This window comes from Pseudarthrobacter sp. YAF2, from assembly GCF_052113345.1.
Taxonomy (GTDB): Bacteria; Actinomycetota; Actinomycetes; order Actinomycetales; family Micrococcaceae; genus Arthrobacter.
On sequence record NZ_JBFRDA010000002.1, the window covers coordinates 228,260 to 340,936 of the forward strand.

At 64.3% G+C, this 112,677-nt stretch carries 114 protein-coding genes and 1 tRNA gene (2 of these 115 only partly in view); 40 read left to right on the forward strand and 75 right to left on the reverse strand.

Going from position 1 to position 112,677, the window contains the following annotated elements:
- The 6 genes in view from tsaD to AB4Y79_RS03010 are tightly spaced (at most 54 nt apart) and all read right to left on the reverse strand, a layout consistent with a single transcriptional unit that may run on beyond the window.
- Positions 1-374 carry the start of a tRNA (adenosine(37)-N6)-threonylcarbamoyltransferase complex transferase subunit TsaD gene (tsaD, locus tag AB4Y79_RS02985; protein ID WP_441858629.1) on the reverse strand. 718 nt of this gene lie to the left of the window's left edge, so only the first 374 of its 1,092 coding nucleotides appear in the window; the start codon lies at positions 372-374; the stop codon falls past the left edge of the window.
- On the reverse strand, positions 371-886 hold the full coding sequence (gene rimI / locus AB4Y79_RS02990) for a ribosomal protein S18-alanine N-acetyltransferase (RefSeq protein ID WP_441858631.1): 516 nt from the start codon (positions 884-886) through the stop codon (positions 371-373). Before rimI ends, tsaD begins: the two co-directional genes overlap by 4 nt.
- Complete coding sequence (tsaB, locus tag AB4Y79_RS02995; RefSeq protein ID WP_308930339.1) at positions 883-1,554, reverse strand: tRNA (adenosine(37)-N6)-threonylcarbamoyltransferase complex dimerization subunit type 1 TsaB; 672 nt, start codon at positions 1,552-1,554, stop codon at positions 883-885. Before tsaB ends, rimI begins: the two co-directional genes overlap by 4 nt.
- Complete coding sequence (gene tsaE, locus AB4Y79_RS03000; protein ID WP_441858633.1) at positions 1,548-2,162, reverse strand: tRNA (adenosine(37)-N6)-threonylcarbamoyltransferase complex ATPase subunit type 1 TsaE; 615 nt, start codon at positions 2,160-2,162, stop codon at positions 1,548-1,550. Before tsaE ends, tsaB begins: the two co-directional genes overlap by 7 nt.
- Positions 2,159-3,397, reverse strand: coding sequence for an alanine racemase (alr, locus tag AB4Y79_RS03005; protein ID WP_441858635.1), 1,239 nt, complete (start codon positions 3,395-3,397; stop codon positions 2,159-2,161). The genes tsaE and alr overlap by 4 nt, the downstream gene beginning before the upstream one ends.
- Positions 3,398-3,451: 54 nt before the next feature.
- Positions 3,452-4,543 (reverse strand): carbohydrate kinase family protein, encoded by a 1,092-nt coding sequence (locus AB4Y79_RS03010; RefSeq protein WP_441858636.1) that lies wholly within the window; start codon positions 4,541-4,543, stop codon positions 3,452-3,454.
- A 91-nt stretch (positions 4,544-4,634) separates the two neighbouring features.
- On the opposite strand from AB4Y79_RS03010, the gene AB4Y79_RS03015 reads away from it, so the two are divergent.
- The 4 genes from AB4Y79_RS03015 to AB4Y79_RS03030 all read left to right on the forward strand — a co-directional run bounded on the left by AB4Y79_RS03015 (position 4,635) and on the right by AB4Y79_RS03030 (position 10,356).
- Positions 4,635-6,080: a family 4 glycosyl hydrolase gene (locus AB4Y79_RS03015; RefSeq protein WP_441858638.1), complete on the forward strand. Its 1,446-nt coding sequence runs from the start codon at positions 4,635-4,637 to the stop codon at positions 6,078-6,080.
- Positions 6,081-6,156: 76 nt separating this feature from the next.
- The gene (gene mshA, locus AB4Y79_RS03020; RefSeq protein WP_441858640.1) at positions 6,157-7,422 is read left to right on the forward strand and encodes a D-inositol-3-phosphate glycosyltransferase; all 1,266 of its coding nucleotides are present in this window, start codon (positions 6,157-6,159) and stop codon (positions 7,420-7,422) included.
- A gap of 120 nt (positions 7,423-7,542) precedes the next feature.
- Positions 7,543-9,219 carry a formate--tetrahydrofolate ligase gene (locus tag AB4Y79_RS03025; RefSeq protein WP_441858642.1) on the forward strand — a complete coding sequence of 559 codons (1,677 nt, stop codon included), beginning with the start codon at positions 7,543-7,545 and terminating at the stop codon, positions 9,217-9,219.
- 777 nt (positions 9,220-9,996) lie between these two features.
- Complete coding sequence (locus AB4Y79_RS03030; protein ID WP_441858644.1) at positions 9,997-10,356, forward strand: endonuclease domain-containing protein; 360 nt, start codon at positions 9,997-9,999, stop codon at positions 10,354-10,356.
- Positions 10,357-10,507: 151 nt separating this feature from the next.
- Here the strand turns inward: AB4Y79_RS03030 and AB4Y79_RS03035 are convergent, their stop codons facing one another.
- From AB4Y79_RS03035 to glmS, 8 genes are all read right to left on the reverse strand, one after another.
- Positions 10,508-11,593 (reverse strand): inositol-3-phosphate synthase, encoded by a 1,086-nt coding sequence (locus tag AB4Y79_RS03035; protein ID WP_441858646.1) that lies wholly within the window; start codon positions 11,591-11,593, stop codon positions 10,508-10,510.
- Between the two features lie 185 nt (positions 11,594-11,778).
- Complete coding sequence (gene mgrA / locus AB4Y79_RS03040; protein ID WP_441858648.1) at positions 11,779-12,819, reverse strand: L-glyceraldehyde 3-phosphate reductase; 1,041 nt, start codon at positions 12,817-12,819, stop codon at positions 11,779-11,781.
- A 98-nt stretch (positions 12,820-12,917) separates the two neighbouring features.
- On the reverse strand, positions 12,918-14,684 hold the full coding sequence (treZ, locus tag AB4Y79_RS03045; protein ID WP_441858650.1) for a malto-oligosyltrehalose trehalohydrolase: 1,767 nt from the start codon (positions 14,682-14,684) through the stop codon (positions 12,918-12,920).
- The gene (gene treY, locus AB4Y79_RS03050; protein ID WP_441858651.1) at positions 14,681-17,008 is read right to left on the reverse strand and encodes a malto-oligosyltrehalose synthase; all 2,328 of its coding nucleotides are present in this window, start codon (positions 17,006-17,008) and stop codon (positions 14,681-14,683) included. Before treY ends, treZ begins: the two co-directional genes overlap by 4 nt.
- Positions 17,005-19,311 (reverse strand): glycogen debranching protein GlgX, encoded by a 2,307-nt coding sequence (gene glgX, locus AB4Y79_RS03055; RefSeq protein WP_441858653.1) that lies wholly within the window; start codon positions 19,309-19,311, stop codon positions 17,005-17,007. Before glgX ends, treY begins: the two co-directional genes overlap by 4 nt.
- Before the next feature lie 68 nt (positions 19,312-19,379).
- Entirely contained in the window at positions 19,380-20,975 is a 1,596-nt protein-coding gene (locus AB4Y79_RS03060; protein WP_441858655.1) for an NAD(P)H-hydrate epimerase, read from the reverse strand.
- Positions 20,976-20,990: 15 nt separating this feature from the next.
- Complete coding sequence (locus AB4Y79_RS03065; protein ID WP_013601780.1) at positions 20,991-21,338, reverse strand: holo-ACP synthase; 348 nt, start codon at positions 21,336-21,338, stop codon at positions 20,991-20,993.
- A 172-nt stretch (positions 21,339-21,510) separates the two neighbouring features.
- Positions 21,511-23,403, reverse strand: coding sequence for a glutamine--fructose-6-phosphate transaminase (isomerizing) (glmS, locus tag AB4Y79_RS03070; RefSeq protein ID WP_441858657.1), 1,893 nt, complete (start codon positions 23,401-23,403; stop codon positions 21,511-21,513).
- A 105-nt stretch (positions 23,404-23,508) separates the two neighbouring features.
- Between glmS and coaA the strand changes: the two genes are divergently transcribed.
- The 4 genes from coaA (at position 23,509) to AB4Y79_RS03090 (ending at position 26,855) form a co-directional block, all read left to right on the forward strand.
- Complete coding sequence (gene coaA / locus AB4Y79_RS03075; RefSeq protein WP_441858899.1) at positions 23,509-24,504, forward strand: type I pantothenate kinase; 996 nt, start codon at positions 23,509-23,511, stop codon at positions 24,502-24,504.
- A gap of 5 nt (positions 24,505-24,509) precedes the next feature.
- Positions 24,510-25,370 carry a M15 family metallopeptidase gene (locus tag AB4Y79_RS03080; protein ID WP_441858659.1) on the forward strand — a complete coding sequence of 287 codons (861 nt, stop codon included), beginning with the start codon at positions 24,510-24,512 and terminating at the stop codon, positions 25,368-25,370.
- A gap of 92 nt (positions 25,371-25,462) precedes the next feature.
- Positions 25,463-25,867 (forward strand): large conductance mechanosensitive channel protein MscL, encoded by a 405-nt coding sequence (gene mscL, locus AB4Y79_RS03085; protein WP_441858661.1) that lies wholly within the window; start codon positions 25,463-25,465, stop codon positions 25,865-25,867.
- Positions 25,868-26,192: 325 nt separating this feature from the next.
- Positions 26,193-26,855, forward strand: coding sequence for a methyltransferase family protein (locus AB4Y79_RS03090; RefSeq protein WP_441858663.1), 663 nt, complete (start codon positions 26,193-26,195; stop codon positions 26,853-26,855).
- 92 nt (positions 26,856-26,947) lie between these two features.
- Here the strand turns inward: AB4Y79_RS03090 and glmM are convergent, their stop codons facing one another.
- From glmM to rplM, 3 genes are all read right to left on the reverse strand, one after another.
- The gene (gene glmM, locus AB4Y79_RS03095; RefSeq protein WP_441858665.1) at positions 26,948-28,309 is read right to left on the reverse strand and encodes a phosphoglucosamine mutase; all 1,362 of its coding nucleotides are present in this window, start codon (positions 28,307-28,309) and stop codon (positions 26,948-26,950) included.
- Between the two features lie 166 nt (positions 28,310-28,475).
- Entirely contained in the window at positions 28,476-28,979 is a 504-nt protein-coding gene (rpsI, locus tag AB4Y79_RS03100; protein ID WP_441858667.1) for a 30S ribosomal protein S9, read from the reverse strand.
- 38 nt (positions 28,980-29,017) lie between these two features.
- Positions 29,018-29,461, reverse strand: a complete 444-nt coding sequence (gene rplM / locus AB4Y79_RS03105; RefSeq protein ID WP_441858668.1) for a 50S ribosomal protein L13 — start codon at positions 29,459-29,461, stop codon at positions 29,018-29,020.
- A gap of 295 nt (positions 29,462-29,756) precedes the next feature.
- Between rplM and AB4Y79_RS03110 the strand changes: the two genes are divergently transcribed.
- The 19 genes from AB4Y79_RS03110 to AB4Y79_RS03200 all read left to right on the forward strand — a co-directional run bounded on the left by AB4Y79_RS03110 (position 29,757) and on the right by AB4Y79_RS03200 (position 46,494).
- The gene (locus AB4Y79_RS03110) at positions 29,757-30,422 is read left to right on the forward strand and encodes a prepilin peptidase (protein ID WP_441858670.1); all 666 of its coding nucleotides are present in this window, start codon (positions 29,757-29,759) and stop codon (positions 30,420-30,422) included.
- Positions 30,423-30,701: 279 nt separating this feature from the next.
- Positions 30,702-30,896, forward strand: coding sequence for a Flp family type IVb pilin (locus AB4Y79_RS03115; protein WP_441858672.1), 195 nt, complete (start codon positions 30,702-30,704; stop codon positions 30,894-30,896).
- Between the two features lie 664 nt (positions 30,897-31,560).
- Entirely contained in the window at positions 31,561-31,755 is a 195-nt protein-coding gene (locus AB4Y79_RS03120; protein WP_441858674.1) for a Flp family type IVb pilin, read from the forward strand.
- 24 nt (positions 31,756-31,779) lie between these two features.
- Positions 31,780-32,271: a TadE/TadG family type IV pilus assembly protein gene (locus AB4Y79_RS03125; RefSeq protein ID WP_441858676.1), complete on the forward strand. Its 492-nt coding sequence runs from the start codon at positions 31,780-31,782 to the stop codon at positions 32,269-32,271.
- On the forward strand, positions 32,259-33,305 hold the full coding sequence (locus AB4Y79_RS03130) for a pilus assembly protein TadG-related protein (RefSeq protein WP_441858678.1): 1,047 nt from the start codon (positions 32,259-32,261) through the stop codon (positions 33,303-33,305). Before AB4Y79_RS03125 ends, AB4Y79_RS03130 begins: the two co-directional genes overlap by 13 nt.
- A 56-nt stretch (positions 33,306-33,361) precedes the next feature.
- On the forward strand, positions 33,362-34,138 hold the full coding sequence (gene cpaB, locus AB4Y79_RS03135) for a Flp pilus assembly protein CpaB (protein ID WP_441858680.1): 777 nt from the start codon (positions 33,362-33,364) through the stop codon (positions 34,136-34,138).
- A complete protein-coding gene (locus tag AB4Y79_RS03140) occupies positions 34,135-35,334 on the forward strand; it encodes an AAA family ATPase (RefSeq protein WP_441858682.1) in 1,200 nt (399 codons plus the stop codon). The genes cpaB (AB4Y79_RS03135) and AB4Y79_RS03140 overlap by 4 nt, the downstream gene beginning before the upstream one ends.
- Positions 35,331-36,803, forward strand: a complete 1,473-nt coding sequence (locus tag AB4Y79_RS03145) for a CpaF family protein (RefSeq protein WP_441858684.1) — start codon at positions 35,331-35,333, stop codon at positions 36,801-36,803. Before AB4Y79_RS03140 ends, AB4Y79_RS03145 begins: the two co-directional genes overlap by 4 nt.
- A 250-nt stretch (positions 36,804-37,053) precedes the next feature.
- Positions 37,054-37,749, forward strand: coding sequence for a type II secretion system F family protein (locus tag AB4Y79_RS03150; RefSeq protein WP_441858686.1), 696 nt, complete (start codon positions 37,054-37,056; stop codon positions 37,747-37,749).
- Between the two features lie 9 nt (positions 37,750-37,758).
- Positions 37,759-38,643, forward strand: coding sequence for a type II secretion system F family protein (locus tag AB4Y79_RS03155; RefSeq protein WP_441858688.1), 885 nt, complete (start codon positions 37,759-37,761; stop codon positions 38,641-38,643).
- Positions 38,644-38,905: 262 nt separating this feature from the next.
- The gene (locus AB4Y79_RS03160; RefSeq protein ID WP_441858690.1) at positions 38,906-39,142 is read left to right on the forward strand and encodes a Flp family type IVb pilin; all 237 of its coding nucleotides are present in this window, start codon (positions 38,906-38,908) and stop codon (positions 39,140-39,142) included.
- Between the two features lie 88 nt (positions 39,143-39,230).
- Positions 39,231-39,644 carry a TadE/TadG family type IV pilus assembly protein gene (locus AB4Y79_RS03165; RefSeq protein WP_441858692.1) on the forward strand — a complete coding sequence of 138 codons (414 nt, stop codon included), beginning with the start codon at positions 39,231-39,233 and terminating at the stop codon, positions 39,642-39,644.
- 14 nt (positions 39,645-39,658) lie between these two features.
- Positions 39,659-40,606: a pilus assembly protein TadG-related protein gene (locus AB4Y79_RS03170; protein ID WP_441858694.1), complete on the forward strand. Its 948-nt coding sequence runs from the start codon at positions 39,659-39,661 to the stop codon at positions 40,604-40,606.
- Between the two features lie 26 nt (positions 40,607-40,632).
- Positions 40,633-41,388, forward strand: coding sequence for a Flp pilus assembly protein CpaB (gene cpaB / locus AB4Y79_RS03175; RefSeq protein ID WP_441858696.1), 756 nt, complete (start codon positions 40,633-40,635; stop codon positions 41,386-41,388).
- Entirely contained in the window at positions 41,385-42,578 is a 1,194-nt protein-coding gene (locus tag AB4Y79_RS03180; protein ID WP_441858698.1) for an AAA family ATPase, read from the forward strand. Before cpaB (AB4Y79_RS03175) ends, AB4Y79_RS03180 begins: the two co-directional genes overlap by 4 nt.
- Positions 42,578-44,080, forward strand: a complete 1,503-nt coding sequence (locus tag AB4Y79_RS03185) for a CpaF family protein (protein WP_441858700.1) — start codon at positions 42,578-42,580, stop codon at positions 44,078-44,080. The genes AB4Y79_RS03180 and AB4Y79_RS03185 overlap by 1 nt, the downstream gene beginning before the upstream one ends.
- 10 nt (positions 44,081-44,090) lie before the next feature.
- Positions 44,091-45,029 carry a type II secretion system F family protein gene (locus tag AB4Y79_RS03190; RefSeq protein WP_441858702.1) on the forward strand — a complete coding sequence of 313 codons (939 nt, stop codon included), beginning with the start codon at positions 44,091-44,093 and terminating at the stop codon, positions 45,027-45,029.
- A gap of 7 nt (positions 45,030-45,036) precedes the next feature.
- Entirely contained in the window at positions 45,037-45,924 is an 888-nt protein-coding gene (locus tag AB4Y79_RS03195; protein WP_441858704.1) for a type II secretion system F family protein, read from the forward strand.
- A gap of 93 nt (positions 45,925-46,017) precedes the next feature.
- Positions 46,018-46,494, forward strand: coding sequence for an Hpt domain-containing protein (locus AB4Y79_RS03200; RefSeq protein WP_441858706.1), 477 nt, complete (start codon positions 46,018-46,020; stop codon positions 46,492-46,494).
- Between the two features lie 8 nt (positions 46,495-46,502).
- On the opposite strand, the gene AB4Y79_RS03205 is transcribed toward AB4Y79_RS03200, so the two are convergent.
- Entirely contained in the window at positions 46,503-47,288 is a 786-nt protein-coding gene (locus AB4Y79_RS03205; protein WP_441858708.1) for a response regulator transcription factor, read from the reverse strand.
- Positions 47,289-47,543: 255 nt separating this feature from the next.
- Here AB4Y79_RS03205 and AB4Y79_RS03210 point away from each other — a divergent pair, with 255 nt between their 5' ends.
- Positions 47,544-49,211 (forward strand): sensor histidine kinase, encoded by a 1,668-nt coding sequence (locus AB4Y79_RS03210; RefSeq protein ID WP_441858710.1) that lies wholly within the window; start codon positions 47,544-47,546, stop codon positions 49,209-49,211.
- Here the strand turns inward: AB4Y79_RS03210 and AB4Y79_RS03215 are convergent.
- From AB4Y79_RS03215 to AB4Y79_RS03250, 8 genes are all read right to left on the reverse strand, one after another.
- A complete protein-coding gene (locus AB4Y79_RS03215; RefSeq protein WP_441858712.1) occupies positions 49,208-50,101 on the reverse strand; it encodes a tRNA pseudouridine synthase A in 894 nt (297 codons plus the stop codon). The genes AB4Y79_RS03210 and AB4Y79_RS03215 overlap by 4 nt on opposite strands.
- Before the next feature lie 32 nt (positions 50,102-50,133).
- Positions 50,134-50,718 (reverse strand): 50S ribosomal protein L17, encoded by a 585-nt coding sequence (gene rplQ / locus AB4Y79_RS03220; protein ID WP_441858714.1) that lies wholly within the window; start codon positions 50,716-50,718, stop codon positions 50,134-50,136.
- Positions 50,719-50,787: 69 nt separating this feature from the next.
- Positions 50,788-51,798 (reverse strand): DNA-directed RNA polymerase subunit alpha, encoded by a 1,011-nt coding sequence (locus AB4Y79_RS03225; RefSeq protein ID WP_013601812.1) that lies wholly within the window; start codon positions 51,796-51,798, stop codon positions 50,788-50,790.
- Positions 51,799-51,928: 130 nt separating this feature from the next.
- The gene (rpsK, locus tag AB4Y79_RS03230) at positions 51,929-52,330 is read right to left on the reverse strand and encodes a 30S ribosomal protein S11 (protein WP_018760435.1); all 402 of its coding nucleotides are present in this window, start codon (positions 52,328-52,330) and stop codon (positions 51,929-51,931) included.
- 54 nt (positions 52,331-52,384) lie between these two features.
- Complete coding sequence (rpsM, locus tag AB4Y79_RS03235; protein ID WP_003803743.1) at positions 52,385-52,759, reverse strand: 30S ribosomal protein S13; 375 nt, start codon at positions 52,757-52,759, stop codon at positions 52,385-52,387.
- 183 nt (positions 52,760-52,942) lie between these two features.
- Positions 52,943-53,056 carry a 50S ribosomal protein L36 gene (gene rpmJ / locus AB4Y79_RS03240; protein WP_009358722.1) on the reverse strand — a complete coding sequence of 38 codons (114 nt, stop codon included), beginning with the start codon at positions 53,054-53,056 and terminating at the stop codon, positions 52,943-52,945.
- Positions 53,057-53,126: 70 nt separating this feature from the next.
- On the reverse strand, positions 53,127-53,348 hold the full coding sequence (gene infA / locus AB4Y79_RS03245; RefSeq protein ID WP_009358723.1) for a translation initiation factor IF-1: 222 nt from the start codon (positions 53,346-53,348) through the stop codon (positions 53,127-53,129).
- A gap of 172 nt (positions 53,349-53,520) precedes the next feature.
- A complete protein-coding gene (locus AB4Y79_RS03250; protein WP_441858719.1) occupies positions 53,521-54,573 on the reverse strand; it encodes a P1 family peptidase in 1,053 nt (350 codons plus the stop codon).
- Between the two features lie 217 nt (positions 54,574-54,790).
- On the opposite strand from AB4Y79_RS03250, the gene AB4Y79_RS03255 reads away from it, so the two are divergent.
- Genes AB4Y79_RS03255 through AB4Y79_RS03265 form a run of 3 tightly spaced genes read left to right on the forward strand, consistent with a single transcriptional unit; the run spans position 54,791 to position 58,076 of the window.
- A complete protein-coding gene (locus AB4Y79_RS03255; protein ID WP_441858721.1) occupies positions 54,791-55,750 on the forward strand; it encodes a carbohydrate ABC transporter permease in 960 nt (319 codons plus the stop codon).
- Positions 55,747-56,667 (forward strand): carbohydrate ABC transporter permease, encoded by a 921-nt coding sequence (locus AB4Y79_RS03260; protein ID WP_308930288.1) that lies wholly within the window; start codon positions 55,747-55,749, stop codon positions 56,665-56,667. The genes AB4Y79_RS03255 and AB4Y79_RS03260 overlap by 4 nt, the downstream gene beginning before the upstream one ends.
- Positions 56,668-56,726: 59 nt before the next feature.
- A complete protein-coding gene (locus AB4Y79_RS03265; protein WP_441858723.1) occupies positions 56,727-58,076 on the forward strand; it encodes an ABC transporter substrate-binding protein in 1,350 nt (449 codons plus the stop codon).
- 104 nt (positions 58,077-58,180) lie between these two features.
- Here the strand turns inward: AB4Y79_RS03265 and map are convergent, their stop codons facing one another.
- The 23 genes from map to rpsJ form a co-directional block, all read right to left on the reverse strand.
- Positions 58,181-59,008, reverse strand: a complete 828-nt coding sequence (gene map / locus AB4Y79_RS03270; RefSeq protein ID WP_441858725.1) for a type I methionyl aminopeptidase — start codon at positions 59,006-59,008, stop codon at positions 58,181-58,183.
- 72 nt (positions 59,009-59,080) lie between these two features.
- Entirely contained in the window at positions 59,081-59,650 is a 570-nt protein-coding gene (locus tag AB4Y79_RS03275) for an adenylate kinase (protein WP_308932142.1), read from the reverse strand.
- A gap of 5 nt (positions 59,651-59,655) precedes the next feature.
- Positions 59,656-60,966: a preprotein translocase subunit SecY gene (secY, locus tag AB4Y79_RS03280; protein ID WP_441858727.1), complete on the reverse strand. Its 1,311-nt coding sequence runs from the start codon at positions 60,964-60,966 to the stop codon at positions 59,656-59,658.
- A gap of 211 nt (positions 60,967-61,177) precedes the next feature.
- Positions 61,178-61,663, reverse strand: coding sequence for a 50S ribosomal protein L15 (gene rplO, locus AB4Y79_RS03285; protein ID WP_013601817.1), 486 nt, complete (start codon positions 61,661-61,663; stop codon positions 61,178-61,180).
- Positions 61,664-61,870 carry a 50S ribosomal protein L30 gene (gene rpmD, locus AB4Y79_RS03290; protein ID WP_018760444.1) on the reverse strand — a complete coding sequence of 69 codons (207 nt, stop codon included), beginning with the start codon at positions 61,868-61,870 and terminating at the stop codon, positions 61,664-61,666.
- 2 nt (positions 61,871-61,872) lie between these two features.
- Positions 61,873-62,589, reverse strand: coding sequence for a 30S ribosomal protein S5 (gene rpsE / locus AB4Y79_RS03295; protein WP_441858731.1), 717 nt, complete (start codon positions 62,587-62,589; stop codon positions 61,873-61,875).
- Positions 62,586-62,969, reverse strand: coding sequence for a 50S ribosomal protein L18 (rplR, locus tag AB4Y79_RS03300; RefSeq protein ID WP_018760446.1), 384 nt, complete (start codon positions 62,967-62,969; stop codon positions 62,586-62,588). Before rplR ends, rpsE begins: the two co-directional genes overlap by 4 nt.
- A gap of 2 nt (positions 62,970-62,971) precedes the next feature.
- Complete coding sequence (gene rplF, locus AB4Y79_RS03305; protein ID WP_018769140.1) at positions 62,972-63,508, reverse strand: 50S ribosomal protein L6; 537 nt, start codon at positions 63,506-63,508, stop codon at positions 62,972-62,974.
- Positions 63,509-63,526: 18 nt separating this feature from the next.
- Positions 63,527-63,925, reverse strand: a complete 399-nt coding sequence (gene rpsH, locus AB4Y79_RS03310) for a 30S ribosomal protein S8 (protein ID WP_018760448.1) — start codon at positions 63,923-63,925, stop codon at positions 63,527-63,529.
- Positions 63,926-64,007: 82 nt separating this feature from the next.
- Entirely contained in the window at positions 64,008-64,589 is a 582-nt protein-coding gene (gene rplE / locus AB4Y79_RS03315; protein ID WP_441858734.1) for a 50S ribosomal protein L5, read from the reverse strand.
- Positions 64,589-64,951 (reverse strand): 50S ribosomal protein L24, encoded by a 363-nt coding sequence (gene rplX, locus AB4Y79_RS03320; protein WP_441858736.1) that lies wholly within the window; start codon positions 64,949-64,951, stop codon positions 64,589-64,591. Before rplX ends, rplE begins: the two co-directional genes overlap by 1 nt.
- A 3-nt stretch (positions 64,952-64,954) precedes the next feature.
- On the reverse strand, positions 64,955-65,323 hold the full coding sequence (gene rplN, locus AB4Y79_RS03325) for a 50S ribosomal protein L14 (protein WP_003803789.1): 369 nt from the start codon (positions 65,321-65,323) through the stop codon (positions 64,955-64,957).
- Between the two features lie 501 nt (positions 65,324-65,824).
- On the reverse strand, positions 65,825-66,130 hold the full coding sequence (gene rpsQ / locus AB4Y79_RS03330; protein ID WP_018760451.1) for a 30S ribosomal protein S17: 306 nt from the start codon (positions 66,128-66,130) through the stop codon (positions 65,825-65,827).
- Positions 66,127-66,456, reverse strand: coding sequence for a 50S ribosomal protein L29 (gene rpmC, locus AB4Y79_RS03335; protein WP_018760452.1), 330 nt, complete (start codon positions 66,454-66,456; stop codon positions 66,127-66,129). Before rpmC ends, rpsQ begins: the two co-directional genes overlap by 4 nt.
- A 2-nt stretch (positions 66,457-66,458) precedes the next feature.
- Positions 66,459-66,875, reverse strand: a complete 417-nt coding sequence (rplP, locus tag AB4Y79_RS03340; RefSeq protein ID WP_015937848.1) for a 50S ribosomal protein L16 — start codon at positions 66,873-66,875, stop codon at positions 66,459-66,461.
- Complete coding sequence (rpsC, locus tag AB4Y79_RS03345; RefSeq protein ID WP_308930281.1) at positions 66,876-67,706, reverse strand: 30S ribosomal protein S3; 831 nt, start codon at positions 67,704-67,706, stop codon at positions 66,876-66,878.
- Positions 67,707-68,072, reverse strand: a complete 366-nt coding sequence (gene rplV / locus AB4Y79_RS03350) for a 50S ribosomal protein L22 (protein WP_009358304.1) — start codon at positions 68,070-68,072, stop codon at positions 67,707-67,709.
- 38 nt (positions 68,073-68,110) lie between these two features.
- A complete protein-coding gene (rpsS, locus tag AB4Y79_RS03355; protein ID WP_003803803.1) occupies positions 68,111-68,392 on the reverse strand; it encodes a 30S ribosomal protein S19 in 282 nt (93 codons plus the stop codon).
- A gap of 12 nt (positions 68,393-68,404) precedes the next feature.
- On the reverse strand, positions 68,405-69,244 hold the full coding sequence (gene rplB / locus AB4Y79_RS03360; protein ID WP_026264302.1) for a 50S ribosomal protein L2: 840 nt from the start codon (positions 69,242-69,244) through the stop codon (positions 68,405-68,407).
- A 29-nt stretch (positions 69,245-69,273) separates the two neighbouring features.
- Positions 69,274-69,579 carry a 50S ribosomal protein L23 gene (gene rplW / locus AB4Y79_RS03365; RefSeq protein WP_011692807.1) on the reverse strand — a complete coding sequence of 102 codons (306 nt, stop codon included), beginning with the start codon at positions 69,577-69,579 and terminating at the stop codon, positions 69,274-69,276.
- The gene (gene rplD, locus AB4Y79_RS03370) at positions 69,576-70,196 is read right to left on the reverse strand and encodes a 50S ribosomal protein L4 (RefSeq protein ID WP_018760455.1); all 621 of its coding nucleotides are present in this window, start codon (positions 70,194-70,196) and stop codon (positions 69,576-69,578) included. Before rplD ends, rplW begins: the two co-directional genes overlap by 4 nt.
- Before the next feature lie 4 nt (positions 70,197-70,200).
- Complete coding sequence (gene rplC / locus AB4Y79_RS03375) at positions 70,201-70,851, reverse strand: 50S ribosomal protein L3 (RefSeq protein WP_308930280.1); 651 nt, start codon at positions 70,849-70,851, stop codon at positions 70,201-70,203.
- A gap of 17 nt (positions 70,852-70,868) precedes the next feature.
- Positions 70,869-71,177 (reverse strand): 30S ribosomal protein S10, encoded by a 309-nt coding sequence (rpsJ, locus tag AB4Y79_RS03380; protein WP_003803825.1) that lies wholly within the window; start codon positions 71,175-71,177, stop codon positions 70,869-70,871.
- Positions 71,178-71,572: 395 nt separating this feature from the next.
- Between rpsJ and AB4Y79_RS03385 the strand changes: the two genes are divergently transcribed.
- A complete protein-coding gene (locus tag AB4Y79_RS03385) occupies positions 71,573-73,009 on the forward strand; it encodes a GH1 family beta-glucosidase (RefSeq protein WP_441858743.1) in 1,437 nt (478 codons plus the stop codon).
- 21 nt (positions 73,010-73,030) lie between these two features.
- Here the strand turns inward: AB4Y79_RS03385 and AB4Y79_RS03390 are convergent, their stop codons facing one another.
- The 10 genes from AB4Y79_RS03390 to AB4Y79_RS03435 all read right to left on the reverse strand — a co-directional run bounded on the left by AB4Y79_RS03390 (position 73,031) and on the right by AB4Y79_RS03435 (position 92,044).
- Complete coding sequence (locus tag AB4Y79_RS03390; RefSeq protein ID WP_441858745.1) at positions 73,031-74,281, reverse strand: Nramp family divalent metal transporter; 1,251 nt, start codon at positions 74,279-74,281, stop codon at positions 73,031-73,033.
- Positions 74,282-74,386: 105 nt separating this feature from the next.
- Positions 74,387-74,512 carry a hypothetical protein gene (locus AB4Y79_RS03395; RefSeq protein ID WP_308930277.1) on the reverse strand — a complete coding sequence of 42 codons (126 nt, stop codon included), beginning with the start codon at positions 74,510-74,512 and terminating at the stop codon, positions 74,387-74,389.
- A gap of 29 nt (positions 74,513-74,541) precedes the next feature.
- Positions 74,542-78,744, reverse strand: coding sequence for a hypothetical protein (locus AB4Y79_RS03400; RefSeq protein ID WP_441858748.1), 4,203 nt, complete (start codon positions 78,742-78,744; stop codon positions 74,542-74,544).
- Positions 78,745-78,894: 150 nt separating this feature from the next.
- Complete coding sequence (tuf, locus tag AB4Y79_RS03405) at positions 78,895-80,085, reverse strand: elongation factor Tu (RefSeq protein ID WP_018760460.1); 1,191 nt, start codon at positions 80,083-80,085, stop codon at positions 78,895-78,897.
- Positions 80,086-80,350: 265 nt separating this feature from the next.
- A complete protein-coding gene (gene fusA / locus AB4Y79_RS03410) occupies positions 80,351-82,465 on the reverse strand; it encodes an elongation factor G (protein WP_441858750.1) in 2,115 nt (704 codons plus the stop codon).
- Positions 82,466-82,534: 69 nt separating this feature from the next.
- Positions 82,535-83,005, reverse strand: coding sequence for a 30S ribosomal protein S7 (gene rpsG / locus AB4Y79_RS03415; RefSeq protein ID WP_003803829.1), 471 nt, complete (start codon positions 83,003-83,005; stop codon positions 82,535-82,537).
- A 1-nt stretch (position 83,006) separates the two neighbouring features.
- The gene (gene rpsL / locus AB4Y79_RS03420) at positions 83,007-83,381 is read right to left on the reverse strand and encodes a 30S ribosomal protein S12 (RefSeq protein ID WP_009358312.1); all 375 of its coding nucleotides are present in this window, start codon (positions 83,379-83,381) and stop codon (positions 83,007-83,009) included.
- A gap of 386 nt (positions 83,382-83,767) precedes the next feature.
- On the reverse strand, positions 83,768-87,667 hold the full coding sequence (locus AB4Y79_RS03425) for a DNA-directed RNA polymerase subunit beta' (protein ID WP_308930274.1): 3,900 nt from the start codon (positions 87,665-87,667) through the stop codon (positions 83,768-83,770).
- A 103-nt stretch (positions 87,668-87,770) separates the two neighbouring features.
- On the reverse strand, positions 87,771-91,280 hold the full coding sequence (gene rpoB / locus AB4Y79_RS03430; protein WP_141942688.1) for a DNA-directed RNA polymerase subunit beta: 3,510 nt from the start codon (positions 91,278-91,280) through the stop codon (positions 87,771-87,773).
- Between the two features lie 299 nt (positions 91,281-91,579).
- Positions 91,580-92,044 carry a hypothetical protein gene (locus tag AB4Y79_RS03435; protein WP_441858754.1) on the reverse strand — a complete coding sequence of 155 codons (465 nt, stop codon included), beginning with the start codon at positions 92,042-92,044 and terminating at the stop codon, positions 91,580-91,582.
- 269 nt (positions 92,045-92,313) lie between these two features.
- On the opposite strand from AB4Y79_RS03435, the gene AB4Y79_RS03440 reads away from it, so the two are divergent.
- Both AB4Y79_RS03440 and AB4Y79_RS03445 read left to right on the forward strand, forming a co-directional pair.
- Positions 92,314-93,513 (forward strand): acetyl-CoA C-acetyltransferase, encoded by a 1,200-nt coding sequence (locus AB4Y79_RS03440; RefSeq protein ID WP_441858901.1) that lies wholly within the window; start codon positions 92,314-92,316, stop codon positions 93,511-93,513.
- Complete coding sequence (locus AB4Y79_RS03445; protein WP_441858756.1) at positions 93,513-94,010, forward strand: aminoacyl-tRNA deacylase; 498 nt, start codon at positions 93,513-93,515, stop codon at positions 94,008-94,010. Before AB4Y79_RS03440 ends, AB4Y79_RS03445 begins: the two co-directional genes overlap by 1 nt.
- Before the next feature lie 73 nt (positions 94,011-94,083).
- Here AB4Y79_RS03445 and rplL read toward each other — a convergent pair whose 3' ends face one another.
- The 9 genes from rplL to AB4Y79_RS03490 all read right to left on the reverse strand — a co-directional run bounded on the left by rplL (position 94,084) and on the right by AB4Y79_RS03490 (position 100,617).
- Positions 94,084-94,458 carry a 50S ribosomal protein L7/L12 gene (gene rplL, locus AB4Y79_RS03450; RefSeq protein ID WP_139029946.1) on the reverse strand — a complete coding sequence of 125 codons (375 nt, stop codon included), beginning with the start codon at positions 94,456-94,458 and terminating at the stop codon, positions 94,084-94,086.
- Positions 94,459-94,536: 78 nt separating this feature from the next.
- Complete coding sequence (rplJ, locus tag AB4Y79_RS03455; protein WP_141942696.1) at positions 94,537-95,118, reverse strand: 50S ribosomal protein L10; 582 nt, start codon at positions 95,116-95,118, stop codon at positions 94,537-94,539.
- 296 nt (positions 95,119-95,414) lie between these two features.
- Positions 95,415-96,533 (reverse strand): GNAT family N-acetyltransferase, encoded by a 1,119-nt coding sequence (locus AB4Y79_RS03460; protein ID WP_441858759.1) that lies wholly within the window; start codon positions 96,531-96,533, stop codon positions 95,415-95,417.
- Between the two features lie 7 nt (positions 96,534-96,540).
- Positions 96,541-97,680 carry a GNAT family N-acetyltransferase gene (locus AB4Y79_RS03465; protein ID WP_441858761.1) on the reverse strand — a complete coding sequence of 380 codons (1,140 nt, stop codon included), beginning with the start codon at positions 97,678-97,680 and terminating at the stop codon, positions 96,541-96,543.
- 113 nt (positions 97,681-97,793) lie between these two features.
- On the reverse strand, positions 97,794-98,501 hold the full coding sequence (gene rplA, locus AB4Y79_RS03470; protein WP_018760471.1) for a 50S ribosomal protein L1: 708 nt from the start codon (positions 98,499-98,501) through the stop codon (positions 97,794-97,796).
- 178 nt (positions 98,502-98,679) lie between these two features.
- A complete protein-coding gene (gene rplK / locus AB4Y79_RS03475; protein ID WP_018760472.1) occupies positions 98,680-99,111 on the reverse strand; it encodes a 50S ribosomal protein L11 in 432 nt (143 codons plus the stop codon).
- A 128-nt stretch (positions 99,112-99,239) separates the two neighbouring features.
- Positions 99,240-100,061 (reverse strand): transcription termination/antitermination protein NusG, encoded by an 822-nt coding sequence (gene nusG, locus AB4Y79_RS03480; protein WP_441858764.1) that lies wholly within the window; start codon positions 100,059-100,061, stop codon positions 99,240-99,242.
- Positions 100,062-100,176: 115 nt separating this feature from the next.
- Positions 100,177-100,461 (reverse strand): preprotein translocase subunit SecE, encoded by a 285-nt coding sequence (gene secE, locus AB4Y79_RS03485; protein WP_018760474.1) that lies wholly within the window; start codon positions 100,459-100,461, stop codon positions 100,177-100,179.
- Between the two features lie 83 nt (positions 100,462-100,544).
- A tRNA-Trp gene (locus AB4Y79_RS03490) sits at positions 100,545-100,617 on the reverse strand.
- A gap of 277 nt (positions 100,618-100,894) precedes the next feature.
- Here AB4Y79_RS03490 and AB4Y79_RS03495 point away from each other — a divergent pair.
- A complete protein-coding gene (locus tag AB4Y79_RS03495; RefSeq protein ID WP_441858766.1) occupies positions 100,895-102,112 on the forward strand; it encodes a pyridoxal phosphate-dependent aminotransferase in 1,218 nt (405 codons plus the stop codon).
- A gap of 102 nt (positions 102,113-102,214) precedes the next feature.
- Here the strand turns inward: AB4Y79_RS03495 and AB4Y79_RS03500 are convergent, their stop codons facing one another.
- Together AB4Y79_RS03500 and AB4Y79_RS03505 are read right to left on the reverse strand one after the other, a co-directional pair.
- Positions 102,215-102,916, reverse strand: coding sequence for a LuxR C-terminal-related transcriptional regulator (locus AB4Y79_RS03500; RefSeq protein WP_441858768.1), 702 nt, complete (start codon positions 102,914-102,916; stop codon positions 102,215-102,217).
- Positions 102,913-104,250 (reverse strand): PspC domain-containing protein, encoded by a 1,338-nt coding sequence (locus AB4Y79_RS03505; RefSeq protein ID WP_441858770.1) that lies wholly within the window; start codon positions 104,248-104,250, stop codon positions 102,913-102,915. Before AB4Y79_RS03505 ends, AB4Y79_RS03500 begins: the two co-directional genes overlap by 4 nt.
- Before the next feature lie 125 nt (positions 104,251-104,375).
- Here AB4Y79_RS03505 and AB4Y79_RS03510 point away from each other — a divergent pair, with 125 nt between their 5' ends.
- The 5 genes from AB4Y79_RS03510 to AB4Y79_RS03530 all read left to right on the forward strand — a co-directional run bounded on the left by AB4Y79_RS03510 (position 104,376) and on the right by AB4Y79_RS03530 (position 108,436).
- On the forward strand, positions 104,376-105,935 hold the full coding sequence (locus tag AB4Y79_RS03510; protein ID WP_441858771.1) for a PspC domain-containing protein: 1,560 nt from the start codon (positions 104,376-104,378) through the stop codon (positions 105,933-105,935).
- Between the two features lies 1 nt (position 105,936).
- Positions 105,937-106,191: a hypothetical protein gene (locus AB4Y79_RS03515; RefSeq protein ID WP_441858774.1), complete on the forward strand. Its 255-nt coding sequence runs from the start codon at positions 105,937-105,939 to the stop codon at positions 106,189-106,191.
- Positions 106,192-106,194: 3 nt separating this feature from the next.
- Positions 106,195-106,458 carry a PspC domain-containing protein gene (locus AB4Y79_RS03520; protein WP_308930261.1) on the forward strand — a complete coding sequence of 88 codons (264 nt, stop codon included), beginning with the start codon at positions 106,195-106,197 and terminating at the stop codon, positions 106,456-106,458.
- Positions 106,459-106,666: 208 nt separating this feature from the next.
- Positions 106,667-107,692 (forward strand): ATP-dependent 6-phosphofructokinase, encoded by a 1,026-nt coding sequence (locus AB4Y79_RS03525; RefSeq protein WP_018760481.1) that lies wholly within the window; start codon positions 106,667-106,669, stop codon positions 107,690-107,692.
- A 27-nt stretch (positions 107,693-107,719) separates the two neighbouring features.
- Complete coding sequence (locus AB4Y79_RS03530; RefSeq protein ID WP_441858776.1) at positions 107,720-108,436, forward strand: GNAT family N-acetyltransferase; 717 nt, start codon at positions 107,720-107,722, stop codon at positions 108,434-108,436.
- On the opposite strand, the gene AB4Y79_RS03535 is transcribed toward AB4Y79_RS03530, so the two are convergent.
- The 5 genes in view from AB4Y79_RS03535 to AB4Y79_RS03555 are tightly spaced (at most 57 nt apart) and all read right to left on the reverse strand, a layout consistent with a single transcriptional unit that may run on beyond the window.
- Positions 108,398-109,921, reverse strand: a complete 1,524-nt coding sequence (locus AB4Y79_RS03535) for a DHA2 family efflux MFS transporter permease subunit (RefSeq protein WP_441858778.1) — start codon at positions 109,919-109,921, stop codon at positions 108,398-108,400. The genes AB4Y79_RS03530 and AB4Y79_RS03535 overlap by 39 nt on opposite strands.
- Before the next feature lie 53 nt (positions 109,922-109,974).
- The gene (locus AB4Y79_RS03540; protein ID WP_441858780.1) at positions 109,975-110,397 is read right to left on the reverse strand and encodes an ankyrin repeat domain-containing protein; all 423 of its coding nucleotides are present in this window, start codon (positions 110,395-110,397) and stop codon (positions 109,975-109,977) included.
- A complete protein-coding gene (gene ygfZ / locus AB4Y79_RS03545) occupies positions 110,397-111,479 on the reverse strand; it encodes a CAF17-like 4Fe-4S cluster assembly/insertion protein YgfZ (RefSeq protein ID WP_441858782.1) in 1,083 nt (360 codons plus the stop codon). Before ygfZ ends, AB4Y79_RS03540 begins: the two co-directional genes overlap by 1 nt.
- Positions 111,480-111,536: 57 nt before the next feature.
- Positions 111,537-112,271, reverse strand: coding sequence for a flavodoxin family protein (locus tag AB4Y79_RS03550; RefSeq protein WP_441858783.1), 735 nt, complete (start codon positions 112,269-112,271; stop codon positions 111,537-111,539).
- A gap of 17 nt (positions 112,272-112,288) precedes the next feature.
- A protein-coding gene (locus AB4Y79_RS03555; RefSeq protein WP_018760487.1) for an FABP family protein crosses the window boundary here: on the reverse strand, positions 112,289-112,677 show its 3' portion. The gene runs 220 nt beyond the window's last position; 389 of the gene's 609 nt are visible here — the last part of the coding sequence; its start codon lies beyond the right edge, outside the window; it ends in the stop codon at positions 112,289-112,291.

The window sequence follows — 112,677 nt, forward strand, 5'->3', positions numbered from 1 at the left end:
AGGAGACCAACCCCAACGTGCGCCACCAAATGGTTGATCGCGTACAGCGGTTTCCCGGTGGCGACGGCGAGCGCTTTGGCAGCGCACACGCCCACCATGAGCGCGCCGGCGAGCCCGGGCCCTGACGTCACGGCGATGGCATCCACGTCCGCCAGGCATACGCCGGCGTCCGCCAGTGCCTGCTCCAGGGTGGGTACGAACGCATCCAGGTGGGCTCGGGAGGCGATCTCGGGGATGACGCCGCCGAACCGGACGTGCTCGTCCATCGAGGATGAGACGGTGTTGGTCAGGAGGGTGGTGCCGCGGACAATTCCGACGCCGGTTTCGTCGCAGGATGATTCAATGCCCAGCACCAAGGGCTGAGTGCGGTTCATTGGCTGCCTGCTTCCGTTGCTTCGCCACCGGCGGTTTCGGCGGCCAGTTGCAGCCGCATGATCAGGGCGTCCACGCCGTCGCGGTAATAGCGGGGACGGATATGGATCTGCTCGAAGCCGAACCGCAGGTAGAGCTGTTGGGCCCGCGGGTTGTCGGCGCGGACTTCGAGCAGGACGTCGGCGGCGCCCCGGCGGCGGGCCTCCCCGATGAGCCGGGTGAGCAAGTCGCTGCCGATGCCGCGGCCCTCGTACTTCGGGACGACGGCGATGGTCTGCACATCGGCGATGGGTTCGATGCACATCAGGCCGGCGTAGCCCACGATGCCGTCGCCGCCCTCCGCCACCAGGTAGCGGCGCGTTTCCGGCTGGGACAGCTCGTCCAGAAACATCTGCACGGGCCAGGCATCGATCGGGAAGAGCTGGTGTTCGAGGAGTCCGACGGCGGGAACATCGTCCAGGGTCATGTCGCGGACCGTGATACCCGCCATCCGCGGATGGGTCATCCTGCTCATAATGCCCGCTTCCGCGGTCCGGGAACCTGGGCGTCGGATTCGCGCAGGTACAGCGGGGTGGAGTCCAGCAGGGATTCCCCGGAGGCCAGCCTGGCGAGGGCGAACTGGCCAAGGTACAGGGCGTCCGGCTGCTCGGCTGCGAACTCCGGGTGGGCTTTCAATACGTCGCCGTACAGCCCGGCACCGGCGCCGAACGCAGGCAGGTCCGGCAGGTCCGCGGCGAAGCCGACGTGCGGGCCGTCCTGGAGCAGGGGCAGCTGGCCATCGGCCAGGCTGTAGCGGGCCCAGTAGACCTCCTTGCGGCGGGCGTCGGTGACCACCAGGAATTCCGGAACGGCCGCGGTGGATTCCGCTACTTCCAGGGCCACGGCATCCAGGCTCATCAGCCCGTGCAGGGGCTTGCCCCAGACGAACGCCAGGGTGCGGGCGGTGGCAATGCCGGAACGCAGTCCTGTGAACGGTCCTGGGCCGACGCCCACCACCAGGGCGTCCACGTCCGCGCCGCTGACTCCGGCCTCGGACAGCATGGCGTCGATCCCGGGGGCGAGTACCTCGGCATGGCTGCGGGTGTCCTCTGTCGCGAAGCTGGCGATCACGCTTTCAGGGGCATCGTCGGACACCAGGGCGGCGCTTGCCACGGCCGAGGTGTCAATGGCGAGGATCAGCATGGGAGTCCCCCTTCAAAGCCGCCCAGCGCCGGCGCCGTTGCCCAGCGGGGCCCGTACCCGCGCAGCACGATGGTGCGTGGTTCGTCGGTGTCGTCGTCGTCAAAGTCCAGGCTTCCGGACGGCCCGCCCGTGGTGCCCTCGTCACCGGCAGCTTCCACGGTGCTGCCAAGGCCGATGGCACGGTGCAGGTCGATCTCCAGGCGGCTCTCGCTCAGGTGCTCCACCCGGTCATGGCCCCACTCCACCACGGTCACCGACGAATCCATCGTGTTCTCAAGGTCGATGTCATCGATCTCCGCCACAGATCCCAAACGGTAGGCGTCCACGTGCACCAGGTCCGGGCCGCCGGGACGAGGACCGTCCGGCAGGTTGGGGTGGATGCGGACCAGGACAAACGTGGGCGAGATGATGCCCGCGCGGACACCCAGCCCCTCCCCCAGCCCCTGCGTAAAGGTGGTCTTCCCGGCGCCAAGTTCACCGGAGAGCACCAACAGGTCTCCGGCCTGGAGTACCTCCGCCAAATGCCTGCCGAACGCCTGCGTCTGTTCCGCCGTCGTCGCCGTAAACGTCTTTTCCCAGGTGGCCGCCGGCTGCCCTGTCCCGCTCATGCCGCCCCTGCCGTTCCGGGCAAGCCCGCCAGGCCGGGGCTGCTGCCGGCCTGCTGGTCCTCGTTGATGAAACGGCGCGGAACGCGGGGACTGATGCGGGTCACGATCTCGTAGTTGATGGTCCCGGCGGCCTGTGCCCAGTCGTCAGCCGTGGGGCCGCCGTCGGCACCGTCTCCGAAAAGCTCCGCATCGGCACCGTGCAGGCCGGAACCCCCGGCCTCCGGCCCGAGGTCGATGACCATCTGGTCCATGGCGATCCGCCCCACCACCGGGTAGGTCTTCCCGGCCACGCGGACGGGGCCGCCGGTGGCGACGCGCGGGACGCCGTCGGCATAGCCCAGCGGAATCAATGCCAGGGTGCTGGCCTCCCGGGTCCGGTAGTGCAGGCCATAGGAAACGCCCTGACCGGCGGGGACCGACTTGCACTGGGATACCAGCGTGCGCAGCGTCATGGCCGGGCGCAGGCCGAGCTCCGCGGACGTCTGCCCCTCGAACGGCGAGAGCCCGTACATGCCCAGGCCAACCCGCACCAGGTCAAAGTGGGTGTCCGGCCGGGACAAAGTGGCGGGGGTGTTGGCCAGGTGCCGGACTTCCGGGTCCACGCCCGCGTCCTCAGCGATGGCCAGCGCTTCCCGGAAGGCCGCCAATTGGTCATCCGTTTCAGGGCGCTCCGGCTCATCAGCCACGGCCAGGTGGGAGAAGATTCCCACCACGCGCAGCAGCCCCTGGTCCTGGTACTCCACGGCTTCGCCCACCAGGCGGTCCCAGGCTTCGGGGGTGGCTCCGTTGCGCCCCAGCCCCGTGTCCACCTTGAGGTGGACCCGGGCCGGACGCTCCTGGTCCCTGGCTGCGGCAACGATCCGTTCCAGTTCCCACCCTGAGCAGCCAATGTCGACGCCGGCGGCAACGGCGGCCCCGAAGTTGCTGTCGGTGGTGTGCAGCCAGGCCAGCAGCGGCGCGTCGATGCCGGCGGCCCGGAGTGCGAGGGCCTCGGAGATGTGGGCCACCCCCAGCCAGGATGCACCTGCCTGCAGGGCGGCCCGGGCCACGGGAACGGCGCCATGCCCGTAGGCGTCGGCCTTGACCACGGCCATGACTTTCGCGGGGGAAGCAGCGTCGGCGAGCCGGCGGACGTTGTGCCGGATGGCGTCCAGGTCGATCACGGCGGACCGTTCGTGGCGGGGGTCCGGCCCGGAGGCAGCACTGAATTCACCGGTTGTTGCGGGGTAAGTCACCTAAGTGATTCTAGTGCGGGCACTTCGCGCCGAATAATCGGCAGCCCGCGCACTTCAGGCGTCGGACAGGTGCGCGATGGTGGCGGCCGCCCTGCGCTGGGCAGCGAGGGGCACGTCCTGGACGATGTCCGCGAGGAAACCAAAGCGCCGCAGCCACTGGCTCGTCTGCCGTTCGGGGCGGGCATTGGCGCGTTTCCACCAGTCGGCGATGTCCCCCCAGCCCGGGGCTGCCAGCGATCCGCCCACCTCCTGGACCGCCAACGAGGCGCACAGGTTGGCAAACCGCAGCCGGTCCCCCAGCGGCCAGCCGGCCAGGGTGCCCACGATGAACGCGGCGTCGAAGCAGTCGCCGGCGCCGGTGGGGTCATGCGCCTTGACCGGAAGGGACGGCACCCATTCCTCCTCCCCGGTTTGGGAATCAACCGCCATGGCCCCCTGGGCCCCGAGCGTCACCACAGCGACCGGAACACGGTCCGCCAGGGCGTAGAGGGCACTCCAGGGGTTGTCCTTTCCGGTGAGCGCCATGGCCTCACGCTGGTTGGGCAGGAAGGCGTAGAAGTGCTGCAGGTTCTCGAGCCGCACCGGCGCCCACTCCCCGCTGGGATCCCAGCCCACGTCGCCGAACAGCCGGACTCCGGCCGTGTGGGCCGCCTTGGCCCAGGGTTCCACTTCCACGCCCAGCTCCGCGATGCCGGCGAGCGCCGGGGGCGGGTCTCCGATCAGCTCGGAGTTGGTCACCGGGGCTGAATGCCCGTGGGTGACCATTGACCGGTCCTGGTCCACGCACAGGGATACCGTCACCGGGGAATGCCAACCGGGGACGCGGCGGGAGAGGCTGAGGTCCACATGTTCCTGGCTGGACAGGATTTTCCAGTTAAAGTCCCCGTATCCGTCGTCGCCGAAAGCTGCCGCCAGCCCGGTGCGCAGGCCCAGCCTGGCAGCGGCGATGGCCTGGTTCGCCACCCCGCCGGGGCAGCTGCCCATACCGTCGCTCCAGATTTCCGTGCCGGGCTCGGGTCCGTGCGCCAGGCCGGTGAAGATGATGTCCTGGAAAACCGTCCCGGCCAGCAACAGATCGAATCCTGGCTCGACGGGTGAACGGACGGCGGCCAGGGGGTCGAACGGGCGTGCGGGGATCGCGTCCATGTTCGGCACAATACGCCGTGGCGCCGTGCTGCGGTAGGGGCGCAGGAACGGTGTGGGCAAGCTGTCGGGGCTGGGTCCTAGACTGCATGGTATGCGGCTTCTGATTGCGGGCGGCGGGGGTTTCCGCGTGCCCTTGATATACCGGGCACTGACGTCCGGCCGCTTTTCCGGGCTGGTCACCGAGGTGGTGCTCTACGACGTCGATCCCGCCCGGCTCAGGGCCGTCACCGCAGTCCTGGCCGGTATGCCCGCCGGCCCGGGTGCCCGCCTTCCCGTGCACGCCACCACCGATCTTGCCGGCGCCTTGCCCGGCACCACCATGGTGTTCGCCGCGATCCGGCCCGGCGGCACGGCTGGCCGGATTGCCGATGAAAAGGTGGCGCAGGGCCTTGGACTGCTGGGCCAGGAAACCACCGGAGCCGGCGGGATCTCCTACGCCCTGCGGACCATTCCACCGATGCTGGACCTGGCCCGCCTGATTCGGGAACACTGTCCGGACGCGTGGCTGATCAATTTCACCAACCCCGCAGGGATGGTCACGGAGGCACTGCTCCCCGTGCTGGGGCACAGGGTCATCGGAATCTGCGACTCAGCCGGCGGCCTGGTGCAGCGGGCTGCCGGCGCCGCCCGTGTCCCCCTGGCGGAGGGATGGTTGGGCGGCGTGGGGTACTACGGGCTGAACCACCTGGGCTGGCTGTACCGATTGGAGTCCGGTGGCCGGGACGTGCTGCCGGACCTGCTGGCCAACGCGCCGGCCCTCCAGTCGTTCGAAGAGGGCCGGCTGTTCCCCCAGCCGTTCCTGGCCCGCTTGGGCATGCTGCCAAACGAATACCTGTACTACTACTATCGGCGCGACGCCGCGCGGCAGGCGATGCAGGCCATGGCGCAGACCCGCGGCGAGGCCATCCACAACCAGCAGCAGGAGCTGTATCCCCGGCTTGCCGCGGCCGCGCCGGACGCCTACCGGCTGTGGGAGGAAGCGCGCCGGTCCCGGGAGGAGGGGTACCTGGCCGAGGCCCGCGGTGCCGGTGAGCAGCGGAACGAGGACGACCTGGCCGGCGGCGGCTATGAGCGTGTTGCCCTCGCAGCCATGAAGGCCCTCGCCGGCCGAGGAGACACCCAGTTGATCCTCAACACCCGCAACGCCCTCCCGCCCGCCGTCGAACCCGCTGCCGCAGCCGGCCGGAAAACGTCCGGTCCCCTGCCGGCCCCGGCAATCCCTGGTGTTCCCCAACCGGCCATACCCGGCCTGGCCGCGGACGCCGTCGTCGAGGTTCCGTGCACCGTCACCGCCGCCGGCGCCTCCCCGCTGCCCCAACGGGAGCCGGGCGACCCGCAGCTCGAACTGCTCCGGCAGGTCAAGGACGTGGAACGGTTCTCGGTCCTGGCCGCGACCAGCGGCGACCGCGAGGCCGCCCAGCAGGCTTTCGCCCGGCACCCGCTCGTGGCGTCGCCGGACCTGGCTACCAGGCTGCTGGCAGGCTACGAGGAGGCGTTTCCGGCGCTGGGGAAGATGTTTGCGGGCGGCGGCCGTTGAGTGAGGGAGTAGTGTTTTATCGAATGTGCTCTCGACCGGCTCCGCTGACGCGCGCCGGTGGCCGGAAGGAGGTCCCGTGGCGCTGATCCGCAGGGTCGCTTTACTCTCCCTCCACACCTCCCCCATGGAACAGCCGGGGTCCGGTGACGCCGGGGGGATGAACGTCTACATCCGTGAGCTGGCCTCGGCGCTGGCAGAGGCGGGCGTCGAGGTGGAGATCTTCACGCGCGCCACCTCCGCCGACCAGCCCGCTGTCGAACACCCGGACCCCGGCGTGTGCGTCCACAACGTCCTGGCCGGGCCGCCCACAAAGGTCCCCAAGGAAGAGCTTCCGGGGCTGCTGCACGCCATGGTGGCGGAAATCGAGCAGATCCGCCGCCGCCAGCCGCACGGCCGGTACGACGTCATCCATTCGCACTACTGGGTGTCGGGGATCGCCGGGCTGGAACTGTCGCGGCTCTGGGACGTGCCGCTGGTGCACACCATGCACACCATGGCCAAGGTGAAGAACCTGCTGCTGGAATCCGGCGAACAGCCCGAACCCCGCCGGCGCGAGTTGGGCGAGCACCGCATCGTGGAGGGCGCGGACAGGCTCATCGCCAACACCAGTTCCGAGGCCGCCGAACTCGTGTCCCACTACGGCGCCACCTACGACCAAATCGATATCGCGCCGCCCGGGGTGGATCTGAGCACCTTCACCCCGGCGTTCCGGGCGCGGTCCAGGGCGCAGCACGGCATCAGCCCGGATACCTTCCACCTGGTGTTCGCCGGCCGCATCCAGCGGCTCAAAGGTCCACAGGTCCTGGTCAAGGCCGCGGCGCTGCTGCGGAAACGCCGCCCGGACATTGACATGCGCGTCACCATTCTGGGCGCCTTGAGCGGCAACAAGGAATTCAACCTCCGGTGCCTGGTTGCGGAGGCCGGGATGGACGACGTCGTCACGCAGCTTCCGCCGGTCAAGGCGCCTGAGCTAGCATCCTGGTTCCGCGCGGCGGACGTGGTGGTGATGCCGTCCTTCAGCGAGTCCTTCGGCCTGGTGGCACTTGAGGCCCAGGCCTGCGGCACGCCCGTGGTGGCCACGCGGGTGGGCGGGCTGTCACGCGCAATATTCCACGGCCGCACCGGGCTCCTGGTGGACGGGCACCACGCGGCGGACTGGGCGGATGCCCTCGAAGCCCTGTACGACGACCCCGCCACCCGTGAGGACCTGGGGCGGGCCGCCGCCATCCGCGCCCAGAGCTCCGGCTGGCAGCGCACGGCCGCCATCACGCTCGAAAGCTACCATGCCGCCGTCGACCATTACTCGGGCCACCGCCTCGCCCCGGCCGTACCCGCGTCGTGACGTCCTTCCGCTGTTGCTTCGAAAGCCATCTCCGCGGGCCGCTGTTCCTCCGCAGCCTGCCCGGGTGCTGTTAGCTTAGGGGCAGGTGTCCGGCGCCGGCCGGTACAGGAAAGGACAAGGATGTCTGGTCTCCCTTCTGATCTTGAGATTGCCCGGGCTGCCCCGATCCGGCCCATCGGGGAGATCGCGGCAGCGGCAGGGATCAACGAGGAAGCCCTTGAACTGTACGGGCGGTACAAGGCGAAGATCGATCCGGCCAGGCTCGAGGCACCTGCTCCGCACGGCAAGGTAGTGCTCGTGTCCGCCATGTCCCCCACCCCGGCCGGGGAAGGCAAGTCCACCACCACGGTGGGACTGGCCGATTCCCTGGCCCGGGCCGGCCACAACGTGATGATCGCGCTGCGGGAGCCATCCCTCGGACCGGTGCTCGGGATGAAGGGCGGCGCCACCGGCGGGGGTTACTCCCAGGTGCTGCCCATGGATGAGATCAACCTGCACTTCACCGGCGACTTCCATGCCATCACCTCCGCCAACAACGCGCTCATGGCGTTGGTGGACAACCACATCTACCAGGGCAACGCCTTGAACATCGATCCGCGCCGGATGACGTTCAAGCGCGTGCTGGACATGAACGACCGGTCCCTGCGCGAAGTGGTCATCGGGCTGGGCGGTCCGACGCAGGGGGTGCCCCGGCAGGACGGGTTCGACATCACCGTGGCGTCCGAGGTCATGGCCGTCTTCTGCCTGGCCACGGACCTGTCGGATTTGCGGACGCGGCTGGGCCGGATCACGTTCGGCTACACCTACGACCGGACGCCGGTGACGGTCGCGGACCTCGGCGTGGAAGGTGCCTTGACGCTTCTCTTGAAGGAGGCCATCAAGCCCAACCTGGTGCAGACTATCGCGGGCACCCCCGCCCTGGTGCACGGCGGCCCATTCGCCAACATCGCGCACGGCTGCAACTCGCTCATTGCCACCCAGACCGCCCGGCGGCTCGCGGACCTCGTGGTGACGGAAGCCGGTTTCGGGGCCGACCTGGGGGCCGAGAAATTCATGGACATTAAAGCCCGGTACGGCGGCCTGGCACCATCCGCCGTCGTGGTGGTGGCGACGGTGCGGGCCCTCAAAATGCAGGGCGGCGTGGCCAAGGACTCGTTGACCCGCCCGGACCTGGCCGCGCTTGAAGCAGGCGTAGCCAACCTGCGCCGGCACGTCCACAACGTGGAGAAGTTCGGGGTTACGCCGGTGGTGGCCATCAACAGGTTCTCGTCCGATTCGTCGGAGGAACTCGACTGGCTGCTGGCCTGGTGCGCGGCAGAAGGTGTGCGCGCCGCTGTTGCCGACGTGTGGGGCCGGGGCGGCGGGGGCGACGGCGGTGACGAGCTCGCGGCGCTGGTGGCCCAGGCGGTTGACGCTCCCAGCAAATTCCGGCATTTGTACGCGCTGGACCTGTCGGTGGAGGACAAGATCCGGACCATTGCACAGGAAATCTACGGGGCAGACGGGGTGGACTTCTCCGTGCCGGCTTTGAAACGCCTTGCCGATATCGAACGGAACGGCTGGAGCGGGCTGCCCGTCTGCATGGCCAAGACCCAATACTCTTTCACGGACGACGCCTCCCGCCTGGGCGCCCCCAAAGGCTTTACCATCCACGTGCGCGACCTGCTGCCCAAGACCGGAGCGGGCTTCATCGTTGCGCTGACAGGCGCCGTGATGACCATGCCCGGGCTCCCACCCGTCCCGGCCGCCCTCAGGATGGACGTGGACGCCGACGGCAACCCGGTAGGCCTCACCTGACCCCTGCTCACCTTTGGCACATCTTTTGGTGACGCCCGCTCACCTTTTACCGCCTTTTCCTGAACCCCTGCTCAGCTTTGCCGGCCTGATGAGCACCTGTGGATAACTTCCGACGCATATCGGCTGTTTACATGAGAATGCAGTATGCGATCCCACCCACCCCTGCCAGCTCACCTGGCCATCAGCCCTTTCACTCTCGAGAGCGCCAGGGGCGCAGGGCTAAAGTACAGCCGCTTACGGCGCACAGATGTTGAGCATGTAAGCCGGGGACTCTACCGTCCGGCCGGTTGGGATTTCTGTCTGGAGGAGGCCGCCCGCGGCCTGTCGGAGGCTACGCCTGGGGCGTGGGTTTCACATGTCACCGCGGCTCGACTCCAGAGTTCCATCCTGCCTCCGTGGCTATCCGATTCCACCGAGCTGCACCTCAGCAAACCCAGTGCCTTTCCCGGAGCACGGAGAAAAGGAATTCATGGCCATCGGGTCATTGTGAAGCCTGGCGAGATTGAGTTCGTGGACGGGATTTGGCTCAGCACCAGGGGCCGGACGTGGTTGGATATGGCACGGCAACTCCCATTGAACGATTTGGTGGCTATGGGAGACCAAGTCATCCGGATACCCCGCCCGGAACTTGAGGGCAGAGAGGGCGCGTACTCAACGCTTGAGGAATTACGGGGTTTGGTAGCCCGACATCCAAATCTTCAGGGCGTTGTCCGTGCCCGGCAAGCACTGGACCTGATGCGGGTAGGGGCGGACTCTGCGCCGGAGACATTCCTTCGATTGTCCATGCTTGACGCTGGCCTTCCTGAACCGGAGTTGCAGATTGGTCTTCGCCCGGGGGACCCCCGCTCACCATCAGCCGACCTCGGCTTTCGTCAGCACAGAGTTGCTATTCAGTACGACGGCGGCCATCACCTTTTGGAGCCGCAGCGACGGAGCGATCGGCGCAGAGACAAGGCCTTCGAACGGGCCGGTTGGGTCGTCATCATCGTCGACAAGACCGATCAGGATAACGGTTTCGCTGCTGCGCTCAAGAGAGTCAGGCAGGCCATAAGGAATTCCGACGCCAATCCTGTGACTGCCACAGGCTTCGCCAACACAAGTGACCCACGCAGGATGAAGGATCGCACCGTCAAATAAGGGCGGAAAACAGGTCAAACGTGAGCGGGCGTTTGAGTAAAACAGGTCAAACGTGAGCGGGCGTTTGAGTAAAACAGGTCAAACGTGAGCGGGCGTGGTTAAGCGGGAACGCTCCCCCACCCGTGTGGGTGAGGGAGCGTCCTGGAGAGGGTTAGCGTTCGAGGTCGCCGCGGATGAAGGCTTCGACCTTTTCGCGGGCGAGGTCGTCGTTGAACTGCTCCGGCGGGGACTTCATGAAGTAGCTCGACGCGGACAGCAGCGGGCCACCGATGCCACGGTCCAGGCCGATCTTCGCCGCACGGATCGCGTCGATGATCACACCGGCCGAGTTCGGGGAATCCCAGACTTCCAGCTTGTACTCCAGCGACACCGGGGCGTCACCAAAGTTCCGGCCCTCCAGACGCACGAACGCCCACTTGCGGTCATCAAGCCACTGGACATAGTCCGACGGGCCGATGTGCACGTCCTTCGCCGCCAGCTCCGCCTCAACGTTCGAGGTCACCGCCTGGGTCTTGGAAATCTTCTTGGACTCCAGCCGGTCACGCTCGAGCATGTTCTTGAAGTCCATGTTCCCGCCAACATTCAGCTGGTACGTCCGGTCCAGGGTCACGCCCCGGTCCTCGAACAGCTTCGCCATCACCCGGTGTGTGATGGTGGCACCGATCTGGCTCTTGATGTCATCACCGACGATCGGAACCCCGGCCGCGGTGAACTTGTCCGCCCACTCCTTCGTCCCGGCAATAAAGACCGGCAGCGCGTTCACGAACGCCACGCCGGCGTCGATCGCGGCCTGGGCGTAGAACTCGGCCGCCTGCTGCGAACCAACCGGCAGGTAGCAGACCAGGACATCAACCTTGGCGTCTTTGAGCGCCTGGACCACGTCCACGGGCTCTTCGGTGGATTCCTCGATGGTCTCGAGGTAGTACTTGCCCAGCCCGTCCAATGTGTGGCCGCGCTGGACCGTCACACCCGTGGGCGGGACCTCGGCGATCTTGATGGTGTTGTTCTCGCTGGCCAGGATGGCGTCGGAAAGGTCAACGCCGACCTTCTTGCCGTCAACATCAAACGCGGCAACGAACTCAACGTCACCCACGTGGTACTGGCCAAACTCAACGTGCATCAAGCCAGGAACGGTCTCCGCGGGATCGGCATCCTTGTAATACTGGACGCCCTGCACCAGCGAAGCGGCGCAGTTACCCACGCCGACGATTGCAACACGAATCGGATGTGAAGACACAAAACTCCTTTGGGAACAAACGTCAGCCGGCCGGGTATGGCTCCGCAGGAGGTCCGACGGCGGCCGGCTGGCACGGCGCCGCGCGGCGCCTTTTCATACTACCCAACACAGCGGGACCGGCAGTTGTTCCCCCGGTCCCGCTGTGTAAGAAAACATTCCTCAGGACAGCCCGTTGGGGACAGACGTCACGGCGTCTGCTTCCAGAGATTGATGTCGGACTCCACGGCGAACTCGTCGATGGCGGTCAGTTCCTCGGCGGAAAAGTCGAGGTTGTTGATGGCGGAGAGCGTGTCCTCGAGCTGGCGGACGCTGGAGGCGCCAACCAGGGCGGAGGTGACCGGTGAGCCCTTCGGCTGGTCCCTCAGGATCCAGGCGATGGCCATCTGGGCAAGTGACTGCCCCCGGCCTTCGGCAATGCGGCGCAGCCCGCGGACCCGGTCAAGTTTCTCCTCCGTGATGGAATCTTCGGAAAGGAACCTGGCCTTGGCGGCCCGGGAGTCTTCCGGGATGCCGTGGAGGTAGCGGTCGGTAAGCATGCCCTGCGCCAGGGGCGAGAACGCGATGGAACCGGCACCCACCTGGTCCAGCGCCTCGTAGAGGTTGGGCGATCCGTCCTCGGTCCAGCGGTTCAGCATGGAGTAGCTGGGCTGGTGGATGAGCAGCGGCGTCCCCATTTCCTTGAGGATCCGGGCCGCCTCGAGTGTCTGCTCGGGCGTGTAGGAGGAGATGCCGGCGTACAGTGCCTTGCCGGAACGAACGGCGTAGTCCAGGGCACCCATGGTCTCTTCCATGGGCGTTTCAGGATCGGGCCGGTGGCTGTAGAAGATGTCCACGTAGTCAAGGCCCATGCGCTGCAGCGACTGGTCCAGGCTGGAGATCAGGTACTTACGGGAGCCCCATTCGCCGTAGGGACCGGGCCACATGTAGTAGCCGGCCTTGGTGGAAATCACCAGTTCGTCCCGGTAGGGCTTGAAGTCGTCCTTGAGGTGCCGGCCAAAGTTGGTCTCGGCTGACCCGTCCGGCGGCCCGTAGTTGTTGGCGAGGTCGAAGTGGTTCACGCCGAGGTCGAAGGCCCGTCGGAGGATGTCCCGCTGCTCTTCGAAGCGCTTGTCGTCGCCGAAGTTGTGCCAGAGGCCCAGCGAGATGGCCGGGAGTTTCAGACCGCTGCGACCTACGCGGCGGTAGGGCATGGATTCGTAACGGTTGTCCGCTGCTGAATAAGTCATGGGCTTTATCCTGCCAGTGTGAGGCGCGCTACACATCCGGTGTTAGCGCTCAGCAGAAAGTTACGCCGCGGACCACATCCGCGGCGCAACTTCCGCAGCTAGGACGTGAGGACGGCCGCGCTCCAGGGCGCCAGAGCCAGCGAACCGCCGTCAAGCGCGGTCCCCTCGTCCGTGGCCAGCAGGACGTTCCCTGCTGCGTCGAGCCGCACCTTCGCATCGGTGAAATTCACCACCATCTCAACGGAACCGCGGCTGAACCGCAACCAGCCGGCGTCGTCGTCGAACGAAACCTCTGTTCCGCCGAAGCCAAGCCCCGCCAGCTCCGGGTGCTCCCGGCGCAGCGCCGTCAGCGACCGGTACAGCTCCAGGAGCCGCGCGTGGTCTCCCCTGCCGGCTTCGGTCCAGTCCAGCTTGGACCGGCGGAAGGTTTCCGGGTCCTGCGGATCGGGCACGACGGCGGGATCCCACCCCATGCGCTCGAATTCCCTGATGCGACCTTCCGCGGTGGCCTTTCCGAGCTCCGGTTCGGGGTGCGAGGTGAAGAACTGCCACGGCGTGGAGGCCCCGTATTCCTCGCCCATGAACAGCATGGGCGTGAACGGAGAGGTCAGGGTGAGGACCGCGGCCACGGCCAGCTGCCCGTAGGTCAGGGACTGCGAGAGCCTGTCCCCCGTGGCCCGGTTGCCGATCTGGTCGTGGTTCTGGTTGCAGACCACCAGTGCCGCCGGGTGCACCAGCGAGGCGTTGATGGGCCGTCCGTGGTGCCGGCCCCGGAAGCTGGAGTAGCTGCCGTCGTGCAGGAACCCGTCCTTCAACACCTTGGCAAGGACGGCCAGCGATTCGAAGTCCGAGTAGTAGCCGGTGGTTTCGCCGCTGACATTGACGTGTACCGCATGGTGGAAGTCATCGCTCCACTGCCCGGCCAGGCCGTACCCGTTGACGTCCCGGGGGTAGATCAGGCGCGGGTTGTTCAGGTCGGATTCGGCAATCAGGGTCTTGGGCAGCCCTGTCTCGGCCGAAACGGCGTCGCCCAGGGCCCCGAGCTCCTCAAGAATGTGCATTGCGCGCTCGTCCCTCAGCGCGTGCACGGCGTCGAGCCGAAGGCCATCCACACGGTAGTCACGCAGCCACAGGGCGGCGTTGTCCAGGATGTATTCGCGGACGACGTCAGAGCCGGGCCCGTCCAGGTTCACGGAGTCGCCCCAGGTGTTGGCGTCGCCCTGCTTCAGGTAGGGGCCGAACTTGGGCAGGTAGTTGCCGCTGGGCCCGAGGTGGTTGTACACCACGTCCTGGATGACGCCGAGCCCGGCGGCATGGGATGCGTCAACGAACCGCTGGTACGCGGCAGGTCCGCCGTAGCCCTCGTGCACCGTGTACCACTGGACGCCGTCATAGCCCCAGTTGTGTGTTCCGTTGAAGCCGTTGACCGGCAGCAGCTCCACGAAGTCGATGCCCAAGTCCACCAGGTAGCCCAGCTTCTCCACGGCAGCGTCAAGGGTTCCTTCGGGGGTGAAGGTGCCTACGTGGAGTTCGTAGATCACCGACCCCTGCAGGTCCTTGCCGCGCCATCCGGAATCCTGCCACGAGTGGGCGCTTGGATCGTAGGTCCGGGACAGTTCGTGCACGCCGGCGGGGAGCCGGCGCGACCTGGGATCCGGGATGGGAGTGGTGTCCCCGTCCAGCAGGTACCCGTAGTCCACGTCGCCGTCGGCCGGGGCGTCAGGCGCCGTCCACCATCCTTCGGATCCCGGCGCCGTGTCCTTCTTCTCCATGGGGTATTGCCGGCCGTCGGCCAGCAAAACCACCGATGAAACGTCCGGTGCCCACACATCAAACCGTTCAGGCCCAGCATTGACAAGGGTCATGGCTTTTCTCCATCTACGGGTGCCAGCAGGGCCACCGGGTAGGTTCCCAGCAGGTCGGCCACCGCAACCGGACCTGGTCCATAGCCGGCTCCCGTCAGCTCGTCGCGCATGGCAGTGGAGAGGTCGACGGCGGTGTCCCGCCAGCCGTCCCCGGCTTCCAGTCCGGCGGGGAGCCGGGTGGCAAGCGTGAGGGCTCCGGAGGCAGCATCCGTTCCGCGGGTGAATGCGAGCAGGTGCCCGGCAGCCGGGCCGGTGGCTGGCACCGGCGCGTATCCCTGGAACAGCTCCGGCCGGTCCCGGCGCAGGCGGAGGGCCCGCGAGGTGACCAAAAGCTTGCTGGCCTCTGTGCCCGCGTCCGGCAAGGTGCCGGCGTCGAGCTTTGCCAGCTCAGCCTCCCGGGCAGTAAAGTCCACCGGCCGGCGGTTGTCCGGGTCCGTCAGGGACCGTTCCCAGAATTCGCTGCCCTGGTAGACGTCCGGCACGCCGGGCATGGTCAGCTGGACCAGCTTGGCGGATACGGAGTTGGAAGCGGCATAAGCATCAATGCGGGCCACGAAGTCACCCACCACCTTGGCCACCGCGGCATCGTCGAAAACTGCGTCCACCGCAGCCTTGACCTTGGCCTCAAAAGCCTCGTTCGGATCCGTCCATTTCGTGGAGTTGCCGGCCTCCCGGGCCGCCTTCTCGGCGTAGCCCTGCAGCCGTTCCCGGCTGGCAGGCCACGCGCCGACGATCGCCTGCCACAGCAGGTTCTCGTACGGGCCGTCGGGGATCGGCGCCAGCCCGCGAAGGGTATCCAGCGTTTCCGCCCACTCCTGCGGCAGCTCGGCGATGACCGAGATCCGTGCCCGGGCGTCCTCGCTGCGCTTGGTGTCATGGGTGGACAGAGTGGTCATGGACAGCGGCAGGTCCTGCTGGCGCCGCTGCATCCGCCGGTGGAATTCCTCCGGCGCCACGGCGAATTCGGTAGGTTCGGCGCCCACCTCGGTCAGGGTGCCCAGCCGGGTGTAGCGGTAAAAGGCTGTGTCCTCGACACCTTTGGCCATGACCATGCCGGAGGTCTGCTGGAACCGGATGGCGATGGGATTGGCAGGATCCAGGAGCAGCGGAAGGAGGGTTCCCACCGCCACGTCCAGGTCCGGCCGGTGCGCGGCGGCTGACTCGCAGGCTTCCTTGAGGACGTCGGCGCCGACCGGCAGGTAGGACCTGTATACGGGGAAGGACGCGATGATCTCGGCGATGGCGTCGGCCGCCTGGTCCACGGTGAGACCGTGGGACTCGGGAACCAGCCGGGCCAGCCGCAGCACCTCCGAACGCAGGATGCCGTCGGCAATCATGCGCTTGGTGCCGCGGATCATGGCGGCATAGTCTGCCGGTTCCGTGGTTCCACGCAGCGCAGCGTCCAGGGAGTCCAGGGCCTGTTGCCCCGCCGGGTCCACGAAGACCCGGTCCACGTCGGCCAGGGCGTCGTATCCGGTGGCGCCCTCGCACGCGAACTCCTGCGGCAGCACCTCGCCCGGTTCAAGGATCTTCTCCACCAGGACGTACGCGCCGCCGCTGAGGTCCTTGAGCCAGCGGAGATAGCCGGCGGGATCGGCCAGACCGTCCGGGTGGTCCACGCGGAGCCCGTCCACCAGGCCTTCGGTGAACCAGCGGCCCACCTCGGCATGGGCCTTCTCGAAGACGGACGGCACTTCCACCCGGATCCCGGCGAGGGTGGTCACCGCGAAGAAGCGCCGGTAGTTCAACTCGCCATCGGCACGGCGCCAGTCCATCAGCTCGTAGTGCTGGCGGGCGTGGACGTCCTGCGGGGAATCCCCTTCGCTGTATGTTCCTTCGGCAAGGGGGAACCGGTGGTCGTAGTAGCGGAGTTCGCCGTCCTTGACCTCCAGCTTGTCCAGGTCCGCGTCCGAGCCCAGCATGGGAAGCCGGACCTTTCCGCCGCCCAGGTCCCAGTCGACGTCGAACGCTTCGGCGTAGGGCGAGTCGCGGCCTTCCTTCAGCAGGGACCACCACCACGGGTTTTGCGGCGGGGAGGCCACGCCGACGTGGTTGGGCACGATGTCCACCAGGACGCCCATGCCGTGCTCGCGGGCCGCCCTGGAGAGCGCCAGGAGGCCTTCGGGGCCGCCTCGGTCCGGGTCCACGGCGGAGGGGTCGGTCACGTCATAGCCGTGGTCCGAACCCTGCTCCGCGGTGAGGATGGGAGACAGGTACACCCAGTCCACGCCGAGGTCCTTCAGGTACGGGACCTTCTCTGCAGCGTCGAAGAGGGTGAAGCTGCTCCGGATTTGGAGCCGGTAGGTGGAAGTTGGCGTCCTCATGCGTCGGTTGCCTTTGTGGCACTCGTTTCGGTTGCCTTTTCCTCAGCCGCTGCCGTAGCGTCGGCGGCTTCGGTTGCCCGTGCTTCGCTCGCTTCCGCTGCCTTGGTCTGGGCCTCCACCATCTCCTCCTGGGCCTCTTCGTGTTCGGCCATGGAGGCCAGGGACGCGGCCGCCGACGTATCCACCTCAGCCTCGGGGCCGGAGTAGGCGCGCAGTACCACCATCGACTTTGCGTCCAGTGCCAGGGTTGCGCCGGCTTTGAGCGGTTCGTAGGCGTCGGCCTGCGCTGCCGTATCGATCAGGACTTCCCAGTACTGGGAGTACTCGTCGGAAGGCAGGCAGAAGTCCACGGCGTCGTCGTGCGCGTTGAACGCCATGATGAAGCTGTCGTCGGTGATGCGCCGGCCGCGTGAATCCTGCTCCTGGATGCCATCGCCGTTGTAGAACACGCCGATGGTCCGGCCGAAGCCGCTTCCCCAGTCTTCGGGCCGCATCTCGGTGCCGTCGGTCTTCAGCCAGACGATGTCCGGGAGCTTTTCGCCCTCACCACGTACCACCGGCCGGCCGTCGAAGAAGCGGCTGCGGCGGAACGTGGGGTGGTCGTGCCGGAGCTTATTGACGAATGCGGTGAACTCCACCAGCGGCTGGTCCATGGCTTCCCAGTGGATCCAGCTGAGCTCGGAGTCCTGGCAATAGGTGTTGTTGTTTCCCTGCTGGGTGCGGCCCAGCTCGTCGCCGTGCAGCAGCATGGGTACGCCCTGGGAGAGCAACAGCGTGGCGATGAAGTTCCGCTGCTGGCGCGCCCGCAGCGTCAGGACCTTGTCATCGTCCGTGTCGCCTTCAACGCCGCAGTTCCAGGACCGGTTGTGCGATTCGCCGTCGTTGTTGCCTTCGCCGTTGGCCTCGTTGTGCTTCTCGTTGTAGGAGACGAGGTCGCGCATGGTGAAGCCGTCGTGGGCGGTGACAAAGTTAATCGAGGCCACCGGGCGCCGGGCGGAGCTTTCGTAAAGGTCCGCGGAGCCGGTCAGGCGGGACGCGAATTCGCCAAGGGTGGCGGGTTCGCCGCGCCAGAAGTCACGGACGGTGTCGCGGTACTTACCGTTCCATTCCGTCCACTGCGGCGGGAAGTTGCCCACCTGGTAGCCGCCGGGGCCGACGTCCCACGGTTCGGCGATCAGCTTGACCTGGGAAACAATCGGATCCTGCTGGATCAGTTCGAAGAAGGTTGAGAGCTTGTCGACGTCGTAGAACTCGCGGGCCAGGGTGGAGGCGAGGTCGAAGCGGAAGCCGTCCACGTGCATCTCGGTGACCCAGTAGCGCAGGGAATCCATCAGCAACTGGAGGGAGTGCGGGTGGCGGACGTTCAGCGAGTTGCCCGTGCCCGTGTAGTCCATGTAGTGCTTGAGGTCGTTGTCCACCAGGCGGTAGTAGGCCTGGTTGTCGATGCCCTTGAAGGACAGCGTGGGGCCCAGGTGGTTGCCTTCGGCGGTGTGGTTGTAGACGACATCGAGGATCACTTCGATGCCGGCGCGATGCAGGTCGCGGACCATCGCCTTGAATTCCTGGACCTGATGCCCGACGTCGCCGGTGGCGCTGTAAGTGTTCTGTGGGGCGAAGAAGCCGATGGTGTTGTAGCCCCAGTAGTTGTTGAGCCCCTTCTCCACCAGGGTGCCGTCATTAACGAACTGGTGGACGGGCATGAGCTCGATGGCGGTGGCACCGAGTTTTTTCAGGTGCTCAATCACGGCCGGATGCGCCACGCCTGCGTACGTGCCGCGTTGCTCTTCGGGGATCTCCGGGTGGAGTTCGGTGAGGCCCTTGACGTGGGCTTCGTAGATGACGGACTGGTGGTAGGGAATCCGCAGCTGGCGGTCGCCGTCCCACTCGAAGAAGGGGTTGATGACCACGCCGTGCATGGTGTGCGGGGCGGAGTCGGCGTCGTTGCGGGAGTCCGGGTCACCAAACTCGTACGAGAACAGGGCCGGGTCCCAGTCGATCTGGCCCTGGATGGCCTTGGCGTAGGGATCCATCAGCAGCTTGTTCGGGTTGAAACGGTTGCCGCTGGCGGGGTCGTACGGACCGTGCACGCGGTAGCCGTACTTCTGGCCGGGCTGGATGTGCGGCAGGTAGCAGTGCCACACGTAGCCGTCCACCTCGGTCAGCTCGATCCTGGTCTCGGTCAGGTCATCAGCCAGGAGGCAGAGTTCGACCCGTTCGGCCCGCTCGCTGAACAGGGCGAAATTGGTGCCGGTGCCATCAAAGGTCGCTCCCAGCGGATAGGCAGTTCCAGGCCAGACTTCCATCGTGCTCCTCATTTTGTGTCAGCAGCAGAGGGCATCGGAACGCCCCTGCTGCTGGTGCGAACTAATGCCTACCGTAGTGGTTGGCTGTGACTATTACGTTTCCACGCTCCATATTTACTAAGCATGCTGACTTTACCCCAACTTTCGGGTATGGCATCCGCGATGCGGCCCGCGGTGATGGGTCCGCCTGCCGCCGCTTCCGACGCCGACCTGCCCGCGCGGCCATGGAGAGCGGCTCCCAGCGCGGCCAGCGCGGCCCAGCGGTCGTCGTCGTCAACGCCAAGCTCCCGGAAAGGCTCGACGACGGACCCCGCCTGGGCCAGCAGCGCCCCAATGACGCCGGCCAGGACGTCCCCGCTCCCGGCCGTGGCCAGCCAGGGGGTGCCGTCCGCTTGGCTGAAGGTGGCGCCTGATGGTGCGGCCACAAGGGTGGTGGCCCCCTTGAGCAGTACGGTGGCCCCGGTATGGTCCGCAGCGTTGTGGACGGCGGCGAGGGTGCCCGCTTCCACCGCTTCCCGGTCCTCCCCGCCGCCCAGTCGCTGGAACAGCGACGCGAGCTCCCCGGCATGCGGGGTCAGCACCACGTGCGGCGCCAGCGTGTCCGGAAGGGCCGGCAACGCGCCGGCGTCGGCAACCACCGGCAGCCCGGAATCAATGGCGTCCCGGGCACGGGCCAATTGTTCGTGATCCTGCGGCCCCATTCCCGAGCCCACCAGCCAGGCCTGCACGCGGTTTTCCGCCACGCTTCCCGTGCTGCAGACAACCTCGGGGCACGTTTGGCGGACCAGGTGCGCCACAGCCGGCGGACCGAGGTACCGGACCATGCCCGCTCCCGCGGCCAGCGCGCCCCGGCACGCGAGAACGGCGGCGCCAGGGTAATCCTCCGACCCTGCCACCACGCCGAGTACACCCCGTGAGTACTTCTGCGCACGCCGGGCGGGGTGCGGCAAAAGGCCCGCCATCTCGGCACCTTCGAGTCTGCGCAGGGACGGCCGCGGAAAGTGCTCCTCAATCCCGATCGGCACCACCACCACGCGCCCGCTGAAGTCGGCCCCCGGATCGGCCAGCAGCCCGGCCTTCGCTCCCCCGAACGTGACGGTCAGGTCCGCCGGCAACACGGGCAGGGCGGCCTCTCCCGTGTCCGCGTCCACACCGCTGGGGAGGTCGCAGGCCACCACGAAGCCGTGGCCGCCTTCGGCCGTGCGTGCCCTTTCGAGGGCACGCACGAGGTCTCCAGCAAGTCCCCGCAGGCCGCCTTTAGCCCCGGTTCCCAGCACGGCGTCAATCACGACGTCGGCCCGGGCGGCTTCGGCCGCCAGTTCCGGAAGTTCCGCCTTAGTGAGCCGTCGCGCCCGGCCACCGGTGCGCTCGAATGCGTCCAGGCCGCCCGGATGGGCGGAATCGCCGGTGAGCACCGTCGTCGTACGCATTCCGCGGGCGGCGAGGAAGGAGGCCGCGTACAGGCCGTCGCCGCCGTTATTCCCCTTCCCGGCCAGCACCACCACGCTGGCCCCGTACAGGCGTGCGCCGCGTGATTGGAGTTCCTGGACGACGGCGTTTGCCAGGCCGTGCGCGGCGCGCTGCATGAGTGTGTCCCCCATGCCGGCGGCCAGGAGGGGTTCCTCGGCTGCGCGGACCTGCGTTCCTGTGTAGGCAGTGATCATGCGGCGGCCGCCGGGTCAGCCTTCGGCCAGGACCGTTGCCGTGGCAATGCCGCCGTCGTGGCTGATGGACAGGTGCCAGCGCTTGACGCCTTTGGCCTCGGCAACCGCCAGGACGGTGCCCTTGACCTGGACGGTGGGGCCGTTGTGGTCGAGGCCGATCCAGCAGTCCTGCCAGTTCATGCCTGCAGGCGCCCCGAGGACCTTGGCGACGGCTTCCTTTGCCGCGAACCGGGCAGCCAGGGACCGGGTGTTCAGTTCCCGCTCCGCAGGGACGAACAGCCGGTCCCGCAGGCCGGGCGTGCGCTCCAGTTGGCGGCCGAATCGTTCGATGTCTACTACGTCTACCCCAATGCCTACGATCATGCGGTTCAGTCTACGGGGGCGGTCATGGCGGGAAGGCGGCGCACGCCGTGGTTCGGCCGGGATATCGACCTTGTCCGCCATCAGCGCAACACCTGGTTTTGGCATCGGCGTGTTAACGCCGGAAGCCCCAGGCGTCGGGCCCGGGGCTTCCAGCTGTTCGGTGGCGAACCGTTTATTCGACTGTGACGCTCTTGGCCAGGTTGCGGGGCTGGTCCACGTCGTACCCCTTGGCTGCTGCCAGCTCTGCGGCGAAAATCTGCAGCGGCACCGTGGTCAGCAGCGGCATGAGCAGGGTGGGGGTTTCGGGGACGTAGAAGACGTACTCGGCGTAGGCCTTGACGGCTTCGTCGCCTTCCTCTGCGATGACCAGGGTGCGGGCGCCGCGGGCGCGGACTTCCTGGATGTTGGAGACCACCTTGGCGTGCAGCGAGTCGCGTCCGCGCGGGGACGGGACCACCACGAACACCGGCTGGCCTTCATCGATCAGGGCGATGGGGCCGTGCTTGAGCTCACCGGCGGCGAAGCCCTCAGCGTGGATGTACGCGATCTCCTTGAGCTTCAACGCGCCTTCGAGTGCCACGGGATAGCCAACGTGGCGGCCAAGGAACAGCACTGACTTCTCGTTGGCCATGCTGCGGGCCAGTTCGCGCAGCGGGCCGGCGCTGTCGAGGATGGTCTGGATCTTGGCGGGGATCTTGTTCAGGTCCGCCAGGACGTCCTTGATTTGGCCGGAGAAGATGTTGCCGCGCAGCTGCGCCAGGTACAGGCCCAGCAGGTAGGCGGCGGTGATCTGCGCAAGGAACGCTTTGGTGGAGGCGACGGCGATTTCCGGGCCGGCGTGCGTGTACAGGACGGCATCGGATTCGCGCGGGATGGTGGAGCCGTTGGTGTTGCAGATGGAGATGGTCTTGGCGCCCTGTTCGCGGGCGTACCTGACGGCCATCAGGGTGTCCATGGTTTCGCCGGACTGGCTGATGGACACCACCAGGGTGTTCTCGTCCAGGATCGGGTCGCGGTAGCGGAACTCGTGTGCGAGCTCCACTTCGGTGGGGATCCGGCACCAGTTCTCGATGGCGTACTTGGCCACCATGCCCGCGTAGGCGGCGGTGCCGCAGGCCAGCACGATGATCTTGTTGACCTGCTTCAGCAGTTCCGGATCGATCCGGAGCTCGTCCAGGGTCAGCTTGCCCTTGATGTCCGAGCGTCCCAGCAGGGTCTGGGCCACGGCGTCGGGCTGGTCGTTGATCTCCTTCTCCATGAAGGAGGAGAAGCCGCCCTTTTCCGCCGAGGCCGGATCCCAGTCAACGTGGTATTCCTTGCCCTGGGCCGGGTTGCCGTAGAAATCGGTGATTTCCACGGTGTCCGCGGTGATGGTGACGATTTGGTCCTGGCCCAGCTCCACCGCCCGGCGGGTGTAGTCGATGAACCCGGACACGTCCGAGCCCAGGAAGTTCTCCCCCTCACCCAAGCCCACCACCAGCGGTGAGTTGCGGCGGGCGGCCACGACGACGTCGGGCTGGTCCGCGTGCACGGCCAGCAGGGTGAAGGCGCCCTCAAGGCGCTGGCAGGCCAGCTCCATGGCACGGGTCAGGCCACCGTTGGCGGTGTCGCCGCCCAACTGGTTCCGCAGGATGTCCGCCAGCAGTGCGGCGGCCACCTCGGTGTCCGTTTCGGACAGGAAGGTGACGCCCTTTTCGAGCAGCTCAAGCTTGAGCTCGGCGAAGTTTTCGATGATGCCGTTGTGGATCACGGCCAGCTTGCCACCGTCAGCCAGATGCGGGTGCGCGTTGCGGTCCGTGGGGCCGCCGTGCGTCGCCCAGCGGGTGTGCCCGATGCCGGTCATCGTTTCGGGCAGCGGCCGGGCCTCCAGCTCATTGATCAGGTTGCTCAGCTTCCCGGACTTCTTCCGCGATTCGATGGCACCCTCGGACACCACGGCCACCCCGGCAGAGTCGTACCCGCGGTACTCCAGGCGGCGCAGCCCCTCCAGGACAACGTCCAACGCGCTGTGACCGTTAATTGCACCGTCGGTCGAACGGCCTACGTAACCCACGATTCCACACATAGTCACAAGACTATCGGCAGCGTGCCTGTTGCTCTAAACCGGAAAGCACCCGCGCGCGGCCCACGTGACGTACGTCGCCGCGCTGAACAGGACCGTCATTTCGTGATGCGCCGGGCGGGGGGCAGAATCTTTAGCGTGACTTCGCAACGCAATGAAGCGAACGGGGAGGGTGCCTCGCCGTTCGTGGAGCTGGACCGGCATACCTGGTCCCGGCTCGCAGCCCAGATGGAACAGCCCCTTAATGAAGAGGATGTGCTGCGCCTTCGCGGGCTCGGTGATCCCTTGGACATCAACGAGGTCAGGGATGTCTACCTGCCCCTGTCACGGCTCCTGCACCTGTATGTGGAGGCGGCCGGGCAACTGCACGCAGCCACCACCACTTTCCTGGGTGAACAGACCCAGCGCACCCCCTTTGTGATCGGCGTGGCCGGGTCCGTTGCCGTGGGCAAGTCCACCATCGCCCGCGTGCTGCGCGAGATGTTGCGCCGCTGGCCTGGTACTCCCAATGTGGAACTGATTACCACTGACGGTTTCCTGTATCCCCTGGCTGAGCTGAAGCGCCGGCAGCTGCTTGACCGGAAGGGGTTCCCGGAGTCCTATGACCGCCGGGCGCTCCTGCGCTTCGTGAGCGAAATCAAGGGCGGGGCCGAGGAAGTGCGGGCGCCCTGGTACTCCCACGTCACCTACGACATCGTGCCGGAAAAGGAAGTGGTGGTGCGCCGGCCGGATGTGTTGATCGTGGAGGGGCTGAACGTGCTGGCCCCTGCCCGGCCGCGGCATGACGGACGCCAGGGGCTGGCGCTGAGCGACTTCTTCGACTTCTCCATCTACGTCGACGCCAAGACTTCCTATATCGAAGAGTGGTACGTGGACCGGTTCCGGAAGCTGAGGAGCACGGCGTTCGCGCAGCCGGAATCCTACTTCCACCGTTACGCCACCCTGTCCGATGAGGAAGCCGAGAGCACCGCCCGGGACATCTGGAAGCGGATTAATGAGCCCAACCTGGAGGAGAACGTCCTGCCCACCAGGGGACGGGCGCAGTTGGTGCTGACCAAAGAGGCAGACCATTCCATCCGCCGCATGCTGCTGCGGAAGGTCTAGCACACGTGTGCTACCAATGCGGATCGGCCACGCGCCGCAGCTTCGCCCGGTTCCTCGCGGCCGGGGCCGGGCTGACTGTCCTGGCAGCCTGCACGCCGGAGGCACCACCGGCGGCGCCGTCGTCGTCCGCTGCTCTTTCCTCCGCTTCGCCGTCCCCCGCTGCCGCCACAGCGTCGGCGGGCCCGACGGCGGAGGCGGCCACAGTGGGCCAGTCGCCGGAAACACAGTCCCCCACGCCATCGCCGTCGGCTACGCTGGCGCGGCAGTTTTCGCTTGATGACCCGGCGAGCCAGTGGGTCATCGTCAACAAGCACCGTCCCCTGAAGCCGGCGGATTACGTGCCGGCTGATTTGGCGCGTCCCGCCGTCGCCATTTCCGCCTCGGGCGAAGCAACGCTGCTGAACAGCACGACGGCGGCAGCCGCCGAGGCGATGTTCGCGGCTGCCGCGCAGGATGGCGTAGCCATGGTCCTGGCCAGCGGCTACCGGTCCTACAGCACGCAGGTGACCACCTACAACGGGTACGTCGCCGCACGCGGACAAGCCGACGCCGACACCGCCAGTGCGCGGCCCGGCCACTCGGAGCACCAGACGGGATGGGCCTTCGACATCGGGGACGGCGGCGGTGCCTGTAGCTTCCAGCCGTGTTTCGCTGACCAGCCGGCGGCCACCTGGGCGAAGGCGAACGCCTACCGGTTCGGTTTCGTGGTCCGGTATCCGTGGATGCTGCACCCCATCACGGGCTACTACTACGAGCCGTGGCACCTCCGGTTCGTGGGGGTTGAGGCGGCCACGGACATGCTGAACCGGGGCATCGGCACACTGGAGGAATACTTCGGCCTGGAAGCGGCGCCGGGCTATTCCTGAACGTCGAACGCCCTATTCCAGTTCCGGACACGCGACGAAAATTTACCGGCGCGTCATTCACTGCCATGGCTCCGTGGGCTAGCGTGAGTCCCATGCTGACAGGATTCAAGAATTTCATCATGAAAGGCAACGTCGTTGACCTTGCCGTCGCTGTTGTCATGGGTACTGCCTTCGGCGCGGTTGTCACCGCACTGGTGAACAAGGTGCTTATGCCGTTCATTGCAGGTCTTGTTGGCTCGCCCAACTTTGACAGCTTTGCCAGGGTGGACTTCAACGGCAACGCCGTGGAGTTCGGGGTGCTGCTGACCGCGATCGTCAACTTCCTGCTGATTGCTGCCGCCATCTACTTCGTTGTGGTTATGCCGATGAATCACATGATCGAGCGCCGCAACCGGCGGCTGGGCATCGACAAGAACGTCAAGGAGGAGGCTGCGGAGGATCCTCAGGTTGCGCTCCTGACCGAAATCCGTGACGCCCTTAAGGACCGCGCAGTCTAGGTCCTTCCCGAAACGCAAGTGGCCCGCTTCCCTTTGGGAGGCGGGCCAAATTTCTTTTGACGTTCAGTTTGAGGCGAGCTCGAGGGCGAACTCCGTCCGGACCACCTGGGCAAGGTGTCCGCGATGGAGTCGGGCCACTCCACGCTGGTCACCGTCCACGATGTTGTGAATACCTGCGGATCTTGCTCAGGATCGGGGCAATTTCTGACAAATTTCTCCAATAAGTCCCCGAGCCCTATTAGGCTCAGTGCACCGCAGCCGCAATGGGGAGGCCGCGGAACCATAGCTGCAGATGTTGAGTCTGCAACTCTCTGGAAGGCTTTTGATGAAACTTCGCCAGCAGTCAACGTCAATTGACATTGAACGGGTAATCCTGGTCCCGATCATGGCGCTCTTGCTGATGTGGGCGGTCTCCGCACTGTTTTCGGGCTCGAAGGTCGCTTCGACTTCTGCCTTTGTCACCGGGTTGCACGTCTCCTACCAAGTACTGATGACTGTCTTTTATCTGATGGCCGTCTACTTCCTTTTGACCAGGAGTTCCGCAAGCGCCCGGAGCGGACGCATTGCTCCCACAGTCGCGGCCTACGTCGGAACCTTTCTGCCTTTCCTGCTCGCGTTTGCCGGCGGGACGGAAGTATCTGAAGGCGTCGCTTCATTTGCGGTGGGGCTCATGACCTTGGGGATGGTTTTCACTGTCTGGTCCCTGACGACGCTTGGTAAGAGTTTCGGCGTGGAGCCCCAGGTAAGAACTCTCGTACAGCACGGCCCCTATCGGCTGATCCGCAACCCTCTTTACGTTGGAGAAGTGATCACCCTGATCGGGGCATTGTGCTTCAGCCCCACTCTGCTGAAGACGGCAATCCTTGTGGCACTGGCAGCCGTTCAGGCATACCGTGCAATTCAAGAGGAGAAGCTACTAGCGGATAACCTGCCCGAATATGCCGCATACAAGCTGCGGACTGCGCGGTTCGTGCCCGGCTTGTTCTGACGACGCTGCCGCTCCTGGGGGATCGCGAGTTGCGTGCACCCAACCGGACGTCGCCCGCCTCCTAATCAGGAGGCGGGCCAGATCATTAACTTCTAGTTTGAGGCGAGTTCCAGTGCGAGTTCTGCCCGGACCACCTGTGCCAGGTGCTCGGCGATTGATTGGGCGGTTTCCTCGTCGGCGGCCTCGACCATCACCCGGACCACGGGCTCGGTTCCGGAGGGGCGAAGAAGGACGCGGCCGGTGTCGCCGAGCGCTGCTTCCGCCGCCCCCACTGCTTGGGCCAGCACATCGTTGCTGCCCACCTTGCTGCGGTCCACGCCCTTCACGTTGATGAGGACCTGCGGGAGCTTGGTCATCACGGTGGCCAGTTCCTTGAGCGGCTTCCCGGTGAGGGCCACCTGCGCCGCGAGCTGCAGGCCGGTGAGGAGGCCGTCACCGGTGGTGGCGTACTCGGAGAAGATCACGTGACCGGATTGTTCACCGCCGAGGTTGTAGCCGCCGTCGCGCATGCCTTCAAGGACGTACCTGTCCCCCACGGCGGTCTCCACGATGGTGATGCCGGCGTCGCGGAGCGCGATCTTGAGTCCCAGGTTACTCATAACGGTGGCCACGAGGACGTCGTCCTTTAGCTTTCCGGATTTCTTGAGCGCGACTGCGAGGATGGCCATGATCTGGTCGCCGTCCACTTCGTTGCCTTCGTGGTCCACGGCCAGGCAGCGGTCGGCGTCGCCGTCGTGGGCGATACCCAGGTCCGCGCCATGCTTGACCACCGCCTCCTTGAGCGGACCCAGGTGGGTGGAGCCGACGCCGTCGTTGATGTTCAGGCCGTCGGGGTCGGCGCCGATGACGATGAGGCGGGCGCCGGCGTCCTTGAAGAGTTGGGGTGAGCAGCCACTGGCGGCACCGTTGGCGCAGTCCAGGACCACAGTCAGGCCGTCCAGGCGGTGCGGCAACGTGCGCAGGAGGTGGACGATATAGCGGTCCTCAGCATCGGAGAAGCGCTGGATGCGGCCCACGTCGGCTCCCGTGGGGCGGACGGCTTCCTTGCTCATCTGGGCTTCAATGGCGTCCTCAACCTCGTCCGGCAGCTTCTGGCCGCCACGGGCGAAGAACTTAATGCCGTTGTCCGGCGCCGGGTTGTGGGACGCCGAAATCATGACGCCGAAGTCGGCATCCAGGTCCGCCACGAGGTAGGCCGCGGCCGGGGTGGGCAGGACCCCGGCGTCGTACACGTCGATTCCCGAACTGGAAAGTCCGGCCTCCACTGCGGCGGCGATGAATTCGCCGCTGGCGCGCGGGTCACGTGCCAGCACCGCACGCGGGCGGGAGCCGTTGGAGTTGCGGTCATGGCCGAGCACGACGGCGGCCGCCTGGGCCAGCTGCAGGGCCAGCTCAGCTGTCAGCAAGCCGTTGGCCAACCCCCGGACACCATCAGTTCCAAATAATCTAGACACCGGTCAAGTGTAGAGGATGGGGTTGCTGCAGCTTGAAACGGCTGGCCAGGGCCAGGTTTCCGCGGTACGTTCGCTCGCCTCGCGATCACCCGGCTAGGCCCCGTCAGGCACTAACGGCAAAAGCCCGCCCCGCTGAACAGCGGGACGGGCTTCTGTGTAAGCGGATTTAGCGCTTGGAGTATTGCTGGGCCTTGCGGGCCTTCTTGAGACCGGCCTTCTTACGCTCGATGACACGGGCGTCGCGGGACAGGTAACCGGCCTTCTTCAGGGTGGCGCGGTTGTTCTCGACGTCGATCTCGTTCAGCGAACGGGCGATGCCGAGGCGCAGGGCGCCGGCCTGGCCGGAAATGCCGCCACCGTGGATGCGGGCGATGACGTCGTAGGCGCCTTCGAGATCAAGGATCTTGAAGGGCTCGCTGACGTCCTGCTGGTGCAGCTTGTTGGGGAAGTAGTTCGCCAGCTCGCGGCCGTTGATGGTCCACTTGCCGGAGCCGGGCACAACGCGGACGCGTGCAACGGCTTCCTTGCGGCGGCCAACAGCTGCGCCGGCAACGGTCAGGGCCGGGCGTTCCTTCTTGGGAGCAGCTTCGGAAGCTGAGCTCTCAGAGGTGTAGCTGGTCAGGTTTTCCTCGGCCTCGACGGCCTCGGTGGTCTCTTCGTTCTGAGCCACGATTCTCCTTGTATAGATAAGTTGTTTGGTGGCCAGGACTACTGGGCGACCTGGGTGATTTCGAAAGTCTTGGGCTGCTGGGCAGCGTGCGGGTGCTCAGCACCGCGGTACACCTTCAGCTTGCCCAGCTGCTGTGCAGCGAGGGAGTTCTTGGGGAGCATGCCCTTGATGGCCTTCTCAACGGCGCGGACCGGGTTGCTTTCCAGCAGTTCCGCGTAGTTGACGGAGGTCAGGCCGCCCGGGTAGCCGGAGTGGCGGTATGCGCGCTTCTGCTCCAGCTTGGCGCCGGTGAGGGCAACCTTTTCAGCGTTGATGATGACGACGAAGTCGCCCATGTCCATGTGGGACGCGAAAGTGGCCTTGTGCTTGCCGCGCAGCAGGATTGCGGTCTGGCTTGCAAGACGACCAAGGACAACGTCGGTGGCGTCAATGACGTGCCACTGGCGGTTGATATCGCCGGGCTTCGGGGTGTACGTACGCACGGTGTTTGCCTCGTTCTTGTTCTGGCGTTCTTGTTTAGGTGTCGCTAGCTCGCGCACCTACTGTCTGCGCGCTACCGGAACAGAGGTGAGGGCTCCATGTAACCAGTCATCCTGAGGTTCCGAATGTGCACGTTGAGTAGTTATCCTGCAACCGGATTCTCAAGCGGGCACGCACCATCGGAATAGGACACGCACAACGACTACCTAGATTAGCGCGTCAGGTGGTTCGGGGTCAAAATGAGGTAGCCGGAGGCCGCTGGGGCCGTGCCGGCCCGAGCCAACGCAGGGGGATGCAGTGTTGTCAGCGGGGAACTGGGACCCTAACGCCGCGCTCCTGGTCGTTGGCGCCGCGCTCTTGGGAGCCGTCCTCTCCCCCATCGCCGAGCGACTCATCGCAAAGCTGCTTCCCAGGCTTGGCGAGGTGCCGCGCCTGAAGGCAAGAATTACGTCGGCGGCAGTAACCGCCGTCGCGTGCGGGGCCTTCGCGGCACATTTCGGCAGCGCGCTGAGCCTCCCGGCGTTCCTCTTACTTGCTGTCCTGGGCGTCCAGCTGGCAAGGATCGACGTCGCACTCCATCTCCTGCCGAACCCCCTCGTGTTGATGCTGCTGGCCGGCGGTCTTTTGTTGCTTCTGCTGCCAGGTATATTTGGTAAGGAATCTGGCGATCTCCTCCGCTCAGTCCTGGGAGCTGTCATCTTGTTTGCCGGCTACCTTATTTTGGGACTTATTTCTCCGGGCGGCATCGGAATGGGCGACGTGAAGCTAGCGGCCCCCGTTGGCCTTTACCTGGGGTACCTAGGTTGGAGCCACCTCCTCTACGGAGGGCTCATCGGGTTCATCCTGAATGGCATCGTCACGGTGATTGTCCTGGGCACGAAGGGCCGGAATAAAGCCACCGAAGTGCCCCACGGGCCCTCCATGCTGGGTGCCATCATGGCCGTGACTTTGTCCTTCATTTAGACCCGGATTGGCGCTCTTACCACATCGAGAGCTTCGCCAAGGCATGACTCCAAGTAGTCGGCCGGTTACGGCATGCGGCGCTTGAGTACTTGGCCCGCATATTCGAGTACTTCTTTTGCGCGTACCGCCAAAAAGACGAGTACCACTACGCATTGTTGCCCATGCCACCCAATGACACTCTCTTCTTAGCGAAGCCCAGCCGCTAAATAGTTTATGGGGGCAGCTGGAAATTCGTTGAAATCAAAAGTAATCCAATTTCACCGAATTAAGGAAAATACAATGAATTCTCTCTTGGTCTCAATGACTGCTTTCATCGCAGGCGTCCAGGATCGCTTCAGTCGGGAAGAAAGGGGTGCAACGATGGTCGAGTACGGCATCATGGTGGCCCTGATCGCAGTGGTGGTCATCGTCGCTATCGGACCTCTCGGCATCGCTATACGCGACATGTTCGCAGGTGTCACTGCCGGCATTTAGTGCATCACTGACTGACGCCCGCGCCAGGTCCTGACTAACTCCAGGCCCTGAGGCTTGCCGGCCCCGACGATATTATCTCCGCGGTTCTTCGGGGCCGAGCGCCCTGTTCCCAGACGGACTCAGCGCCCAAGGCATGTTTGTTCTCGCTTTTGTTTCCGGTTCACGCTTCACCGGGAAGGCGAGGGCGACGCCTTGGGCGCTTTCGTCATTTGGGAGCCTGCGCTGAACCTCGGGTTCGCCGTTGCCCTGCTCGCGCCGGTTGCTTTGTGAGAGGCAGCCGGCGAACAGCGTCGACCTCCCGGATCGTTGTGCAAACCTCAGTCCCGGACCTGCTGCTCCCGGCGGCGCCAAGCCACCCACTCTATCCACGTCTCACCCATGCCCATGGCGGCCTGTCGCGTCAGTGCCCAGACACGCCCAGAGGTTCACTGCTGCAAGTAGCCGGGTAGCTGCCAGCACAAGATGCCTGAGTACTTGTCCACGTATTCGAGTACGTCTTTTTATCGCACGGCTAAAAAGACGAGTACCACTACGCATTGTTGCCCATGGCCCCCAGTGACAATCTCTTCTTAGCGAAGTCCAGCCGCTAAAACTTTTACGGGGGCAGCTGGAAATTCGTTGAAATCAGCATCAACTCCAATTTCACCGAATTAAGGAAAATACAATGACTTCTCTCATGGTCTCAATGACTGCTTTCATCGCCGGCGTCAAGGATCGGTTCACCCGCGAAGAAAAGGGAGCAACGATGGTCGAGTACGGCATCATGGTCGCCCTCATCGCAGTGGTGGTCATCGTCGCGATCGGACCTCTCGGCATCGCCATCCGGAACATGTTCCAGGGCGTCACGGCCGGCCTCTAGCCCAAGCCGCGTTGGCCGGCTCTCATGGTGGAAAACCGAGAGCCGGCCAACTCCATTAAACGAACCTACACACACGGTAATCCTCGCAAATCGGCCTGGGAGACGGTTTTGAAAGCGAAACGAAAAGAGCGCGGCGCAGTCGCCGTCGAGATGGCAATGCTACTGCCACTACTGCTTCTCGTAGTGATGGGAACAATCGAATTTGGCCGGGTGCTGAACGTGCAGGTTTCTCTGACCCAGGCCGCAAGGGAGGGCGCACGTTACGCCGCCATCCATTACAAAGAGGCCGGTCTGAATGTAACATCAGCTACCCTCGCCGCCGCACCCTCGCTTTCCGGGCTCCCCGTTGGCGTAACGAACAATGCGGGCAGCTGCGCGGCCAACGCCAACGTGACAGTGACCACCAGGGTCACTTTGCCTTCACTCTCCGGATTTTTGGATGCCGGATTCTTCGGCGCCCCGGGCATCTTTCCGATGACCCTCACAGGAGTAGGAGTTATGAGATGCGGCGGATAGATCGCACGCGAGCGCAAAGTGAGCAACGGACCACCCGAGGAGAAGGGGATGAGCGAGGGGCGGCAACAGTTGTTGTGGCACTTGTTTTGGTCGTCCTCCTCGGCTTTGCCGCCCTGGCTGTCGATGTCGGAGCAATGTATGCCGAAAAGGCCCAGTTGCAGAACGGGGCGGACGCGGCGGCCTTGGCCGTTGCGAATCAGTGTGCCAAAGGCTCCTGCGGGGATTCGTCCGGAACCGGGAACCTCTTCGCCAACAGCAACGCCAATGACGGCACCAGCGGATCCACTGTCACATTTCCCAACGCCACAACCGTGCACGTGGAAACCAAAGCCCGGGCAGCGGGATCGTCGACTGACGGATTTGGGCTGTTCTTTGCACGCGTCATGGGATTCAACTCCACTCAAATCCAAGCGACAGCAGAAGCCTCGTGGGGCGCCGTTTCCGAAGCAACGAGCTTCCCCTGGACCATCAGTGACTGCGTCTTCAAGAAAAACCTCACCGCTTCACAACTGGCGGACTTCAATTCCACGGGCACTTTCACCGGGGATCCGATCCCCAACCACCTCACCCTTCGCTACGACGAGAACACACCCGCGTACCCAGGCTGCGCAGCCCAAAACGGCTATGCACCTGGCGGCTTCGGCTGGCTGGACGCCGGAAGTGACTGCTCCGCCACAATCGATGCGGGTACCGCCATCGTCGGCAGCAAGCCTGGAATTTCCTTGCCACACGTTTGCGACACCATGCCGTCAACCATCAAGGGCACCACAGTCCTGGTTCCCGTCTTTTCATCAGCTGTCTCGCTCAACAACGGCAACAACACCAAATACACGATCGTAGGCTTCCTGGCCTTCAAGGTCACCGGCTACAAGTTCAGCGGCAGCGTCCAGGACCTCGACCCGCTAGCGCCATCCTGCAGTGGAAACTGCCGTGCCGTCCAGGGGTACTTCACTCGCTTTGTGTCCCTCGCCGAGGGGTTGTCTTCGAGCACCATTCCCAACTACGGCGGCTCCGAGGTGTTCCTCAAGAACTAACCGTGCGGGACTTTCCCGCTAATCGAACAAACCCACATTGCAAAGGAGTACCCACCGTGAAATCTCGCCTACTGGGAGGCATTGCAGCACTGGTGCTGGCAATCATAGGAACTGCCCTGTTGGTCGTCTATGTCCAGGGCGCCGATGCTAGAGCTGCGCAGGGGCTCAACCCCGTGAAAGTTCTCGTCGTCAAGGAGGCCATCCCTGCCGGCACCAAGGTTGAAGACTTGGGCGGCAAGGTTAAGGTCGAAGAGCTTCCGCAGTCTGCCGTACCGGCAGCTGCACTCGAAAGCCTGGATGGCCAGGCGGGACGTGTTACCGCCTCCGCCCTGCAAACCGGCGAACAGCTGCTTGCAGCAAAGCTGGTGGACCCGAAGGAACTGGTACCGGGCACCGTGCCGGTGCCGGATGGCCTGCAGGAGGTTACTTTCCTCCTGGCCCCGGAGCGGATTTTGGGAGGCCGACTGGAAGCTGGAGACGTGGTCACTGTCTACAGCTCATTCAAGAGTGACGACAACATGCCCGCCGATGCCAACGTCCCAGCCGAAGTGAAGGGCTGGAAGCAGTCCACCGGGCTGCTGTTCCACGACGTGCTGGTCACTGCCGTCCAAAAAGCCGCACCCGATGACAGCAAGAACTCGTCCAACTCCTCTGGTGATTCAACGGTGGCCATGCCGAATGGTTCGGCCTTCGTAACGGTGGCCAGGAGCGACGCCGACGCCGCAAAGATGGTCTTCGGGGCAGAGTACGGCACGCTGTGGCTCTCGAAGCAGACCGACAAGAGCACCAAGACGCAGCCTCCCGTGACGACCTTTGGCGGACTGTACCGGTGAGCCGCTTCGTAGCCATAACCGGGGTGCGGGACTTCGAGTCCCGTGTGCGGGAGGCGGTATCGACTGCCCTCCACGGGGACCTGGAAACACTCAGCCCGGCCATTCTGTCGGGCGGACCGGAGGACGTATTCCGGCAGCTCACAGGGGCACCGCCTGAAGTTCTCATCCTGGGGCCGGGCGTCAGCGAAGAAGACGCGCTGAAACTGGCCACCGTCTTTGACCTCCAGTATCCGGAGATCAGCCTGCTTCTGGTTGCGGAGCCCTCCCCTGAGCTGGTGCTCCGTGCCATGCACTCAGGTATCCGGGACGTGTTAAAACCAGATATCGAGGTGAACGACCTGCGGGTGCTGCTCGAACGGGCCTGCCTGGCATCTGCCAGCCGGCGGCGGGGAATGTCGTTGCCCACGGACCCGGGGCAGGAACGGGGCCGGGTCATCGCCGTCATGTCGCCGAAGGGCGGAGTTGGCAAGACGACAGTCGCCACCAACCTCGCGGTGGGATTGGGCAAAGTAGCGCCGATGAGCGTCGTCCTTGTCGATCTGGACCTCCAGTTCGGAGATGTTGCATCCGGTTTGTTGCTCGAGCCGGAGCACTCGATCACCGATGCCGTTCATGGGATTGCCTCCCAGGACTCCATGGTTCTCAAGGCATTCCTGACCGTGCACCCCGCCGGAATTTACGCGCTCTGCGCTCCCCGGACTCCAGCCGAAGCCGATTACATCACCGGCGAGCACGTGGGCCGGCTGCTCGAGCAACTGGCCAGTGAATTCAAATATGTCGTGGTGGATACCGCGCCGGGCCTGGGCGAGCACGTACTCGCCACGTTGGAACAGGCCACCGACGGGGTGTGGGTCTGCGGGATGGACGTTCCAAGTGTCCGTGGGTTGCGAAAGTGCTTTGGAGTACTGAAGGAACTGCAACTGATGCCCCAGGGACGGCACACCATCCTTAACTTCGCGGATCGCAAAAGCGGACTGTCCGTCCAGGATGTGGAAGCCACCGTTGGCGTCCCTGTTGACGCTGTTATCCCGCGGTCCCGGACGCTCCCGTTTTCAACGAACCGCGGCATACCGGTCCTCCAAGCGACCACCAGGGATGCCGCGGCCAAAGGGCTGAAGAAGCTCGTAGATCGGTTTGATCCCGAGTGGGTATCCTCCCCACGCACCAAGCTGCACCGAAGGGTGGTTGTGTCATGAAACTCTCAGATAGGCTCGCTGGCTCTCAAGGCAATTCCGACGGGCCAAACGCCACACCGCCCAACGGCCGTACGCTGTCTGAAATGTCGAAGACAGGCACCCAACCTGAGAGCACATCCTTTCCCCCGGCTGGCGCCCCGGTTCCAGGTTCGCCGCTGGGTGGCAACCTCACAGCACCGCCTATCGATGCGCTTGCCGGGCTCAAACAAAGGGCTGCCCTGGCACTTTTTGATCGTCTCGGCACGCGCTTCGGGGACACGTCGTCGTCGGACGAGGAATTGCGGACCATAGCCGTCGATGAACTCTCGGCAGTCATCGACGACGAACAGGTGCCACTTTCGCCCGAAGAACGCCGCAGGCTCATTCGCGAAATTGCAGACGAAGTGATGGGGTACGGTCCCCTGCAGAAGCTGCTCGAAGACCCGTCCGTGACGGAAATTATGGTCAACAAGTACGACCAGATCTACATCGAGCGCGGCGGCCACTTGAGCCTGACCGGATCGCAGTTCAGCTCAGACGACCACCTCCGAAAAGTGATAGAGCGCATCGTTTCCAGGGTGGGCCGGCGCATCGACGAATCGTCGCCGCTGGTCGACGCCCGGCTTGAGGACGGTTCCCGCGTCAACGCGATCATTCCTCCGCTGGCGGTCAACGGGCCTTCGCTGACCATCAGGAAGTTCAGCCACGTACCCCTCACAGTCCGGAACCTCATCGACTGGGGCTCCTTGACCCCGGAGATGGCTGAATTGCTCAGCGCATGTGTCCAAGCCAGGTTGAACATCATAGTGTCCGGTGGAACGGGTACAGGCAAAACTACCCTGCTCAATGTGCTGTCGTCCTTCATCCCCGAAGACGACCGAATCGTCACCATTGAGGACGCGGTGGAACTGCAGTTGCAGCAGGAGCACGTTGTTCGCCTGGAAAGCCGCCCTCCGAATATCGAGGGAAAAGGTGCTGTTGGAATCCGGGAACTTGTACGTAACTCCCTTCGCATGCGTCCCGACCGCATCATCGTAGGCGAGGTCCGGGGCGGCGAGTCACTGGACATGCTGCAGGCCATGAACACAGGCCACGACGGATCGCTCTCCACGGTCCACGCAAATTCTCCCCGGGACGCAATCGCCCGTTTGGAGACTCTTGTGCTGATGGCCGGCATGGATCTGCCCCTGAGGGCTATCCGCGAACAGGTTTCGTCGGCAGTCGACCTCATCATCCAGGTCACTCGCCTGCGCGATGGCAGCCGCAGGGTCACGCACGTCACGGAAGTCCAAGGAATGGAAGGTGACATCGTCACCCTTCAGGACGCGTTCCTCTTCGACTACTCAGCCGGAGTTGACCAGCACGGGAGATTCCTGGGCAAACCAATCCCTACGGGCATTCGCCCCAGGTTCCTTGACCGGTTCTCAGAGCTCGGCATTGGTGTCTCACCAGCAGTATTCGGGGCTGCAGTTCCGGCCGGCAGGAGGTAGGCCGATGGACTCGCCCTTGGTTTTCGCCGGTGCCATCACTCTGTGCTTCGGCGCCCTGCTAGTCCTGGTGATAGTTGTTCTCAGGCCTCGATACGCCGCTATTCCAATCCAACGCCGGAGGCCAGACGGGCAGCCGGACCCGTCCACGCTGTCAAGATTTTCGGAATCAGCGGCCGACGCGATGGGTGGCCTGATAGGGAAATCAGGCGGCCCCTACAGCCGCGAGCTTCTGTACAACGCCGGCGTGAAAATGACGCCTGCAGAATTCAGCGCCTTCGTGGCCGCGGCCACCGTAGCTGTTGGCCTGCTGTCCAGCCTCGCCACTAACCTGGGATTCGGAATCCTACTGGCACTGGCGACGCCGTTCGTGGCCAGGTTGGTGCTCACAGTTCGAAGGGACAAGCGCCGGAGTAAGTTCGATGCGCAACTGATAGGCACCATTCAAATGCTGATCGGCGGGTTGCGTGCCGGCCACAGCGTGATGCGGGCGATCGAAGCCGCAGCGAACGAGTCGGAGGCGCCCACATCAGAGGAACTGACCAGGATCGTCAACGAGACGCGAATCGGCAAGGATGCCCGGGAGGCAATCGATGACTCCGCCAACCGGATGGACAGCGAAGACTTCCGGTGGATTGGGCAGGCTATCCAGATCAATCGCGAAGTCGGCGGAGACCTTGCGGAGGTCCTGGACCAAGTCGCTGGAACGATACGTGAGCGTAGCGAAATAAAAGGCCACGTGCGGTCACTCAGCGCGGAAGGAAAGATGTCCGCTTACATCCTCATGGCGTTGCCCGTTGGGGTCGCATTCTTCGTCGGAATGGTCAACCCGGGCTACCTGGACGTCTTTGTCCAGAAACCGATCGGCTGGTTCCTGCTGGGCCTCAGTGCACTGATGTTCATCATCGGCGGCTTCTGGATGAGCCGCATTGTCAAGATCAAGTTCTAAGGATCGAACATGACTCCAATCGCTTGGTTGATTATCGCCACGGTTATCCTTCCCCTCACCTATTTCGTGTGGTCATGGGCCACCCTGGACCGCAAAGGGGCCCTCGCCATCCGGGGAAACCTTGCTCGCGGCTTCACCGTTGGAGGTCGCGAAGCCGGGCAGCAGGCTCCGCTTCTCCTGGGAATATCAAAACGACTTACGCCGGGCACTTACGAGGCCAAACTGGATCACTGGCTTTCATTGGCCGGACGCCCGGCGTCCATGCCGCTCGATAAGTTGATCGTCTCTAAACCGTTGCTATCCCTTGCAGGTGCGCTCGCAGGGATCGTCGTACTATCCAACTCGTTTACTTCAATGAACATTGCGGTGGCGATTTTCATGACCGTCTTCTTCTATTTTGTCCCGGACCTGCTGGTCTACAACAAGGCGATTAAGCGGCAGGAAGAGATCGAGCTGGAACTGCCCAACACCCTGGACCAAATGCTGATCTCTGTGGAAGCTGGGCTTGGCTTCGAATCGGCAATGGCCCGGGTAGGCTCCTATGGCGGAGGACCGCTGGCCCAGGAACTCGTGCGCACCTTGCAGGATATCCAAGTTGGCCGACCCCGGCACGAAGCCTACGAAGCAATGTCGGCAAGGACTTCAGTGCCGGACTTGAAGGGCTTCGTCAGGGCCGTCGTGCAGGCTGATAAATATGGAATCGGCATCGCCAAAGTCCTCCGTGCACAAGCCAAAGATGCTCGCGTAAAACGGCGCCAACGTGCAGAAGAAAAAGCGATGAAGCTCCCGGTAAAGGTCCTGTTTCCCCTGATCTTCTTCATCTTTCCGGTGCTGTTCATCGTTCTGCTGGGACCCGCCGCCATCAACATTATCGAAGCCTTTAGCCGTGTTTGAAAGAACCATATAACGCGCCTACAGACGCCATTAGACCGGACCCCCTCGGCACCCAGAACCGAGGGGGTCCTTTTTTGTGTTTCGGTGTCCCTGCTTCCCCACCGGCAAACCAGTAATAGCCAAGCAAAAGCGCAGGACGCAGCCAAAAGGTAAAGGCTTTGCGCAGGATGTTGCAAGATCCGGTCAGGACGGCAAGTCCCGTTGCTAACTTCGATTCAGTGCTGGTGCAGGGCCAGCCAATCCGTCTCGCTCAGGAGTCAAAATGCTTTCTCTTTACACGAATCTCTCTGTCCGCCTTCGCAGTGAAAAGGGCGCGACCGCTGTCGAATACGGCATCATGGTCGCGCTTATCGCCGTTGTGATTATCGCTGCCGTTACGATGCTGGGCGGGACACTGAGCACCATGTTTGATCAGGTGAAGTGCCAGGTCGGCGGCGGCCATTGGACGGCTGTCGCCCAGACCGCTACAACGGCCGCAGGCGGGACCTGCGCTCCGTAATCAGTCCAACACAACGTGACAATGGCGGCGGTAAAACCGTCGCCATTGTGTCTTTTTCATCACCGGCGTACTTGCGAAAGGCACTTTCATGTTTCGTGAATCCGAACGCGGCGCAGCTGCTGTGGAGTTCGCGATAGTGGTGCCGGTCCTCGTGTCGCTATTGCTGGGCATCATGGAATTCAGCCGCGCCTACAACGCCCAGGCCTCGCTTTCAGCAGCGGCTCGCGAGGCCGTCCGTGTCATGGCAATGGCCGATCGAACGGCTACGGCCCAAGCAGCTGCAAAGATCAATGCCACAACGGCAGCCAAAAACACGGCTGTTTCATTGCAGCCCGGCTTGCAGGACAGCGCTGTTCAATTTGGCACACCATGCCCATCAACGATCGCCACCGGGACAAGCCCGCAAACCACGGTGACGATCACCTACAGCCTGTCGACGCTAACGGGGATTGCCGGGCCGTTCACCATGACCGCCAAAGGAGCGATGCTGTGCGGCGGCTGATTCGGCGGAATCCCATGGACAGGCCCGAACACGGAGCTGTCAGCGTAATCGTCGCCATCATACTCGTCGTGCTCCTCGGCTTCGCGGCCATGGCGGTAGATGTCAGCATGATGTACTCGGAACGCACCCAACTGCGGAACGGGGCAGATGCAGCCGCTCTAGCGATTGCCCAAAGCTGTGCCAAAAGTTCCAGTGATGCCAACTGCTCGACTTCCGCGCCCTTGGCGTCCAATCTCGCCAACTCGAACGCCAACGACGGCATCAGCAACATCAAATCCATAGTCTTCGGATCGCCAAGCGGTCCGGTGACAGTGACCGTTGGTGCCCAAGAATCGGGCCACGCACCCAACCAGGTTTCGTTATTCTTCGCCAGGATTCTTGGGATAACTACGGCTGAAGTCAATGCCAGCTCGAAAGCGGCATGGGGGACGCCATCCAAGGGCCCGGCCATCCTTCCCCTCGCCATTGCGTACTGCAAGCTGGACATCCCCACTGGCGGAACGACCGGAAATGTGCAGGTGCTCGATCAGTCGACGCCGGCGTGCAATAACAAGCTTCCCGGCGGGTTCGGCTGGATCACAACCACGGGGACAAAGTGCTCAGTCACAATGACAGCGGGCCAATCGAACGATTCCGGCATTTGGTTCGACAGTGACCCAGGTGCAAGCCCCCCCACCATCTGCACCACTACCGATTTCGACCAGATCAAAGACCAGACCGTACTCCTGCCACTGTTTGATGTGGCGACAGGCACTGGTACCGCTGTCAAGTATTACGTGAAGGGTTTTGCCGCCTTCCACGTAACCGGCTATCACTTTTCGAATTTCAACTGGTCCACCGGCGGCAACATCCAAAACAAGACGATCCGTGGCTACTTCGTAAAGTTTGTTTCTCTCGCCCAAGCCTTTGAACTCGGCAACGTCCCGAACTACGGGGCTTCAATCGTCCGCCTCACCCCATAGCCAATAGCAAGACCCAGGAGCAGTCAGTGAAGTCACGCATGTTGGCCGGTGTATCAGCAGTAGCGCTGGCCATCGTCGGAGCGGTCCTCATCGTCACCTACGCCCAAGGTGCGGACCAGCGCGCCATGAAGGACATGGACCCTACCGGGGTACTCGTGGTGACCAAGGCCGTACCGGCCGGCTCCTCCCTCGACATCGTGCAGGCGTCGGTTGCCGTTCAGCAGGTTCCGGCAACGGCCGTTTCAAAGTCTGCTCTCAAAAACCTGGACGACTCAGCCGGCAAGGTCGCCGCTGTAGACCTCGTCCCGGGCGAACAACTCCTCGCTGAGCGGCTGGTCGCCCCACAGGACGCCAAATCCAGCGGTGCCGTCAAAGTGCCCACCGGCATGCAGGAGGTCACCTTCGAACTCGAAGCGAAGCGCGTTGTGGGCGGCAGGATTGAAGCAGGCGATCACATCGGCATCGGATTCAGCTTTGGCGGCGGAGCGGACAAAACAAAGCCGGGAGAAGCAACCACCCAGCTCACCCTCCGCAAGGTCCTGGTCACCGCCGTCCAGCGGGCAGCACAGGCAACACCAAGCGCGAAACCCACGGACGGCACCAATCCCCAGGACACAACGCTTCCGCAGGGATCATTCATGGTCACCGTTGCCGTGAGCGACATCGACGCGACCAAGATCATCTACTCCTCAAACAATGGCGATCTCTGGCTCACCAAGGAACCCCTCGACGCGCAGGACAACGGCGGCTTCATCGCCAGGAAGGACACGGTGTACAAGTGAGCCGCTTCGTCCTCCTCTCCCCCAACGGCGACTTCGACCAGAAGCTGCGTGCCGCAGTCGCCAACGGCCTGCGCGGCTCCGTCCAGACACTCTCAAGCGAGGTCCTCCCCGCCGGCCCTGCGGAGCTGTTCGCCCTCCTCAACCAGGAGCAGCCGGAGGTCCTGATCGTCGGCCCGGACGTCCCCTACGAAGAAGCACTCCGGTTCGCCAAGGTCTTCGACGTGCAGCTGCCCGGCCTCAGCCTGGTCCTGGTCAGCGACGTCGACCCCGCGGGATTGCTGCACGCCATGCGCGCCGGTATCCGGGACATCCTCAGTCCGCAGGCGGACGCGGCCGAAATCAGAGTGCTGCTCGAGCGGGCCTGCCAATCATTTGCCACCCGGCACCGCGGCCCCGAGGCGCAGCAGCCCGGAAACGGCAAAGGCCTGGTCATCGGCGTCTTCTCCCCCAAGGGCGGCGTCGGCAAAACCACCCTGGCCACCAACATCGCCATCGGCCTGGGCCACATCGCGCCCATGAGCGTGGTCATCGTGGACCTTGACCTGCAGTTCGGCGACGTCGCCTCCGGCCTCTACCTCAACCCCGAACACACCGTCACGGACGCCGTCACCCCCGCCGCCGCCCAGGACTCCCTGGTCCTCAAGGCGTTCCTCACCGTCCACCCGGCCGGCATCTACGCCCTGTGCGCCCCGCCCAACCCGGTGGACGCGGACCACATCACCCCGGACCAGGTCGGTCACCTGCTGGAACAGCTCGCCCAGGAATTCCAGTACGTGGTCATCGACACCGCCCCCGGCATGCCGGAAATCGGCCTCGCCGCCATGGAACAATGCACGGACGTTGTCTGGGTCAGCGCCATGGACATCCCCAGCCTGCGCGGCCTGCGCTCCGGCCTGGAGGTGCTCCGCCAACTGGAGATCATGCCCGAATCCCGGCACGTGGTCCTTAACATGGCCGACGCCAAGGCAGGCCTGAACGTCCGGGACGTCGAATCCACCATCGGCGCCCCGGTGGACGTCAGCGTCCCCCGTTCCCGCGCCGTGGCGCTGTCCACCAACCGCGGCATCCCCGTCCTCCAGGACTCCAAGAAGGACCCGGCCGTCAAAAGCCTCCGCCAGCTGGTCCAGCGCTTCAACCCGGCTTGGCGGACCCAGGCGCAGCGGAAGCTTCACCGAAGGGTGGTTATCTGATGAAACTCTCAGAACGCATCAACGCGGTCCAGAGCCGCAACGAGGCATCTACCCATGCACCGGGTACCGGCACCGCCCTTCTTGACGCGCCGCGTCCGGCGCCCGTGCCACTGCCGTCCCCGGTGGAAAGCCCGGACAGGATCCTTCCGGCGCGTACCGCCGTCGCGCATCCAACGCACGACGACGCCGCTCAACAGGTGCCCCCCGCACCCAGGATAGACGTCTTCGCAGCCATGAAGGACAGGGCGGCAACCGCCCTGTTCGAACGCATGGGAGCGCGCTTCAACGATGCCGCCGTCACCGAGCAGGAACTCCGGAGTACCGCTAAAAAGGAACTCACCCGCATCATCGACGCCGAGCAGGTGCCGTTGACGCCGGAAGAACGCACCCGCCTGGTCCAGGATGTTGCCGACGACGTGCTGGGCTACGGCCCCCTCCAGCGCCTGCTGGACGACCCCGCCGTCACGGAAATCATGGTCAACCGGATGGACCAGATCTACGTCGAACGCAAAGGCAAACTGACCCTCTCCGAGTCCCGCTTCAGCTCCGAGGAACACCTGCGCAAGGTCATCGAACGCATCGTGTCCAAAGTGGGCCGCCGCATCGACGAATCCTCCCCTCTGGTGGATGCCCGCCTGGAGGACGGCTCCCGTGTCAACGCCGTCATTCCGCCGTTGGCGGTGGGCGGTTCCTCACTGACTATCCGGAAGTTCTCCAAGACCCCATTGACAGTCCGCAACCTCATTGACTTTGGCACCCTGACTCCGGAAATGGCCGAACTGCTGAACGCATGCGTCAAGGCCAAACTGAACATCATAGTTTCCGGTGGTACAGGCACGGGCAAAACCACCCTCCTCAACGTGCTGTCCTCCTTCCTCCCGCAGGACGAACGCATTGTCACCATCGAGGATGCCGTGGAACTGCAGATCCAGCAGGACCACGTGGTGAGGCTGGAAAGCCGTCCGCCCAACACGGAAGGCAAGGGCGAGGTGACCATCCGTGAGCTCCTCCGGAACTCCCTCCGTATGCGTCCGGACCGGATCGTGGTGGGCGAGGTCCGCGGCGGCGAATCACTGGACATGTTGCAGGCCATGAACACCGGCCACGACGGCTCCCTGTCGACGGTGCACTCCAACTCCCCCCGCGACGCCGTGGCCCGCCTCGAAACCCTGGTCCTGATGGCCGGCATGGACCTGCCGCTGCGGGCCATCCGTGAACAGATCGCCTCCGCGGTGAACCTGATCGTCCAAATCTCCCGGCTCCGCGACGGCTCCCGCCGCATCACCCACGTCACGGAGGTCCAGGGGATGGAAGGCGACATAGTCACCCTCCAGGACGCCTTCGTCTTCGACTACTCCGCCGGCGTTGACGCGCACGGCCGATTCCTGGGCAAGCCGGTCGCCACCGGCATCCGGCCCCGGTTCATCGACAGGTTTGAGGACCTTGGCATCCACGTGTCCCCGGCAGTCTTTGCCGGACCGCTCACCCCGGGCGCGAAGTAGGGCCGCCGCCATGGTCATCGGCATCGGCATCGGAGCCATCATCCTCCTGGCATCCATCTGCCTGCTCGGCGTGGCCGTCCTCCTGCCAAGCGCCCCCACGGTGCCGCTGGACCGCCGTCGTCCCTTCGAACCCGAGCCGCCGTCCTCCTTGACGCGCCTGGCCCTCTCAGGGGTCAAGTCCTTCGAACGTCTGCTCGCTGGCCGGAACGTCAAGCTCTTCTCCCGTGCGGAGCTGGAGAACGCGGGGCTGCGCCTCAGCCAAGCGGAGTTCTTCCTGCTGGTGGGAATCGGCGCCTGCGTGGGCATGCTCGTTGGCATTGTTACCGTCGGACCCCTAATGGGGCTGCTCCTTGCCCTGATGGCACCGTTCGTCGGCAAGATCGTCCTCGGGTTCCTGGCCTGCAAGCGCCGTGCCGCTTTCGACAGCCAGCTCGGCGATACCCTGCAACTGCTCTCCGGCGGCCTGCGGGCCGGTCACAGCATCCTGCGCGCCATTGACGCCGCAGCCACTGAGTCACAGAAACCGACGTCGGAAGAGATGCGGCGAGTGATCACCGAGACCAGCCTGGGCCGCGACCTGCTGGCCGCCCTCAATGACACTGCGCAACGGATGAAGAACGAGGACTTCGTATGGATCTCGCAGGCCATCCAGATCAACCGGGAGGTGGGTGGCAACCTCGCTGAGGTGCTGGACCAGGTGGGCGAGACCATCCGCGAACGGGCGGAAATCAAGGGCCACATCAAGGCATTGGCAGCGGAGGGAAAGTTTTCCGCCTACATCCTCATCGCCATGCCGTTCGGCATCGTGGCCATGCTGCTGGCCGTCAGCCCCAACTATATGAATGCGATGTTCACCCACCCGCTGGGCTGGGTGATGATCGGTGCCTCCTTTGTCCTGATGACCATCGGCGCGCTGTGGATGCGCAAGATCATCGACCTGAAGTTCTGAGGACACCATGAACCTGATCATCTTGCTCTCAGTCCTGTTGGTCTGCCTGCCCCTGGCGGCATTGGCCTGGTCCGTCCTGACCGTTGACAAGCAGGGCCGGATCGCCGCCGCCGAACTGCTCTCGCGCGGGGCGCCGCCCGTTACCGCCGCACCCACCGGGGCGGCACCGGGACTTCTCGAAGCGTTGGGCAGGCGCCTGACTCCCCCGGCCTACGTCGCCTTCCTTGACCGCCTGCTGTCACTTGCCGGCCGGCCCGCTTCCATGCCGCTGGGCAAGGTGCTGGGGTCCAAGCTCGGCCTTGGCCTGGCAGGCGCGGCCGTTGGCCTCTATCTGACCTCCATCGGCAGCTCACCGATTATGAAACTGGCGGGACTCTTCGTCCTCTTCCTCGGCTACTTCATCCCGGACCTCCTGCTGTACAGCAAGGGCCAGGAACGGCAGAAGGCCATGCAGCTGGAACTGGCCAACACCCTGGACCAGATGCTCATTTCGGTGGAAGCGGGGCTGGGCTTCGAAGGCGCCATGGCACGGGCCGGCGAGAACGGCAAAGGCCCGCTGGCCGAGGAACTGGTCCGCACCCTGCAGGACATGCAGGTGGGGCGCAGCCGCCGGGAGTCCTACATTGCCCTGGCCGAGAGGACCAGCATTCCTGAACTGCGCAGCTTCGTGCAGGCCGTGGTGCAGGCCGACACCTACGGCATCGCCATCAGCCGGGTACTGCGTGTCCAGGCCAAGGTAATGCGCGTCAAGCGGCGCCAGCGGGCCGAGGAGAAAGCCATGAAACTACCGGTTATGATCCTTTTCCCGCTGTTGTTCTTTATTTTTCCGGTCCTCTTTATTGCCATTTTGGGACCGGCGGTTATCAATGCCATCGCCACCTTTACCGGCCAGTAGGGTAGCTCAGCGTGGCGGCAAGGTTGCCTCAAGGTTTACACAGAATCATCCTAAATAGGTCACCGAAGGATTTCCAGGAAGTAGCCTTGAACAATGCACAACCCCGATCCCGGTTCCGGCGGAAACAGCCCCGCTGCGGACTTCCCGCTGGCCGGGGTCGAGCCGCCATCCATTCCGGCCGCCGGTGCGGCCCATTCACTGAAGGCGGCCGCTCTCTTGCCCTTGATTGATGCAACCGTGCTGGATGAACTCGACGACGAACTCGCAGGGTCCGGACTGGCCCGGCAATTCGCCCGGGACTACGCCGCCATGTGGGACACGCGCCTGGCCCGGCTGGGAACAGCGGTGGACAGCGAGGACGAGGCCTCAGCCTTGGACGCGGTGATCAGCCTCAAAATCAGTTCCGCCATGGTGGGCGGTATCCGGCTGGCCAAGCTTGCCGAAGTCCTCGAAGCCCTGATCCGGGACGGCGATTTCGTTCAGGGGCAGGCGATGATGGCCGGCGTCGCCCAGGATGGAGCGCAGACTGTGTCCGAGCTGCAGTCAACCTTCATCCTGGAACAGAACTAGCCGATCGGTCACGCGTCTTCGGAGCGCCGCGGCGCCAGCCGGTAACCCACCCCGCGGACTGTCTGCAGCCAGCGCGGCGAGATCTGGTCCTCCTTGAGCTTGCGCCGCAGGTTTCCTACATGGACTTCGACGGCGCGCTCGTCAGCTTCGCTGATGTACGTGTCGTGGTCGTAGAACTCACCCCGGACAGCCCGCACCAGGTCAGCCCTGGTGCATACGGCGCCTCCGCCTTTCAGCAGCACATGGAGCAGGTCGAATTCGCTGCGCGTGAGGCCCAACGGCTCACCTTTGATTTCCACCGTGCGCGTCCGGTGGTTCAACCGGAGCCCGTTGTGCTGCAGGACTCCCGGCTCGGGCTGGCCGGCGGGAGGAGCCGGGACGTGTCCCCAAGCCGTGGGCGATGGCCCGAACCCATCCGCCTCCGGGCGGGGCCTCCGCATCATGGCCGCCACCCGGGCGCGGAGCTCCCTTGGCCTGAACGGCTTGGCGATGTAGTCATCCGCCCCCGCGTTCAACGCCGACAATAGGTCCGGCTCCTCGGTACGGCCTGTCAGCATCACCACATAGGCATTGCTGAAAGTCCGGATCCGCCGCAGGACCTCGAACCCGTCAATGTCCGGGAGCCCGATATCGAGCGTCACAACGTTGGCCTGCTTGCTGCGGACCACCTCAACCCCGGACCGCCCATCATCAGCTGTATGCACTTCGAAACCCGCCTGGGTCAAAACACCTTCAAGGAGGTTCCGTACATCGGCGTCATCTTCGATGACCACAGCTACACCAAGATCGTCCATTGCTATCCCTGCGCCAGGCGGAAATGGCCCCCCATTGGCCCAGCGCCAATGCCATACCCGCTCCAACCATTTATACGCTACTAGTAAGCCCGGCTGATGACATCAACAAACCGTCCTAAAAATTGAAAAGTCAATTATTATGACAGGACGTGTGCATTATGGGCGGGAATGGGTACGTGCCGAAGTAGCAGGACCAATTGAATGGGCCCCCGGGCCACCGTGCTTTCCCAATGTAAAGGGGTACAAGTCACAAACATGGCTGAGCCGTTGTTCCACCGGGGACCGGGACGCATCTTCCGCCGGTTGGGAACCCGCGTGCAAGTGGCGTTATGCCAGCTTCCCATCACGCTCATTGTGGCCATCATTGCGTTGGCCACCCCGTACGCCTGGCCCTCGCTCACGCACAGCCCCATGTACCAGGCAGGGATTGCTTTGCACGGAATCCTGTTCCTTGCCTGTTTCCTGATCCCTTGGGAGCGGCTGGCGCACCGGGCCTACCTGTTGATCCCCGTGCTGGACTTCGCAGCCATTGGCTTACTGCGCAACGGCGCAGCGCCGCTGTTGCCGGGCCTGGCAGTACTTGTTGTCTTCCCGGTCATCTGGCTTTCCGCGTCCGGCATGCTGTCCCGGAGCAGTTTGGTCCTGAGTTTTATGGGCCCTTTCTTGATCATGGTTCCTCCGACGGCCGCCCACTTGCCCGCCATCATGGCCTCGGACCTCACCACCGTGGTCCTCTTCCCCCTCATGATGCTCGCCGTTTCCCTGGCCATCCGCTTCGCAAGCGTGAACCTGCGGCTGCAGCAGCGTGAACTCGCCGAGAAGGACCGGGAACTCCGTGAGCTGCTAAGCGAAAGCCGGGAACGGGAGAAACTGCTCGAAACCGTCCTGGACGCCACCGACGTCGGGATTGCCGCCGTCGACCGCTCAGGCCACTTCCTGGTTTCCAACAGCCGCCAACGCAACTTCCGCCGGGTCACGGGCGCCGACGAAGAAGTCCCCGGCCAAGGGCACCAGCTTATTTATGGCCAGGACCGGCGCACCCTGCTGCCCCCGGACCGGCGGCCCATCAGCCGGGCGATGGCCGGGGAGTCATTCGCCGACTATCTGGTCTGGGCGGGAGAGGGCCTGGAGCAGCGGGCCGTGTCCACTGCCGCACGTCCGCTTCTCAGCGAGGATGGCCGCCTCACCGGGGCCGTGGTGGTGTACAGCGATGTGACCGGGTGGGTGGAGTCCCTGGCCGCGAACCAGGACCTGGTCTCCAACGTGTCGCATGAATTCAAGAACCCGCTCAACTCAATCCTCGGCAACGTGGACCTGGTTCTTGACGACGTCGCCGACCTCCCCCCGCACGTGGCCAAGCGGCTGTTGGTGGTGCAGCGCAATGCCGAGCGGATGCTCGACCTCGTGGCGGACCTGTCGGCCTCGGCGTCCACTGCGTTGAACGTCCACCCGAAACGGACCGACCTCGCCAGCCTGGTGGAGACCAGCCTCAGCTCCGCCCAGGCATCGGCGCAGCGGTCCCGCGTGGAGATCGCCACCGACGTCCCGTCGCCGCTCTGGGCCTACGCCGATCCCCTCCGGATCGGGCAGGTGCTGGACAACCTGGTGTCCAACGCGATCAAGTACTCGCCCGACGGCGGCAAGGTCAGCATCAGCGCGGAAACAGACAAGCAATGGGTCAGGCTCAGCGTCAAAGACACCGGAATGGGGATGTCAGCGGAAGACGCTGCCAGGGTGTTCAACAGGTTCTTTCGCGCCGACTCCGCACAAAGGGCAGCGATCCCGGGGGCGGGGCTGGGCTTGTCCATCACCCGGATGATCGTCGAGCGGCATGGCGGTTCCATCGCGTGCGAGAGCGGTGAAGGCCAAGGCAGCATTTTCACGGTGACGCTGCCGGCGGAGGGCCCGCCGCCCTCGTTCTAGTACTCACGCAGGGCCCGCGTCTGTTCGGCCCGGGCCAGCAGGTCGTCGTCCGACGGGTAGGCCACTTCCTCCAGCACCAGGGGGTGCGGAGCGGCCAGGACGGACTTGGCGTCCCGTTTCTGCAGGAGCAGCCGCTCGTGCAGCCATCCCGGTTCCACAACGCCTTCACCCACATACAGCGCCGAGCCCACCAGGGCCCGGACCATGTTGTGGCAGAACGCATCGGCCTGCACGGTGGCCACGATGACGCCGTCGTCTCCACGGGTGAACTCGAAGCGCTGAAGCTCCCTGATGGTGGTGGCACCTTCGCGCGGCTTACAGAACGACAGGAAGTTTTGCAGGCCCAGCAACTGCGATGCACCCTGGTTGAGCAGGTCCACGTCCAGCGGATTCTTGTGCCACAGCGTGAAGTACCGTGCGAGCGGGTCCCAGAGGGCCGGTCCGTCCGCGATCCGGTAGCTATAGCGGCGCCAGAGGGCCGAGAAGCGGGCGTCGAAGCCCACCGGGGCCAGGGCGATGTCATGGACTTCGACGGCGCCGTGAAGGTCGCCAAGGGCACGGTTCAGCGCGCCACGGAGCCGGCGCAGCATGGCGACGGCGGGATCGAGTTCGTGACCGCGCGGCAGTGCCAGCCATTCAGATTCGGTGAGGTCCAGGTGGACCACCTGGCCGCGGGCGTGCACGCCGGCGTCGGTGCGTCCGGCAACGGTGACACGGACCGCGCGGCGCACCACGAGCGCGATCGCTTCCTCGAGGACGCCTTGGACGGTCCGCCGGCCGGGCTGCAGGGCCCACCCGCTGAAGGGGCCGCCGTCGTACGAAAGATCAAGCCGGAGACGCAAAAACCCGCCGCCCCCTAAGACGGGGGCCGCGGGTTTTTGGTGGTTCACAGACCTAAGTCTATGCGAAGCAGGTCAGCGAATTACTTCGCGTCCTTCTCCTCGGCAGCCGGAGCGTCGGCAGCTTCCTCAGCGGCCGGAGCCTCTTCGGTTGCGGCTTCTTCGGCAGCAGGTGCTTCTTCGGTCACAGCAGCTTCCTCAGCGGCCGGAGCCTCTTCGGCAGCCGGAGCAGCAGCGGCAGCTTCCTTCTTGTCGGCGTCGCGCTTGGCGGCCGAGGTAGCCTCGGCTACGACAGCCTGCTTGGCGGAAACCGGCTCCAGGACCAACTCGATGACAGCCATGGGAGCGTTGTCGCCCTTGCGGTTGCCGATCTTGGTGATGCGGGTGTAGCCGCCATCGCGGTTCTCCACTGCCTGGGCGATGTCGGTGAACAGCTCGTGGACGACGCCCTTGTTGCTGATCAGGCCGAGCACGCGGCGGCGGGAAGCGAGGTCGCCACGCTTGGCGAAGGTCACCAGGCGCTCTGCGTACGGCTTCAGGCGCTTGGCCTTGGTCACCGTGGTGGTGATCCGCTTGTGCTCGAACAGGGATGCTGCCAGGTTCGCGAGCATGAGGCGCTCGTGAGCCGGGCCGCCTCCGAGGCGCGGACCCTTAGTGGGGGTAGGCATAATTGTTTCTCCTCATGTGGAAGCCGTTGGGCGGCACACCGTGGTGCTGCCCGCCGGCCAAGGTCTGGTTTAGAGTTCGTCGTCGCCGAAGGCGGCGTCGTCCTCTTCGATTGCTGCGGCGCGTGCTGCGAGGTCAAAACCGGGAGGCGAGTCCTTGAGGGACAGGCCCAGTTCAACCAGCTTTGCCTTGACCTCGTCAATGGACTTCGCACCGAAGTTGCGGATGTCCATCAGGTCAGCCTCGGAGCGGGCAACGAGTTCACCCACGGTGTGGATGCCCTCACGCTTGAGGCAGTTGTAGGAACGGACGGTGAGGTCCAGATCCTCGATCGGCAGTGCCATGTCGGCTGCCAGGGCAGCGTCGGTGGGCGACGGGCCGATCTCGATACCTTCAGCTGCGGTGTTCAGCTCACGGGCCAGACCGAACAGTTCCACCAGGGTGGTGCCTGCGGAAGCAACGGCATCGCGCGGGGCGATGGCCTGCTTGGTCTCGACGTCGACAATCAGCTTGTCGAAGTCGGTGCGCTGCTCAACACGGGTTGCTTCCACGCGGAAAGTAACCTTCAGGACCGGCGAGTAGATGGAGTCGACCGGGATACGGCCGATCTCTGCATCGCCGGACTTGTTCTGAGCTGCCGAAACGTAGCCGCGGCCGCGCTCGATGGTCAGTTCGAGTTCGAACTTGCCCTTCGAGTTCAGCGTGGCGATGTGCAGATCCGGGTTGTGGAATTCGACGCCGGCCGGCGGAGCGATGTCCGCGGCGGTGACGACTCCGGGGCCCTGCTTGCGCAGGTAAGCCACGACGGGCTCGTCGTGCTCGGAGGAAACCGACAGGCTCTTGATGTTAAGGATGATCTCGGTGACATCTTCCTTGACACCCGGAACCGTGGTGAACTCGTGCAGCACACCATCGATCCGGATGCTGGTTACGGCAGCACCGGGGATGGAGGAGAGCAGGGTACGGCGGAGGGAGTTTCCGAGGGTGTAGCCGAAGCCCGGTTCCAGCGGTTCGATGATGAAACGCGAACGGTTTTCGGAGACTACCTCTTCGGAGAGGGTGGGGCGCTGTGCAATGAGCACTTAGGTTTCCTTTCGGCGAGCATCCGCTATATGACGCAACACAGGTGGTGGAAATTCGGTCTGAAGACTTAACGCGCTGGGCTTGCCCGGGCCATCACTGGTCCGGGCAAGCTCCTGCTGCGGAAAAGAATTAGACGCGGCGGCGCTTCGGCGGGCGGCAGCCGTTGTGCGCTGCGGGGGTGACGTCCTGGATGGAGCCAACCTCGAGGCCTGCGGCCTGCAGCGAACGGATTGCGGTTTCGCGTCCGGAACCCGGTCCCTTGACGAAAACGTCTACCTTGCGCATGCCGTGCTCCTGCGCACGCTTGGCAGCGGCCTCGGCAGCCATCTGGGCAGCGAACGGGGTGGACTTGCGCGAGCCCTTGAAGCCAACCTCACCAGAGGAAGCCCAGGAGATAACAGCACCGGAGGGATCCGTGATGGAAACGATGGTGTTGTTAAAGGTGCTCTTGATGTGCGCCTGGCCAAGCGCGATATTCTTCTTGTCCTTCTTACGCGGCTTGCGAACCGCGCCACGAGTCTTCGGGGGCATTTTTTCTCCTACAGAAAGTTATTGGGGAAAGTCCGTAAATCCCGAGCGGGGATTTTAACGGGCCTTCTTCTTGCCGGCGACGGTACGCTTCGGGCCCTTGCGGGTACGTGCGTTGGTCTTCGTACGCTGACCGCGTACGGGCAGGCCCTTGCGGTGGCGCAGGCCTTCGTAGCTGCCGATTTCAACCTTGCGGCGGATATCTGCTGCTACTTCGCGGCGAAGGTCACCCTCAACCTTGTAGTTGCCTTCAATGTAGTCACGCAGCTCAACCAGCTGGGCGTCAGTCAGGTCCTTGACGCGAACGTCAGCGCTGATGCCAGTGGCAGCCAGGGTTTCGTGTGCACGGGTCTTGCCCACGCCGTAGATGTAAGTAAGCGCAATTTCCAGCCGCTTTTCGCGGGGAATGTCTACGCCAGCGAGACGAGCCATAGTGGCAGTACTCCTTGATAAACCGGAGGTCGTAGGCAGTACACCCGCACGTTCCGTACGGCCCCAGCCTCCGACCGGGGGTTAGCTGTCCGGACTCTTTCGAGCTCAATGTTCCAGATCAGCTTGTGCTGCCTTTATTTACTTGCGTGGGTTAGCAACCCAGGAATTCCCCGTGAAGGGAATTTAGCCCTGGCGCTGCTTGTGGCGCGGGTTCTCGCAGATCACCATGACCCGGCCATTACGGCGGATCACTTTGCACTTTTCGCAGATCTGCTTGACGCTCGGCTTGACCTTCATGGCGTTCCTTTGCGTGTAACAGTTGGTCAACTGGAGCGGCGTTCAGCTCGCACTGAGGCCGCCCAGCAATTTACTTGTAGCGGTAGACGATACGACCACGGGTGAGGTCGTACGGGCTCAGCTCCACCACTACGCGGTCCTCTGGGAGAATCCTGATGTAGTGCTGACGCATCTTTCCAGAGATGTGTGCCAGTACGATGTGCTTGTTGGTGAGCTCAACGCGAAACATCGCGTTAGGCAGCGCCTCAGTCACAACGCCTTCGATCTCAATGACCCCGTCCTTCTTGGCCATACCCTCCGCTAACTGTTGTTGCCGCAGTCCCGCCGGATTGCACCGGGCATGACCACGAACGTTTTTGTTGGATCGATTGTCGGATCCAGGCCCCAAAAGGGCGTGGCAGTCCAGACAACCAACAAACAACACTACCCTGTTGGCCGGTAAAAGTTAAATCGGCCATAGTAGCCTACGCAGTGGGGTACGCACCATATTCGCCGGCCGGAGTGCTCACCGCACCAGCCGCGGCCACGCCGTCCAGGATGGCCAAACGGACGACGTCGGCTGCCGCGCTTTGGAGCGTTATGAGACTGACCTGCCGGGCAGCGTCGTCCGAACGGTCAAGTGCCACGGCACCGGTTGCCAGGCAGAAAACGGTGTCCCCGTCGGCCAGGGTATGGCTCGGGTTCAACGCCCGGGCGATCCCGGCGTGCGAGGCCGAGGCAGTCCGCTTGCACTCGGCAACATCCAGTACGGCGTTGGTGGCGACGACGACGAGGGTGGTGTTTAGGGGTGGTGCTTCCGAAGCGCGCGCCCGATCGCCTCCTGCTTCCGGCTCGCCCTCCGGGCGAGCGTCCGAATCCCTCTGCGTGCTCGCTCCTTCGTCGCTTAGACGCACGCTGCCGGGTTCCGTCCACTCGCCCGATGTGCCCCATCCCCAAGGCAGTCCCAGCGCATTGACTACCGCCAGCGCCGCGACCACCACCGGTCCGTTTTTTGAGATGTTGTCCAGCGTGATCGAGGCGGTGCCGATTCCGCCTTTGAACTGTCCCCTGCCGATTGCTGCTCCAGTGCCGGCGCCGACGTTGCCTCGTTCGACGTCGTGCCCTTCCTGTTGTGCCGCTGCGGCCGCTGCGGCCGCGTAGCCCATGTCCGGCGTCGGACGTGCGGAGAAGTCGCCACCCCTGCCAAGGTCGAAGATGGCGGCCGCGGGAACAATGGGCACCACTCCCCCGGGCACGGCAAAACCGCGGCCATTCTCCTCGCACCAGGCCTGGGCACCGGCGGCCGAAGCCAGCCCGTACGCACTGCCGCCTGTCAACACCACCGCATCAACGGTGCTGACCAGGGTGGTGGGGTCGAGCGCGTCCGTTTCGTGGGTGGCCGGCCCGCCGCCCTGTACGTCCACCGACCCCACGGTGCCCGGCGGGGGCAGGACGACGGTGACGCCGGTCAGCCAGCCGTCACCGGTCCGCTGGTGGTGGCCTACCCGGATGCCCGGGACGTCTGCAATGGTTCCCATGTCCCCTATTCTCCACTTCGCGGGCAACCCCCTGCCGCAAGCCCAAACTTTGTGCGAGACTGCATCCAACACAGCGTTAACGGGCGACGAAGCCTTGGATAACAGTCCTTCGAGAAGGGCAGATGCGGGCTTCAGCCCACTGACGGTCTGGTGTAGTTAGTCCCTAGATTCAGCCAGTGCCCGCCACAAGCAGGCTCCCAACCCGGGAGAGACACGCATGACCCGTCAACTCGCCCCGCGTCCGTCCACCAAGCCCAAGCGGCCGCCAGGACCGACAGCGAAAATTCCGCACCGGCGGTGGACCGCAAGGAACCGCCGGGATTTCTTTGTTTTCCTTGCAATGGCGCTGCCCAACCTGGTGCTGATCGCCGTATTCACCTACCGTCCGCTTATCAGCAACATGTACTACTCCACGCTGGACTGGACGCTGGGCTCCCCCACCGCCACCGTGGTGGGCCTCGCCAACTACGTCACCTTCTTCAGCAGCAATGATGCCCCCAAAGTCCTGGGGACAACCGCAGTGTTCACCGTGGTGACCGTGGGCGGATCCATGCTGCTGGGCCTGTTGGTGGCGGTGGCTTTGAACGGGACGGTCCGTGGCACAACGTTTGCCCGGTCCGCCGTGTTTGCCCCTTACGTGCTCTCCGGTGTGGGCGTCGGCCTCGTCTGGCTGTTCATTTTCGACCCCGGCTATGGCGTCCTTGCCTGGCTGCTGCGGGGCATCGGCCAACAGAGCCCGCAATGGATCAACGATCCCCAGCTGTCGCTGGTCATGGTGATCCTGGTGTACGTCTGGAAGAACCTGGGCTATTGCGCAGTGGTGTACCTCGCCGGGCTCCAGTCCCTTCCGAAGGACGTCATGGAGGCGGCTTCCCTCGACGGCGCGAACGGATTCCGGCGATTCCTCAGCATCTCGCTGCCACTGCTGTCCCCCACCACATTCTTCCTCCTCATCACCACCATGTTGAGTTCGCTGCAGGCCTTCGACCTCATCCGGATCATGACGCCGCTGGGCGCCGGCACCAGCACCCTTATCTACGAGGCCTACCTCCAGGCGTTCGGCGCCTACAACCGGGCCGGATACTCGGCAGCCATTTCTGTAGTGCTGTTTGCGATCCTCCTGGTGATCACCGTGCTGCAGCTCCGCTTCGTGGAACGAAAGGTGCACTACTCGTGACATCACTATCACCGGTCAACCCGGATCCGGCCGCCCCGGCGGTTGCGTCGCCGGATCCCGAACTTAGCCCTGACCGTCCCTTCTCACGCCGAAACCTCGTTCAGACCGTTGTTGGCGGATACCTGCCGCTGCTCGTGGCCACGCTGGTGGTGTTCCTGCCCCTGCTCTGGATGGTCCTCAGCTCCTTCAAGTCGTCCGGCGAGATTGTCACCACGGACCTGAAGATCCTCCCGGAGAGCCTGAACCTGGAGAACTACCGGACCGCCATGACCACGGTCCCGTTCGGACAGTTCTTCCTGAACAGCACCATCGTCACCCTGGCCGGGGCCACCATCAAGGTACTGCTGGCGATCCTGACGGCGTACGCCCTGGTCTTTGTCCGCTTCCCGTTCCGGAACTTCATCTTCCTGTTGATCCTGGTGGCGCTCATGGTGCCGCCGCAGGTGTCCATCCTGCCCAACTTCATCCTGATCGCCGGGATCGGCGGAAAGAACACCCTGTGGGGCATCATCCTGCCGGGCCTCGGCACCGCATTCGGCACATTCCTGCTGCGCCAGCACTTCCGGACCCTGCCCGCCTCCATCCTGGAATCAGCGGAGATGGACGGCGCCGGGCATTGGCGCCGTCTGTGGCAGATCGTGGTTCCGGTCTCGGTCCCGTCGATCGCCACGGTGGCGCTGGTGACCATCGTGACCGAATGGAACGACTACATCTGGCCGCTGATTATCACGGACCGGCCAGAGACCATGACGCTCCCCGTGGGCCTTACCCTGCTGCAAAACAATGAGAGCAACGCGGCCGGCTGGGGCGTGCTCATGGCCGGCGCGGTCCTGGTCATCGTGCCCATCCTGATCATCTTCGCGGCCCTGCAGCGCTACATCGTGGCGGGCCTCACCCAAGGCAGCGTGACCGGCTAAGCTGCCGGTCGCCGTCGTACTTCCCACCTTCCACAAGGCAACAACCGAAAGGACATCTCATGGCATTGCATCTGGACCGGAGGCATTTCCTGGGCCTGGCAGGGGCCACCGCCTCCGCAGCCGCCCTGGCAGCGTGCGGCGGACCCTCAACCACCGGTGGCGGCCAGGCCACGTCCCAAGCGGCCGACATCGACTTCAGCGGAGTGAAGCCCGCGGCCAAGATCGACTTCTGGTCCAGCCACCCTGGCCAGTCCCAGGACGTGGAAAAGAGCCTGATCGACAAATTCCACGCCCAGAACCCGGACATCACGGTCAACCTGGTAACGGCCGGCGCCAACTACGAGGAAATCGCCCAGAAGTTCCAGACTGCCCAGGCGGCCAAGTCGGGGCTCCCGGGCGTCGTGGTCCTGTCCGATGTCTGGTGGTTCCGCTACTACACCAACGGCAGCATCATCCCCGTGGACAGCCTCACCAAGCAGCTGGACATGAAGATGGACGATTTCCAGCAGTCCCTGGTGGATGACTACAAATACGACGGCAAACAGTGGGCGCTCCCCTACGGCCGCTCAACGCCGCTGTTCTACTACAACAAGGATCACTTCGCCGCGGCCGGCCTGCCCGACCGCGCACCCAAGACCTGGGACGAGTTCGGTGAATGGGCACCAAAGCTCAAGGCGAGCTCCGGCGCCCAGTACGCCTACATCTACCCGGCCCTGGCCGGATACGCGGGGTGGACGCTGCAGAACATGCTGTGGGGCTGGGGCGGAGGCTGGTCCAAGGAATGGGACATCACGTGCGACTCCGCCGAATCCGTTGCGGCGCTGCAGTGGGCCCAGGATTCGATCTACAAGGACAAGTGGGCAGGCGTTTCGTCCAAGGAAGCCGCTGACGATTTCTCCGCCGGGCTGACCTCCACCACCATCTCCTCCACGGGCTCCCTGCTGGGGATCCTGAAGTCCGCCAAGTTCAATGTCGGCGTTGGCTTCCTGCCGGGAGGTCCGAAAGCGCAGTCCAACGTATGCCCCACCGGCGGCGCAGGCCTGGGCATCCCGAGCGGAATCACCAAAGAAGAACAGCTTGCTGCGGGTACGTTCCTGAAATTCGTCACGCAGCCGGAAAGCACTGCGGAGTTCTCGGCCGCCACCGGTTACATGCCCACCCGCAAGTCGGCAGACATGGCGGCTGTCCTCGCCAAGACCCCGCAAATCAAGACGGCGATGGACCAGCTGGCCGTGACCAAGGTGCAGGACAACGCCAGGGTGTTCCTGCCGGGCGCAGACCAGGAGATGGCCAAGGCTGCCGCGAAGATCCTCACCCAGCAGGGCGACGTCAAGGCCTCCATGACGGACCTGAAGAGCACCCTGCAGGGCATCTACGACCGGGACGTCAAGCCCAAGCTGAAGTCCTAACCGTTTTCGACGCGCAAAAGCCCTGGCGAACCGTATATGGGTTCGCCAGGGCTTTTCCGCGTCGCGGAGGAAAACACGCGTCGTAAGACTCTTAGCGGGTCGGACTAAGGGATGGGCACCGGGGTGACGCCGAGGGGCACCAGCTGCTCCGCGCCGCCGTCGGGCGCTGAGAGCACCCAGATGCCCTTCTCATGCACCGCAACCGAATGCTCCCACTGGCAGGACCGCTTGCCGTCGGTGGTGACCACGGTCCAGTCGTCTTCCAGTACCGCGGTGTCGATGCTGCCGCGGACCAGCATGGGTTCGATGGCAAGGCACAGGCCCGGCTTGATCTTGGGGCCGCGGTGGTTGGTGCGGTAGTTCAGCACGTCAGGTGCCATATGCATCTCGGAGCCGATGCCATGGCCCACATAGTCCTCCAGGATGCCCAAGGGCTTGCCGGGTACGGAGGAGACGTAATCGTCGATGGCGGCGCCGACATCGCCCACATGGCTGCCCGTGGCCAGTGCCGCAATGCCCCGCCACATGGCTGCCTGGGTGACGTCGGAGAGCCGCTGGTCCTCCGGGTCCACGGTTCCCACGATCACGGTCCGGGCGGAATCGGAGTGCCAGCCGTTGACTATCGCCCCGCCGTCGATGGAAATGATGTCGCCGTCCTGCAGGACACGGCTGCCCGGGATGCCGTGGACCACCTCCTCGTTGACAGAGGTGCAGATGGTGGCCGGGAAGCCGTGGTAGCCCAGGAAGTTGGACTTCGCGCCTGCTTCGTTGAGGATTGCCGCGAAGACGTCGTCCAAGTGCTTGGTGGTGACCCCCGGCACCGCGGCGGCGACGGCGGCGTCCAGCGCGCGGCTGAGCACCAGTCCGGCCTCGTGCATGGTGCGCATCTGGGCGTTGTTCTTGTATTCGATGCGGGGTTGGCCGAAGGCCATGGTGTGTCCTTTCAAATGGCTGAGGCTCCTCCCGGATTCCGGGAGGAGCCTCGATAACCGCGGCGCCTTAAGTCAGGCTGCCTGTGCGGCCTTGATGGCCTGCATCACGCGGTCGGTTACTTCGTCGATGGGACCGATCCCGTCCACCTGGGTCAGGATGCCGCGCTCGGCGTACTTCGCCACTACGGCTTCCGTCTGCTCGTGGTAAAGGTCAAGGCGGTGGCGGATGACGGCTTCATTGTCGTCGCTCCGGCCCGTTTCCTTGGCCCGGCCCAGGAGGCGGTGGACCAGTTCCTCGTCGTCGGCCGTCAACTGCAGCACCACGTCGAGCTTCTCGTCGCCATCGGCGAGGATCTCGTCAAGGTAGTCCACCTGCGCGGTGGTGCGCGGGTAGCCGTCCAGCAGGAAGCCGTTTTCGACGTCGGACTCGCCCAGGCGGTCGCGGACCATCTTGTTGGTCACGCTGTCCGGGACGAAGTCACCGTTGTCCATGTACTTCTTGGCCTCGATGCCGAGCGGGGTTTCGCCCTTCACGTTGGCCCGGAAGATGTCGCCGGTGGAGATGGCCACAACGCCGAGGCGTTCTGAGATCCGCTCCGCCTGCGTTCCTTTTCCGGAACCGGGAGGTCCAATAATCAGCATTCTCGTCATCGCAAAAGCCCTTCGTAGTGACGTTGTTGTAGCTGCGCATCAATCTGCTTGACGGTCTCCAGGCCAACGCCCACCATGATCAGGATCGAGGTGCCACCGAACGGGAAGTTCTGGTTTGCGTTGATCAGTACCAGTGCCACCAGCGGAATCAGTGCCACGAAGCCAAGGTAGAGGGCGCCGGGGAGCGTGATCCGCGAGAGCACGTACTGCAGGTAGTCCGCGGTCGGCCGGCCGGCGCGGATACCTGGAATGAAGCCGCCGTACTTCTTCATGTTGTCTGAGACTTCTTCAGGGTTGAAGGTAATCGCGACGTAGAAGTAGGTGAAGAACACGATCAGCAGGAAATAAACCACCATGTAGATCGGGTGGTCACCGCGGGTCAGGTTGTTGTTGATCCATTCAACCCACGGCTGGAGCTGCTCGCCGTTCTTGGGCTGGTTGAACTGCGCAATCAGCCCGGGAATGTAGAGCATCGAGGAAGCGAAGATCACCGGAATGACTCCGGCCATGTTCACCTTGATGGGGATGTAGGTGCTGGTGCCGCCCACCGTGCGCCGGCCGATCATACGCTTGGCGTACTGCACCGGGACGCGCCGCTGGGACTGTTCCACGAAGACCACCAGGGCGACCGTCAGCAGGCCCACCACCAGGACGAGGAAGAAGGTCCCCGGCCCCTGGGAGGTCCAGATCGCTCCGAGCGAGGTGGGGAACTGCGCTGCGATGGAGGTGAAGATCAGCAGCGACATGCCGTTGCCCACACCCTTTTCGGTGACGAGCTCGCCCATCCACATGATCAGGCCGGTGCCGGCCGTGAGCGTGATGATGATCAGGATGGTGGTGATGATGCTTGCATCCGGGATTATGGGGAGCTGGCAGCCTGGCAGCAGCTGGCCGGAACGGGCCAGGGACACCAGGGTGGTGGCGTTCAGCAAGCCCAGGGCAATAGTGAGGTAGCGGGTGTACTGGGTCAGCTTGGACTGGCCTGACGCGCCCTCGTCGTAAAGCTCCTGGAACCGAGGAATGACCACCCGGAGCAGCTGAACGATGATGCTGGCCGTAATGTACGGCATGATGCCCAAGGCGAAGATGGACACCTGGAGCAACGCGCCGCCGCTGAAGAGGTTGACGAGCTGGTACAGCCCGCCGGCAGTCTGACCGTTATGCAAGCATTGCTGGACATTCTGGTAGTTCACACCTGGCGAGGGAATGAAAGCACCCAAGCGGAAGATGGTGATGATTCCCAGCGTGAACAACAACTTGCGCCGCAGATCAGGCGTGCGAAAGGCCCGGCCAAATGCGCTAAGCAAGCGTCCTCCTGTGGTGTCAATAAGAGTGGGGTTGCGGAACTTGATAAATCCCGACATCCGAGTCTAACGGTTGGATACGCCATGCGAACAATCCATACCGGCCAGCGTGCGCCGGAAGGCAGGAAAAAGTCGTCCGGCGGATATGAAAAACTCCCGGTATCCGGGGCCGAGGCCCGCGGATACCGGGAGTTCAACAGCTGGCGCCGTCCCTTTAGAGGGCGGTGGTGCTTCCGCCTGCTGCGGCAATCTTTTCAGCGGCGCTGGCCGAGAATGCGTGGGCGGTGACGTCAACCTTGACGGTGATGTCGCCGGTGCCCAGCACCTTGACGGGCTGGTTCTTGCGAACGGCACCCTTTTCGACCAGGTTCTCCACGGTGACTGCGCCACCTTCCGGGAACAGCTCGTTGAGCTTGTCCAGGTTTACAACCTGGAACTCAACCCGGAACGGGTTCTTGAAGCCGCGCAGCTTCGGCAGGCGCATGTGCAGCGGCAACTGGCCGCCGGCAAAGCCAGCCTTCACCTGGTAGCGGGCAGCCGTACCCTTGGTACCGCGGCCGGCGGTCTTACCCTTGGATGCCTCACCACGACCAACACGGGTCTTGGCGGTCTTGGCACCCGGAGCGGGACGCAGGTGGTGAACCTTCAGGGCGTTCTGCTTCTCAGCAGCCTGTGCCTTATCAGCAGTGTTCTCTGCCATTTACTTCGCCTCCTCTACCTTTACCAGGTGCGGAACCGTGTTGATCATCCCGACGGTCACGGCGTCGGCGGTGCGGACAACGGTGTGTCCGATCCGCTTCAGGCCGAGGGACCGCAGGGTATCGCGCTGGTTCTGCTTGCCGCCAATGGCGGACTTGATCTGAGTGATCTCCAACTGAGCGTCGGAGGGGACCAGGTTCTTAGCCATGACTAGGCACCTGCCTTCGGTGCGAGAAGGGCCTTCACCAGTGCCGGCGGGGCAACCTCGTCCAGCGGCAGGCCGCGGCGTGCTGCCACGGATGCCGGCTCTTCGAGGCGCTTCAGGGCATCAACGGTCGCGTGAACGATGTTGATGGCGTTGGAGGAACCGAGCGACTTGGAGAGGATGTCGTGGATACCCACGCACTCCAATACTGCACGGACCGGACCACCGGCGATAACACCGGTACCGGCGGAAGCCGGACGCAGCATTACGACACCGGCAGCGGCTTCACCCTGAACGCGGTGCGGGATGGTGCTGCCGACGCGGGGAACGCGGAAGAAGGACTTCTTGGCCTCTTCAACGCCCTTGGCGATAGCAGCGGGAACTTCCTTGGCCTTGCCGTAGCCGACGCCGACCATGCCGTTACCGTCACCAACGACCACCAGAGCGGTGAAGCTGAAGCGACGACCACCCTTGACGACCTTGGAAACGCGGTTGATGGTGACAACGCGCTCTACGAACTGGTTCTTCTCGGCTTCACGGCCACCGTCGCGGCCGCCACGGCCACCGCGGTCGCCGCGGCCCTGGCCACGGTCTCCACGCTCGCCCCGACGGGCGCCACCACGGCGGTCCTCGGCAGCGGGGGCAGTGGTCTCAGCAGCTGCGGCTTCGGGCGCCTTCTGATCTGCAGACACAGTGTCCTTTTCCTTGTTTGCTTCGGTCACAGTGACAGCCCACCTTCGCGTGCGCCGTCGGCGACGGCAGCGATCCGGCCGTGGTACTTGTTACCACCACGGTCGAAAACGACAGCCTCGACGCCGGCAGCCTTTGCACGTTCGGCAACGAGCTCGCCGACGCGCTTGGCCTTGGCAGTCTTGTCACCGTCGAATGCACGAAGGTCAGCTTCCAGAGTGGACGCGCTTGCTACGGTCTGGCCAATGCTGTCATCGACAACCTGGACAAATACGTGGCGTGCGGAGCGGTTGACCACCAAACGGGGGCGGGCAGCCGTGCCGGCAATGCGCTTGCGGATACGAAGCTGGCGACGGCTGCGTGCAGCAGCCTTGCTCTTGTTCGTACGCTTCTTGTTAATGGCGATGGCCATGGTTACTTACCAGCCTTTCCGACCTTGCGGCGGATGACTTCGCCGGCGTAACGAATGCCCTTGCCCTTGTACGGGTCAGGCTTGCGCAGCTTGCGAATGTTGGCAGCAACTTCGCCGACCTGCTGCTTGTTGATGCCTGAGACAGAGAGCTTGGTCGGACCCTCTACTGCAAAGGTGATGCCAGCCGGAGCGGAAACGCTGACCGGGTGGCTGTAGCCGAGAGCGAACTCAAGGTCTGATCCCTTGGCCTGAACGCGGTAACCGGTACCAACGATTTCAAGCTTCTTCTCGTAGCCTGCGGTGACACCCTGGATCATGTTGGCAATCAGGGTGCGGGTCAGGCCGTGGAGCGAACGGGAGGCGCGCTCATCGTTCGGGCGGGAAACGGTCAGGGTGTTCTCGTCCAGGGCAACCTCGATGGGGCTGGCCACAGTGTGGGTCAGCTCCCCCTTGGAACCCTTGACGCTGACGACAGAGCCGTCAACCTTGACCTCAACGCCGGCAGGAACGGTGATGGGGAGACGTCCAATACGTGACATTATTCTCTTCCTTTCCCGTTACCAGACGTACGCGAGGACTTCGCCGCCCACGCCCTTCTTGCCGGCCTGCTTGTCAGTCAGGAGGCCGGAAGAGGTGGACAGGATTGCGATACCCAGGCCACCGAGCACGTGCGGCAGGTTGGTGGACTTCGCGTAAACGCGGAGACCCGGCTTGGAGATCCGGCGTACACCGGCGATGGAACGCTCGCGGTTCGGACCGAACTTGAGTTCGAGGGTCAGCTTCTTGCCAACCTCAGCGTCCTCTTCCTTCCAGCCGGCGATGAAACCTTCGGCCTTGAGGATGTCGGCAACGCGTGCCTTGAGCTTGCTGTACGGCATAGTCACGGAGTCGTGGTAAGCCGAGTTTGCGTTACGCAGGCGCGTAAGCATATCTGCGACAGGATCTGTCATTGTCATGTGGGCTCATGCCCTTCCTCATAACGGTTTCCGCCATTCCGTCCCGTGGGGAGCGGAGCAGCCGGACCTTTTACGTAGTTAATTAAGCTTCGGTTTTGAACGGGAAACCAAGCGCCTTGAGCAGCGCACGGCCTTCGTCATCGGTCTTCGCAGTGGTGACAACCGTGATGTCCATACCGCGGACGCGGTCGATCTTGTCCTGGTCGATTTCGTGGAACATAACCTGCTCGGTCAGACCGAAGGTGTAGTTGCCGTTGCCATCGAACTGCTTGCCGCTGAGGCCGCGGAAGTCGCGGATACGGGGCAGTGCGAGGCTAACCAGACGGTCCACGAATTCCCACATACGGTCGCCACGCAGGGTTGCGTGTGCACCGATGGGCATGCCTTCGCGCAGCTTGAACTGTGCGATCGACTTGCGGGCCTTGGTAACCTGCGGCTTCTGGCCGGTGATCTGGGTGAGGTCGCGGACAGCGCCGTCGATCAGCTTGGAGTCCTTGGCGGCATCTCCAACACCCATGTTCACAACAACCTTCACCAGACGGGGTACCTGGTTCACGTTCGAGTACTTGAATTCATCCTGGAGCGCAGTCTTGATGGATTCGGCGTACTTGGTCTTCAGACGAGGAACGATCTTCGTTGCCGGGGTCTCGATAGTCTCGGTCATTAGATGTCCTTCCCGGTGCTCTTGGACACGCGGATGCGGACGGTCTTGTTGACGCCGTTCTTCTCCACAGTGTCGAGGCGGAAGCCCACGCGGGTCGGCTTCTTGGTCGACGGGTCAACCAGGGCCACGTTGGAAACGTGGATCGGGGCCTCTACGACCTCGATGCCGCCGGTCTTGGTGCCGCGCTGCGACTGTCCAACACGGGTGTGCTTGGTGACGCGGTTGATACCCTCGACCAGCACGCGGTTGGTGTCGGTGAATACGCGCAGAACCTTGCCCTGCTTGCCACGGTCGCCGCCGCGCTCAGCCTTGGCGCCAGTGATGACCTGAACCAGGTCACCCTTCTTGATCTTTGCAGCCATGGACTAGAGCACCTCCGGAGCCAGAGAAACGATCTTCATGAACTTCTTGTCACGCAGTTCACGACCAACCGGTCCGAAGATACGGGTACCGCGGGGGTCACCGTCGTTCTTCAGGATCACAGCTGCGTTCTCGTCAAACTTGATGTAGGAACCATCCGCACGGCGGCGTTCCTTCTTGGTACGGACGATGACGGCCTTGACCACATCGCCCTTCTTTACGTTGCCGCCCGGGATTGCATCCTTGACGGTGGCGACGATGACGTCACCAATGCCTGCGTAGCGACGGCCGGATCCACCGAGAACGCGAATGGTAAGGATTTCCTTAGCACCCGTGTTGTCGGCGACCTTGAGTCGCGACTCCTGCTGAATCACTATTTACTCCTTGCGTCGCGCCGGTTCTCAGGCCGTGGTGTTGCTACGGAATGAGCCTTGCGGAACGGTTGATCGGGGTGTCTCTTGACCTGCCTGGATGTTGCCAGACCAGGCCTAAACGCCCGTGCCAGAAGCAGTTGCTCCCATCCGGTCCGGGACGGATCCCGGGCGCACAGGGGCACTATGCTGTGGCACGCTTGTTTACGAGGTTGATGACAGCGCGCAAAAGGCGCCATACAAACTCAATATCCTAGCACGTATTCCGCCAGTCCCCATATCACCCTCCGCGCCCGCACTGCAAGATGGACGACGGCGTCACGCCCGGCAGCCTTTCCCCGTATCCAGGGTGCCGCTCCCCCGCATCGGCGCTGGCCCGCCGTCGTCGTCTCCAGCAAAGGCTGCCGCGCGTGACGCACGCCGGGGCACGGGGCCGCCGCACGGCTTAAACGAGGAAGCCCCCGCTCCCGTAAGGGAGCAGGGGCAACAGCGAAGCAGCAGGTGCTACTTGGCCTTCTCGAGGATTTCCACGAGCCGCCAGTTCTTGGTGGCGGACAGCGGACGGGTCTCGGCGATGACAACGAGGTCGCCGATGCCGGCGGTGTTCTCTTCGTCGTGTGCCTTGACCTTGGAGGTACGGCGGATAACCTTGCCGTACAGGGCGTGCTTTACGCGGTCCTCAACCTCGACAACGATGGTCTTTTCCATCTTGTCGGAGACCACGTAGCCGCGACGCGTCTTGCGGTAACCGCGCTCCCCAGCCTTGGCGGCGGTAGCAGTTTCCGTCACGTTCTCGTCCTTTTCACTCACTTGGCATCCTCCTCGGTCTCAACCGTTTCAGCCTTTTCGGCCTTCTTGGTTGCAGCCTTCTTGGACTTCTTTTCTTCCTTGGCTTCCACAACCGGTGCGGCAACCTCGGCACGAATGCCCAGCTCGCGTTCGCGGAGAACGGTGTAGATGCGGGCAATGTCCTTCTTTACTGCACGCAGGCGACCGTGGTTCTCCAGCTGTCCGGTGGCGGACTGGAAACGCAGGTTGAACAGCTCTTCCTTGGCCTTGCGGAGTTCTTCAACGAGACGCTCGTTGTCGAAACCGTCCAGCTGTGCGGGAGCCAGATCCTTGGATCCTACTGCCATTTCTACTCACCACCTTCGCGACGCACAATGCGTGCCTTCAACGGCAGCTTGTGGATTGCCAGGCGCAGGGCCTCGCGAGCTACCTCTTCATTGACACCGGAGAGTTCGAACAGAACCCGGCCCGGCTTGACGTTGGCGACCCACCATTCCGGTGAACCCTTACCGGAACCCATGCGGGTTTCGGCCGGCTTCTTGGTCAGGGGACGGTCCGGGTAGATGTTGATCCAGACCTTACCGCCACGCTTGATGTGGCGGGTCATCGCGATACGGGCAGATTCGATCTGACGGTTGGTGACGTATGCCGGGCTCAGAGCCTGGATACCCCACTCACCGAACGAGACCTCGGTGCCGCCCGTGGCAGCGCCGGAACGACCCGGGTGGTGCTGCTTACGGTGCTTGACTCGACGTGGGATAAGCATTTAAGCCTGTCCTCCTTCTGCTGCTGCAGGTGCAGCTTCAGCTGCCGGAGCTTCGGCAGCAGGAGCTGCGTCAGCGGCCGGGCGGTCGTTGCGACGACGGCGGTCACCGCGGTCGGCGCCACCCGGACGGCCGGGACGCTCGCCACGGTTGCCGCGGGACGGTGCCGAGGCAGCCTGGGCGGCCAGTTCCTTGGCAGTGACGTCGCCCTTGTAGATCCAGACCTTCACACCGATGCGGCCGAAGGTGGTCTTGGCTTCGTAGAAGCCGTAGTCGATGTTCGCACGGAGGGTGTGCAGGGGCACACGGCCTTCACGGTAGAACTCCGAGCGGGACATTTCAGCGCCACCGAGGCGGCCCGAGCAGGCGATACGGATGCCCTTGGCACCTGCACGCTGTGCGGACTGCATGGCCTTCTTCATCGCACGGCGGAATGCCACGCGGGAAGTCAGCTGCTCTGCAACGCCCTGGGCCACAAGCTGGGCTTCCATCTCGGGGTTCTTGACCTCGAGGATGTTCAGCTGGACCTGCTTGCCGGTGAGCTTTTCGAGCTCGCCGCGGATGCGGTCTGCTTCTGCTCCACGGCGGCCGATGACGATGCCGGGACGTGCCGTGTGGATGTCCACGCGGACACGGTCACGGGTGCGCTCGATCTCAACCTTGGCGATACCGGCGCGCTCCATGCCCGTGGACATGAGCTGGCGGATGCGGATGTCTTCGCGAACGAAGTCCTTGTACCGCTGGCCGGCCTTGGTGCTGTCAGCGAACCAGTGCGATACGTGATCGGTGGTGATGCCGAGTCGGAACCCGTGCGGGTTTACTTTCTGTCCCACTTAGCGAGCCTCCTCTTTCTCCGGGGTAGCGACTACCACGGTGATGTGGCTGGTGCGCTTCTTGATCTGAAATGCACGACCCTGGGCACGCGGCTGGAACCGCTTCATGGTCGGGCCTTCATCAACAAACGCTTCGCTGATGATGAGGTCACCTTCGTCAAACGCCACGCCGTCGCGGTCCGCGAGGACCCGGGCGTTGGAGATTGCCGACTGAACTACCTTGAATACCGGCTCCGAAGCTGCCTGCGGGGCAAACTTCAGAATTGCCAGAGCCTCATTCGCTTGCAATCCACGAACAAGGTTGACGACGCGCCGGGCCTTCATAGGCGTTACGCGGATGTGGCGCGCAATTGCCTTGGCTTCCATTGCTTTCCTTCTCTCGTCTTTGACGTAAACGCAGGCGCCTAGCGGCGCTTGCCCTTACGGTCGTCCTTGACATGGCCGCGGAATGTCCGCGTGGGAGCGAATTCGCCGAGCTTGTGCCCGACCATCGACTCAGTGACAAACACCGGGATGTGCTTGCGTCCGTCGTGTACGGCGATCGTGTGCCCGAGCATGTCGGGGATGATCATCGAACGGCGGGACCAGGTCTTGATGACGTTCTTGGTGCCCTTTTCGTTTTCCCTGGCGACCTTCACAAAGAGGTGCTGGTCAACGAAAGGACCTTTTTTCAGGCTGCGTGGCATGTGTCCAGGCTCCTATCGCTTGTTCTTGCCAGTACGACGGCGACGCACAATAAGCTTGTCGCTCTCTTTGTTCGGGCGGCGGGTGCGGCCTTCACGCTTACCGTTCGGGTTGACGGGGTTACGTCCACCGGACGTCTTACCCTCACCACCACCGTGCGGGTGGTCAACCGGGTTCATGGCGACACCACGGACGGTCGGGCGAACGCCCTTCCACCGCATGCGGCCGGCCTTGCCCCAGTTGATGTTCGACTGCTCGGCGTTGCCGACCTCGCCGACGGTTGCGCGGCAGCGCACGTCAACGTTGCGGATTTCGCCGGAAGGCAGACGCAGCTGGGCGAAACGGCCTTCCTTGGCAACGAGCTGGATGGATGCACCGGCGGAGCGGCCCATCTTGGCGCCGCCGCCCGGACGCAGTTCAACTGCGTGGATGACGGTACCCACCGGGATGTTCAGCAGGGGCAGGTTGTTGCCGGGCTTGATGTCAGCACCGGCACCTGCCTCAACAACGTCACCCTGGGAGAGCTTGTTGGGGGCGATGATGTAACGCTTGGTGCCATCAACGTAGTGCAGGAGGGCGATGCGAGCCGTGCGGTTCGGATCGTACTCGATTTCGGCAACGCGGGCGTTGACGCCGTCCTTGTCGTGGCGACGGAAGTCGATCAGACGGTACTGGCGCTTGTGTCCACCACCCTTGTGACGGGTGGTGATCTTACCGGTGTTGTTACGGCCGCCCTTCTTGGGCAGCGGACGTACCAACGACTTTTCCGGCGTCGACCGCGTGATTTCGATAAAGTCCGCTACGCTCGAGCCACGTCGGCCCGGGGTAGTCGGCTTGTACTTACGGATTCCCATAATTTATTTCCTCGTTAAAGTGGTCTCCGCTACGCGAGCGGACCGCCGAAGATGTCGATGGTGCCTTCTTTGAGGGTGACAATCGCACGCTTGGTGTTCTTGCGGGTACCCCATCCGAATTTGGTGCGCTTGCGCTTACCGGCACGGTTGATGGTGTTGATCGATTCGACCTTGACGGAGAAGATCTTCTCCACGGCCAGCTTGATCTCGGTCTTGTTCGAACGGGGGTCCACCAGGAAGGTGTACTTGCCCTCGTCGATCAGGCCGTAGCTCTTTTCCGACACGACGGGTGCAAGCACGACGTCGCGGGGATCCTTGATGGTGGCTGCACTCACTTGGCATCCTCCTCGTTCTTAGCTGCCTTGGCGGCTACGAATGCTTCGTAGGCTGCCTTGGTGAAGACAACGTCATCGGAGACGAGAACGTCGTAGGTGTTCAGCTGGTCTGCGTACAGAACGTGAACGCCGGCGAGGTTGCGCACGGACAGTGCGGCAACGTCGTTATCGCGCTCGATGACGACCAGCAGGTTCTTGCGGTCGGAAACACCGCGGAGCGTTGCCAGTGCGGTCTTGGCGGAGGGCTTGGTGCCTTCAACCAGTTCTGCGACAACGTGGATGCGTCCGTTGCGGGCCCGGTCGGAGAGTGCGCCGCGCAGTGCAGCAGCAATCATCTTCTTGGGGGTGCGCTGGCTGTAGTCACGCGGGGTGGGACCGTGGACAACGCCACCGCCGGTCATGTGAGGAGCACGGATTGAACCCTGACGGGCGCGGCCGGTGCCCTTCTGCTTGAACGGCTTGCGTCCTGCACCGGAAACTTCAGCGCGGGTCTTGGTCTTGTGGGTTCCCTGGCGTGCAGCAGCGAGCTGAGCAACGACAACCTGGTGCAGCAGCGGCACGTTGGTCTGAACGTCGAAGATCTCTGCAGGCAGGTCAACCTGGACAGTGTTAGCCATTGAACTAGGCTCCCTTCACGGCGGTGCGTACGAAGACGACCTGGCCGCGGGCACCGGGAACGGCGCCCTTGATCAGGAGCAGCGACTTCTCGACGTCAACCGCGTGAACGGTGAGGTTCAGCGTGGTGTGACGAACGGCGCCCATGCGGCCGGCCATTTTCATGCCCTTGAAGACGCGGCTCGGGGTGGATGCGCCACCGATTGAACCGGGCTTACGGTGGTTCTTGTGGGCACCGTGGGAAGCGCCGACGCCGTGGAAGCCGTGACGCTTCATAACACCGGCGAAGCCCTTACCCTTGGTGGTGCCGATGACGTCGATCTTCTGGCCGGCTTCGAAGAGCTCTACGGAGAGCTCCTGGCCCAGCTCGTACTCGGCAGCATCTGCGGTACGGAGTTCGACGACGTGGCGGCGAGGCGTTACGCCTGCCTTTTCAAAGTGACCAGCCAGCGGCTTGGTGACCTTGCGGGGATCGATCTGGCCGTAGCCGATCTGAACGGCGACGTAGCCATCGGTCTCAGCGTTGCGCAGCTGGGTGATGACGTTCGAGTCTGCCTGGACCACAGTGACGGGGATGAGCTTGTTGTTCTCGTCCCAGACCTGGGTCATGCCGAGCTTCGTGCCCAGCAGGCCCTTTACGTTACGGGTTGCGGTCATAGTTTCTCAGCACCTCCCTACAGCTTGATTTCGATGTTCACGTCAGCCGGCAGGTCGAGACGCATGAGCGAGTCGACGGCCTTCGGCGTGGGATCGATGATGTCGATAAGACGCTTGTGCGTGCGCATTTCAAAGTGCTCGCGGCTGTCCTTGTACTTGTGCGGAGAGCGGATCACGCAGTACACGTTCTTCTCCGTCGGCAGCGGCACGGGGCCAACTACCGTTGCGCCTGCGCGCGTGACCGTCTCAACGATCTTCCGTGCTGAAACGTCAATGACCTCGTGGTCGTATGACTTCAGCCGGATGCGGATTTTTTGTCCCGCCATGTCGCCTGACTCTCTTTCAGTCTGTGCTTCCCCGGTTTAGGGCTGCCCTGTTCACTTACTCGTTGTATGGCTGCCGAAGCATTTGAGGTCGTGACCACCATCCGCCGCACAAACTGAATCCGGATAGATCCGGGTTCCTCACCTTGCCGGCGTAACCGACCCCCGCGGTCGGGCGTGTCGCGCTGGGCGCGCATATGAATCCGCAGTTCCTTGGGGGTGGGTTATGTTTGGACTTCAGCTTGGACCCTGCACCCGGCATTATCCGGATCGGGACGCGAAGAAGCGCTTGAACAACTCATCTAGTATGCCGGAAAACCCGGCCAGATGCGAATCGTCCCTTTTCAGGCCCGGCAACGGCCATTGCCGTGGACGGGAAGCCACTGGATGATAGGGGCATGACCATGGAAGGCACGGAATCGGTGACCGAACTGGCCGGGCGCGTGCCGCCGTCGTTCACCCTGGGCGTCGCGGCAGCGGCGTTCCAGATCGAAGGCGCGCTCAAGGCGGACGGCCGGGGACCCTCTGGATGGGACGCCTTCGCCGAAAAACCCGGGGCGATAATGGACGGCCACTCCCCCGCAGTCGCCTGCGACCACTACAACAGGCTGCCCGAAGACGTTGCACTGCTCAAGGAGCTGGGCGTTGGCTCGTACCGTTTCTCGCTCTCCTGGCCCCGCATCCAGCCCGATGGCCAGGGCAGCTTCAATGCCCAGGGCCTTGATTTCTACGACCGACTGATCGACGAGCTCCTCGAGGCCGGTATCTCCCCCATGGCCACCCTCTACCATTGGGACACCCCGCTGCCGCTCGAGCACCGAGGCGGCTGGCTGAACCGGGACACGGCGCATCGGTTTGCCGAATACGCCAGGGCAGCCGGCGACCGGTTCGGGGACAGGGTGGCGCAGTGGGTCACCCTCAATGAACCCGTCTCAGTGACCCTGAACGGGTATGCCCTGGGGGTGCACGCACCGGGGCGCCGCCTGATGTTCAATGCCCTGCCCGCCATCCACCACCAGCTCCTGGCGCACGGCCTGGGAGTCCAGGCTCTGCGGGCCGCCGGTGTTGCCGGCGGAATCGGGCTGACGAACTTGCACTCACCGGTGAGGCCCGCAACCCGGAAGATCGGCGACCGGCTGGTGGCCCACCTGTATGACCTGCTGATGAACCGGCTCTATGCCGACCCCGTCCTGCTGGGCCGGTACCCGTCCCTGCCGTTGTACGCCAGGCCGTGGCTGCGCTCCATTGGCAGGATCTCCGACGCGGACCTGAAAACCATCCACCAGCCGCTGGATTTCTACGGGCTCAACTACTACTTCCCGGTCAAGGTGGCGCTCGGGCCCGGCATCACCCCGTTGCCCGCGGACGTGCACCAGGAACTGGCACGGCTTCCCTTCCACGAGGTGGGGTACCCGGAGTACGGCAGCACCGGCTTCGGTTGGCCGGTGGCACCGCACCACCTGGGCATTCTCCTAAAGGAAATGCGGGACCGGTACGGCGACGCCCTGCCGCCGGTGTACATCACCGAGGGCGGGGCCAGCTTCCCCGAGCCCGATCGTGTATCCGGGACATTGGAGGACGCCGACCGGGTGGACTACCTCGCAGCGCACCTGGGCACGGCCCTTGACGCCACCGCGCCCGGCGGTATTGCCGACGGTGTGGACCTGCGCGGCTACTACGTGTGGACCCTGATGGACAACTTCGAGTGGGCCGCCGGCTACTCGCAGCGTTTCGGCCTGGTGCATGTGGACTTTGAGACCCTTGAACGGACCCCGAAAAGGTCCTTCTACTGGTACCAGGCTCTCTCGCGGGCGAGGGCACGCCGGGACAGCTAGCGCAGGGCTGCCGGCCGTGGCTCAGGCATGTCCGGACACAGTGAGGACTATCAGGACACAGTTCAGCCCAACGATCAGCGCGGCACTGGTCCAGCCGGCAACGCGCAGCGGCTTGGAGTCCACGTGGATACCCATCACTTCCCGGCTGCCTGTGAGCCGGATGAGTGGGATCAGCGCGAACGGAATCCCGAAGCTGAGGAGCACCTGGCTCAGGACCAGCGCGAGCGTCGGTTCAATGCCCGCGCCCAGGACCACCAGTGCCGGGATCAGGGTGATGATCCGGCGGACCAAGAGGGGAACCTTCATCTTCAGCAGGCCGCCCATGATGGTGGCGCCGGCGTAGCAGCCCACAGAGGTGGAGGCCAGCCCCGAGGCCAGCAGGCCCACGGCGAATACGACGCCGATCACCGGTCCGAGTGCCGACGTCACCGCGGCGTGCGCCCCGGCAATGGTGTCGGTTCCTTCCACGCCGCGGAGGCTGGTGGCAGCCAGCAACAGCATGGCGATATTGACGATTCCGGCAAGCAGCAGGGCGCCGGCGACGTCAAAGCGCGTGGCCCGGATCAGCCGGGACCTGACCCGCGGATCCGGCGAGAAGCCGTGGCGGTCCCGTGCCAGGGCTGAGTGCAGGTAGATCGCGTGCGGCATAACGGTTGCCCCGAGCATGCTTGCCGCCAGCAGGACCGTATCCGTCCCCTCGAAGCGCGGCACAAGACCAGCCAGGGCGCCCCCCGCGTCAGGTGGGCTGACGAACAGGCCCGAGACGAAACCGACCGCTATCACGCCCAGGAGCATCAAGATGGCGATCTCGAAGGACTTCTGGCTGCGGTGTGACTGCAGTGTCAACAACAGCATGGAGGCTACGCCAATGATGAGTCCGCCCGCTAGGAGGGGCACACCGAAGAGGAGGTTGAGCGCCACGGCGCCGCCGATCACCTCGGCCATGTCCGTAGCGCCGGCCACAATCTCGGCCTGGACCCAGAAGGCACGGCGGCGACGGGTACCCAGCCGCTTGCCCAGGATTTCCGGCAGGCTCATCCCGGTGGCGAGCCCAAGCTTTGCGGACTGGTACTGGATCAGTACTGCCATGGCGTTGGCCGCCACGAGGACCCACACGAGCAGGTACCCGAAGTTGGCACCGGCGGTCAGGTTTGCGGCAACATTGCCCGGGTCCACATAGGCGATGGCTGCCACGAAGGCAGGTCCGAGCAGCAGGAGCCGGGACCAGGCCTTGGGGGCGGCAGGTCCGGCCGTCAGTGTTGGAGCAGCCATCACGTGTCCTCGTCGTTGCGGGCATCAATAAGACGAGGATAGCGCGAATTTAGGCATACCGAAAAGTAGTAATACGGTAGACCGGCAAACTTGGAAGGGCCCGTGTTACTGGTTCTTGTTGGACCTGTTGATCCGCTTGGCGCGATCGATCTCGCGCCGGAAATACCTTCTGGCCCAGAACGCCCCGGCGACTACGGCAACCGCGATGATCAGGAAAATAAGCCACCCCATGATGGACTCCTTTCAGTGCTGAAACAGTATCAGGACGCGTCCCCTGCTTTATCCGCACCGGTGGCAGCTCGGTTGAGGCGCCACACCGCGAAGGCAATAAGGCCGACGGCGACAATTGCCAGGAGCGCAAAGGTGTACTGCCGCATCGCCCACAGGACGCAGACGGCAATCCCCACCGCACCCCACCTGACGAAGAGCCTGTCACCAAGGACAAGCCCCGCAGCCAGAAGCAGTGCCAGCCATACCAGCACCCACAGCTGCTGGGAGGCTTCGCCGCCGAAGATGGTGCCCAGCCCGGACAGTGAGAGCAGCCCCGCCGAGGCACACGCATAACGCCGGCCCACGGAAGGACTGCCTGTCAGGTACCGCAGGCCTGCCAGCGCAGCCGCCAGCAGCATGTACCACTGCGCCACCCAGAAGGGATCCGCCTGGGAAGCTGCCGGCCACGGCAGGAGTCCCCGGGCTCCGCTGAATTCGAATATTGCTGCCCGCTGGACAGCAGCCACGATCAGGATGGCAGCCAGTTCCGCAGCAGGCCTGCGCATGCGGGGTGAAGCTTCGAAGACTGCAACACCCGCGGCGGCCATGAGCACGCCCACACCGGCCCAGGCGGTCCCATCCCGGTACAGGCCCGCTGCCGCTGCCAGCACAAGGCCAAAGAATGCGCCGCCCGCCAGCGACCAGCGCCGGACCGGATCATCCGCCAGCGCCGCTGACCGTGCCCGGCGCGCCGCATACAGCCCCAATGCCGCTGCACCCGGGCCCGCCAACCAAGGCAGATAGCGTTCCCACTCCCCCGGGCCAGCATCGCTCCCAACTCCTGGCCAAGCGTCCGCAAGCATAAAGGCTCCACCAAGGACGGCGGCCGCGGCGGGCGGATAGAGCATCGGCACGGCTTCCACATGGGATGCGGTCAGCAGGACTGCGGCCACAGCCAGCACAGCAGCTCCCGGAACCCAGCCAGCTGCTTGCGGCGACACAGCCAGCGCCGCACCGGTGAATGCTCCTGCGGCGGCGAGCCACAGGCGGAGTTCCGGGCCGGCCGCAGAAGCGCTGCGGCGCCGCCACTCCGGACCGGACGCCGCTGCCGCAAGGCCCAAGAGCAGCAGCACAACCGCCGTCCCGGTGAAGCTGAGGGCTGCTACGTCCCCAAAAGCAACCACCGGGCTGAGGGACAAAACACCGAAGAGCAGGCCGTAAACGCCGAAGTACAACGCACCGCGGGCAACGAACAGCCTGCGGGCCACGGCAGCCGAAACCACCAGGAGGCCCACCTCAAGGAGCAACACCCAACGGCCGGCGTCGCCCATCCCGCCGCCGCCTGGCAGCGAGCCACTGAGGTCTGTGCCAGGCCACAAAGCCCCGTGCTGCACGGCGTAAACAAGGGGCAGCAGGGCCTGGCCTGCAAGGGTGATCCATACGGCGGCTTGCTGGAACGGCACGGCGGCGAGCCGGAAACGCATCATCCAGCGGATCACATGCTGGGCGGCGAGGACGAGCGCAAACGTTACGGAGACAGCGGTAGGTGACGCCGTGACATCGTCGCTGAGCACCAGGGCAAGGACGGCAGTGAGCACGCGCGCGGCAACGAAGTACCACCCTTTGCTCCGAGGCCGGGGCACCGCCACCACCATGACGGCGGCAAAGACTGCGAAGACACCCAGGAGAACCTCCACCACCCGGACATTTCCGAGCGAGAGGCCGACGAGGATCAGGAAGGACACCGGGGCAAACACCACAGTGACGGGCTCGGTCCGCAGGACGTAGGCAGCCAACGCGGCGGAAATTGCAGCCCCGGACACGGCAACGAGGTGTTGCCAACTCCCGGAGGCTTGCTGCGCCAGGACGGCACAGGCGGCAAGCTGCAGCAGGATGACACCGGCGGCATCGAACACCACGCCCGCAGGTGCCCGCCGCAGCATTTGCCCGCCCAGCGGCAGGGCCAGCTGAACGAACAATGCGGCGGAGAGAAGGGTGGCCGGATGCAGCACCTCTCCGCCGATAACGATGCTGCCGGTGCTGTGCTGCAACTGCGAGAACGCCGTCAACACCAGAACAGTTCCTGCCGCCCGGGCTGCCCACCAATAAGCCCACCGGTGCTCCAGCGCCGGGAGCCTGAGCGCAGAAGCCACCAGGTACGCCAGCAGGAGCAAGAGCACCAGGTTGCCGGCACCCTCCGGAAGCCTCGCAAACGTGAACGCTGCCAGCATTGTGGACACCACCGGGGGAAGGAGCTCGCCCGCGACGGGCCGCCAGTTGCGCCAGTCCGTAGGTTTGCCGGTCAGCAACAGACCGGTCACAAGGACGGCGGCCAGTTGGATCAGCACCGCTGTCCACGTCAGTCCCTGGGAACCGCGGCCCTCAAGTGAAGAGACGCTGGCGATACTCCCCAGGCCAACAAGCGTGAAGCCGACCAGGCTCACTTGGGGTGCCAGCGCGCTTATCCCGAATCGCTGAATCCCCGCGGAGAGAAGTTGCTGTGCTGCAGCGGCGATCAGCAACACGAACCATACGGCCCGGTCCTGCACAGCGCCTTCGGTCACGGCTGCCGCCACGGCAGGCGCCAGAAGTGTGACGGCCACGCGTGCGTTGAGCACCATGAGGCGACGCAACGCCCCGTCCGCAGCGTAGGCCCTGACTGTCCAGAAGCCGGCAGCCAGGGCGAGCAGCACCGCAAACATTCCCTCACCAATGTGATGGCTGACGACGGCTGCCAGCAACAGAGCCGGAACCGGGGCAATCTCGGCGCGGCCGCGAAGCCTCGCAGCCAGGGCAAAACCCGTGACAAGGCAGAGCAGGACCGGAAGCCACAAAGGCACAGGGGTGACAGATATCCGAGCCGGCGGGAATAAGCCCACGACGACGACAGCCAGCGCAAAGGCGGCCGTGGCCGCGATCTGGAGGCCGAACGTGATGAAAGCGTCACGCCGCCACCGTGCCATACCCGCTTTCGGGACGGGACCGGCCGCCCTTTGGTGCCCGCCGGACACGCCGGTTGCCTGCGCGATCCAGGCTTCAAGGCGCGCACCCATGAACGCAACAGCCACTGACTGGGCGCCGAGCAGCACGACGAGGGTGAACAGGGCGTCCGTCCCGCGGCCTGTCATGTGCCACATCCCGACGGCGGCCGCGATTGTCAGTGCCACCCTGGCGGCCCTGAAATAGGCCAACCTTAAGGCGGCCGTGGCTGCTGCAACCACGGCGAAGTATGCCCCACAGGTGCCGAGGACGAGTGCATACTCTGCCTTGGTCAACCCCGGTTCAGCCGGCAGGAACAGCGACAACGAGGCCGCGGCGGCGACGCCTGGCACCAAGTAGGGGTGCAGCGCGGCGAGCGGCCCGACGAAGAGTGGCGGCATCCAGGCGGGGCGCAGGTGCGATAACAGCGTGAATACCACGGCCACGCTGATCAATGCCGCGAAATACCAAACAAGCGCTCCCCCAAGGACAGCAACTCCCGACCACGCACTCGACACCACGAACGTCAAGGAGAGGTACGTCAGGACTTTACTCTCCAGCCTGATGGCGGCCGCTACATAGGCGGCGGTCCCCACTATGGACGTCACCAACCAGGTGGCGGGCCCGTTATGCCAGGCAAAGTTGTACAGTGCCAGGCCGGAGACCGGCACCAGCGCCAGGCCGGTCCCCGTGAAGGCGACGGCGGCGGGCCTCAACCGCGCGATCTTCGCATGCAGCCCGAAGCCGAGGCAGTAGAACATCGCAGTGACGACGCCTACGCCGGCAAAGCGCAGCATCGGCGGCAGCCCGCTGCCGACAAACAGAGCGGCAGCAGCCACCAGGAGCAGGCTCGCTACGTAGAGCGTGGTGTTGATGTTCTGCCGGTCCCGCCGTTCACGGCGCGCCTGGCGCTCGGCAGGCGTGAATGCGGGCCCTACGGTACGGACACCGGGCGATGCAGGTGCGGGGGGCCGTGGCTGCACCCGCAGTCCGGGGCCAACGACGATTCCGGATCCCTCGGCGTCGACCTGGGTGGCCATGGCGGGGGATGCCGGTATTACCTGCCCGGCGGGTGCTGCCGCGGCGGATGCTGCGGTTTCCCGCGGAGAGACGGGAGCGGGCTCCCGCACAGGAACAGGTGCGGGCTGCACGCCTTGGGGCGCAGGCTGGGGCGTGCCAGTCGGCTGCCGCATCTGTTCGATTTGCGCTATGGCGTCCAGCCAACCCTGCAGGTGGCCGGCCCGGTAGCCTGCAGCATACGACTCGTCCCTCATGTCCGGCCTTCCTCTAACAGACAGCAGCAATCCACTTTTTTGTCCAGCGAATGGATAAATTCTAGCAAAAGAAAACCCCGCTGCGCAGGGCAGCGGGGTTTTCTGTGGATTACCGAATCAGCGATTCGGATGGTCCCTGATCAGCAGAAACTACTTGATGATCTTGGTAACACGTCCCGAACCAACGGTGCGGCCGCCTTCACGGATTGCGAAGCCGAGGCCCTCTTCCATCGCGATGGGCTGGATGAGCGCAACGGTCATCTCAGTGTTGTCGCCAGGCATAACCATTTCCGTGCCCTCAGGCAGGGTGATAACGCCGGTTACGTCCGTGGTACGGAAGTAGAACTGCGGGCGGTAGTTGGAGTAGAACGGGTTGTGACGTCCGCCTTCGTCCTTGGAGAGGATGTAGACGTTTGCCTCGAAGTCGGTGTGCGGGGTGATGGAACCCGGCTTGACGACAACCTGGCCACGCTCGACATCGTCGCGCTTCAGACCGCGGAGCAGGAGGCCACAGTTCTCGCCGGCCCATGCTTCGTCGAGCTGCTTGTGGAACATCTCGATACCGGTAACCGTGGTCTTCTGGACCGGGCGGATGCCGACGATCTCGACCTCGGAGTTGATGGCGAGGGTTCCACGCTCGGCGCGGCCCGTAACAACGGTGCCACGACCGGTGATGGTGAAGACGTCTTCGATCGGCATCAGGAACGGCTTGTCGCGGTCACGTACGGGGTCCGGAACGGACTCGTCGACAGCAGCCATCAGGTCCTCAACGGACTTGACCCACTCGGGGTCGCCTTCCAGGGCCTTCAGGCCGGAAACGCGGACAACGGGAGCGTTGTCACCGTCGAAGCCCTGCGAGCTCAGGAGCTCACGAACTTCCATTTCGACGAGGTCGAGGAGCTCTTCGTCGTCAACCATGTCAGCCTTGTTCAGCGCGACCAGCAGGTAGGGAACACCAACCTGGCGGGCCAGCAGAACGTGCTCGCGGGTCTGAGCCATCGGGCCGTCGGTAGCGGCAACCACGAGGATTGCGCCGTCCATCTGCGCAGCACCGGTGATCATGTTCTTGATGTAGTCAGCGTGGCCGGGGGCGTCAACGTGTGCGTAGTGACGCTTCTCGGTCTGGTACTCCACGTGGGAGATGTTGATGGTAATACCGCGCTGACGCTCTTCGGGTGCAGAGTCGATCGACGCGAAGTCACGCTTCTCGTTGAGAGTCGGGTACTTGTCGTACAGCACCTTGGAAATGGCGGCCGTCAGCGTCGTCTTACCGTGGTCAACGTGACCAATGGTGCCGATGTTGACGTGCGGCTTAGTCCGCTCGAACTTTGCCTTTGCCACAGGTTCCTCCTAGAACGTTTTCAAATGACATACCCTCCTGCCGCTCTTGTCGCGGCAGAAACTCAGGTAAGTCTACTTGGGGGGCTTTGGATTGGTGAAATTGCAGATTCAGGAACTAATACTAGTCCCTAGAGCCTGTTCGTGCAGATGGCCGGAGCCCGGCTTGACCGGACGAATCCGACCGAGCCCCGTCCACCTGCACCGGCTGTGCTTTCCGTAACCGGCAAGCGCACCCGAGTTTGTTCGCTTTGAGAAGTCCCAGGGACTATTCGCCGCGGGTCTTCTGGATGATCTCGTCGGCAACTGCCTTCGGGACCTCGGCGTAGCTGTTGAACGTCATGGAGTACACAGCACGGCCCTGGGTCTTCGAACGCAGGTCACCGATGTAGCCGAACATGCCGGACAGCGGTACGTGCGCACGGATGACCTTGACGCCTTGTGCATCTTCCATCGACTGCATCTGGCCACGGCGGGAATTGAGGTCACCGATAACTTCACCCATGTATTCCTCAGGGGTGCGGACCTCGACATCCATCAGCGGTTCAAGCAGAACCGGGTTCGCCTTGCGCGCAGCTTCCTTGAAAGCCATGCGTCCGGCGATCTTGAACGCCATTTCCGAAGAGTCAACATCGTGGTATGCGCCGTCAATCAGCGTGGCCTTGATGCCGACAACCGGGTAGCCGGCCAGGACGCCGTCGTTCAGCGCATCCTGGATGCCGGCGTCAACGGACGGGATGTACTCGCGGGGAACGCGGCCACCGGTGACCTTGTTCTCGAACTCGTACAGCTCGCCTTCGGCGGTGTCCAACGGCTCGATCGCGATCTGGATCTTTGCGAACTGGCCCGAACCACCGGTCTGCTTCTTATGCGTGTAGTCGTGGCGTTCGACGGCGCGCTTGATGGTTTCGCGGTAAGCAACCTGCGGCTTGCCCACGTTGGCCTCGACCTTGAATTCGCGGCGCATGCGGTCCACCAGGATGTCCAGGTGGAGCTCGCCCATACCGGCGATGATGGTCTGGCCGGTGTCTTCGTTGAGGGACACCTGGAAGGTGGGGTCCTCAGCGGAGAGCTTCTGGATGGCCGTGGAGAGCTTCTCCTGGTCACCCTTGGTGTTCGGCTCGATGGCAACCGAGATCACGGGCTCCGGGAAGCTCATGGACTCGAGGACGATCTGGTTCGCGGAGTCGCACAGGGTGTCGCCCGTGGTGGTGTCCTTCAGACCGATCGCTGCGTAGATGTGGCCGGCGGTAGCGCCCTCAACAGGCATTTCCTTGTTGGCGTGCATCTGGAACAGCTTGCCGATGCGCTCCTTCTTGCCCTTGGTGGAGTTGACCACCTGGGCGCCTGCTTCCACGTGACCGGAGTACACGCGGATGAAGGTGAGCTGGCCGAAGAAGGGGTGGGCCGCAATCTTGAATGCCAGAGCCGAGAACGGTTCCTCGGAGGAGGGCTTGCGGGTCAGTTCCTTCTCTTCGTCGCGGGGATCGTGACCGACCATCGGGGGGACGTCGAGCGGGTTCGGCAGGTAGTCCACCACGGCATCGAGCATCGGCTGGACGCCACGGTTCTTGAAGGCCGAGCCACAGAAGATCGGGTACAGCTCGGAGTTGATGGTCATCTTGCGGATGCCGGCCTTGAGCTCGTCGACCGAGATCTCTTCGCCCTCGAGGTACTTCTCCATGAGTTCCTCGGAGGACTCGGCGACCGTCTCAACGAGGTTCGCGCGGTACTCTTCAGCCTTTTCCTGGAGGTCAGCCGGGATCTCGCGGATCTCGTACTTGGCACCCATGGTCACGTCGCCCTTGGCGTCGCCCGGCCAAACCAGGGCACGCATGTAAAGCAGGTCGACGACGCCGATGAAGTCGTTCTCGGCACCGATGGGCAGCTGCATGACCAGCGGCTTGGCACCGAGGCGGCTGATGATGGTGTCTACGGTGAAGTAGAAGTCGGCACCGAGCTTGTCCATCTTGTTGACGAAGCAGATACGCGGCACGTTGTACTTGTCAGCCTGGCGCCAAACGGTCTCGGACTGCGGCTCAACGCCTTCCTTGCCATCGAAGACGGCAACTGCACCGTCGAGGACGCGCAGGGAGCGCTCAACCTCAACCGTGAAGTCCACGTGGCCGGGGGTGTCGATGATGTTGATCTGGTTGTTCTCCCAGAAGCAGGTCACGGCGGCAGACGTGATGGTGATGCCGCGTTCCTTTTCCTGTTCCATCCAGTCAGTGGTCGAAGCGCCGTCGTGCGTTTCGCCGATCTTGTGGTTCACACCCGTGTAGAACAGGATGCGCTCGGTTGTGGTGGTCTTGCCGGCATCAATATGGGCCATGATGCCGATGTTGCGGACCTTACTAAGGTCGGTAAGCACGTCCTGTGCCACGGGGTCTCCTTTTGGGATGGACTACACGTTCGCCGCCGGCTCTGTTGAGCCGGCGGCGCCCGGGGAGTATTACCAGCGGTAGTGTGCGAAGGCCTTGTTGGACTCGGCCATCTTGTGGGTGTCTTCGCGACGCTTCACAGCGGCACCGAGACCGTTGGACGCATCCAGGATTTCGTTCTGGAGGCGCTCGGTCATCGTCTTTTCACGGCGGGCCTTGGAGTAGCCAACCAGCCAGCGCAGGGCGAGTGCGGTGGAGCGGCCCGGCTTGACCTCGACCGGAACCTGGTAGGTGGCGCCACCGACGCGGCGGGACCGAACCTCAAGCGAAGGCTTGACGTTGTCCATGGCCTTCTTCAGCGCTGCGACGGGGTCGCCACCGGACTTGGCGCGTGCGCCTTCGAGGGCACCATAAACGATGCGCTCTGCCGTGGACTTCTTGCCGTCAACAAGCACCTTGTTGATGAGCTGGGTTACCAGCGGGGAGCCGTAAACCGGATCCGAAACGAGCGGCCGCTTGGGGGCCGGACCCTTGCGAGGCATATTACTTCTTCTCCATCTTTGCGCCGTAGCGGCTGCGGGCCTGCTTACGGTTCTTCACGCCCTGGGTATCAAGGGCGCCACGGACGATCTTGTAGCGGACACCGGGGAGGTCCTTCACACGACCACCGCGGACGAGCACAATGGAGTGCTCCTGCAGGTTGTGGCCAACACCGGGGATGTAGGCGGTAACTTCCACGCCGCCGTTGAGGCGAACACGCGCCACCTTACGCAGAGCCGAGTTCGGCTTCTTCGGGGTGGTGGTGTAAACGCGGGTGCAAACACCGCGGCGCATGGGGCTGCCCTTAAGCGCGGGAGCCTTGGTCTTTGAGACCTTAGGCGTGCGGCCCTTGCGGACCAGCTGGTTAATCGTAGGCACTCTCGTGTTCTCCGTTTTATCCGGAGCGGCTGTTTCCGGCCACTCTCTTGTTGCGTTGCCCCGCCGCCCGGGCCCTGAAGAGGATCTCCATGGCGGCGAAGGCGAAGCCTTTAATAGTCGGATCGCATACCGGGAAGGAGCTTGCGGTCCTATCAGTCCCTAGGCATGCAAAAATGTGGCATACGTTGCACAAGAACCCTGCAAACCGGAAACGTCGCTGCGGTTCAGCCTTTCAGCTGGAACCGGCGCACTCATCCACTGCCACAATAACAATTGGTAACCAGTCTACCACGGACAGGGTCCATGCCTTAATCGACGGGTTAAACGGGGATGGTCCCCCACCATGCGGTGCGGGACCATCCCTTTTCAGGCTCTACCGGAGTTGGTTACCGGAAGTCGTTCCCGAGGTCGTAGTCATCCAGCGGGATGGCGTGGAACTCAGGAGCTCCATCACCGCCCAGGGTGTCGTACGAGAAATCGCTGAATGCGCTGGGGCCGGTGAACAGGTTGGCCTTCGCTTCTTCAGTGGGCTCGACGGTGACCTCCGTGTAGCGCGGGAGGCCCGTGCCGGCCGGGATCAGCTTACCGATGATGACGTTTTCCTTCAGGCCAAGCAGCGGATCGCTCTTGCCTTCCATGGCCGCCTGCGTCAGGACGCGGGTGGTCTCCTGGAAGGAAGCGGCCGACAGCCAGGACTCGGTGGCCAGCGACGCCTTGGTGATACCCATGAGCTCGGGACGTCCGGAAGCCGGAGTCTTGCCCTCGGACACAACGCGGCGGTTGGCCTCCTCGAACCGGCTCCGTTCGGCGAGCTCGCCGGGCAGCAGGTCCGATTCGCCGGACTCGATGACCGTGACGCGGCGCAGCATTTGGCGGACGATAACCTCGACGTGCTTGTCGTGGATACCGATGCCCTGGCTGCGGTACACGCCCTGGACCTCGTCCACCAGGAACTTCTGGGCGGCACGCGGACCCATGATGCGCAGGACCTGCTTGGGATCCACGGGACCGTTGATCAGCTTCTGGCCAACGGTGACGTGGTCGCCGTCTTCGATGAGCAGGCGTGAACGGCGCAGGACCGGGTAAGCGATCTCTTCCGTTCCGTCATCAGGGGTGATGACCAGGCGCATCTGGCGCTCGGACTCTTCGATGGTGATGCGGCCGGCTGCTTCAGCAATCGGAGCGACACCCTTCGGAGTACGGGCTTCGAAGAGCTCCTGGATACGGGGCAGACCCTGGGTGATGTCGTCGCCACCGCTGGCGGAAACAGCACCACCGGTGTGGAACGTACGCATGGTCAGCTGGGTACCGGGCTCGCCGATGGACTGTGCGGCGATGATGCCCACGGCCTCGCCGATATCCACGGTCTTGCCGGTGGCCAGGGAACGGCCGTAGCACAGTGCGCAGGTGCCGACGCTGGACTCACAGGTGAGTACGGAGCGGACCTTGACCTCGGTGATGCCGGCCTTGAACAGCTCGTCAATCACCACGTCACCGCAGTCGGTGCCGGCGGCTGCGAGGACCTTGCCCTCGGAGTCAACGACGTCGACAGCGAGGGTACGTGCGTAGGCACTGTTCTCGACGTTCTCGTCCAAGACCAGCTCACCGTTGGAATCGGCGACGGCAATGGGCGTGACCAGGCCACGCTCGGTGCCGCAGTCCTCTTCGCGGACGATGACGTCCTGCGAGACGTCCACCAGACGACGGGTCAGGTAACCCGAGTTGGCGGTACGCAGCGCGGTGTCAGCCAGACCCTTACGGGCACCGTGTGTGGCGATGAAGTATTCCAGCACCGACAGGCCCTCACGGTAGGAGGACTTGATGGGACGCGGGATGATCTCACCCTTGGGGTTGGCCACCAGGCCACGGATACCCGCGATCTGACGGACCTGCATCCAGTTACCACGGGCACCGGAGGACACCATGCGGTTGATGGTGTTCATCGGGGACAGGCTGTCACGCATCGCCTGGGCGATCTCGTTGGTTGCCTTGTTCCAGATCTCGATCAGTTCCTGGCGACGCTCGTCGTCGTCGATCAGGCCCTTGTCATACTGGCCCTGGATCTTGGCGGCGCGCTCCTCGTAACCGGCAAGGATCTGGGGCTTCGCGGCCGGAACCTCGATGTCCGAGATGGCGACGGTGACGCCTGAGCGGGTGGCCCAGTAGAAACCGGCATCCTTCAGGTTGTCCAGCGTTGCCGCGGTAACAACCTTCGGGTAGCGCTCGGCGAGATCGTTGACAATGCGGGACAGTTCGCCCTTGTCGGCGACAGCCTCAACCCAGGGGTAGTCCTCGGGCAGGGTCTCGTTGAAGAGGACCTGGCCCAGGGAGGTCTGGACGAGTGCGGGCTGACCCTGCTCCCAGCCTTCCGGAGCTTCCCAGCCGGCGTACGGCACGAACCCTTCGAGACGGATCTTGACCTGCGAGTTCAGGTGCAGCTCGCGGGCGTCGAACGCCATGATGGCTTCCGAAACCGAACCGAAGATGCGGCCTTCACCGGCTGAACCCTTGCGCTTGGTGGTCAGGTGGTAGAGGCCGATGATCATATCCTGCGAGGGCAGGGTGACCGGGCGTCCGTCGGAGGGCTTCAGGATGTTGTTCGAGGACAGCATCAGGATGCGGGCCTCAGCCTGTGCCTCGGGGCTCAGCGGCAGGTGGACTGCCATCTGGTCGCCGTCGAAGTCGGCGTTGAACGCGCCACAAACCAGCGGGTGCAGCTGGATTGCCTTGCCTTCAACAAGCTGCGGCTCGAAGGCCTGGATGCCCAGGCGGTGCAGGGTAGGTGCACGGTTGAGCAGCACCGGGTGTTCGGTGATGATCTCTTCGAGCACGTCCCAAACCTGCGGGCGGTAGCGCTCCACCATCCGCTTGGCCGACTTGATGTTCTGGGCGTGGTTGAGGTCAACCAGGCGCTTCATCACGAACGGCTTGAAGAGCTCCAGCGCCATCTGCTTGGGCAGGCCACACTGGTGCAGCTTCAGCTGCGGGCCGACGACGATGACCGAACGGCCGGAGTAGTCGACGCGCTTGCCGAGGAGGTTCTGGCGGAAACGGCCCTGCTTGCCCTTGAGCATGTCGCTCAGGGACTTCAGCGGACGGTTGCCCGGTCCGGTGACCGGACGGCCGCGACGGCCGTTGTCGAAGAGGCTGTCAACAGCTTCCTGAAGCATGCGCTTCTCGTTGTTGACGATGATCTCCGGAGCACCCAGGTCAAGCAGGCGCTTGAGGCGGTTGTTGCGGTTGATCACGCGGCGGTACAGGTCGTTCAGGTCGGAGGTCGCGAAGCGGCCACCGTCCAGCTGGACCATCGGGCGCAGTTCCGGCGGGATCACCGGGACGGCGTCGAGCACCATGCCGAGCGGGCTGTTGTTGGTGGTCAGGAACGCGTTGACCACCTTCAGGCGCTTGAGGGCCCGGGTCTTGCGCTGGCCCTTGCCGTTGGCAATGATGTCGCGCAGCAGGTCCGACTCGGCCTGCATGTCGAAGTTCTCAAGGCGCTTCTTGATGGCTTCAGCACCCATGGAGCCTTCGAAGTACATGCCGTAGCGGTCGCGCAGTTCGCGGTACAGGCCCTCGTCACCTTCGAGGTCGGCGACCTTGAGGTTCTTGAAGCGGTCCCAGACCTGCTCGAGGCGCTCAATGTCGGCGTCGGCACGCTTGCGCACGTTGGCCATCTGGCGGTCGGCGGAGTCGCGGGCCTTCTTCTTGTCGGCTGCCTTGGCGCCTTCGCCCTCGAGGCGTGCGATTTCGCCTTCGAGGTCGCGGGCGATCGCGGCGATGTCGGCGTCGCGGTTGTCGATCAGCTGCTTCTTCTCGATGTCGTGCTCAACCTGCAGGTTGGGCAGTTCCTCGTGGCGGGCAGCCTCGTCGACGCTGGTGATCATGTAGGCAGCGAAGTAGATGACCTTTTCGAGGTCCTTCGGGGCCAGGTCAAGGAGGTAGCCCAGGCGGGACGGAACACCCTTGAAGTACCAGATGTGCGTGACGGGAGCCGCAAGCTCGATGTGGCCCATGCGCTCACGGCGGACCTTGGCGCGGGTGACTTCAACGCCACAGCGCTCACAGATGATGCCCTTGAAGCGCACGCGCTTGTACTTGCCGCAGTAGCATTCCCAGTCCCGGGACGGGCCGAAGATCTTCTCACAGAAGAGGCCGTCCTTCTCGGGCTTGAGCGTGCGGTAGTTGATGGTTTCCGGCTTCTTAACCTCGCCGTACGACCAGCCGCGGATGTCTTCCGCGGTGGCGAGGCCGATCTGCATGAGGCCGAAGGAGGATTCGCTGGACATATGGTCCCTGTTCTCTCTTGTTCTCTAAATTCTGAAGTCTTGGTGCGGGATGAGGGAGGGGGCATACGACGGCGGGTGGTCACCCGCCGTCGTAAACCTCCTGCTAGACCTCTTCTACGGAGCTGGGCTCTGCACGAGACAGATCGATGCCCAGTTCTTCCGCAGCCGTGAAGACTGCGTCATCAGAGTCACGCATTTCAATCGTGGTTCCGTCCGTGGAAAGAACTTCCACGTTCAGGCACAGCGACTGCATTTCCTTGATCAAGACCTTGAAGGATTCGGGAACGCCCGGCTCGGGGATGTTCTCGCCCTTGACGATCGCTTCGTAGACCTTCACACGACCGTGGATGTCATCCGACTTGATCGTGAGGAGTTCCTGGAGCGTGTAGGCAGCGCCGTAAGCCTCGAGCGCCCACACTTCCATTTCACCGAAGCGCTGGCCGCCGAACTGTGCCTTACCACCCAGCGGCTGCTGCGTGATCATGGAGTACGGGCCGGTGGAGCGCGCGTGGATCTTGTCGTCCACCAGGTGGTGGAGCTTCAGGATGTACATGTAGCCGACCGAGATCGGATCCGGGAACGGCTCACCGGAGCGGCCGTCAAACAGGCGGGTCTTGCCCGAGGAGTTGATCAGGCGGTCACCGTCGCGGGTCACGTTGGTGGAGTCCAGCAGGCCCGTGATTTCCTCTTCGCGGGCACCGTCGAACACCGGCGTGGCAACAGTGGTGGGACCACTCTCGCGCGGCAGGTTCGGCAGCTGCTTGACCCACTCGGGCTCGCCTTCGATCTTCCAACCGGTCTTGGCAACCCAGCCGAGGTGCGTTTCGAGCACCTGGCCCACGTTCATACGACCCGGAACACCCAGCGGGTTCAGGACGATGTCAACGGGGGTACCGTCGGCAAGGAAGGGCATGTCCTCGACGGGGAGGATCTTGGAGATAACGCCCTTGTTGCCGTGGCGGCCGGCGAGCTTGTCGCCGTCGGTGATCTTGCGCTTGGCAGCCACGTAGACGCGCACCAGCTGGTTCACGCCCGGGGGCAGCTCGTCGTCGTTGTCGCGGTCGAAGACGCGAACGCCGATGACGGTGCCGGACTCGCCGTGCGGCACCTTCAGGGAGGTGTCGCGCACTTCGCGGGACTTCTCACCGAAGATGGCGCGCAGCAGGCGCTCTTCCGGGGTCAGCTCGGTTTCACCCTTCGGGGTGACCTTTCCGACCAGGATGTCCCCTGCTTCAACCTCGGCACCGATGTGGATGATGCCGCGTTCGTCCAGGCCGGCCAGGACTTCCTCGGACACGTTGGGGATGTCACGGGTGATTTCCTCGGCACCAAGCTTGGTGTCGCGGGCATCGATCTCGTGCTCCTCGATGTGGATGGAGGAAAGGACGTCCTCGGCAACGATGCGCTGCGAGAGGATGATGGCGTCCTCGAAGTTGTGGCCTTCCCATGACATGAATGCCACGAGCAGGTTCTTGCCGAGTGCGAGTTCACCCTGGTCCGTTGCCGGACCGTCGGCGATGATGCCGCCGACCTCCAGGCGCTGGCCTTCGTTCACCAGGACGCGGTGGTTGTAGCAGTTGCCCTGGTTGGAACGGGCGAACTTGTTGATGCGGTAGTTGGTCTCGGTGCCGTCGTCGTTGAGCATGATGACGAGCTCGGCGGAAACCTCGGTGACCACACCGGCCTTCTTGGCGATGACAACGTCACCGGCATCGACGGCGGCGGCGCGCTCCATGCCGGTGCCCACGAACGGAGCCTCGGAACGGACCAGCGGCACGGCCTGGCGCTGCATGTTGGCACCCATGAGCGCACGGTTGGCGTCGTCGTGCTCCAGGAACGGGATCAGGGCGGTTGCCACGGACACCATCTGGCGCGGGGAAACGTCCATGAACTCGACATCCTCGGCCGGAACCAGGACGGGCTCGCCTCCACCACCGCGGGCACGGACCAGCACGGTGTCCTCGGCGAACTTGTTGTTCTCATCCAGCGGCGCGTTGGCCTGTGCGATCAGCACCTCGGCCTCGTCGTCGGCCGTCAGGTACTGGACGTCGTCGGACACGACGCCGTCCTTGACCAGCCGGTACGGGGTTTCGATGAAACCGAACGGGTTGATGCGGCCGTAGGATGCCAGCGAACCGATCAGGCCAATGTTCGGGCCTTCAGGAGTTTCGATGGGGCACATACGTCCGTAGTGGGACGGGTGCACGTCACGGACTTCCATGCCGGCGCGGTCACGGGACAGACCACCCGGGCCAAGCGCGGACAGGCGGCGCTTGTGGGTCAGGCCCGAGAGCGGGTTGTTCTGGTCCATGAACTGCGACAGCTGGGACGTTCCGAAGAACTCCTTGATGGCTGCAACCACGGGGCGGATGTTGATCAGGGTCTGCGGCGTGATGGCCTCGACGTCCTGGGTGGTCATGCGCTCGCGGACGACGCGCTCCATGCGGGACAGGCCGGTGCGGACCTGGTTCTCGATGAGCTCGCCGACGGCGCGGATGCGGCGGTTGCCGAAGTGGTCGATGTCGTCGATTTCGACGCGCAGGTCCACTTCCTGGCCATCGCGGGTGCCCTTGATGGTTTTCTCGCCGGCGTGCAGCGCGACGAGGAACTTGATCATGGCGACGATGTCTTCAACGTGCAGGACCGAGGCTTCCTTGTCGCCAAGGGAGCGGTCGATGCCGAGCTTGCGGTTGATCTTGTAACGGCCAACCTTGGCCAGATCGTAGCGCTTGGAGTTGAAGTACAGGTTGTCCAGCAGGGACTGGGCAGCCTCGACGGTGGGCGGCTCGCCCGGCCGCAGCTTGCGGTAGATGTCCAGCAGGGCGTCTTCGCGGGTCTCGGTGGCGTCCTTCTCCAGGGTTGCCCGCATGGAGTCGTACTGGCCGAACTCTTCGAGAATCTGGCCTTCGGTCCAGCCAAGGGCCTTGAGCAGGACTGTGACGGACTGCTTGCGCTTGCGGTCGAGGCGGACACCGACCTGGTCGCGCTTGTCGATCTCGAGCTCGAACCAGGCACCGCGGGACGGGATGATCTTGGCGGTGAAGATGTCCTTGTCGCTGGTCTTGTCAGCGGCGCGCTCGAAGTAGGCGCCCGGTGAACGGACCAGCTGGGAGACGACGACACGCTCGGTGCCGTTGACCACGAAGGTGCCCTTCTCGGTCATCAGCGGGAAATCGCCCATGAACACGGTCTGCTGCTTGATTTCGCCCGTGTTGTTGTTCATGAACTCGGCCTTGACGTACAAAGGAGCCGAGTACGTTGCGTCCCGGTCCTTGCACTCGGCCATAGTGTACTTGGGGTCAGCGAACTCCGGATCGGAGAAGCTCAGGGACATGGTGCCCTGGAAGTCCTCGATCGGGGAGATCTCTTCGAAGATGTCCGACAGGCCGGACGTGGTGGCGACGCTGAGATCGTTTTCTTCGACAGCCTTTGCCACGCGTGCCTGCCAGCGCTCATTGCCGACCAGCCAATCGAAGCTGTCTGTCTGCAGGGCAAGCAGATTCGGAACGTCAAGAGGTTCGTGAATCTTTGCGAATGAGAGCCGGCGAGTGGCACCATCAGTGCTGTCGGCGGTGTTAGCGGTTTCGTTATTAGAGGTGCTCGAGGCGACCAAGAGGGATCCTTCCACAGACCTTCAGGCGTTTTCAGATCTCCCCCGCTGTGCACCCTGCGAAAGTGACTCCGCAGCGCTACCATCCGGTTCCGCTATATGACCCGGGACCCGTGCTGACGATGCTGTGACGTTGTCACGGCACGTTGATTGCCAGCTGCCAGGCAAAGCCCACCGCTATATGAAGGCTGAAGGTAAACAGGGAAGACGCAAATATCTACGATACGGCAAAACAACCTACGTGTCTACCCCACATCCGGCCGGATTGCAAGCACTGTTTTCGCGCTGTCCGCCGGCCGTCCTTACAGGCGCAGCGTGACACCTTCCGCAGTGCAGGTCCCCGCGTTCGCGAAGACGGCGTCCCGCACGGCGTCCTTGGACTCCTGGGCAGGCGTGCTGCCGGACTCAGCGGCGGCCGAGTGGTCGATCGCGAGCAGACTGAGCGAGGCGAAAAGCCCCTCGAGGTCCCCGGAAACGGTGCCCTTGGCGTCCTGGGCCTTCAGGTAGACGTCCTCATAGCCTTTTGCGTCGGTGGGGGAAACCGCAGCGTAGTCGGCGAAGAGTTTGTTGAAGAGTTCGCAGGCTTCCCTGGCGCCCGCGCTCGGGCTGCCGGCGTCTGCTGACGCACGGGGCGTGCTGCCGCCGCTGGACCGGGTCGAGGACGGAGCAGGCTGCTGCGTTGATTCCGCCGGTGCGGGTGTCGACACCGAGCAGCCTGTCAGTGCGGCAAGGGCTGCAAGGGCTGCTGCGGCAAGTGTCGCCTTCATGATCTCGCTCCGTCCGTCACGGCCCCGGACCCGGTGTCCCCCTGAAAAGCCTCGCCCACCACCCTACGCAAGCCGCCGCCGTCGTGCACACCGGGAGGATGGGGACCCCTGCCCTGCCCGCACCCTTAACCCGGCCGCCCGCAGTGGCCGGACCCGCAGCAGCCGGGACACCGGAATGCGCACAGGTGTTCCGGCGTTTGAATAGTTGGGTGACCAGGCTCACGATAGCCTTGGTGGCTTACACCGGAACCGGATTGAAAGTGATGATCATGGGCAACTCTCCTGACAACAGTGACGTTGTCGTCCTTGCAGCAGCGCGGACCCCGCAGGGCCGCATCAACGGCCAACTGTCCAGCCTGACGGCGGTGGACCTTGGCGCCCATGCCATCAAGGCTGCCTTGGCGGCCAGCGGCGTTGAAGCGGCCGATGTGGAGGCTGTGATCATGGGGCAAGTGTTGCAGGCGGGCGCAGGCCAGAATCCCGCACGGCAGAGCTCCATCGGAGCCGGGATCGGCTGGAACGTCCCCGCCGTGACGGTGAATAAAGTGTGCCTCTCCGGGCTCACCGCGGTGATCGACGCCGCCCGCATGATCCGGGCCGGTGAGGCCGCCGTGGTGGTGGCAGGCGGCCAGGAATCGATGAGCCGGGCGCCGCACCTGCTGCCGGGCTCGCGCCAGGGATGGACGTATGGCTCCATCCAGGCCCTGGACGCGGCTGCCAATGACGGACTGACCGACGCCTTTGACGGGCAATCCATGGGCCTGTCCACTGAAACCCGGAACCTCACGCTGGGCATCGACCGCAGTTCCCAGGACAACGTGGCCGCCCAGTCGCACCAGCGTGCGGCACTGGCGGCTAAGAACGGAACGTTCGACGGCGAGATCGCACCGATCAGCGTCAAGCAGCGCAAAGGCGACCCCCTGGTGGTGGAGACCGACGAAGGCGTCCGCCCCAACACCTCGGTTGAGTCGCTGGCAGGCCTGCGCGCAGCGTTTGTGACCGACGGCACCATCACCGCGGGCAACTCCTCTCCCCTGTCCGACGGCGCCGCCGCCCTGGTGCTCGCCTCCCGCGGCTATGCCGAGGAGCACGGGCTGGAGTACCTTGCCGTGGTGGGAAAGCCGGGGCAGGTGGCCGGCCCGGACAATTCCCTGCATTCCCAGCCTTCCAACGCCATCATGAACGCCTTGGGCAAGGCCGGCTGGAGCACTGCGGACCTGGATTTCATTGAGATCAACGAGGCCTTTGGTTCCGTGGCGGTCCAATCGCTCAAGGACCTGGACTACCCCCTGGAGAAGTGCAACATCCACGGCGGTGCCATCGCCCTGGGACACCCAATCGGGGCATCAGGAGCCCGGCTCGCCGCCCACGCGGCACATGAGCTGAAGCGGCGCGGAAGTGGAAAAGCCGCCGTGTCACTCTGCGGCGGGGGCGGGCAGGGCGAAGCCCTCCTGCTGTACCGCGACTGATGGCGGGCGCAACCGGAAACGGAACGGACGCCGTCGGACGGGAACGCTTCCTGGCCGACGCCGCGGCCCGGGGCCTGCAGGTTGACGTGGTGGAACGCCCGCCGGCGCGGAGCCCGGAGGAAGCCGCCGCCATCCTGGGCATCAAACCCGCTGACATCGTGAAGTCACTGGTGGTCAAGCACAAGGACGGCACCTTCCTGTTCGCCCTGATTCCCGGCGATCGCCAGATCTCCTGGCCCAAGCTCCGGTCCCTGGTGGGCGTCAACAAGCTCTCGCTGCCACCGGCAGACATCGCACTGGAAGCGACCGGCTACGAGCGTGGCACCATCACGCCGCTGGGCAGCACCACGGCCTGGCCCGTCTATGCCGACGCCACGATCAGCGGGCGCCGGATCTCCATGGGCGCCGGAGCCCACGGCTACAGCGCTTTCGTTGACGCCGACTCACTGACCGCGGCCCTGGATGCGGTGGTCGCCGACATCTCAGATCCCGGCTGACCGCTCCGCCCCGCATAAAGCAGGAAACCCCGCCCACTGAAGTGGACGGGGTTTCCGAAGGAAAAAGGCGTTGTTACTTGAGGGTAACGGTGGCGCCTGCAGCCTCGAGCTGCTCCTTGGCCTTCTCGGCAGCTTCCTTGGTGGCGCCTTCGAGAACAGCCTTCGGTGCGCTGTCAACCAGGTCCTTGGCTTCCTTGAGGCCGAGGGAGGTGATGGCGCGAACTTCCTTGATGACTGCGATCTTCTTGTCACCGGCAGCTTCGAGGACGACGTCGAAGTCGGTCTTCTCTTCAACCTCTTCAGCAGCAGCGCCGGCGGGGCCAGCAACTGCAACAGCAGCGGCGGTAACTTCGAAGGTCTCTTCGAAGAGCTTGACGAACTCGGAGAGCTCGATGATGGTCAGTTCCTTGAAAGCTTCAATGAGCTCTTCGTTGCTGAGCTTCGCCATGGTTGGCGTCCTTCCTGTTGTGGTGTCCGAGCGGCGCGGAGCCGGGCATGACACCGGAGTCTGGTGGGGTAAAGAGAATTAGTTCTCTTCGGCAGCGGGAGCTTCGGCGGGTGCCTCGGCTTCAGCGGCGGGAGCTTCTTCAGCGGCAGGCGCTTCGGCAGCTGCCGGTGCACCGTTCTCTTCTTCAAGCTTGAGGCGCAGTGCATCGATGATGCGTGCAGCTGCGGCGGCGGGTGCCTTGAGGACGCCTGCAACCTTGGCGAGCTGAAGCTCACGGGACTCGAGGGCAGCCAGGGCGGCGACCTCGGTGGCGTCCAGTGCCTTGCCCTCGAAGTAACCGGTCTTGATGACCAGCTGCTTGTTGGCCTTGGCAAAATCCGTCAGGCTCTTGGCAGCGGCAACTGCGTCACCCTTGATGAACGCGATTGCAGTGGGGCCGGCAAGCTGGCCGTCGAATGCTTCGACGCCGGCTTCCTTGGCTGCAATGGCGGTCAGGGTGTTCTTGACGACCGCGAACTTGGTGTCCTGGCCGAGAGAAACACGCAGCTGCTTGAGCTGTGCAACGGTGAGCCCGCGGTATTCGGTCAGGACAGCGGCGTTCGATTCCTTGAAATCGTTAGTGATCTCAGCTACTGCTGAAACCTTGGTAGGCGTTGCCATAACCCTCCTTCCGGGGATAGTGCCGGTATTCGACGGTCCCCGCTCAAGAGAGCTAAAACTAAAAACGCCCCGCGCAGATGCACGGGGCTTGGCTCAACACGGTTTGACCGCGGAGCTTTGCTTCGTTCACCTGCGCCGGCCGCCCTGCGTTGAGGGTCCTTCGTCCGGAAACCCACTGTGGCCTCCGGCGCACAACTGCAGAGTTGAGCCATGTACAGGAGAGTGGATTTCCAACAACCGACGGTCTTTGGTACTCCCAGCTTACGCGAGGGGGCGCCAGTCCGCCAAATCGGCGGTCAGCTGGTGCTGGTCCGCAGCGTGGGGAGTTCCTTTTGCCAGATGCCGGTCACCCCTGCCGTCTGGAATCCAAGCTGCTTGTTGACCGTCAAGAGGTACCGGTTCTCCGGCGCGTTCCAGGTGTAGATGATGCGCGCATCCGGGAACTGCTCGCTGAGCCGTTCCATGTTGGCCACCTTAATCAGCAGGCCCAGCTTGTTGCCGCGGTGTTCCTGCAGGACCAGCGTATCGTCCTGGAAAACGACGTCTGCGCGGTGGGCGAGCACGGTGATGGTGGTCAGTCCCACCAGCGATCCCGTGGCAATGTGTTCGACGGCGGTGACCACCGTGCGCCTGCCCTGCGCGATGGCGACGTCTTCGGCCTCGCGCAGGATCCCGCCGTCGAACACCATGTCCTGCTCAACCGGCACGTCGAGGGAAGGGTCGACGTCGGCACCCGCCTGGTTCTCCAGGACAGCCACGGCCTCCAGCCACCGGTCCGGGCAGCGGTCCGTCCAATGGTGCAGCCGGTACCTGCCGCCGTTGGCTTCCTCTGCCTCGGCCTGGAGGTCTGACACCAGCTTGGTGTCCAGGGGAAGCACGCAGGAACTGAACTGCTCAATGTGCTGGAGTGTGTAGCCGGTCTTTTGCGCGAACTCCACCTCCCGGCTTTCCAAGGGAACGAAACCCTGGCCGGTGCCCGGGACCAGCTGGGCCTGCCCAAACTCGTGGAGCGATGCGCCGGGGTGGTTGGTGTCCACCAGGATCATGGTGCGGCCTTCACCCCGCGCCAGCTGCTCGGCGGCCTCGAGCAAGCGCCGCCCCACGCCCTGACGCTGGAACTCTGGCAGGATATCCAGGGTGAGTTCGGCGAGGTCCAGGTGGTCTGTCAGCGGAAGCGCGATGTCCACGGTCCCCACGATGTCCCCGTCCACCTTGGCAACGAGGATCAGCTGGCGCTCATAGGGGTCCGCGAACTCGAGCAATTTTTCCAGCGGACCATAGGCGAGATCGTCACTCCCCCAGGTCTGCATCCGCACTTTGCGGCCCACCTCGACGGCGGCCAGGAAGTCCGCGGCGTCAGGGGTGTCCAGGGAATCGGGGATCCACAGCTGCTCGATCTTTACGTCTATAGCCATTCGGGCATCATCCCAGCCGTTTCTGCCACTCACCTTCATAGCCAGCGGGCTTGAATCCAAGTGCGGTATTTATCGCCAGCATATGCTGGTTTTCGCTGGCATTCCATGTCAGGACCGAGCGCGCCGAGGGCCACTTTTCCTGCGCGCGGCGGAGGTTGGCCGCCTTGACCAGCATGCCCAAGCGGTGGCCGCGTTGCTCCGCCGCCACCAGGGTGTCCTGCTGGATCAGCGGCTCCGGCACCTCCGGACGCCAGGTCAGGACCGTATAGGCCACCAGCTCGCCGGTGTGCCGGTGCACGGCGCCTGCCACTGATGACTTGACGCCACCGCGGCCGAGGGTCGATTCGTCCTCCCGTACCCTGGCGGCGTCCCAGTCCTCGCGTTGCCAGTCCATGCCTGCGGTGGGGGCATCCTCGCTCATCCGCACCCTGAGCCGCGCGTAGCCGGCGACCAACGTTTCCGGGCAGTGATCATCCCAGGCCGTCAGCGTGTAATGCTCTGCGTGCGCAAGGCCTTCCGCCTCCAGCCGGGCCAACAGGGATTCGGACACGGGAAGCGCCAGCCGGCTGGAGCGCTCCACCTGTTCCAGCTGGTATCCGGCGGCCATGGCAAAGCCGCCTGCGGCATGGTCCATGGGCAGCTGCCCGGCACCGGACTTCGCGGCCAGCATGCGGGCGCCACCCGCCGGGACTTCCAGCGGTATTTCGTGGAAGGCAGCCAGGGATGACCGGCCGCGGGTGCGGGCCACGGATTCGGCGTGCCTCAGCAGGGCACGCCCAATCCCCCGGCGGCGCCTGCCGGGAACCACCAGGACGTCGATGCCTGCCGTGGCCGTGTTGTCCCGCAACGGCAAAGTGACCGAACACAGCCCCACCGGTTCGTTGCCGATCCGGGCCAGGAAGAGGTGCCGTTCTTCGTACCGGTTGCCACGCCAATACTCGAGCGCTTCCTTGTCTGTCAGGCAGCGGTCCAGGTTGCCCCACACTGCCATGTCCTCCGCCTCCCGCATGGCCTGGCAAGTCCGGAGGTCCGCGGACGGCCGGGCGGCATCCGGGCCGCTTCCCCCGGGCGGGATCACGACGGCGGCAATTACCAACGCGTCACGTGGCGGCAAAGGCGGGACTCCAGCGGGGTCCGGTTTATCCATGCAGCCAGCTTAGGCAAACACCCGGACAACAAAGGAGCCCGCCACGACGCATAAGCATCGGACGGGCTCCCGATGCTCCGGAATCAGCCCGGAGCAGGAACTTCAATCAAGGACTATGCTTCGGTGAGCACCTTGGTGACGTTGGGGTCGACGGAGATGCCGGGACCGAACGTGGTGGCAACGGTGGCCTTCTGGATGTAGCGGCCCTTGGCGGCAGAAGGCTTCAGGCGAAGCACCTCTTCCAGCGCTGCTGCGTAGTTCTCGGCCAGCTTGATGGCGTCGAACGAAACCTTGCCGATGATGAAGTGCAGGTTGGAGTGCTTGTCGACGCGGAAGTCGATCTTTCCACCCTTGATGTCGTTGACTGCCTTGGTGACGTCGGGGGTCACGGTGCCCGTCTTCGGGTTCGGCATCAGGTTACGCGGACCCAGGACCTTACCGAGGCGGCCAACCTTGCCCATGAGGTCAGGGGTGGCAACGGCAGCGTCGAAGTCGGTCCAGCCGGCTGCGATCTTTTCGATCAGGTCGTCGGAGCCAACGAAGTCGGCGCCGGCTGCGATTGCGGCCTCTGCCTTGTCGCCCGTGGCGAAGACCAGGACGCGAGCGGTCTTACCGGTGCCGTGGGGCAGGTTGACCGTACCGCGGACCATCTGGTCGGCCTTGCGGGGGTCAACGCCCAGGCGGAAAGCCACCTCGACGGTTGCATCGAACTTGGACGGGTTGGTGTCCTTGGCCAGCGTTACTGCCTCGAACGGTGCGTAGTGCTTCTCCGCGTCGATCTTGGCGGCTGCTGCCTCATATGCTTTGCTGCGCTTTGCCATGCTGCTTATTTCTCCTTGTGCAGTTGTGGTCTGCGGACCGCGCTGGGCCCTGCCACAGTCGGTGGTCCGGTTCGTTATCCGGTCCGGATGCCCGACATTTCAATTAGTGTGGTGCCGGTGTCCCGGCGGTGCGGCCCGTCGTCGTCAAAATCCTGACGGCGGACAGCGGAAAGGGTTATTAGCCCTCGACGGTGATGCCCATGGAGCGGGCGGTGCCGGCGATGATCTTGGCTGCGCCTTCGAGGCTGGTGGCGTTGAGGTCTTCCATCTTGGTGGAGGCGATCTCGTTGACCTGGGCCTGGGTCAGCTTGGCAACCTTGACGGTGTGCGGGGTGGATGAACCCTTGGCAACGCCTGCAGCCTTCTTGATGAGCTCTGCAGCCGGCGGGGTCTTGGTGATGAACGTGAAGGAACGGTCCTCGTAGACCGTGATTTCCACGGGGATGACGTTTCCGCGCTGGGCTTCCGTCGCAGCGTTGTACGCCTTGCAGAATTCCATGATGTTGACACCGTGCTGGCCAAGCGCAGGACCGATCGGCGGGGCCGGGTTGGCGGCACCTGCCTGGATCTGCAGCTTGATGAGGCCGGTGACCTTCTTCTTGGGAGCCAATGTAGGGTCCTTCTCTCAATAACGTCCTGGGGCACAGGAGCGTGCCTCAGGTTTGTGGCCGCCATGGCAAGGCGGCCGGCCGTTCCGGTGCCGCTAAGCGGGCGGTGCCGGAACGAATTCTAGGGTTGTCAGATCTTGGAGACCTGGTTGAACGCCAGGGTGACAGGCGTTTCGCGCTCGAAGATGGAGACCAGTACCACCAGGGTCTGGGACTCGGGCTTGATCTCGGAGATCGTGGCAGGGAGGGTCTCGAACGGACCTTCCTTGACGATGACGGACTCGCCGACCTCGAAGTCGACGGCCACGGGAGCCTGGTTTTGCTTGTTGACCGGCTTGCCCTTCTCGGCCTGCTCCTCTTCGAAGACAGGGGCGAGCATGGAGAAGACCTCGTCCAGGCGCAGCGGGACCGGGTTGTGGGCGTTGCCCACGAAGCCGGTGACGCCGGGGGTGTGGCGGACGGCGCCCCAGGAGGCGTCGGTGAGGTCCATGCGGACCAGGACGTAGCCGGGGATGCGGACGCGGTTGATCACCTTGCGCTGGGCGTTCTTGATCTCCACGACTTCTTCCATGGGCACCTGGATTTCGAAGATGTAATCTTCCATGTCCAGGGTCTGGATGCGGGTTTCAAGGTTTGCCTTCACGCGGTTCTCGTAACCGGCGTAGGAGTGGATGACGTACCAGTCACCCTCCTGGCGGCGCAGCTTGGCCTTGAACTCCTCGGCGGGATCAGCGGCTGCGGAAGCCGCTGCGGCGGCGAGGGCGTCGGCGGACTCGTCGTCGCCGTCTTCTGCGGCGTCGGCTTCTTCACCGGCGACGTCGTCAGCATCGGAGCCGGCGTCGTCGGATTCGGGCGCGAAGGACTCAACCTCGGACTCTTCACCGGCTTCTGCCGCGACGTCCTGGGACTCTTCCAGCCCAGACTCGGTTACCTCGAGCTCCTGCTCAGACACTTGGTCTCCTGCTTCCTCATTGCCTAACATGCCTATTTAAATGGCTCAATTCCGCACGCCGGCGTTTCCCTTCCGGTTTCCCGGACGAAACACGCGGCCTGCGGACCATACAGCCTTAGCTGTCCGTCGAGCCGGTACCGCCGAAGATCCAGCTGACAGCGGTTCCGAAACCAATGTCCAGCAGGCTGACGATGACCATCATGATGGCCACGAACACCAGCACCACGAGCGTGTAGTTGATCAGTTCCTTGCGGGTGGGCGCCACAACCTTCTTGAGTTCGCCAATGATCTGGCGGACAAAGAGAGCAATGCGGGCGAAGAAGCTTGCCTTGGCTTCCTTCTTAGCTGGGCGGCCCTTGGAGCTGCTGGCAGCTGTTTCGGTCACCTGGTCCTCGCTCATCTTTGCAATGGTGGATTACCCGGCCCTGATCAGAACCATGGTTGCTGCGCCTGCCCCGGGCTTTCGCCCGGGAACAGCTTGCGCAGGGCAGACAGGACTCGAACCTGCAACCTGCGGTTTTGGAGACCGCTGCGCTACCAATTGCGCCACTACCCTTTGGAATGAATGCCACTCTTTGACGACTCAAGCACCAGCTTGTACTGGGGCGCACGCCATCATCCGTGTTTCAACACCGGTGAACCAGTCTACGCAAGAACTTCGCGTAGGTAAAACCGGCCCGACCCGGCCCATCCGCCGGCCGGTCCGACTTGTGCGGCGAGTGGCAGTCACAAAACCAAACCGGCTCCCCGGAGGGTCCGGTGAACAGCTTAGAGTAGAACTCGTCGAAACCCATATTCCAGCCTGCCGGCTGCAAGCGAAGAACGGACCTGCCATGTCTGCCGCCCGCGTTTCCAAACGCATATCCGCAATTGCCGAATCCGCAACCCTTGCCGTTGATGCCAAGGCGAAGGCGCTCAAGGCAGCAGGCCGGCCGGTTATTGGCTTCGGTGCGGGCGAGCCCGACTTTCCCACGCCGGACTACATTGTCCAGGCCGCCATTGAAGCTGCCGCCCAGCCCAAGTACCACCGCTATTCCCCGGCGGGCGGCCTGCCGGAGCTGAAGAAGGCCATCGCCGAAAAGACACTCCGGGACTCCGGGTACACCGTTGATCCTTCACAGGTACTGGTAACCAACGGCGGCAAGCAGGCTGTGTACAACACCTTCGCCACCCTGGTGGATCCGGGCGACGAAGTGATCGTTCCCACCCCGTTCTGGACCACCTACCCTGAGGCGATCCGCCTGGCCGGCGGCGTGCCGGTGGAAGTTTTCGCCGGGCCGGAGCAGGACTACCTGGTGACGGTCGATCAGCTGGAGGCGGCTGTCACGGACAAGACGAAGATCCTGTTGTTCGTCTCGCCGTCGAACCCCACCGGCGCTGTCTACTCGCCGGAGCAGGTGGCGGAGATCGGGAAGTGGGCCGCAGCCAAGGGCCTGTGGGTGGTAACGGACGAGATATACGAGCACCTGACCTACGACGGCGTGCCCTTCACCTCCATCGCTACCGCGGCCCCCGAGCTGGGCGACAAGGTGGTCATCCTCAACGGCGTCGCCAAGACGTACGCGATGACCGGTTGGCGCGTGGGCTGGATGATCGGCCCGGCCGACGTCATCAAGGCCGCCACCAACCTTCAGTCGCACGCCACGTCCAACGTGTCCAACATCATGCAGATCGCTGCCCTCGCTGCCGTGTCCGGTCCGCTGACCGCCGTCGACGAGATGAAGGTGGCCTTCGACCGCCGCCGCAAGGCCATCGTTGCCGGCCTGAACGCCATCGACGGGGTGGAATGCCCGACGCCGAAGGGTGCCTTCTACGTCTACGCGGACGTCCGGGGGCTGCTGGGCAAGGAATTCCCGACTGCGTCCGGCACGGCCACGCCGCAAACGTCTGCCGAGCTTGCCGCCCTCATCCTGGATGAGGTTGAGGTGGCGGTGGTCCCCGGCGAGGCGTTCGGTCCGTCCGGATTCGTCCGGCTGTCCTACGCACTGGGCGATGACGACCTCGCCGCCGGCGTCCAGCGCCTGCAGGACTTCCTGGGCAAGGCCCAGTAAACGCCCGCTCACTTCTGGCACCCGAAACACCAACGCCCGCTCACTTTCCTTGAGGAAGTGAGCGGGCGTTGGTGTTTAAGACGTCAAAGGTGAGCGGGCGTTCTAAAGCAGGCGGCGCTCGGCGGCCCACTTGGTCAGCTCGTGGCGGCTGGAGAGCTGCAGTTTCCTCAGCACAGCGGACACATGGGTTTCCACGGTCTTGATGCTGATAAAGAGTTCCTTGGCCACTTCCTTGTAGCTGTAGCCCCGGGCGATGAGCCGCATAACCTCCAGTTCGCGGGCGGAGAGCTTATCCAGCTCGTCGTCGGCAATATCCGCAGGGGCGGTTCCGAACGCGTCCAGGACGAACCCCGCCAGGCGCGGCGAGAACACGGCATCGCCGCCGGCCACCCGGAACACGGCATCGGTGATCTCGGCGCCGGAGATGGTCTTGGTGACGTAACCCCTAGCGCCGGCGCGGATCACGGCCACCACGTCCTCCGCCGCGTCGGAAACGCTCAGGGCCAGGAACCGGGTGCCGGAGAGGAGCGGTACGGAGCCGGCGATGACTTCCCGGCCACCGCCGCCCAGCCCACCGGGCAGGTGCACGTCCAGGAGGACGACGTCGGGCCGCTGTTCGGCGATCACGGCGATGGCCTGCTCCACGGTGGCGGCCTCCCCCACGACGTGGATGCTGGCGTCGAGATCCGCTTTCAGCCCGGACCGGAAGATGGCGTGGTCATCCACAATCACCACCCGAACGGATTTGGCCGGCCGGCCTGCCGCGGCCCCTGCCCCTGTCCCTGTCCCCTGGATCGTGCTCATGATTTCCCTTCCGCGTTCTCCGCCGCTGCCGGCAACCTCAGGCGAACCTCGGTGCCGTCATCCGTACTGAGGATGGCAGCCGAGCCGCCATGCCTTTTCATTCTGCCGATGATCGATTCCCGGACGCCGAGCCTGTCCGGCGGGACGTCCCCCAGCTCAAAACCTGGGCCCCTGTCCTTGATGAAGATCTCTGCCTGCGCATCCGATGCCTCCAGGTATACGGAGACGGTTCCGCCGCCGTGCCGGGAGGCGTTGAGCATGGCCTCGCGGCTGGCCTGGACCAGGGCTTCATGGGCTTCCGTCATGGCGGCATCGCCTACCGTGACCACCTCTACGGCGTTGCCAAGCAGGTCCTCCACCTCGGCGGCTGCGGCCTTGATGCGATCCGACAGCTGGCCACTTTCGCGTCCGTGGTCCTGGAAGAGCCAGCCGCGCAATTCCCGTTCCTGTGCTCGGGCCAGGCGGACGACGTCGTGCTCGCTGCCGGCCCGCCGCTGGATCAGGGCGAGCGTCTGCAGGACGGAGTCGTGCAGGTGCGCGGCGATTTCCGCGCGTTCCGTTTCCCGGATCCGGCCGGCCCGCTCGGCTTCCAGGTCCCGCCAGAACTTCAACGCCCATGGCAGCAGCACCAGCACCACCCCACCCAGCACGGCCACGGAAGCCAGCAGCGCGAGCCAGGTCTGTTCCCAGGAACCCGATCCGGACACCATCACCAGGACACCGGCAACCACCAGCGCCAGTCCCGCTGCCAGCCTGCCCCACCCGCCGGCCTGGTCCGCCTTGGTCTTGTCCACGAGTCCCGCCCGGCGCGTCTCATCCAGCTGCATCCAGGCGATCGAGGCGCCGCCCAGGACGGCGGCGGCGGGAATCAGGGTCCCCAGCGACACATCCACGCCCAGCATCTGGGCAATCATGATTCCGGCCACCAGCAGGAGCCCGCAACCGAGCAGGATTTCCTTGCCGTAGCGCATCCCCCGCACCCGGAACCACGGTGGACTGGACGGCCCGGCCGCGCCGGGCGGCACGGAACCCGCTGTATCCCCGGGACTTCCTTCGTGGCCCGTTGTTGCGGTGGCCGGCTGGCTCACCGCCGGAGCAATGGGCGACGCCGGGCGGCGGGTATTGCGCCGTGCAGCCTCATCCGCGGTGGGAACCATGATCCAGAGCCATGCGTAGAACACCAGGCCCGCTCCGCCTGCGAAGGACGCGAGGACCATGCCCCAGCGGACGTTCTTCACGGGCCATCCGAGATGCAGGGCCAGGCCGGCACACACGCCGGCGATGACCCGGTCACTGCTCCGGGCCAGGGGCGGCCGCACCGGGAGGGTTGTCATGGGTCAATCCAAGCATGGATCAGGGTTGCCCGGACCGCGTGCCGTGGTTTCCCGGGGACGGCTCAGGGACCGTTCAGGGTTTCCCCCAGTAGAGCGGGAACGGGCTTGGACGGGAGGATCGAGGTATGAACTCGCAAACCCCTTCCCCCGACGACGAACACCCAACCGAGCCGTTGCCAGGTGCGGGCAGCCAGCGGCCCACAGAGCCGCTGCCGGCCTCCGACGCGGTTCCTCCCGGCCCCGCGTCGAGCACCTCCGAACGTCTCTCCGGCGGTGCGCAGGGCGGTCCCACCGCTCCTCCCGCTGCCGACCCCGCGCAGGGCTACGCATTCCATGCATCCCCCACCCCGCCTCCGCCGTCAAACGACTTCTTCGGCTGGATCCGCAGCCAGGGCATCTCCCGCGGCACCGACCGCTGGATCGGCGGCGTCTGCAGCGGCATTGCCCACCGGCTCGGGGTGGATCCGATCATCATCCGCGGCGCCCTTGTTGTCCTGACCCTCCTTGCGGGCATAGGCGTATTGCTCTATGGCCTTGCCTGGGCCCTCCTCCCGGAACCGGACGGAAGGATCCATGTCCAGGAAGCCGGTGCCGGGCGCTGGTCCAGCGGGATGACAGGCGCACTGATCGCTACGGTCCTGGGACTCACCGGCCTGGGCGGAGGGTTCTGGGGTTGGAGCCACAACGGCTTGAGCGGGCTTCTCTGGACCGTCTTCTGGGTGGCCGGCGCGATCTTCCTGATCTACCACCTCTCCCAGCGCAACAAGGCCCGTCCCACCATGGCGGGCTATGCGCCGGCGGCCCCGGGCATGCCGTACACGACGGGACGCCCGGGTACTGAACATACGTCATCCTTCTCCGCCGCCACGACGTCGGGCCCCACCCAGGGATTCCCTCCAGCGCCTCCCTACAGCGGCGGCACCGCCGGCGGCCCTGCCGGGACGGGCCCGGGGGCGGGGGCGCCCGGAGGTACCGGCGGCCCCAGCGTGCCCGGTGGCGGGGGTCCCGGCGGGTCCGGCTATCCGGCGCCGTGGGTACCGCCGCGGCCGCCCAAGCCCCGACCGGCCGGCCCCGGTGCCCCCGCCGTCGCCATAGCCGCCGGCTCCGCTCTGCTGGTGGGCGGAGGGCTCAAGGCACTTGACGCCGGCCACGTCATCGATCTTGGCGGCTCCGGCAACGCGATTGTCTGGGCCAGCGCCGCAGCAGTCCTGGGCCTGGGCATCCTGGTGGCTGGACTGCGGGGCCGGACCTCGGGGATCCTGAGCCTGTTCGCCGTGATCGCCCTGATCACCGGCGGCGTCTACAACGTGGCGAATGACAGCCGGATGCGTTTCCAGCAGGTGGACTGGAACCCCGCCAGCATCGAGGAGGCGCGCGGCGGAATCGACATCACTGCCGGACGGGGAACCGTCAACCTCACGGACCTGTCCCCGACCGCCCCCCTGACCTCCGACGTCGTGGTTCCGCTCGATATCACCGCCAGCAACGTGACCGTGGTGATCCCGCAGAACCTGCCCGTGGATATCAAGGCGGACATGACCATGGGAAACCTGAACGAGGGCACCGCCCAGCGCGGCGGGACCACCACCCGCGAGAGCAGCTATAACACGGACAAGCCCGGCAACCACCTTGTGGTGCAGATCGATGGCACGTTCAGCAACGTCACTATCCAGGAAGGCAACTGACATGGACAGCAACATTCCGACGACGTCGGGCCAGGACTATGCCGGAGCGGCACCTGCCAGGGTGGGAACTGTGGTGTGGGGCTTGATCGTCCTGGCCTTGGCCGCACTGATCATCGTGGCCCAGCTCGGCATCGTCACCCTCAACGGGACCTACGTCCTGATCGGCCTGATGATCGGAGCGGGCGTGGCCCTGGTGGCCGGCGGCCTGCTCTCTGCCCGCAAACGTGACAACGACCCAATGAAAGGGAAGTCTTAGACCATGGATAAGTTCTTCGGCATTGTCAGGGGCCTTGGCCTGAAGCGCGGCCCGCAACGCTGGCTGGGCGGGGTGCTGGGCGGCATCGCGGCCAAGCTGAACGTGGACGTGGCTTACGTCCGCATCGCGTTCCTGCTGTTCTGCCTCCTGCCGGGACCCGCCGTCGTCTTCTACCTGCTGGCATGGGTGGTGCTGCCGGACCAGCGCGACGAGATCCCGCTGCAAACATTCCTGGAGCGCCGCTCCATCAATGGGCCAAAAATGTAGCCGCGAATGCGCCTCCCAGAGAGCACCAGGCCCCCGCACTCGTGAACGAATCACGAATGCGGGGGCCTTTTCCTTGCCCGGAGCAACCTCCGGGAGCGCGCACCGCATGTAACCGGTTTGTGTCGTACCCCACACACCCCACTACACTTCTAGGTGAGCTCAGCGTGGCGCTCTGCCTGTAAACCTTCTCCCAGGATTTGAGCTGAACATGAAAATTGGAATCCTTACCAGTGGTGGCGACTGCCCCGGCTTGAACGCCGTGATCCGCGGCGCCGTGCTGAAGGGCATCGCCATCCACGGCCACGAATTCGTCGGATTCCTCGATGGCTGGCGCGGCGTGGTGGAGGGCGACATCATCGACATCCCCCGCACCATGGTCCGCGGTATCGCGAAGCAGGGCGGCACCATCCTGGGCACCTCACGCACCAACCCGTTCGAAAACGGCGGCGGCCCCGAGGCCATCAAGGCCCACATGGACCGGCTTGGCATCGATGCGATCATCGCCATCGGCGGTGAGGGAACGCTCGCCGCCGCCAAACGCCTGACCGACGCAGGGCTGAAAATCGTTGGCGTCCCCAAGACCGTGGACAACGACCTCGACGCCACCGACTACACCTTCGGCTTCGACACCGCAGTGCAGATAGCCACCGAAGCGATCGACCGTCTCCGCACCACCGGCGAGTCCCACCACCGCTGCATGATCGCCGAGGTGATGGGCCGGCACGTGGGCTGGATCGCCCTGCACGCGGGCATGGCCGCGGGCGCGCACGCCATCCTGATCCCGGAGCAGAAGGTCAGCATCGAGCAAATCACCGAGTGGGTTAATGAAGCCCACGCCCGCGGCCGCGCACCCCTGGTGGTGGTGGCTGAGGGCTTTGTCCCCGAGCACATGGAGAGCCCGCACTCCGAGCGCGGGCTGGACACTTTCGGCCGGCCCCGGCTGGGCGGCATCGCAGACCAGCTGGCACCCGAGCTGGAAGCCAGGACCGGCATCGAGACCCGGGCAACCATCCTGGGCCACATCCAGCGCGGCGGCGTACCGTCCGCCTTCGACCGCGTCCTGGCCACCCGGCTGGGCATGGCGGCCATCGATTCCGTGGTGGAAGGCTACTGGGGCACCATGGTGGCGCTGAAGGGTACCGACATCCACCACGTCGCCTTCCAGGAAGCCCTGGGCCAGCTGAAGACCGTCCCGCAGAACCGGTACGACGAAGCCGCTGTCCTGTTCGGATAAGCCGACGGGCCGCCCTAGGCTGGGACCATGACACTCGATCCCGGCTCTGCTGCCATCATCCAGTTGGCGTGGGCACGCCGGCTGGGCCTCGACGACGACGCATTCGGGACCGCACTTGCCTCCGACGAACGGATTGTCCGCGCTGACGAGTCGGCCCGGACCGTTGAGTTCGTGCGGCTTTTCGGGAGTTCGGTGCTCGTGGGACCGCAGAGCGTGATTGACGCCGCCGCCAGCATCCCGGACGAGGAAATGGCCCAGCACGTGACTCTCCTGACCCTCACCAGGGACCAGGGCGGTCACGGCCTCGGTGCGGCGGCACTGTTCTTCGCGGACGATCTGCCCCTGCAGCAGCCCGCCGAAGAACTGACCGTGTCCCACGGAAACCCTGAGGCCATCGAGCTGGAGGGCCGCTGCCCGCCGGATGACGTCAACGAAGTCGGCCTCTCCGACCTCGAAAACCGGTACACGATCGTCCACGAGCAGGACGGCCGGCGCGTGCCCTTGGCCTGCGGGGCCTACGGCGAGTGGGAAGGCCTGCTGGCCAACATGGGCGTGCTGGTGGACCCTGAGTGGCGGCGCCGTGGTCTGGGTTCCCTGGCGGGGTCCATTGCCGCCCATGAAGCCCTGGCAGCGGGGCTGACGCTGCAGTGGCGCGCGGACGTCAGCAACACGGGTTGCCTGGCGCTGGCCCGGAAGCTCGGCCTCTCAGCCGGCGGAATCCAGACCAGCGTCCACCTTCGCTGACGGCTCGCCCTGGCCGGGCGCGCCCCAGTTCTGGACCGGCTTCGGTTTGGCGAAGAACAAGGCGACGGCTGCGCCTACCAGGATCACTCCGGCGGGTAGAAGGATGGACTGACCCATCGCCGTCGAAAAGCCGGCATGCAGGAACTCGGGCAGGGATCCGCCCATCGCCAGACCTTCGCCGGCGGATCCGCCGGGGCCTCCCGCGGGGAGTTCGGCGGCGAGCCGCGACTGGATCAGCACCGCGATGGCGGCACTGCCCAGGACCGCGCCGATCTGGCGGGTGGTGTTGTACACACCCGATCCTGCCCCTGCCTGCCGTGGCGGCAGGTTCCTGGTAGCCGTGGTGCTCAACGGCGCCCAGATGCCTGCATTGGCGAAGCCCAGGACTGCGCTGGGCAGCAGGAACATGAGGATGGGCGTGTCCGGCTGCATGAGGGCAGAGTTCCAGAGCAGGGCCACAGCCATCAGCACGAGCCCGGTGGCGGTGATGTATTTGGGGTTGACCCGGTCCACCAGTTTGCCCACGACGGGCGCGAGTCCCCCCGAGATCAGGGCCATGGGCACCATCATCAGGGCGGACTGGGTGGGGGTCAGGCCCCGGACCAGCTGGTAGTAGAAGATCAGCGGCAGGCTGAAGGCGGTCACGGTGAAGCCCACCGTGGTGATGCCGATGTTGGCGAGCGAAAAGTTCCGGTCCTTGAAGAGCGCCAGGGGCAGCAGCGGCTCACCCTTGTTGAAGCGCTGCCACGCCACGAAAGCCGCCAGCACCACGATGCCGGCGATGATCAGGCCCCACACGCTGATGGGCCCGGTGATGGTGCCCCAGTTGTAGGTCTCGCCTTCCTGGATGCCAAAGACAAGGAGGAACAGGCCGACGGCGCTGAGCAGGACGCCGGGGATGTCGAACTTGTGCGGGTGGGTGCTCAGCGCGGGCACGTTGCGCCACGCCAAAATAAAGCCGACGACGCCCACGGGAAGGTTGATGAAGAAGATCCACTCCCAGCCGAGGCCGTCCACCAGGACACCGCCGAGGATGGGTCCGACGAGGGTTGCCATGCCGGCGGTTGCGCCCCAGACTGCCATCGCAGATCCGCGGCGGTCCGGCGGGAAGATGCGGGTGATGACGGCCATGGTCTGGGGAGTCATCATGGCAGCGCCGAGCCCTTGGAGGACGCGGGCAGCGATCAGGATCCGGACGTCGCCGGACAGGCCACACCACAGTGAGGCAAGGGTAAAGACCACCAGGCCGGAGAGGTACAGCTTTTTGGGCCCGAACCTGTCCCCGAGGCGGCCGGTGATGAGCAGCGGAACGGCGTAGGCCAGCAGGTAGGCGCTGGTCACCCAGATGACAGAGTTGATGTCGGCATGCAGCCCCTCCATGATCCGTGGGTTGGCCACGGAAACGATGGTTGTGTCGATCAGGATCATGAAGAACCCGATCACCAGGGACCATAGCGCCGGCCAGGGCTTTTCTACGTTTTCCATCCGTTCATCCTTCTGAAGTTATATTCAAGGGCCGGGCAAACCCGGCGTCATCGCTAGCCCAGCAGATCCAAAATCTCCGTGCGGGCAAACATTTGCGCCGCGGCGCGTGCCGAGGGCGCTCCGGCATCCGGATCAGCTCCGGCGTCCAGCAGGATACGGGCCACGTCCGGGTAGCCCTTGAAGGCGGCCCCGGCGAGCGGGGTCTGGCCGCGGTCGTTGGCGGTGTTGGCGTCGGCGCCGTGCTGCAGGAGCAACCCCACCGTACCGGCGTGGCCATGGTAGGCGGCCAGCATCAGCAGGGAGTCGCCTGTGGCGTTGGTCATGGTTGCCGGCGCCCCGGCCTCAAGGTAGGCGCCGAGCAAGGCGTCGTTGCCGTCGCGGGCCGCTTGGAACAGCGTGTGCGCCAAGGCCACTGCGGCATCGTTGTCCTCCACGGGTTCCGTTGCGCCGGTTCCCGTTGCGGTCTGGTCAGTCATCAGCGTGGCCCCCTCAAGAATCCGGTCTGCCGCCCAACAACCTGGCCGGCGTCCGGGGCGACAATGAGTTCCTGGACAGCCGGATACGGTTCGTCGCCGTCCAGGACGGTCAGTATCTCATCCGGTGCCACGGATCGCTTTATGACCGCCAGCGCCACAGGACCCATTTCGTGGTGCTGTGCCACGGAGGTCACCGTTCCCACCCGGCGCTCCCCTGCCATGACCGGGCTGCCGGCGGCGGGCAGCGTGTGCTGCGAGCCGTCCAGCTGCAGGAACACCAGCCGGCGCGGCGGGTGGCCCAGGTTGTGGACGCGGGCGATTGTTTCCTGCCCTTTGTAGCAGCCCTTGGCCAGGTGCACCGCGGTGCGCAGCAGGTCGAGTTCGTGCGGGATGGTCTTGTCATCGGTTTCAGCGCCGATCCGGGGGCGCCAGGCGGCGACCCGGAGGGCTTCGGCTGCAAGCACTCCCGCGAGCGGACGCCCGGCGACGGCGTCCTCCAGTTCCGCGGCGGGGATGAGGTATTCGAACCACGGACGCTGGAGGCCGGGGTGGCTTTCCTCAGGAACGGTGGCGTAGGAGTACCCGCCTGCCGAGACGTGCGGCCACGGGTCCTGCCAGGCGAGGCGGCCGGACCATTCGGGAACGGCTTTGGTGCTGCCCACCACGGCCCAGTCGGCGGAGGCGTCGGCGTTCTCCACCCGCAGCATGAACTTCATCCGGTTCAGGTACTCAGCCAGCGGTGCGGCGTCGGCGGCCTCGACGATCAGCCAGGTGGTCCCGCCGTCGTCAATAACGCGGGCGTCAAAGTCGATGCGCCCCTGGACACTCAGCAGCAGCAGTTCGCTGGATTCGCCCGGTGCCAGGGCCGCCACCTGCTGGGACGAGAGTGTGTTGAGCCAGCTCAGCCGGTCCGGCCCGGCGACGGTGACCACACCGCGGTGGGAAAGGTCGACGACGGCGGTTCCGGCAGCGAGTGCGCGCTGCTCGCGCAGCGGCTCGCCGTAGTGGGCGGCGACACCGGCGTCGGCGCCGGCGGCCTCAACGGCGCCGGGACGCGACAACAGGGGGCTGGGGGTACTCATACTGGCGGCAACGTCCTTTATCAGCGGGGTATTCCGGGTTTCGAGAGGCAACCAACCCTAGCGGTATTCCGGATTTTCAAAATCGAACCGTGTGCCGGCAGCCCATTCGCCGGGCAGGTTGCCGTAGGCCGGGTAGCCGCCGGCATCCTTGAGGGTCCTCGCCAGGTGCAGGAGGTTCCAGGTCATGAACGTTGTGTTCCGGTTGGTGAAGTCTGTCTCCGGTCCGCCGGAGCCTTCGTCCAGGTAGCTGGGGCCGGGTCCTACCGGCCCGATCCACCCGGCGTCTGCCTGTGGCGGGATGCTGAAGCCGATGTGCTGCAGGCTGTAGAGGACGTTCATGGCACAGTGCTTGATGCCGTCCTCGTTCCCGGTGATCAGGCAGCCGCCCACCTTCGGGTAGAACGCCCACTGGCCTTTGCTGTTGAGCTGGCCGGAGTGGGCGTAGAGCCGCTCTATCAGTTTCTTGGTCTGGGACGAGTTGTCGCCCAGCCAGATGGGGCCGGCCACCACCACGATGTCCGCTTCCTGGACGGCGGGGAAGATCTCCGGCCATTCATCGGTGGCCCAGCCATACTGGGTCATGTCGGGGTAGACGCCGGTGGCGATGTCGTGATCGACAGTGCGGATGAGCTTGGTACTGACGCCCTGTTTCTCCATGATCCGGCGGCTGATGTTGATCAGCCCTTCGGTGTTGGAGGTCTGGGGTGACTTCTTCAGGGTGCCGTTGAAGAAGACGGCTTTGAGGTCGCTGTAACTGCTGGGCTTGCCTGCGTGTTCCGTGCCGTCTTCCATGGCGGGGCCTTTCCGGGTCAGGAAACTCTTTTCAGGAATGCAGAGGCGTGGGCCTCCAGCCCTTTCCCGGCCTCTCCACCCGTTGCCACGTCCCACCGCCACAAAAGGTTCCCGTCCACCAGGCCGAAGATCCGGGTAGCGGCACTGTAATCCTTGGAGTGGCTCCCGCGCATGACCATGTCGGTGGTCAGCTGGATCTGCGGTCCCTTGATCTGCCCGTAGTACAGCTCCGTGATGCCGCCCGGGTGGGCGATGGATACGGAGATGTCAAAGCCGCCGTCCTTGTTGCGCAGCGCTTCCACCTCGTCGGCGCTCTTCAACACGGGAACGATATCTGCCGGCACCAGCCCTGGACCGCCGTCGGCATCCAGCTGCTTTCGCTCCAGCGCCCAAAAGCCGGTCTCGA

What these genes read in the sequence shown, in the direction of transcription:
- tsaB (WP_308930339.1), bottom strand. Translation starts at nt 1,554, where the DNA reads ATGCTGATCCTCGCCATTGACACCTCGGCCGTGGCAAGCGCCGCCCTG.
- rplQ (WP_441858714.1), bottom strand. Translation starts at nt 50,718, where the DNA reads ATGCCTACCCCCACTAAGGGTCCGCGCCTCGGAGGCGGCCCGGCTCAC.
- AB4Y79_RS03015 (WP_441858638.1), top strand. Translation starts at nt 4,635, where the DNA reads ATGCGGCTTCTGATTGCGGGCGGCGGGGGTTTCCGCGTGCCCTTGATA.
- AB4Y79_RS03495 (WP_441858766.1), top strand. Translation starts at nt 100,895, where the DNA reads ATGTCTGCCGCCCGCGTTTCCAAACGCATATCCGCAATTGCCGAATCC.
- AB4Y79_RS03200 (WP_441858706.1), top strand. Translation starts at nt 46,018, where the DNA reads ATGCACAACCCCGATCCCGGTTCCGGCGGAAACAGCCCCGCTGCGGAC.
- glmS (WP_441858657.1), bottom strand. Translation starts at nt 23,403, where the DNA reads ATGTGTGGAATCGTGGGTTACGTAGGCCGTTCGACCGACGGTGCAATT.
- rpsG (WP_003803829.1), bottom strand. Translation starts at nt 83,005, where the DNA reads ATGCCTCGCAAGGGTCCGGCCCCCAAGCGGCCGCTCGTTTCGGATCCG.
- mscL (WP_441858661.1), top strand. Translation starts at nt 25,463, where the DNA reads ATGCTGACAGGATTCAAGAATTTCATCATGAAAGGCAACGTCGTTGAC.
- AB4Y79_RS03205 (WP_441858708.1), bottom strand. Translation starts at nt 47,288, where the DNA reads ATGGACGATCTTGGTGTAGCTGTGGTCATCGAAGATGACGCCGATGTA.
- AB4Y79_RS03385 (WP_441858743.1), top strand. Translation starts at nt 71,573, where the DNA reads ATGACCATGGAAGGCACGGAATCGGTGACCGAACTGGCCGGGCGCGTG.
- AB4Y79_RS03065 (WP_013601780.1), bottom strand. Translation starts at nt 21,338, where the DNA reads ATGATCGTAGGCATTGGGGTAGACGTAGTAGACATCGAACGATTCGGC.
- rplP (WP_015937848.1), bottom strand. Translation starts at nt 66,875, where the DNA reads ATGCTTATCCCACGTCGAGTCAAGCACCGTAAGCAGCACCACCCGGGT.
- AB4Y79_RS03435 (WP_441858754.1), bottom strand. Translation starts at nt 92,044, where the DNA reads ATGAAGGCGACACTTGCCGCAGCAGCCCTTGCAGCCCTTGCCGCACTG.
- AB4Y79_RS03210 (WP_441858710.1), top strand. Translation starts at nt 47,544, where the DNA reads ATGGCTGAGCCGTTGTTCCACCGGGGACCGGGACGCATCTTCCGCCGG.
- AB4Y79_RS03025 (WP_441858642.1), top strand. Translation starts at nt 7,543, where the DNA reads ATGTCTGGTCTCCCTTCTGATCTTGAGATTGCCCGGGCTGCCCCGATC.
- AB4Y79_RS03185 (WP_441858700.1), top strand. Translation starts at nt 42,578, where the DNA reads ATGAAACTCTCAGAACGCATCAACGCGGTCCAGAGCCGCAACGAGGCA.
- rplC (WP_308930280.1), bottom strand. Translation starts at nt 70,851, where the DNA reads ATGACCGCAACCCGTAACGTAAAGGGCCTGCTGGGCACGAAGCTCGGC.
- secE (WP_018760474.1), bottom strand. Translation starts at nt 100,461, where the DNA reads ATGAGCGAGGACCAGGTGACCGAAACAGCTGCCAGCAGCTCCAAGGGC.
- AB4Y79_RS03395 (WP_308930277.1), bottom strand. Translation starts at nt 74,512, where the DNA reads ATGGGGTGGCTTATTTTCCTGATCATCGCGGTTGCCGTAGTCGCCGGG.
- rplO (WP_013601817.1), bottom strand. Translation starts at nt 61,663, where the DNA reads ATGGCAGAGAACACTGCTGATAAGGCACAGGCTGCTGAGAAGCAGAAC.
- AB4Y79_RS03195 (WP_441858704.1), top strand. Translation starts at nt 45,037, where the DNA reads ATGAACCTGATCATCTTGCTCTCAGTCCTGTTGGTCTGCCTGCCCCTG.
- AB4Y79_RS03165 (WP_441858692.1), top strand. Translation starts at nt 39,231, where the DNA reads ATGTTTCGTGAATCCGAACGCGGCGCAGCTGCTGTGGAGTTCGCGATA.
- AB4Y79_RS03090 (WP_441858663.1), top strand. Translation starts at nt 26,193, where the DNA reads ATGAAACTTCGCCAGCAGTCAACGTCAATTGACATTGAACGGGTAATC.
- AB4Y79_RS03530 (WP_441858776.1), top strand. Translation starts at nt 107,720, where the DNA reads ATGACACTCGATCCCGGCTCTGCTGCCATCATCCAGTTGGCGTGGGCA.
- rpsS (WP_003803803.1), bottom strand. Translation starts at nt 68,392, where the DNA reads ATGCCACGCAGCCTGAAAAAAGGTCCTTTCGTTGACCAGCACCTCTTT.
- AB4Y79_RS03155 (WP_441858688.1), top strand. Translation starts at nt 37,759, where the DNA reads ATGACTCCAATCGCTTGGTTGATTATCGCCACGGTTATCCTTCCCCTC.
- AB4Y79_RS03500 (WP_441858768.1), bottom strand. Translation starts at nt 102,916, where the DNA reads ATGAGCACGATCCAGGGGACAGGGACAGGGGCAGGGGCCGCGGCAGGC.
- AB4Y79_RS03160 (WP_441858690.1), top strand. Translation starts at nt 38,906, where the DNA reads ATGCTTTCTCTTTACACGAATCTCTCTGTCCGCCTTCGCAGTGAAAAG.
- rplE (WP_441858734.1), bottom strand. Translation starts at nt 64,589, where the DNA reads ATGACCGAGACTATCGAGACCCCGGCAACGAAGATCGTTCCTCGTCTG.
- treZ (WP_441858650.1), bottom strand. Translation starts at nt 14,684, where the DNA reads ATGACCCTTGTCAATGCTGGGCCTGAACGGTTTGATGTGTGGGCACCG.
- AB4Y79_RS03425 (WP_308930274.1), bottom strand. Translation starts at nt 87,667, where the DNA reads ATGTCCAGCGAATCCTCCTTCGGCCTCATGCAGATCGGCCTCGCCACC.
- AB4Y79_RS03130 (WP_441858678.1), top strand. Translation starts at nt 32,259, where the DNA reads ATGCGGCGGATAGATCGCACGCGAGCGCAAAGTGAGCAACGGACCACC.
- AB4Y79_RS03170 (WP_441858694.1), top strand. Translation starts at nt 39,659, where the DNA reads ATGGACAGGCCCGAACACGGAGCTGTCAGCGTAATCGTCGCCATCATA.
- AB4Y79_RS03400 (WP_441858748.1), bottom strand. Translation starts at nt 78,744, where the DNA reads ATGAGGGACGAGTCGTATGCTGCAGGCTACCGGGCCGGCCACCTGCAG.
- infA (WP_009358723.1), bottom strand. Translation starts at nt 53,348, where the DNA reads ATGGCCAAGAAGGACGGGGTCATTGAGATCGAAGGCGTTGTGACTGAG.
- glgX (WP_441858653.1), bottom strand. Translation starts at nt 19,311, where the DNA reads ATGGAAGTCTGGCCTGGAACTGCCTATCCGCTGGGAGCGACCTTTGAT.
- AB4Y79_RS03115 (WP_441858672.1), top strand. Translation starts at nt 30,702, where the DNA reads ATGAATTCTCTCTTGGTCTCAATGACTGCTTTCATCGCAGGCGTCCAG.
- AB4Y79_RS03465 (WP_441858761.1), bottom strand. Translation starts at nt 97,680, where the DNA reads ATGGATAAACCGGACCCCGCTGGAGTCCCGCCTTTGCCGCCACGTGAC.
- AB4Y79_RS03010 (WP_441858636.1), bottom strand. Translation starts at nt 4,543, where the DNA reads ATGGACGCGATCCCCGCACGCCCGTTCGACCCCCTGGCCGCCGTCCGT.
- AB4Y79_RS03190 (WP_441858702.1), top strand. Translation starts at nt 44,091, where the DNA reads ATGGTCATCGGCATCGGCATCGGAGCCATCATCCTCCTGGCATCCATC.
- AB4Y79_RS03525 (WP_018760481.1), top strand. Translation starts at nt 106,667, where the DNA reads ATGAAAATTGGAATCCTTACCAGTGGTGGCGACTGCCCCGGCTTGAAC.
- map (WP_441858725.1), bottom strand. Translation starts at nt 59,008, where the DNA reads ATGGCCTTCGGCCAACCCCGCATCGAATACAAGAACAACGCCCAGATG.
- AB4Y79_RS03145 (WP_441858684.1), top strand. Translation starts at nt 35,331, where the DNA reads ATGAAACTCTCAGATAGGCTCGCTGGCTCTCAAGGCAATTCCGACGGG.
- AB4Y79_RS03060 (WP_441858655.1), bottom strand. Translation starts at nt 20,975, where the DNA reads ATGATCACTGCCTACACAGGAACGCAGGTCCGCGCAGCCGAGGAACCC.
- AB4Y79_RS03520 (WP_308930261.1), top strand. Translation starts at nt 106,195, where the DNA reads ATGGATAAGTTCTTCGGCATTGTCAGGGGCCTTGGCCTGAAGCGCGGC.
- AB4Y79_RS03535 (WP_441858778.1), bottom strand. Translation starts at nt 109,921, where the DNA reads ATGGAAAACGTAGAAAAGCCCTGGCCGGCGCTATGGTCCCTGGTGATC.
- AB4Y79_RS03120 (WP_441858674.1), top strand. Translation starts at nt 31,561, where the DNA reads ATGACTTCTCTCATGGTCTCAATGACTGCTTTCATCGCCGGCGTCAAG.
- rplL (WP_139029946.1), bottom strand. Translation starts at nt 94,458, where the DNA reads ATGGCGAAGCTCAGCAACGAAGAGCTCATTGAAGCTTTCAAGGAACTG.
- AB4Y79_RS03150 (WP_441858686.1), top strand. Translation starts at nt 37,054, where the DNA reads ATGACGCCTGCAGAATTCAGCGCCTTCGTGGCCGCGGCCACCGTAGCT.
- ygfZ (WP_441858782.1), bottom strand. Translation starts at nt 111,479, where the DNA reads ATGAGTACCCCCAGCCCCCTGTTGTCGCGTCCCGGCGCCGTTGAGGCC.
- coaA (WP_441858899.1), top strand. Translation starts at nt 23,509, where the DNA reads ATGCGCCGGGCGGGGGGCAGAATCTTTAGCGTGACTTCGCAACGCAAT.
- AB4Y79_RS03275 (WP_308932142.1), bottom strand. Translation starts at nt 59,650, where the DNA reads ATGCTGATTATTGGACCTCCCGGTTCCGGAAAAGGAACGCAGGCGGAG.
- AB4Y79_RS03265 (WP_441858723.1), top strand. Translation starts at nt 56,727, where the DNA reads ATGGCATTGCATCTGGACCGGAGGCATTTCCTGGGCCTGGCAGGGGCC.
- rplA (WP_018760471.1), bottom strand. Translation starts at nt 98,501, where the DNA reads ATGGCAAAGCGCAGCAAAGCATATGAGGCAGCAGCCGCCAAGATCGAC.
- AB4Y79_RS03510 (WP_441858771.1), top strand. Translation starts at nt 104,376, where the DNA reads ATGAACTCGCAAACCCCTTCCCCCGACGACGAACACCCAACCGAGCCG.
- rplV (WP_009358304.1), bottom strand. Translation starts at nt 68,072, where the DNA reads ATGGAAGCCAAGGCAATTGCGCGCCACATCCGCGTAACGCCTATGAAG.
- rplJ (WP_141942696.1), bottom strand. Translation starts at nt 95,118, where the DNA reads ATGGCAACGCCTACCAAGGTTTCAGCAGTAGCTGAGATCACTAACGAT.
- rpmD (WP_018760444.1), bottom strand. Translation starts at nt 61,870, where the DNA reads ATGGCTAAGAACCTGGTCCCCTCCGACGCTCAGTTGGAGATCACTCAG.
- rplF (WP_018769140.1), bottom strand. Translation starts at nt 63,508, where the DNA reads ATGTCACGTATTGGACGTCTCCCCATCACCGTTCCTGCCGGCGTTGAG.
- AB4Y79_RS03505 (WP_441858770.1), bottom strand. Translation starts at nt 104,250, where the DNA reads ATGACAACCCTCCCGGTGCGGCCGCCCCTGGCCCGGAGCAGTGACCGG.
- rplB (WP_026264302.1), bottom strand. Translation starts at nt 69,244, where the DNA reads ATGGGAATCCGTAAGTACAAGCCGACTACCCCGGGCCGACGTGGCTCG.
- rplX (WP_441858736.1), bottom strand. Translation starts at nt 64,951, where the DNA reads ATGGCTGCAAAGATCAAGAAGGGTGACCTGGTTCAGGTCATCACTGGC.
- AB4Y79_RS03460 (WP_441858759.1), bottom strand. Translation starts at nt 96,533, where the DNA reads ATGGCTATAGACGTAAAGATCGAGCAGCTGTGGATCCCCGATTCCCTG.
- AB4Y79_RS03550 (WP_441858783.1), bottom strand. Translation starts at nt 112,271, where the DNA reads ATGGAAGACGGCACGGAACACGCAGGCAAGCCCAGCAGTTACAGCGAC.
- rplR (WP_018760446.1), bottom strand. Translation starts at nt 62,969, where the DNA reads ATGGCCATCGCCATTAACAAGAAGCGTACGAACAAGAGCAAGGCTGCT.
- AB4Y79_RS03390 (WP_441858745.1), bottom strand. Translation starts at nt 74,281, where the DNA reads ATGGCTGCTCCAACACTGACGGCCGGACCTGCCGCCCCCAAGGCCTGG.
- rimI (WP_441858631.1), bottom strand. Translation starts at nt 886, where the DNA reads ATGAGCAGGATGACCCATCCGCGGATGGCGGGTATCACGGTCCGCGAC.
- AB4Y79_RS03255 (WP_441858721.1), top strand. Translation starts at nt 54,791, where the DNA reads ATGACCCGTCAACTCGCCCCGCGTCCGTCCACCAAGCCCAAGCGGCCG.
- AB4Y79_RS03540 (WP_441858780.1), bottom strand. Translation starts at nt 110,397, where the DNA reads ATGACTGACCAGACCGCAACGGGAACCGGCGCAACGGAACCCGTGGAG.
- rpsH (WP_018760448.1), bottom strand. Translation starts at nt 63,925, where the DNA reads ATGACAATGACAGATCCTGTCGCAGATATGCTTACGCGCCTGCGTAAC.
- treY (WP_441858651.1), bottom strand. Translation starts at nt 17,008, where the DNA reads ATGAGGACGCCAACTTCCACCTACCGGCTCCAAATCCGGAGCAGCTTC.
- AB4Y79_RS03440 (WP_441858901.1), top strand. Translation starts at nt 92,314, where the DNA reads ATGGGCAACTCTCCTGACAACAGTGACGTTGTCGTCCTTGCAGCAGCG.
- rplD (WP_018760455.1), bottom strand. Translation starts at nt 70,196, where the DNA reads ATGGCTAACACTGTCCAGGTTGACCTGCCTGCAGAGATCTTCGACGTT.
- AB4Y79_RS03125 (WP_441858676.1), top strand. Translation starts at nt 31,780, where the DNA reads ATGGTGGAAAACCGAGAGCCGGCCAACTCCATTAAACGAACCTACACA.
- rpsK (WP_018760435.1), bottom strand. Translation starts at nt 52,330, where the DNA reads ATGCCCCCGAAGACTCGTGGCGCGGTTCGCAAGCCGCGTAAGAAGGAC.
- tsaE (WP_441858633.1), bottom strand. Translation starts at nt 2,162, where the DNA reads ATGAGCGGGACAGGGCAGCCGGCGGCCACCTGGGAAAAGACGTTTACG.
- rpmC (WP_018760452.1), bottom strand. Translation starts at nt 66,456, where the DNA reads ATGGCAGTAGGATCCAAGGATCTGGCTCCCGCACAGCTGGACGGTTTC.
- rpsJ (WP_003803825.1), bottom strand. Translation starts at nt 71,177, where the DNA reads ATGGCGGGACAAAAAATCCGCATCCGGCTGAAGTCATACGACCACGAG.
- rpsM (WP_003803743.1), bottom strand. Translation starts at nt 52,759, where the DNA reads ATGGCTCGTCTCGCTGGCGTAGACATTCCCCGCGAAAAGCGGCTGGAA.
- AB4Y79_RS03515 (WP_441858774.1), top strand. Translation starts at nt 105,937, where the DNA reads ATGGACAGCAACATTCCGACGACGTCGGGCCAGGACTATGCCGGAGCG.
- mgrA (WP_441858648.1), bottom strand. Translation starts at nt 12,819, where the DNA reads ATGACTTATTCAGCAGCGGACAACCGTTACGAATCCATGCCCTACCGC.
- rpmJ (WP_009358722.1), bottom strand. Translation starts at nt 53,056, where the DNA reads ATGAAGGTCAAGCCGAGCGTCAAGCAGATCTGCGAAAAGTGCAAAGTG.
- AB4Y79_RS03445 (WP_441858756.1), top strand. Translation starts at nt 93,513, where the DNA reads ATGGCGGGCGCAACCGGAAACGGAACGGACGCCGTCGGACGGGAACGC.
- AB4Y79_RS03250 (WP_441858719.1), bottom strand. Translation starts at nt 54,573, where the DNA reads ATGGGAACCATTGCAGACGTCCCGGGCATCCGGGTAGGCCACCACCAG.